The 115,343-nt window shown below is 70.9% G+C and carries 97 protein-coding genes and 5 tRNA genes (2 of these 102 running past the window's edge); 35 read left to right on the top strand and 67 right to left on the bottom strand.

All coding sequences use genetic code 11. The features are described 5' to 3' along the window. On the bottom strand, positions 1–1,147 hold the 5' portion of the coding sequence (gene recG, locus AB0D85_RS27470; protein ID WP_362325464.1) for an ATP-dependent DNA helicase RecG. The gene continues 1,070 nt to the left of window position 1, outside the view; only the first 1,147 of its 2,217 coding nucleotides appear in the window; the start codon lies at positions 1,145–1,147; its stop codon lies off the left edge, out of view. A 169-nt stretch (positions 1,148–1,316) separates the two neighbouring features. Between recG and AB0D85_RS27475 the strand changes: the two genes are divergently transcribed. Beyond that, positions 1,317–3,143: an HSP90 family protein gene (locus AB0D85_RS27475; RefSeq protein WP_362325467.1), complete on the top strand. Its 1,827-nt coding sequence runs from the start codon at positions 1,317–1,319 to the stop codon at positions 3,141–3,143. 8 nt (positions 3,144–3,151) lie between these two features. Then, on the top strand, positions 3,152–6,070 hold the full coding sequence (locus AB0D85_RS27480) for a tetratricopeptide repeat protein (RefSeq protein ID WP_362325878.1): 2,919 nt from the start codon (positions 3,152–3,154) through the stop codon (positions 6,068–6,070). A 43-nt stretch (positions 6,071–6,113) separates the two neighbouring features. On the opposite strand, the gene AB0D85_RS27485 is transcribed toward AB0D85_RS27480, so the two are convergent. Continuing rightward, entirely contained in the window at positions 6,114–7,799 is a 1,686-nt protein-coding gene (locus AB0D85_RS27485) for a DAK2 domain-containing protein (protein ID WP_362325470.1), read from the bottom strand. 259 nt (positions 7,800–8,058) lie between these two features. Here AB0D85_RS27485 and rpmB point away from each other — a divergent pair, with 259 nt between their 5' ends. After that, complete coding sequence (gene rpmB / locus AB0D85_RS27490; protein WP_003993230.1) at positions 8,059–8,244, top strand: 50S ribosomal protein L28; 186 nt, start codon at positions 8,059–8,061, stop codon at positions 8,242–8,244. Positions 8,245–8,299: 55 nt separating this feature from the next. On the opposite strand, the gene thiD is transcribed toward rpmB, so the two are convergent. Together thiD and AB0D85_RS27500 are read right to left on the bottom strand one after the other, a co-directional pair. Beyond that, positions 8,300–9,121, bottom strand: coding sequence for a bifunctional hydroxymethylpyrimidine kinase/phosphomethylpyrimidine kinase (gene thiD / locus AB0D85_RS27495; RefSeq protein WP_362325473.1), 822 nt, complete (start codon positions 9,119–9,121; stop codon positions 8,300–8,302). Next, complete coding sequence (locus tag AB0D85_RS27500; RefSeq protein WP_362325476.1) at positions 9,118–10,083, bottom strand: thiamine-phosphate kinase; 966 nt, start codon at positions 10,081–10,083, stop codon at positions 9,118–9,120. Before AB0D85_RS27500 ends, thiD begins: the two co-directional genes overlap by 4 nt. Positions 10,084–10,289: 206 nt before the next feature. Between AB0D85_RS27500 and AB0D85_RS27505 the strand changes: the two genes are divergently transcribed. Together AB0D85_RS27505 and AB0D85_RS27510 are read left to right on the top strand one after the other, a co-directional pair. After that, positions 10,290–10,523: an Lrp/AsnC ligand binding domain-containing protein gene (locus AB0D85_RS27505; protein ID WP_362325479.1), complete on the top strand. Its 234-nt coding sequence runs from the start codon at positions 10,290–10,292 to the stop codon at positions 10,521–10,523. A 20-nt stretch (positions 10,524–10,543) separates the two neighbouring features. Continuing rightward, entirely contained in the window at positions 10,544–11,032 is a 489-nt protein-coding gene (locus AB0D85_RS27510) for a DUF3515 domain-containing protein (RefSeq protein WP_362325482.1), read from the top strand. Between the two features lie 99 nt (positions 11,033–11,131). Here AB0D85_RS27510 and AB0D85_RS27515 read toward each other — a convergent pair whose 3' ends face one another. Genes AB0D85_RS27515 through AB0D85_RS27525 form a run of 3 tightly spaced genes read right to left on the bottom strand, consistent with a single transcriptional unit; the run spans position 11,132 to position 14,120 of the window. Then, positions 11,132–12,289 carry a D-alanine--D-alanine ligase family protein gene (locus AB0D85_RS27515; protein WP_362325485.1) on the bottom strand — a complete coding sequence of 386 codons (1,158 nt, stop codon included), beginning with the start codon at positions 12,287–12,289 and terminating at the stop codon, positions 11,132–11,134. 59 nt (positions 12,290–12,348) lie between these two features. Then, positions 12,349–13,359 (bottom strand): NAD(P)H-dependent glycerol-3-phosphate dehydrogenase, encoded by a 1,011-nt coding sequence (locus AB0D85_RS27520; protein WP_362325488.1) that lies wholly within the window; start codon positions 13,357–13,359, stop codon positions 12,349–12,351. Next, a complete protein-coding gene (locus AB0D85_RS27525; protein WP_362325491.1) occupies positions 13,356–14,120 on the bottom strand; it encodes a lysophospholipid acyltransferase family protein in 765 nt (254 codons plus the stop codon). The genes AB0D85_RS27520 and AB0D85_RS27525 overlap by 4 nt, the downstream gene beginning before the upstream one ends. Before the next feature lie 187 nt (positions 14,121–14,307). Here AB0D85_RS27525 and cofC point away from each other — a divergent pair, with 187 nt between their 5' ends. Together cofC and AB0D85_RS27535 are read left to right on the top strand one after the other, a co-directional pair. Beyond that, positions 14,308–14,946, top strand: a complete 639-nt coding sequence (cofC, locus tag AB0D85_RS27530; RefSeq protein WP_362325494.1) for a 2-phospho-L-lactate guanylyltransferase — start codon at positions 14,308–14,310, stop codon at positions 14,944–14,946. 9 nt (positions 14,947–14,955) lie between these two features. Continuing rightward, a complete protein-coding gene (locus AB0D85_RS27535) occupies positions 14,956–15,159 on the top strand; it encodes a hypothetical protein (protein WP_362325497.1) in 204 nt (67 codons plus the stop codon). Between the two features lie 183 nt (positions 15,160–15,342). On the opposite strand, the gene AB0D85_RS27540 is transcribed toward AB0D85_RS27535, so the two are convergent. The 4 genes from AB0D85_RS27540 to leuC all read right to left on the bottom strand — a co-directional run bounded on the left by AB0D85_RS27540 (position 15,343) and on the right by leuC (position 18,647). Beyond that, complete coding sequence (locus AB0D85_RS27540) at positions 15,343–15,963, bottom strand: HU family DNA-binding protein (protein ID WP_362325500.1); 621 nt, start codon at positions 15,961–15,963, stop codon at positions 15,343–15,345. Between the two features lie 140 nt (positions 15,964–16,103). Continuing rightward, positions 16,104–16,334, bottom strand: coding sequence for a hypothetical protein (locus tag AB0D85_RS27545; protein WP_362325503.1), 231 nt, complete (start codon positions 16,332–16,334; stop codon positions 16,104–16,106). 288 nt (positions 16,335–16,622) lie between these two features. Then, entirely contained in the window at positions 16,623–17,216 is a 594-nt protein-coding gene (gene leuD / locus AB0D85_RS27550) for a 3-isopropylmalate dehydratase small subunit (RefSeq protein WP_362325506.1), read from the bottom strand. Positions 17,217–17,222: 6 nt separating this feature from the next. Beyond that, positions 17,223–18,647 carry a 3-isopropylmalate dehydratase large subunit gene (leuC, locus tag AB0D85_RS27555; RefSeq protein ID WP_362325509.1) on the bottom strand — a complete coding sequence of 475 codons (1,425 nt, stop codon included), beginning with the start codon at positions 18,645–18,647 and terminating at the stop codon, positions 17,223–17,225. A gap of 207 nt (positions 18,648–18,854) precedes the next feature. Between leuC and ndgR the strand changes: the two genes are divergently transcribed. After that, positions 18,855–19,571: an IclR family transcriptional regulator NdgR gene (ndgR, locus tag AB0D85_RS27560; protein ID WP_362325512.1), complete on the top strand. Its 717-nt coding sequence runs from the start codon at positions 18,855–18,857 to the stop codon at positions 19,569–19,571. A 222-nt stretch (positions 19,572–19,793) separates the two neighbouring features. On the opposite strand, the gene AB0D85_RS27565 is transcribed toward ndgR, so the two are convergent. Further along, positions 19,794–20,294 carry a DUF4188 domain-containing protein gene (locus AB0D85_RS27565; protein WP_362325515.1) on the bottom strand — a complete coding sequence of 167 codons (501 nt, stop codon included), beginning with the start codon at positions 20,292–20,294 and terminating at the stop codon, positions 19,794–19,796. An 81-nt stretch (positions 20,295–20,375) separates the two neighbouring features. On the opposite strand from AB0D85_RS27565, the gene AB0D85_RS27570 reads away from it, so the two are divergent. Then, on the top strand, positions 20,376–21,020 hold the full coding sequence (locus tag AB0D85_RS27570) for a MerR family transcriptional regulator (protein WP_362325518.1): 645 nt from the start codon (positions 20,376–20,378) through the stop codon (positions 21,018–21,020). A 54-nt stretch (positions 21,021–21,074) separates the two neighbouring features. On the opposite strand, the gene AB0D85_RS27575 is transcribed toward AB0D85_RS27570, so the two are convergent. From AB0D85_RS27575 to AB0D85_RS27620, 10 genes are all read right to left on the bottom strand, one after another. Then, positions 21,075–21,147, bottom strand: a tRNA-Glu gene (locus tag AB0D85_RS27575). A gap of 43 nt (positions 21,148–21,190) precedes the next feature. After that, positions 21,191–21,262 (bottom strand) — tRNA-Gln (locus AB0D85_RS27580). Positions 21,263–21,282: 20 nt separating this feature from the next. Further along, positions 21,283–21,355 (bottom strand) — tRNA-Glu (locus tag AB0D85_RS27585). A gap of 28 nt (positions 21,356–21,383) precedes the next feature. Continuing rightward, a tRNA-Glu gene (locus AB0D85_RS27590) sits at positions 21,384–21,456 on the bottom strand. A gap of 21 nt (positions 21,457–21,477) precedes the next feature. Then, a tRNA-Gln gene (locus AB0D85_RS27595) sits at positions 21,478–21,549 on the bottom strand. Between the two features lie 91 nt (positions 21,550–21,640). Then, complete coding sequence (locus AB0D85_RS27600; protein ID WP_362325521.1) at positions 21,641–22,372, bottom strand: HAD family hydrolase; 732 nt, start codon at positions 22,370–22,372, stop codon at positions 21,641–21,643. A 27-nt stretch (positions 22,373–22,399) separates the two neighbouring features. Next, on the bottom strand, positions 22,400–24,649 hold the full coding sequence (locus tag AB0D85_RS27605; protein WP_362325524.1) for a hypothetical protein: 2,250 nt from the start codon (positions 24,647–24,649) through the stop codon (positions 22,400–22,402). A gap of 172 nt (positions 24,650–24,821) precedes the next feature. Continuing rightward, entirely contained in the window at positions 24,822–26,306 is a 1,485-nt protein-coding gene (gene gltX, locus AB0D85_RS27610) for a glutamate--tRNA ligase (RefSeq protein ID WP_362325527.1), read from the bottom strand. Further along, positions 26,299–27,084: a fumarylacetoacetate hydrolase family protein gene (locus tag AB0D85_RS27615; RefSeq protein WP_362325530.1), complete on the bottom strand. Its 786-nt coding sequence runs from the start codon at positions 27,082–27,084 to the stop codon at positions 26,299–26,301. Before AB0D85_RS27615 ends, gltX begins: the two co-directional genes overlap by 8 nt. A gap of 134 nt (positions 27,085–27,218) precedes the next feature. After that, complete coding sequence (locus AB0D85_RS27620) at positions 27,219–27,407, bottom strand: hypothetical protein (protein WP_362325533.1); 189 nt, start codon at positions 27,405–27,407, stop codon at positions 27,219–27,221. A 571-nt stretch (positions 27,408–27,978) separates the two neighbouring features. Here AB0D85_RS27620 and AB0D85_RS27625 point away from each other — a divergent pair. The 8 genes from AB0D85_RS27625 to AB0D85_RS27660 all read left to right on the top strand — a co-directional run bounded on the left by AB0D85_RS27625 (position 27,979) and on the right by AB0D85_RS27660 (position 38,707). Next, the gene (locus AB0D85_RS27625; protein WP_362325536.1) at positions 27,979–31,929 is read left to right on the top strand and encodes a nitrate- and nitrite sensing domain-containing protein; all 3,951 of its coding nucleotides are present in this window, start codon (positions 27,979–27,981) and stop codon (positions 31,927–31,929) included. A 9-nt stretch (positions 31,930–31,938) separates the two neighbouring features. Further along, complete coding sequence (locus AB0D85_RS27630; RefSeq protein ID WP_037654657.1) at positions 31,939–32,352, top strand: roadblock/LC7 domain-containing protein; 414 nt, start codon at positions 31,939–31,941, stop codon at positions 32,350–32,352. Between the two features lie 110 nt (positions 32,353–32,462). Next, the gene (locus AB0D85_RS27635; protein ID WP_019058642.1) at positions 32,463–32,861 is read left to right on the top strand and encodes a DUF742 domain-containing protein; all 399 of its coding nucleotides are present in this window, start codon (positions 32,463–32,465) and stop codon (positions 32,859–32,861) included. Beyond that, positions 32,842–33,417 carry an ATP/GTP-binding protein gene (locus AB0D85_RS27640; RefSeq protein WP_046729249.1) on the top strand — a complete coding sequence of 192 codons (576 nt, stop codon included), beginning with the start codon at positions 32,842–32,844 and terminating at the stop codon, positions 33,415–33,417. The genes AB0D85_RS27635 and AB0D85_RS27640 overlap by 20 nt, the downstream gene beginning before the upstream one ends. A 392-nt stretch (positions 33,418–33,809) precedes the next feature. Then, positions 33,810–37,061, top strand: coding sequence for a nitrate- and nitrite sensing domain-containing protein (locus AB0D85_RS27645; RefSeq protein WP_362325541.1), 3,252 nt, complete (start codon positions 33,810–33,812; stop codon positions 37,059–37,061). Between the two features lie 10 nt (positions 37,062–37,071). Further along, positions 37,072–37,485 carry a roadblock/LC7 domain-containing protein gene (locus tag AB0D85_RS27650; RefSeq protein ID WP_093825739.1) on the top strand — a complete coding sequence of 138 codons (414 nt, stop codon included), beginning with the start codon at positions 37,072–37,074 and terminating at the stop codon, positions 37,483–37,485. A 96-nt stretch (positions 37,486–37,581) separates the two neighbouring features. After that, complete coding sequence (locus tag AB0D85_RS27655) at positions 37,582–38,145, top strand: DUF742 domain-containing protein (protein WP_362325546.1); 564 nt, start codon at positions 37,582–37,584, stop codon at positions 38,143–38,145. Continuing rightward, positions 38,126–38,707, top strand: coding sequence for an ATP/GTP-binding protein (locus AB0D85_RS27660; protein WP_123973912.1), 582 nt, complete (start codon positions 38,126–38,128; stop codon positions 38,705–38,707). The genes AB0D85_RS27655 and AB0D85_RS27660 overlap by 20 nt, the downstream gene beginning before the upstream one ends. 55 nt (positions 38,708–38,762) lie before the next feature. Here the strand turns inward: AB0D85_RS27660 and AB0D85_RS27665 are convergent, their stop codons facing one another. Continuing rightward, positions 38,763–41,288, bottom strand: coding sequence for a protein kinase (locus AB0D85_RS27665; RefSeq protein WP_362325550.1), 2,526 nt, complete (start codon positions 41,286–41,288; stop codon positions 38,763–38,765). Positions 41,289–41,382: 94 nt separating this feature from the next. After that, the gene (locus AB0D85_RS27670) at positions 41,383–42,612 is read right to left on the bottom strand and encodes a beta-galactosidase (protein WP_362325553.1); all 1,230 of its coding nucleotides are present in this window, start codon (positions 42,610–42,612) and stop codon (positions 41,383–41,385) included. Between the two features lie 214 nt (positions 42,613–42,826). On the opposite strand from AB0D85_RS27670, the gene AB0D85_RS27675 reads away from it, so the two are divergent. Both AB0D85_RS27675 and AB0D85_RS27680 read left to right on the top strand, forming a co-directional pair. Further along, positions 42,827–43,900 (top strand): NlpC/P60 family protein, encoded by a 1,074-nt coding sequence (locus AB0D85_RS27675; RefSeq protein ID WP_362325556.1) that lies wholly within the window; start codon positions 42,827–42,829, stop codon positions 43,898–43,900. 17 nt (positions 43,901–43,917) lie between these two features. Continuing rightward, a complete protein-coding gene (locus AB0D85_RS27680; protein ID WP_362325559.1) occupies positions 43,918–44,655 on the top strand; it encodes a hypothetical protein in 738 nt (245 codons plus the stop codon). Between the two features lie 75 nt (positions 44,656–44,730). Here AB0D85_RS27680 and AB0D85_RS27685 read toward each other — a convergent pair whose 3' ends face one another. Beyond that, complete coding sequence (locus tag AB0D85_RS27685) at positions 44,731–44,931, bottom strand: acyl-CoA carboxylase subunit epsilon (RefSeq protein WP_362325563.1); 201 nt, start codon at positions 44,929–44,931, stop codon at positions 44,731–44,733. Between the two features lie 35 nt (positions 44,932–44,966). Further along, on the bottom strand, positions 44,967–46,562 hold the full coding sequence (locus tag AB0D85_RS27690) for an acyl-CoA carboxylase subunit beta (protein ID WP_362325566.1): 1,596 nt from the start codon (positions 46,560–46,562) through the stop codon (positions 44,967–44,969). A gap of 400 nt (positions 46,563–46,962) precedes the next feature. On the opposite strand from AB0D85_RS27690, the gene AB0D85_RS27695 reads away from it, so the two are divergent. After that, a complete protein-coding gene (locus AB0D85_RS27695; RefSeq protein WP_362325569.1) occupies positions 46,963–47,559 on the top strand; it encodes a YceI family protein in 597 nt (198 codons plus the stop codon). A gap of 159 nt (positions 47,560–47,718) precedes the next feature. Here the strand turns inward: AB0D85_RS27695 and AB0D85_RS27700 are convergent, their stop codons facing one another. From AB0D85_RS27700 to AB0D85_RS27710, 3 genes are all read right to left on the bottom strand, one after another. Continuing rightward, positions 47,719–48,303, bottom strand: coding sequence for a YdeI/OmpD-associated family protein (locus AB0D85_RS27700; RefSeq protein WP_362325572.1), 585 nt, complete (start codon positions 48,301–48,303; stop codon positions 47,719–47,721). 37 nt (positions 48,304–48,340) lie between these two features. Next, positions 48,341–49,024 carry a DUF899 family protein gene (locus AB0D85_RS27705; protein WP_362325575.1) on the bottom strand — a complete coding sequence of 228 codons (684 nt, stop codon included), beginning with the start codon at positions 49,022–49,024 and terminating at the stop codon, positions 48,341–48,343. A gap of 61 nt (positions 49,025–49,085) precedes the next feature. After that, positions 49,086–50,570 carry an ATP-binding protein gene (locus AB0D85_RS27710; RefSeq protein WP_362325578.1) on the bottom strand — a complete coding sequence of 495 codons (1,485 nt, stop codon included), beginning with the start codon at positions 50,568–50,570 and terminating at the stop codon, positions 49,086–49,088. Between the two features lie 268 nt (positions 50,571–50,838). On the opposite strand from AB0D85_RS27710, the gene AB0D85_RS27715 reads away from it, so the two are divergent. After that, positions 50,839–52,947, top strand: coding sequence for a tetratricopeptide repeat protein (locus AB0D85_RS27715; RefSeq protein WP_362325881.1), 2,109 nt, complete (start codon positions 50,839–50,841; stop codon positions 52,945–52,947). A gap of 13 nt (positions 52,948–52,960) precedes the next feature. Here AB0D85_RS27715 and AB0D85_RS27720 read toward each other — a convergent pair whose 3' ends face one another. Then, positions 52,961–53,164, bottom strand: a complete 204-nt coding sequence (locus tag AB0D85_RS27720) for an ATP-binding protein (RefSeq protein ID WP_362325581.1) — start codon at positions 53,162–53,164, stop codon at positions 52,961–52,963. A gap of 260 nt (positions 53,165–53,424) precedes the next feature. On the opposite strand from AB0D85_RS27720, the gene AB0D85_RS27725 reads away from it, so the two are divergent. Beyond that, positions 53,425–53,883 (top strand): MarR family winged helix-turn-helix transcriptional regulator, encoded by a 459-nt coding sequence (locus AB0D85_RS27725; RefSeq protein WP_362325884.1) that lies wholly within the window; start codon positions 53,425–53,427, stop codon positions 53,881–53,883. Here the strand turns inward: AB0D85_RS27725 and AB0D85_RS27730 are convergent. Further along, positions 53,880–54,935: an FUSC family protein gene (locus AB0D85_RS27730; protein ID WP_362325584.1), complete on the bottom strand. Its 1,056-nt coding sequence runs from the start codon at positions 54,933–54,935 to the stop codon at positions 53,880–53,882. The two genes, AB0D85_RS27725 and AB0D85_RS27730, sit on opposite strands and share 4 nt — an antisense overlap. A 61-nt stretch (positions 54,936–54,996) precedes the next feature. On the opposite strand from AB0D85_RS27730, the gene AB0D85_RS27735 reads away from it, so the two are divergent. Beyond that, complete coding sequence (locus tag AB0D85_RS27735) at positions 54,997–55,422, top strand: MarR family transcriptional regulator (protein ID WP_362325587.1); 426 nt, start codon at positions 54,997–54,999, stop codon at positions 55,420–55,422. Between the two features lie 56 nt (positions 55,423–55,478). Here the strand turns inward: AB0D85_RS27735 and AB0D85_RS27740 are convergent, their stop codons facing one another. The 3 genes from AB0D85_RS27740 to AB0D85_RS27750 all read right to left on the bottom strand — a co-directional run bounded on the left by AB0D85_RS27740 (position 55,479) and on the right by AB0D85_RS27750 (position 60,399). Next, positions 55,479–56,840 (bottom strand): hypothetical protein, encoded by a 1,362-nt coding sequence (locus AB0D85_RS27740; RefSeq protein WP_362325590.1) that lies wholly within the window; start codon positions 56,838–56,840, stop codon positions 55,479–55,481. Positions 56,841–56,898: 58 nt separating this feature from the next. Next, positions 56,899–59,910: a glycoside hydrolase family 3 N-terminal domain-containing protein gene (locus AB0D85_RS27745; protein ID WP_362325593.1), complete on the bottom strand. Its 3,012-nt coding sequence runs from the start codon at positions 59,908–59,910 to the stop codon at positions 56,899–56,901. 75 nt (positions 59,911–59,985) lie between these two features. Beyond that, complete coding sequence (locus tag AB0D85_RS27750; protein ID WP_362325596.1) at positions 59,986–60,399, bottom strand: ATP-binding protein; 414 nt, start codon at positions 60,397–60,399, stop codon at positions 59,986–59,988. 112 nt (positions 60,400–60,511) lie between these two features. On the opposite strand from AB0D85_RS27750, the gene AB0D85_RS27755 reads away from it, so the two are divergent. Beyond that, positions 60,512–61,318, top strand: coding sequence for a helix-turn-helix transcriptional regulator (locus AB0D85_RS27755; protein ID WP_362325599.1), 807 nt, complete (start codon positions 60,512–60,514; stop codon positions 61,316–61,318). After that, entirely contained in the window at positions 61,315–61,503 is a 189-nt protein-coding gene (locus AB0D85_RS27760) for a DUF397 domain-containing protein (RefSeq protein ID WP_362325602.1), read from the top strand. The genes AB0D85_RS27755 and AB0D85_RS27760 overlap by 4 nt, the downstream gene beginning before the upstream one ends. Positions 61,504–61,623: 120 nt before the next feature. Here the strand turns inward: AB0D85_RS27760 and cimA are convergent, their stop codons facing one another. From cimA to AB0D85_RS27800, 8 genes are all read right to left on the bottom strand, one after another. After that, positions 61,624–63,234 (bottom strand): citramalate synthase, encoded by a 1,611-nt coding sequence (gene cimA, locus AB0D85_RS27765; RefSeq protein ID WP_362325605.1) that lies wholly within the window; start codon positions 63,232–63,234, stop codon positions 61,624–61,626. 284 nt (positions 63,235–63,518) lie between these two features. Next, the gene (locus AB0D85_RS27770; protein WP_362325609.1) at positions 63,519–64,820 is read right to left on the bottom strand and encodes an MFS transporter; all 1,302 of its coding nucleotides are present in this window, start codon (positions 64,818–64,820) and stop codon (positions 63,519–63,521) included. A gap of 94 nt (positions 64,821–64,914) precedes the next feature. Continuing rightward, a complete protein-coding gene (locus tag AB0D85_RS27775) occupies positions 64,915–65,514 on the bottom strand; it encodes a TetR/AcrR family transcriptional regulator (RefSeq protein WP_362325612.1) in 600 nt (199 codons plus the stop codon). Between the two features lie 18 nt (positions 65,515–65,532). Next, on the bottom strand, positions 65,533–66,573 hold the full coding sequence (locus tag AB0D85_RS27780; RefSeq protein ID WP_362325615.1) for an agmatine deiminase family protein: 1,041 nt from the start codon (positions 66,571–66,573) through the stop codon (positions 65,533–65,535). A gap of 11 nt (positions 66,574–66,584) precedes the next feature. After that, positions 66,585–68,297, bottom strand: coding sequence for an urease subunit alpha (locus AB0D85_RS27785; RefSeq protein ID WP_362325618.1), 1,713 nt, complete (start codon positions 68,295–68,297; stop codon positions 66,585–66,587). Then, on the bottom strand, positions 68,294–68,992 hold the full coding sequence (ureA, locus tag AB0D85_RS27790) for an urease subunit gamma (protein ID WP_362325621.1): 699 nt from the start codon (positions 68,990–68,992) through the stop codon (positions 68,294–68,296). The genes AB0D85_RS27785 and ureA overlap by 4 nt, the downstream gene beginning before the upstream one ends. A 126-nt stretch (positions 68,993–69,118) precedes the next feature. Continuing rightward, positions 69,119–69,796, bottom strand: coding sequence for a response regulator transcription factor (locus tag AB0D85_RS27795; RefSeq protein WP_362325624.1), 678 nt, complete (start codon positions 69,794–69,796; stop codon positions 69,119–69,121). Continuing rightward, positions 69,793–70,941 (bottom strand): histidine kinase, encoded by a 1,149-nt coding sequence (locus tag AB0D85_RS27800; protein ID WP_362325627.1) that lies wholly within the window; start codon positions 70,939–70,941, stop codon positions 69,793–69,795. The genes AB0D85_RS27795 and AB0D85_RS27800 overlap by 4 nt, the downstream gene beginning before the upstream one ends. A gap of 148 nt (positions 70,942–71,089) precedes the next feature. Between AB0D85_RS27800 and AB0D85_RS27805 the strand changes: the two genes are divergently transcribed. Next, the gene (locus tag AB0D85_RS27805; protein ID WP_362325630.1) at positions 71,090–71,806 is read left to right on the top strand and encodes an ABC transporter ATP-binding protein; all 717 of its coding nucleotides are present in this window, start codon (positions 71,090–71,092) and stop codon (positions 71,804–71,806) included. After that, positions 71,803–74,151, top strand: coding sequence for an FtsX-like permease family protein (locus tag AB0D85_RS27810; protein WP_362325633.1), 2,349 nt, complete (start codon positions 71,803–71,805; stop codon positions 74,149–74,151). The genes AB0D85_RS27805 and AB0D85_RS27810 overlap by 4 nt, the downstream gene beginning before the upstream one ends. An 18-nt stretch (positions 74,152–74,169) precedes the next feature. Here the strand turns inward: AB0D85_RS27810 and AB0D85_RS27815 are convergent, their stop codons facing one another. The 4 genes from AB0D85_RS27815 to AB0D85_RS27830 all read right to left on the bottom strand — a co-directional run bounded on the left by AB0D85_RS27815 (position 74,170) and on the right by AB0D85_RS27830 (position 79,043). Then, positions 74,170–75,402 (bottom strand): lysine 2,3-aminomutase, encoded by a 1,233-nt coding sequence (locus AB0D85_RS27815; protein WP_362325636.1) that lies wholly within the window; start codon positions 75,400–75,402, stop codon positions 74,170–74,172. 85 nt (positions 75,403–75,487) lie between these two features. Next, positions 75,488–76,561 carry a hypothetical protein gene (locus AB0D85_RS27820; protein ID WP_362325639.1) on the bottom strand — a complete coding sequence of 358 codons (1,074 nt, stop codon included), beginning with the start codon at positions 76,559–76,561 and terminating at the stop codon, positions 75,488–75,490. Positions 76,562–76,661: 100 nt separating this feature from the next. After that, a complete protein-coding gene (locus AB0D85_RS27825) occupies positions 76,662–77,750 on the bottom strand; it encodes a branched-chain amino acid aminotransferase (RefSeq protein WP_362325642.1) in 1,089 nt (362 codons plus the stop codon). A gap of 249 nt (positions 77,751–77,999) precedes the next feature. Next, on the bottom strand, positions 78,000–79,043 hold the full coding sequence (locus AB0D85_RS27830) for a 3-isopropylmalate dehydrogenase (protein WP_362325645.1): 1,044 nt from the start codon (positions 79,041–79,043) through the stop codon (positions 78,000–78,002). A gap of 133 nt (positions 79,044–79,176) precedes the next feature. Here AB0D85_RS27830 and AB0D85_RS27835 point away from each other — a divergent pair, with 133 nt between their 5' ends. Next, positions 79,177–80,739 (top strand): metallophosphoesterase family protein, encoded by a 1,563-nt coding sequence (locus AB0D85_RS27835; protein ID WP_362325648.1) that lies wholly within the window; start codon positions 79,177–79,179, stop codon positions 80,737–80,739. Between the two features lie 102 nt (positions 80,740–80,841). Here the strand turns inward: AB0D85_RS27835 and AB0D85_RS27840 are convergent, their stop codons facing one another. Beyond that, a complete protein-coding gene (locus AB0D85_RS27840) occupies positions 80,842–80,973 on the bottom strand; it encodes a hypothetical protein (RefSeq protein ID WP_089098576.1) in 132 nt (43 codons plus the stop codon). A gap of 257 nt (positions 80,974–81,230) precedes the next feature. Further along, a complete protein-coding gene (locus AB0D85_RS27845) occupies positions 81,231–81,926 on the bottom strand; it encodes an SDR family NAD(P)-dependent oxidoreductase (protein ID WP_362325652.1) in 696 nt (231 codons plus the stop codon). Between the two features lie 86 nt (positions 81,927–82,012). Here AB0D85_RS27845 and AB0D85_RS27850 point away from each other — a divergent pair, with 86 nt between their 5' ends. Then, a complete protein-coding gene (locus AB0D85_RS27850; RefSeq protein WP_362325655.1) occupies positions 82,013–82,921 on the top strand; it encodes a helix-turn-helix transcriptional regulator in 909 nt (302 codons plus the stop codon). Between the two features lie 474 nt (positions 82,922–83,395). On the opposite strand, the gene AB0D85_RS27855 is transcribed toward AB0D85_RS27850, so the two are convergent. Further along, on the bottom strand, positions 83,396–84,652 hold the full coding sequence (locus AB0D85_RS27855) for a helix-turn-helix domain-containing protein (protein WP_362325658.1): 1,257 nt from the start codon (positions 84,650–84,652) through the stop codon (positions 83,396–83,398). A gap of 181 nt (positions 84,653–84,833) precedes the next feature. Here AB0D85_RS27855 and AB0D85_RS27860 point away from each other — a divergent pair, with 181 nt between their 5' ends. Then, on the top strand, positions 84,834–85,760 hold the full coding sequence (locus AB0D85_RS27860; RefSeq protein WP_362325661.1) for a proline dehydrogenase family protein: 927 nt from the start codon (positions 84,834–84,836) through the stop codon (positions 85,758–85,760). 251 nt (positions 85,761–86,011) lie between these two features. Then, positions 86,012–87,643: an L-glutamate gamma-semialdehyde dehydrogenase gene (gene pruA / locus AB0D85_RS27865; RefSeq protein ID WP_362325664.1), complete on the top strand. Its 1,632-nt coding sequence runs from the start codon at positions 86,012–86,014 to the stop codon at positions 87,641–87,643. 394 nt (positions 87,644–88,037) lie between these two features. Here the strand turns inward: pruA and AB0D85_RS27870 are convergent, their stop codons facing one another. The 3 genes from AB0D85_RS27870 to AB0D85_RS27880 form a co-directional block, all read right to left on the bottom strand. After that, positions 88,038–88,427, bottom strand: coding sequence for a zinc ribbon domain-containing protein (locus AB0D85_RS27870; RefSeq protein WP_362325887.1), 390 nt, complete (start codon positions 88,425–88,427; stop codon positions 88,038–88,040). An 87-nt stretch (positions 88,428–88,514) separates the two neighbouring features. Beyond that, positions 88,515–89,597 (bottom strand): hypothetical protein, encoded by a 1,083-nt coding sequence (locus tag AB0D85_RS27875; RefSeq protein ID WP_362325668.1) that lies wholly within the window; start codon positions 89,595–89,597, stop codon positions 88,515–88,517. Between the two features lie 359 nt (positions 89,598–89,956). Beyond that, the gene (locus AB0D85_RS27880) at positions 89,957–90,532 is read right to left on the bottom strand and encodes a TetR/AcrR family transcriptional regulator (RefSeq protein WP_362325671.1); all 576 of its coding nucleotides are present in this window, start codon (positions 90,530–90,532) and stop codon (positions 89,957–89,959) included. Between the two features lie 98 nt (positions 90,533–90,630). Between AB0D85_RS27880 and AB0D85_RS27885 the strand changes: the two genes are divergently transcribed. Next, positions 90,631–92,148, top strand: coding sequence for an MFS transporter (locus AB0D85_RS27885; RefSeq protein ID WP_362325674.1), 1,518 nt, complete (start codon positions 90,631–90,633; stop codon positions 92,146–92,148). Positions 92,149–92,212: 64 nt separating this feature from the next. On the opposite strand, the gene serA is transcribed toward AB0D85_RS27885, so the two are convergent. The 6 genes from serA to AB0D85_RS27915 all read right to left on the bottom strand — a co-directional run bounded on the left by serA (position 92,213) and on the right by AB0D85_RS27915 (position 102,189). Next, positions 92,213–93,802 (bottom strand): phosphoglycerate dehydrogenase, encoded by a 1,590-nt coding sequence (gene serA, locus AB0D85_RS27890; protein WP_362325677.1) that lies wholly within the window; start codon positions 93,800–93,802, stop codon positions 92,213–92,215. A gap of 246 nt (positions 93,803–94,048) precedes the next feature. Beyond that, positions 94,049–95,047 (bottom strand): ketol-acid reductoisomerase, encoded by a 999-nt coding sequence (gene ilvC, locus AB0D85_RS27895; RefSeq protein WP_362325680.1) that lies wholly within the window; start codon positions 95,045–95,047, stop codon positions 94,049–94,051. A 142-nt stretch (positions 95,048–95,189) separates the two neighbouring features. After that, positions 95,190–95,714: an acetolactate synthase small subunit gene (ilvN, locus tag AB0D85_RS27900; RefSeq protein WP_362325683.1), complete on the bottom strand. Its 525-nt coding sequence runs from the start codon at positions 95,712–95,714 to the stop codon at positions 95,190–95,192. A gap of 22 nt (positions 95,715–95,736) precedes the next feature. Next, complete coding sequence (locus AB0D85_RS27905; RefSeq protein WP_362325686.1) at positions 95,737–97,587, bottom strand: acetolactate synthase large subunit; 1,851 nt, start codon at positions 97,585–97,587, stop codon at positions 95,737–95,739. 243 nt (positions 97,588–97,830) lie between these two features. Then, a complete protein-coding gene (locus AB0D85_RS27910; protein ID WP_362325689.1) occupies positions 97,831–100,833 on the bottom strand; it encodes an EAL domain-containing protein in 3,003 nt (1,000 codons plus the stop codon). A 405-nt stretch (positions 100,834–101,238) separates the two neighbouring features. Next, positions 101,239–102,189, bottom strand: coding sequence for a 2-hydroxyacid dehydrogenase (locus AB0D85_RS27915; protein WP_362325692.1), 951 nt, complete (start codon positions 102,187–102,189; stop codon positions 101,239–101,241). A gap of 74 nt (positions 102,190–102,263) precedes the next feature. Here AB0D85_RS27915 and AB0D85_RS27920 point away from each other — a divergent pair, with 74 nt between their 5' ends. Further along, positions 102,264–103,262: an aldo/keto reductase gene (locus tag AB0D85_RS27920; protein WP_362325695.1), complete on the top strand. Its 999-nt coding sequence runs from the start codon at positions 102,264–102,266 to the stop codon at positions 103,260–103,262. A gap of 168 nt (positions 103,263–103,430) precedes the next feature. Next, positions 103,431–104,576, top strand: coding sequence for a PQQ-dependent sugar dehydrogenase (locus tag AB0D85_RS27925; protein ID WP_362325698.1), 1,146 nt, complete (start codon positions 103,431–103,433; stop codon positions 104,574–104,576). Here the strand turns inward: AB0D85_RS27925 and AB0D85_RS27930 are convergent. The 6 genes from AB0D85_RS27930 to AB0D85_RS27955 all read right to left on the bottom strand — a co-directional run bounded on the left by AB0D85_RS27930 (position 104,569) and on the right by AB0D85_RS27955 (position 112,149). Beyond that, complete coding sequence (locus AB0D85_RS27930; protein WP_362325701.1) at positions 104,569–107,580, bottom strand: AAA family ATPase; 3,012 nt, start codon at positions 107,578–107,580, stop codon at positions 104,569–104,571. The genes AB0D85_RS27925 and AB0D85_RS27930 overlap by 8 nt on opposite strands. A 173-nt stretch (positions 107,581–107,753) precedes the next feature. Continuing rightward, positions 107,754–107,945, bottom strand: coding sequence for a hypothetical protein (locus tag AB0D85_RS27935; protein WP_362325704.1), 192 nt, complete (start codon positions 107,943–107,945; stop codon positions 107,754–107,756). Between the two features lie 197 nt (positions 107,946–108,142). Beyond that, a complete protein-coding gene (locus AB0D85_RS27940; RefSeq protein ID WP_362325707.1) occupies positions 108,143–108,811 on the bottom strand; it encodes a hypothetical protein in 669 nt (222 codons plus the stop codon). A gap of 35 nt (positions 108,812–108,846) precedes the next feature. Next, on the bottom strand, positions 108,847–109,419 hold the full coding sequence (locus AB0D85_RS27945; protein WP_362325710.1) for a GNAT family protein: 573 nt from the start codon (positions 109,417–109,419) through the stop codon (positions 108,847–108,849). Further along, positions 109,397–111,625 (bottom strand): MMPL family transporter, encoded by a 2,229-nt coding sequence (locus AB0D85_RS27950; RefSeq protein ID WP_362325713.1) that lies wholly within the window; start codon positions 111,623–111,625, stop codon positions 109,397–109,399. The genes AB0D85_RS27945 and AB0D85_RS27950 overlap by 23 nt, the downstream gene beginning before the upstream one ends. A 203-nt stretch (positions 111,626–111,828) precedes the next feature. Beyond that, positions 111,829–112,149 (bottom strand): hypothetical protein, encoded by a 321-nt coding sequence (locus AB0D85_RS27955; RefSeq protein ID WP_362325716.1) that lies wholly within the window; start codon positions 112,147–112,149, stop codon positions 111,829–111,831. Between the two features lie 186 nt (positions 112,150–112,335). Between AB0D85_RS27955 and AB0D85_RS27960 the strand changes: the two genes are divergently transcribed. Further along, complete coding sequence (locus AB0D85_RS27960; RefSeq protein WP_362325719.1) at positions 112,336–113,145, top strand: methyltransferase domain-containing protein; 810 nt, start codon at positions 112,336–112,338, stop codon at positions 113,143–113,145. Positions 113,146–113,217: 72 nt separating this feature from the next. Here AB0D85_RS27960 and gatB read toward each other — a convergent pair whose 3' ends face one another. The 3 genes in view from gatB to gatA are tightly spaced (at most 15 nt apart) and all read right to left on the bottom strand, a layout consistent with a single transcriptional unit that may run on beyond the window. Then, positions 113,218–114,732 carry an Asp-tRNA(Asn)/Glu-tRNA(Gln) amidotransferase subunit GatB gene (gene gatB / locus AB0D85_RS27965; protein WP_362325722.1) on the bottom strand — a complete coding sequence of 505 codons (1,515 nt, stop codon included), beginning with the start codon at positions 114,730–114,732 and terminating at the stop codon, positions 113,218–113,220. 15 nt (positions 114,733–114,747) lie between these two features. Further along, positions 114,748–114,990 (bottom strand): hypothetical protein, encoded by a 243-nt coding sequence (locus AB0D85_RS27970; protein WP_123973960.1) that lies wholly within the window; start codon positions 114,988–114,990, stop codon positions 114,748–114,750. After that, positions 114,987–115,343, bottom strand: partial view of an Asp-tRNA(Asn)/Glu-tRNA(Gln) amidotransferase subunit GatA gene (gene gatA / locus AB0D85_RS27975; RefSeq protein ID WP_362325727.1) — the end only. The gene runs 1,137 nt beyond the window's last position; 357 of the gene's 1,494 nt are visible here — the last part of the coding sequence; its start codon lies off the right edge, out of view — the gene reads right to left on this strand; the stop codon is at positions 114,987–114,989. Before gatA ends, AB0D85_RS27970 begins: the two co-directional genes overlap by 4 nt.

Genomic DNA, 115,343 nt, shown 5'->3' on the forward strand with positions numbered 1-115,343 from the left:
GACGGCGGGCGGCCGTGCCCATCGAGCCGGTGAGGAGGACGACCTTGGTGGCATGGTCCGCGCCGCCGAGCATGCCGCCCTCGGCCAGCTCGCCCATCATCTCGGTGATCGAGCGATGGTGCTGCTGGGCGAGCACCTCGGTGGGGGCGAGCATGGCCGCCTGACCACCCGCGTCGACGACGGCGAGCATGGCGCGGAGGGCCACCATCGTCTTACCGGAACCGACTTCCCCCTGCAGCAGCCGGTGCATCGGGTGTTCCGTCGCCAGGTCGTCGAAGATCTCCTTGGAGACCTTCTGCTGGCCGTCGGTGAGGGTGAAGGGGAGGCGGTCGTCGAAGGCGGTGAGGAGGCCGTCGGGGGAAGGTCTGCGGGCGACCGCGGGGAGTTGGGCGTCCGCGTGGCGGCGGCGGGCCAGGGCCACCTGGAGGACGAAGGCCTCGTCCCACTTGAGGCGGTCGCGGGCCTGGGCGATGTCCGCCTTGGTGTGGGGGCGGTGGATCTTGAGGAGGGCCTCGGGGAGGGGCAGCAGGCCGCGGCCCTCGCGGAGGGTCGGGGGGAGCGGGTCCAGGGCCTCCTGCGCGCTGGGCAGGACCGTCTGGACCGCCTTGCCGATCTTCCAGGACTCCAGTTTGGCGGTGGCCGGGTAGAGCGGGATCAGGGCGCCGGCCCAGGTCTCGACGGATTCGTCCGGGTCCTCGCCCCGTAGCAATTCATAGGCCGGGTGTGCCAGTTGGAGGCGGCGGTTGAAGACCGAGACCTTGCCGGCGAACATCGCGCGGGTGCCCGGCAGGAGTTCCTTGTGGGGCTTGTGCACGCCGTTGCCGAAGAAGACCAGTTGGAGCCGGCCGCTGCCGTCGGTGATCGTGACCTCCAGGCGCTGCCCCTTGCCGCGCGGCGCCTTGGCGGAGGCGAACGTGTGCAGACGGGCGTCGGCGACCATGGCGACCACCGTGACGTGCTCGTCCATGGGCAGGTCGGCGAGGTGGGTGAGCTGGCCGCGCTCCTCGTATCTGCGGGGATAGTGGTGCAGGAGGTCGCCGACGGAGTGCAGGCCGAGATGCTCGGCCATCACCTTCGCGGTGGCTGGGCCGAGCACTGACTTCAGTGGCTGTTTCAGCGGTTCTTCCAGTGCGGGCACGAGATCCATTGCACACCACGTCACTGACAATGCCGGATACGGTTCGGGAAACCCCTGGTCAGACGGTCGTTTTGAGTCATAGGATGGCGCGCTCCGGCCATCCTTCCGCGGTCACCGCCCCACCAGGGACCGCCCGACCCCGCGCCGACCACGTCATCCCCCCTCCGGCGCAGCGACGATGGATTCCCAGACCTCACAGTCATCACAGGCATCACAGTCACCCCATACGTTCCAGGTCGACCTGCGTGGTTTGGTGGACCTGCTCTCCCACCACCTGTACTCCAGCCCCAAGGTCTACCTGCGCGAACTGCTGCAGAACGCCGTGGACGCGATCACCGCGAGACGGGCCGAGCAGCCCGACGCCCCGGCGCGGGTGCGGCTGTACGCCGACGGCAGTTCCCTCCGGGTGGAGGACAGCGGCGTCGGGCTCACCGAGTCGGATGTGCACAGTCTGCTCGCGACGATCGGGCGGAGCTCCAAACGGGGCGACGGGCTGCAGGAGGCCCGCTCCGACTTCCTGGGCCAGTTCGGCATCGGGCTGCTGGCCTGTTTCGTGGTGGCCGAGCGGATCCGGGTGGTCAGCCGCAGTGCGCGGACGCCGGACGCGCCGCCCGTGGAGTGGACGGCGCGCGACGACGGGTCGTACACCGTGCGGACGTTGCCGCCCGAGGCCCGGCCCGAGCCCGGTACCACCGTGCATCTGGTGGCGCGGGCGGGCGCGGCGGAGTGGCTGGACGAGCGGCGGGTGCTGGCGCTGGCGCGGGACTTCGGTTCGCTGCTGCCGTACGACGTCCGGGTGGGCGAGGAGGCGGTCACCGATCTGCCGGCGCCCTGGGACCGGCCGTACCCCTCCCCCGCGACCCGCCGGGTGGCGCTGGCCCGGCACTGTCACGAGCTGTTCGGGTTCACGCCGTTGGACGCGATCGCCCTGGACGTGCCGCTGGCCGGGATCCGGGGCGTGGCGTATGTGCTGCCGTCGGCGGTGAGTCCGGCCCAGCGGGCCACGCACCGGGTGCATCTCAAGGGCATGTTGCTGACCGAGCGGGCCGAACAGCTGCTGCCGGACTGGGCGTTCTTCGTGCGCTGTGTGCTGGACACGGACAGTCTGCGGCCGACGGCCTCGCGCGAGTCGCTGTACGAGGACGAGACGCTGGCCGCCGTACGGGAGGCGCTCGGCGAAAGGATTCGGTCCTGGCTGACCGGGCTGGCGGCCGGGGATCCGGAACGTCTTTCGGCCTTCCTGTCCGTGCACCACCTGGGTGTGAAGTCGCTGGCCCGGCACGACCGGGAGATGCTGCGGACGATGCTGCCGTGGCTGCCCTTCGAGACCACCGACGGGCAGCTGTCGCTGGAGGAGTTCGCGCAGCGGCACCCGGTGGTGCATTTCACGCGGTCGGTCGAGGAGTACCGGCAGGTCGCGCCGATCGCCTCCGCGCAGGGCGTCGGGGTGATCAACGGCGGTTACACGTACGACAGCGAGCTGGTCGAGGCGCTGCCGTCGGTGCGGCCCGGGACGGTGGTCGCGGAGCTGGACGCGGACACCGTGACCGCCCATCTGGACTCGGTGGATCCGGCGGAGGAGCTGGCGCTGGCGGGGTTCCTGGCGGTGGCGCGGGCCACGCTCGACCCGCTGCAGTGCGACATAGTGCTGCGCGCCTTCCACCCCCTCTCGGTCCCCGCCCTGCACCTGGACGACCGCGCCGCCCGCCATGAGCAGGCCCGCGCGGAGGCCGAGGAGCAGGCCGACGACCTGTGGGCGGGCATCCTGGGCTCGCTGCGCGGCAGCGCGCCCCGGGCGCGGCTGGTGCTCAACCACCTCAATCCGCTGATCCGGCGGATCAGTGCCCTCAAGGACCCGGAGCTGATCGGCACCGCGACCGAATCGCTGTACGGGCAGGCGCTGCTGATGGCCCAGCGCCCGTTGCGGCCGGCCGACTCGGCGCTGATCAACCGCTCGTTCATCGGCCTGCTGGAGTGGGCCACTCATGGGGAGGGTGACCGCTGATGGGCGAAATCGGCAGGGTCACGGACTTCGACTCGCTGCGCCGGGCGATGGCGGAGAACTCCGAGGAACCGGAGGGTCCCGCCCGCAACGCGCGCGCGGAGCAGCTGCTGCTGGAGGCCGAGAAGCTGAACATCCCGCTCGCCGTGATCGAGGCGCTCGGACACCAGCTGAAGGTCTACAACTACAGCTCCGAGAAGGACAAGATGTTCGTCCCGTTCGCGCGGCTGCTGCGCATGTGGGACGAGCGGCCCGCGGACTTCGACGAGTACGAGACGCATTCGCTGCACTGGGTCTTCAAGTGGATGACGGCCGGGATGCTCGACCAGCCGCACGTTCCGCTCGCCTCGATCGAGAAGTGGCTGGGCGAGATGGAGCACCGCTACCGGCTCGCGGGGCACTCGGAGCGGGCGGTGCGCTGTGCCGAGTTCAGTGTGGCCGGGCACATCGGTGACCTCCCGCGCGCGGAGCGGGCGTACGCGGCCTGGCTGGCGGCGGACCGGGACCGGATGGCCGACTGCCACGCGTGCGAGCTGCACGGGCAGGGCGGCTGGCACCTGAAGAACGGCCGGGACGCCGAGGCCCTGGAGCTGTGGGGGCCGGTCCTGGAGGGCGAGTACAGCTGCGCCCACGAGCCGCACACGGTCCTCGCCTCCTCCCTGGTCCCGCTGCTGCGCCTGGGCCGGTTCGACGAGGCCCGCGCCCACCATCTGCGCGGTTTCCGGCTTGTGCGCCCCATGGAGAGCATGCGGGGCGCGTACGCCGACCATGTGGAGTTCTGCGCGCTGACCGGCAACGAGGCGCGCGGTCTGGAACTGCTGGCGGAACGTCCCGCCTACTTCACGGACAGCGGGCAGCCGCGCAGCCGGATGGACTTCATGGCGGTGGTGACGCTGCTGATGGAGCGGCTGACCGGACTGGGGCTCGGCGAGCAGCGGGTGCCGGGGCCCGCCGGGCGGTCCTGGACCGCCGAGGAACTCGCCGCCCACGCGCGCGTGGAGGCCCTGGAGCTGGCCGCGCGGTTCGACGCCCGCAACGGCACCTCCCACGTGGGCGACCAGGTGCGCGAGCGCATGGACCGGCGGCCGCTGGTGGACCGGCTGCCGCTGGGCGTGCGGGCGGCACGGACGGCGCCCGCCGGACCGGTCGCACCGGTCGCACCGGTCGCTCAGGCGCCCGCGCCGGAGCAGGCGGAGCCGCCCTCGCTGCCCACGCTGCTCGCCGAGGCGCGGCGGCTGTCGGACACCCTCCAGCCGCACGCCCTGGAGGCCTGGGCGGCGGTCGCGCGGGCCGCCGAGGACACCGAGGTGGACACCTACGTCCGCGCGGAGATCGCCGACCACACGGCGATGGGACGCGGCCCGGAGGGCGTCGAGCTGTTCGAGCGGGCGGCGGAGCTGTACGCGGAGGCGGGCGACGAGGGCGAGGCGATCGCCGCACGCGCGCGTGCCGCGTACGTACGGGCGCTGTCCGGGGAGCTGGACGAGGCGCTGGCCGCGGTCGACGAGCCGTACGACCGGATCCTCGCGCTGTACGCCGACGACGCGACCGGGGTGCGGCAGACGGCGGCCGTGCTGATGAGCAGGGCGCGGATCCTGATGCGGCGGGTGCACGAGCGGTCCGCGGGCACCGCCGACGCCGAGCAGGCCGTACGGGAGCTGCTGGCGCTGGTCGGCGGGCGCGGTGGGTCCGATCTGCGGCTGGTGTCCCGGGCGGCCGAGGGGCGGGCGATGCTCGCCGAACTGGCCGAGCTCGCCGGGGACCGGGAGCGGGCGGGCGAGCTGTTCCGGCAGGCGACGGCGCAGTTCGTGGGCGCCGAGCTGCCGTGGTTCGCGGTGGAGTACGAGGTGCGGGTGGCCGCGCTCGCCCATGAGCAGGGCGATGTCGCCGAGGCGGAGCGGGCGCTGCGCGCGGCCCTGGAGCACGGCGGGCCGTATGTGGAGCCGGTCGGGCGGGCCCAGTTGCATCTCCAGCTCGCCGAGGTGCTCGGCGGCCGGGGCGCGGCCGACGAGGCCGCCGAGCACGCCCTGGAGGCGGCGCACTGGGCCGACGAGGCCGGGGAGAGCGCCACCCTGGGCGCCTGGGCGCGACACCAGCTGGGCGGCTTCCTGCTGCGGCAGGGGCGGTTCGCGGAGGCCGCCGAGGTGCTGGAGTCGGCGCTGGCCGACCTGAGCGCCGAGACGCACGGCGACGGCGCGGTCGTCCAGACCAAGTGGTGGCTCGGGGACTGCCTGGGCGAACTCGGCGAGCACCATGCGGCGGCCGAACGGCGGCTGCAGGCGGCCGAGATCGCCCGGCACTGGCCCGAGCAGCACGACCACGCCACCCTCGCGCACCTCGCCGCGGAGTCGCTGGGCAACGCGGGGCTGCCCGTCGAGGCGGACCAGGCGTACACGCGGGCGGGCGAGCTGTGGCGGGCGATGGGCAATGTGCACTTCCTGGTCCGCTCGCTGCGCGCCCGCGCGTGGCTGGCGCTGCGCACGGAGGCGGGGCAGGCGGGTGCGCGGAAGCTGATGGCGGACGCGGTCCGGGAGTGCGAGTCGGCGCTGGAGGTCGTGGACGACCCGGCCGCGGCGGAGCGGCTCGCCGGTGAGCTCGGTCACACACACCGGCAGTTCGGTGATCTGCTGGCCCGTTCGGTGCCCGAGGACGCCGAGGACGAGGCGATCCAGGAGGCGTTCGAGGGGGCACTCGCGGAGATGGCGGCGGCGGTCTCGGTGTTCGCCATGCTCGGCGAGGACGGGCTGCACGGCCGTACCGGTGCCGAACTGGCCGCGGGCTGGCTGGAGGCGGACCTGAGCCGGCCGGCGGACGCGGCGGCACGCGCGCGTGCGGTGCTGGACGCCTACGAGGGCGCCGACCCGGCCGACGAGACGGTCCGGGCCCGGCGGGCGGAGGCGCGGCAGCTGCTGGAGCCCACGGAGGAGTGAGCGCAGGGGCGCGGGGAGCGGGGACCCGCTCGACGCTGATTGCTCACTCGACGCCGATGAGGAGCGGAGCCCCCTGCCGGCCGCCCCGGTAGACCACCGTGTCGACGGCGAGGTACGCCTCGCGCACCCGGGCCTCCAGGCGGTCGGCGACGCCCTCGGGCGCCTCGTCGCCGAGGACCAGGGTGACCAGCTCGCCGCCGGCCTGGAGCATGCGGTCCAGGACGGTCTCGGCGGTGGCGGTGACGTCGGAGCCGATCACCGCCACGTCGCCGTCGATGAGCCCCAGCACGTCCCCGGCCTGGCAGATGCCGGCCATGGTCCAGGACTGGCGTTCCGCGACCACGACCTCGGCGTAGCGGGTGGCGCCCGCCGCCGAGGTCATCTGGACGACGTCCTCGTCGAAGCGGCGGTCCGGCTGGTGCACCGCGAGCGCGGCGATGCCCTGGACCGCCGAGCGGGTCGGGATGAGGGCGACCCGGATGCCCTCCGCGCGGGCCTGCTCGGCCGCCGCGGCGGCCGTGTGCCGCAGGTCGGCGTCGTTGGGCAGCAGCACCACCTCGCGCGCGTGGGCGCGCCGTACGGCGTCCACCAGCTCCCCGCTGGCGGGCGCCTCCCCGGGGCGCGCGAGCACGGTGGTCGCGCCGGCCTCGGTGTACAGCCCGGCCAGCCCCTCCCCCGGTACGACGGCCACCACGGCCCGCTGCACCGGCTCGCGGGGAGGGCGCTGACCGCCGGTGTGCACGTCCCCGGCGCCGAAGTGGGTGATGCGGATCCGGTACGGCCGCCCGGCCTCGACCCCGGCCTCCACGGCGGCGCCGGCGTCGTCGACGTGCACATGGACGTTCCACAGGCCGTCGCCGCCGACCACGACCAGGGAGTCGCCGAGGACGTCCAGCCGGGCCCGCAGCCGGTCCACGGCGCTGTCCCCGGCCTCCAGGAGGTAGATCACCTCGAAGGCGGGCCCCCCGGCGAGCTCGGCGCAGATGCCGGCCCGGGCGTCGGAAACGGCGTCCACGCGCACGTGCACGCTCGGGCCCGCTCCGCGCGCGTGCGCGTCGAAATCCGCCGGTGTCTCCCCCGTGAAGGCCTCCACCAGCGCCCCGAGCACCGCGACCAGACCCCGCCCGCCGGCGTCGACCACCCCGGCCCGCTCCAGGGCGGCCAGCTGGCCCGGGGTCGCCGCGAGCGCCTTGCACGCGCCCTCGTAGGCGGCCCGCGCGACCGTCCCGCAGTCGCCCTTCGCGGTGTCCACGGAGTCCGCCGCGTCGGCGGCGGCCGCCGCTACGGACAGCACCGTGCCCTCGACGGGGTGGGCCACGGCCCGGCGGGCGGAGTCGGCGGCGTGCCGCAGCGCGAGCCGCAGCCCCTCGCCGTCCATGTGAGTCGCCTCACCCTCGGTGAGGACATGGGCCATGCCACGCAGCAGCTGCGCCAGGATCGTGCCGGAGTTGCCGCGCGCGCCTATGAGGGCCCCGTGCGCCATCGCGCGGACGGCGTCGGCCAGCGTGGGAACCTCTTCGCCCAGCTCGTAGCCCGCGAAAACGGCCTCCACGGCCCCTGTCGCCGACTCCACCGTCAGATACAGGTTCGTGCCCGTGTCGCCGTCCGCCACCGGGTAGACGTTGATCGCGTCGATCTCCTCGCGCGCCCGGCCGAGCGCGCCGAGCGCGAGACCGCACCAGGTGCGTACCGCGAGAGCATCGAAGAATGTCTGCGGCACCTGCGCCACCTGCGCCTCCTTGAGCTGGCTGGACGTGGACGCAGCGTAGACCCCGCAAGGGTGTCCGCCGGAAGTGGGCCGGGGGCGGCCCCCTGAGCTGCCATGCTAGTTTCGTCTTACCGACGCAGTCGTTGTATGCTGCTCCGGTTGCCCGATCCGATCGGGCCATTCCCCTGGCAACGCCACTCAAGATCTCTGATGTCCAGAATCTCGATCCCGGCAAGCCGGGATTCAACCGTAAGTGCATCTGAAGTCTTTGGAGTGACCCGTGGCTGCCAACTGCGACGTCTGCGGCAAGGGGCCGGGCTTCGGCAACAACATCTCGCACTCGCACCGCCGTACGTCTCGCCGCTGGAACCCGAACATCCAGCGTGTGCGTACCGTGGTCGGCGGGACGCCGAAGCGCGTGAACGCCTGCACCTCGTGCATCAAGGCCGGCAAGGTCTCGCGCTGACGCACTGTCGCTGAGCGCGCGGCCACGCTGGTTCGCTGCACAGAGCCGGTCCACCTCAGGGTGGGCCGGCTTTTTGCCCTGCCCGGAAGGTTGTCCCGAGGTTCCAGCCGTGGTCCACGGGCCCGATTCCGGAGCCGAGCGCGAACCCGGCCGCGATCGCCCCGGTGACGTACTCCTTGGCCGCCGCCACCGCCTCCGGCACGGACCGCCCCTTGGCGAGCTGCGCCGCGATCGCGGACGCGAGGGTGCAGCCCGTGCCGTGCGTGTGCCGGTTGTCGAGGCGGGGTGCGCGCAGCAGGTGTTCGTCGGTGCCGTCGGTGAGCAGGTCGACCGCCTCGCCGGGCAGATGCCCGCCCTTGATGAGCACCCAGCGCGGTCCGTACGACAGCACGGCCGCCGCGGCCCGTCGTAGATCCGCCTCCGACTCGACGTGCACGCCGGTGAGCCGGGCCACCTCGTCGAGGTTCGGGGTGGCGACGGTGGCCACCGGGAGGAGTTTCGTGCGCACCGAGTCCAGCGCGGAGGCGGCGAGAAGCGGGTCGCCGTGCTTGGAGACGCCGACCGGGTCGACGACCGCGGGCGCGTCGGTCCCGGCGATCAACTCCGCGACCGCCTCGACGAGTTCGGCCGAGGCCAGCATCCCGGTCTTCACCGCGTCCACGCCGATGTCGTCGACCACGCTGCGGTACTGGGCGCGCACGGCCTCGACCGGCAGCTCCCAAGCACCCTGCACGCCCACGGAGTTCTGCGCGGTCACCGCCGTGATCACGCTCATGCCGTGCACGCCCAGCGCGAGCATCGTCTTCAGGTCCGCCTGGATACCGGCCCCGCCGCCGGAGTCGGAGCCCGCGACCGTCAGCACCCGCGGCAGGCTCATGACTCGATGTCCCCGAAGTGGTCCCAGCCGCCCTTGCTGGTCCAGGGCGCCCCGTCGACGGTCACCTGGGGCAGCGCGGACGGGTTGAGGACCTCGCCGATGACCTTCCAGCGGGCGGGCAGTTTCACGTCCGGCGGGAAGGTCGCCACGATCGCGTGGTCCTCGCCGCCGGTCAGCACCCACTGGATGGGGTCGACGCCGACGGCCTGGCCGATGTCGTTCATCTGGGTCGGGATGTCGATCGCCCCCGAGCGGATGTCGATCCGCACCTTGCTGGCCTCGGCGATGTGCCCGAGGTCGGCGATCAGCCCGTCGCTCACGTCGCACATCGCGGTCGCGCCGAGTCCGGCGGCGGCCGGGCCCGCGTGGTACGGCGGCTCGGGGCGGCGGTGGGCCTCCACGAAGGCGCGCGGCGAGCGGAAGCCGCGGGAGAGCACCGCGTAGCCGGCCGCGGACCAGCCCAGCCAGCCCGTGACGGCCACCAGGTCGCCGGGCTGGGCGCCGGCCCGGGTGACCGGCTCCTGGTTGCGCAGGTCGCCGAGCGCGGTGATCGACACCATGATCGTGTCCCCGCGGACCACATCGCCGCCGACCACCGAGGCACCGGCCACCTGGCACTCGTCCCGGATGCCGTCCATCAGCTCGCTGGGCCAGGTCACGGGCAGTTCGGCGGGGACGACCAGGCCGAGCAGCAGGGCGGTCGGCACGGCGCCCATGGCGGCGATGTCGGCGAGGTTCTGTGCGGCGGCCTTGCGGCCGACGTCGTAGGCCGTGGACCAGTCGCGGCGGAAGTGCCGGCCCTCCAGCAGGATGTCGGTGCTCGCCACGACCCGGCGGTCGGGCGCGGCGACCACCGCGGCGTCGTCGCCCGGGCCGACCCGGACCGCCGGAGTGGTGGTGAGACGGGAGGTGAGCTCCCTGATGAGCCCGAACTCCCCCAGCTCACCAACAGTGCCCTTCATTGCCCTTACGCCCCTTCTCTGCCTTGCCGTGCCCGCTCGCGCGTCATCGTCGTCCTGGATACGGTCGAGGTGACCGTCAACTTCTGTCGTGCCTGCACCCTGGCGCGCAAGCCCTGTCCTCGCAGGTCTCCCCGCGGTGAGCGGCGACGCGATACCGTGGCCGTTCCTTTTCCCCACATGATCCTCGTGGCCGCCCTGGAGGTTCCGTGGTACAGGCGTACATCCTGATCCAGACGGAGGTCGGCAAAGCGTCGACCGTCGCCGAGATCATCAGCAAGATCCCTGGAGTCATCCAGGCCGAGGATGTGACAGGACCGTACGACGTCATCGTGCGCGCGCAAGCGGAGACGGTCGACGAACTCGGTCGGCTCGTGGTCGCGAAGGTCCAGCAAGTGGAGGGCATCACGCGTACCCTGACCTGCCCGGTCGTCCATCTGTAGCCCCCGTCTACGCTTGGCCGGTGAACTTCTTCCGTCACCGGCCATTCGGTCTGCCCTCGCTCGCCGTGCTGATGATCGCGGCGGCGGGCTGCTCATCAGCAGACGACGCTCCATCGGCGGCGGTTCCCCGTCCGGGTACGGCGGTCGCGAAGTTCTGCGACCACCTGGACGGGGTGCTGCCGAAGAAGGTGGACAAGCTGGCCCGGCGTGATCCCGAACCGGCCTCGCCACTGACCGCGGGTTGGGGTGGCGACCCGGCGATCATACTGCGGTGCGGTGTCGAGCGGCCTGCGAAGATGTCCGACGCCGAGGCCGACGGGGTCGAGGTGAACGGGGTCGGGTGGCTGCTGGAGCAGCAGCCCGACAAATCCTTTCGGTTCACCACGACATTGCGCAAGGCGTATGTCGAGGTGACGATTCCGGCGGGGCGGACCGGGGATGGCATGGCGCCGTTGGTCGGTCTGGCGCCTGCGATCAAGAAGGCGATTCCGGAGGGGATTGCCGACTAGGCGCCGTGCGTGGAGCCGTTGTGTGTCGGGTGCCGGTGCGTTGTGGTTGCTCGCGCAGTTCCCCGCGCCCCTGACGGGGCGCTCCAGTTCGGGCGCTTTCTAGCGAAGCCCTGTTGAGCGGTTCAGGGCTGTCTGGACCAGGCGGTCGATGAGGTCCGGGTAGCTGACACCGCTCGCCTGCCACATCTGGGGATACATCGAGATCGGTGTGAAGCCCGGCATCGTGTTGATCTCGTTGATCACGAAGTCGCCGTCCTCCGTGAGGAAGAAGTCCGCGCGGACCAGGCCCTCGCAGGACGCGGCCTCGAAGGCGTCCACCGCGAGCTTCTGGACCTCGGCGGTCTCCTCGGGGGTGAGGGGGGCCGGGACGATGCCGGGGGTGGAGTCGATGTACTTGGCCTCGAAGTCGTAGTACGCGTGCTCCGAGGGCGGCGGGATCTCGGCGGGGACCGAGGAACGCGGGCCGTCCTCGAACTCCAGGACGCCGACCTCGATCTCGCGGCCGCGGATGCCCGCCTCGACCAGGATCTTCGGGTCGTGGGACTGGGCCTCGGCGATCGCCTCGTCCAGGCCGGAGAGGCCGTCGACCTTGGTGATGCCGATCGACGAGCCCGCGCGCGCGGGCTTCACGAACAGCGGCCAGCCGTGCTCGCCCGCGAAGTCGACGATCTTCTTGCGGGCGGCGGACTCGTCCTGCTGCCATTCGCGGGGGCGGATCACCAGGTACGGGCCGACCTTGAGCCCGAAGGTGGTGAACACCCGCTTCATGTACTCCTTGTCCTGGCCGACGGCCGAGGCGAGCACGCCCGAGCCGACGTACGGGACGCCGGAGAGCTCCAGGAGGCCCTGGAGGGTGCCGTCCTCGCCGTAGGGGCCGTGCAGCACCGGGAAGACGACGTCGACCTCGCCGAGCGCCTTGGGCACGGAGCCGGGCTCGCTGTAGACGACCTCGCGGCTGGCGGGGTCGACGGGGAGCACCACGCCGCCCTCGGTGGACTCGGCCAGGTCGCCGACCTCGGGAGTACGGCGCTCGGAGATCGCCATGCGTTCCGGCTCGTCGGCCGTGAGCACCCAGCGGCCTTCCCTGGTGATGCCGATCGGCAGGACGTCGTACTTCGTCCGGTCGATGGCGTTCAGGACGGCTCCGGCGGTGACCGTGGAGATCCCGTGCTCGGAGCTGCGACCGCCGAACACGACGGCCACACGCGGCTTGCGAGCGGGCTGCTCAGGGCTCTGGGGGAGGTTCTCGGTGCTCATATCGCGTTGAGAGTACCCGGTGGTAGGGCCCCGAGACAGCGTCCGTGGCGTGCCGTGGCTCAGCGTCGCTCGGGCTTCGCGCTGCGCGACATCAGCTCCTTGAGGGCGACCACCGGGGGCTTGCCCTCGTGCACGATGTCCACGACCGTCTCGGTGATCGGCATCTCGACGCCGTGCCGGCGGGCCAGATCGGCCACCGACTCGCAGGACTTGACGCCCTCGGCGGTCTGCTTGGTGACCGCGATGGTCTCCTCCAGGGTCATGCCCTTGCCGAGGTTGGTGCCGAAGGTGTGGTTGCGGGAGAGCGGGGAGGAGCAGGTGGCCACCAGGTCGCCGAGGCCCGCGAGTCCGGAGAAGGTCAGCGGGTCGGCGCCGAGGGCCATGCCCAGGCGGGTGGTCTCGGCGAGGCCGCGCGTGATGAGGGAGCCCTTGGCGTTGTCGCCGAGGCCCATGCCGTCGGCGATGCCGACCGCGAGCCCGATGACGTTCTTGACCGCGCCGCCGAGTTCGCAGCCGATGACGTCGGTGTTGGTGTACGGCCGGAAGTACGGCGTGTGGCAGGCGGTCTGGAGGCGCTGGGCGACCGTCTCGTCGGTGCAGGCGACCACGGCCGCGGCCGGCATCCGGGCGGCGACCTCACGGGCGAGGTTGGGGCCGGTGACGACGGCGATACGGTTCAGGTCGATCTTGGCGACGTCCGCGATGACCTCGCTCATCCGCATGGTGGTGCCGAGTTCGATGCCCTTCATGAGGGACACCAGGATCGTGTGGGGCGCCAGCAGCGGCGCCCAGTCGGCGAGGTTGGCCCGCATGGTCTGGGACGGCACCGTCAGGACCGTGAAGTCGGCGCCGGCCGCGGCCTCGGCGGGGTCGGTCGTGGCCCGCAGGTTCTCGGGGAGTTCCACGCCGGGCAGGTAGTCGGGGTTGGTACGGCCGGAGTTGATGGCCTCCACCACCTCCGCGCGCCGCCCCCACAGGGTGACGTCGCACCCGGCGTCGGCCAGCACCATCCCGAAGGCCGTACCCCATGAACCCGCGCTGAAGACCGCCGCCTTGGCAGGCATGCTCACTTGCCGCTCTCCTCTTCCAGACCGCTCTGCGCACGCGTCCGGCGCCGCTGCTCGATCCGCACCTGGCGTGGATCGTAGGGGGTCACGGGGGCCTTCTCGCCCCGGATCTCCTCCAGCTGGCGGGTGACGGCGGCCATGATGACCTCGGTCGCCTCCTTGAGGAGGTCCTGGGTCATCTCCTTGTCGTAGAAGCGCGTGAGGTCGACCGGCGGGCCCGCGAGCACATGGTGGGTCTTGCGGGGCAGCAGGTCGGGCTTCTTCGCGTACGGCGGCAGCAGTTCGTTGGCGCCCCACTGGGCGACCGGAATCACCGGGCACCTGGTCTGCAGGGCGACACGGGCGGCACCGGTCTTGGCGGTCATCGGCCACTGGTCCGGGTCGCGGGTGATCGTTCCCTCGGGGTAGAAGGCGACGCACTCGCCGCGCTCCACGGCGTCGATCGCGGCCCGGAAGGCGCTGAGCGCGTCGGTGGACTCGCGGTACACGGGGATCTGTCCGGTGCCGCGCATGACGGCGCCGATGAATCCCTTCTTGAAAAGCCCGCTCTTCGCCAGGAATCGCGGAACGCGGCCGGTGTTGTACTGATAGTGGGCGTACGCGAAGGGGTCGACATGGGAATTGTGGTTCACCGCGGTGATAAAGCCGCCCTCGGCCGGAATGTTCTCCATTCCGCGCCAGTCCCGCTTGATCAGAACCACCAGCGGCGGTTTGGCGATCACCGCTGCGAGGCGGTACCAGAAGCCGATTCTCCGGCGGGGCACGCGGACACCTTCCTCTAGGACTTCTTCCCGGTCTTCGGGACATCTCCCGACAGGGCCTTCCCGGACCGGGGCCGGAAGAAGTGTCGCTCCGGCACGCCGGTCTGTCGAGGAACACCGTACGCCTCGGTGCCGCGCCTGCCTCGGGGCCCGGGTGACAATGAGGCAACAAGAGAGGGACGGTACGACGGTGCAGTGGACCTTGGTCATACCCCTCAAACCTTTGGCTCGGGCCAAGAGCAGGCTCGCGGACACCGCGGCGGACGGTTTGCGTCCGGGACTGGCCCTCGCCTTCGCCCAGGACACGGTCGCCGCGGCCCTGGCCTGCCAGGCCGTGAAGGATGTGGCGGTCGTCACGGACGACACGCTTGCCGGACGCGAGCTTTCGGCGCTGGGCGCGCGCATCGTCCCGGACACCCCGGGAAGCGGCCTGAACGCCGCGCTGCGGCACGGAACGGCGGTCGTACGCGCAGCGCGCCCGGAAACCCCCGTGGCGGCCCTGAACGCCGATCTGCCGGCGTTGCGTCCGCTGGAATTGTCCCGGGTACTCGATGCGGCCGCGGAATTCCCGCGCGCTTTTCTCCCGGACGCGGCGGCAATCGGCACCACTCTGCTGGCGGCGACCCCCGGTCATGAATTGGCGCCCGCATTCGGCCTGGATTCCCGCGCCCGCCACACCGCCTCGGGTGCCGAGGAACTGCGACTGATCGGGGTGGACTCGGTACGCCAGGACGTGGACACCGGCGCGGACCTGCGCACGGCCCTGGCCCTGGGCGTGGGCCCGCGCACGGCGGCGGTGGCGGCACGCCTGCTGATCCCGGACCAGTAGGCTGCGCTCATGCAGGCGACCGCATACACGTACGACCCGGAAACCCACGCCGGCCAGGTACTCCTGGACGACGGCACCCCGGTCCCCTTCGACGGCAAGGCCTTCGAGGCGGGCGGTCTGCGCCTGCTCCGACCGGGCCAGCGGGTACGGATCGAGACGGAAGGATCCGGAGACAACCTCCGGATCACCCTGGTGACCTTGCAGACACTCTGAGGCGAGAAACTCAGGGGCGCGGGGCTGTATCAATTTGCGGCTACCGCCGCGTGGGCGCGACCAGCCCCCCACCGGCCCGCACCCGAAACACAACACATCACGAACACACCGCGGGCCGGACTCCCCTGGGGAGTCCGGCCCGTCGCGTGAGTGTCCCAACCCCGCCGTGCAGCGGGCCCCGCCCTAGCGCGCCGTCGCCGCCTTCTTGGCGACAGCCTTCCGCGCCGTCGACTTCTTGGCCGGCGCCTTCTTCGCGGTGACCTTCTTGGCCGGCGCCTTCTTCGCGGCGGCCTTCTTCGCCGTCGCCGTGGTCTTCTTCGCCGCCGCCTTCTTCGCGGTCGCCGTGGTCTTCTTCGCCGCGGCCGTGGTCTTCTTCGCCGTCGTCTTCTTGGCGGTGACCTTCTTCGCGGTCACCTTCTTGGCGGTGACCTTCTTCGCCGCCGCCTTCTTGACCGTCGCCGAAGCGCCGCCGGTCAGGCTGCCCTTGGGCGCCTTCTTGACCGCGACCTCACCGCCGCGCGGGAGCTTCTTCGTTCCGCTCACCAGGTCCTTGAAGCCCTGGCCCGCGCGGAAACGCGGCACGGAGGTCTTCTTGACCCGAACCCGCTCGCCCGTCTGGGGGTTGCGGGCGTAACGGGCCGGACGGTCCACCTTCTCGAAGGACCCGAAGCCCGTGACCGAGACCCGGTCACCCGCGACGGTCGCACGGACGATGGCGTCCAGGACCGCGTCGACCGCGTCGGCGGCCTGCTGGCGGCCGCCAACCTTGTCGGCAATCGCTTCTACGAGCTGCGCCTTGTTCACGTCTTCCCCTTCGGAGACATCGCCAGAACGAATGTGTTCAAGCTTTTTCGCACGTTAGGCAGATATATACCGCAAATCAAACACGAAACGGGCTTATCACCCTTGTGCCGCAACGGATTCGGTCGTCACGGGCGGTCCAGTCAGCGTTCCTCTTCAGGGATTCGACCCTCGTCGAGGTCCGCGTTGAACCGCTCGAGCCGCCTTGCCGCGTCGGCGAGGTCGTGCTTGGCCGCGGCCGTAATGACCAGCAGCTTCCGGGTCAGCGCCATCCGTACGCCCTCCGGGACTTGCAGTGCGCGCACTTTTGTGTGCGCTTCCTTGAGTTGGTCCGCGACCGCCGCATAGAGCTGGAGTTGGCCGTCGTGTTCCATGCACAGATTGTGCCATCTGGGGCGAGTTGTCGCCTGCGCAGGGTGCAACTGCCGCCTCAAATGGCCTTCCGAGCACTTGCGGAAGCCTCGGACACAGCACTCACGTACCCCGACAACATCCTTCCTAACGTGGGAAGTTGGCAAGACCTGCGACAACGCGAGGGGCCGTTCGGGTGCAGACATGGCTGTACCCCCAATCGTGGCGATCGGGGGTACAGGCGGGGTGTCGCGATGGCTGAAAACAGCCGTGTTCAGATGTGCCGGATCACGCCAGATGCGTGCCCCGGATCAGACCTGGAGCGTCCTCGGCTTGTACGACGGCCGCTTGGCCTCGTACGCGGCGATGTCGGCCTCGTTCTGGAGGGTGATGGAGATGTCGTCCAGCCCGTTCAGCAGCCGCCAGCGGGAGTTCTCGTCCAGCTCGAAGGAGGCGGTGACGCCCTCGGCGCGGACCTCGCGGGCCTCCAGGTCGACCGTGATCTCGGCCTCGGGGTCGTTCTCCGTGAGCTCCTGCAGCGCCTCCACGATCTTCTGGTCCAGGACCACCGTGAGCAGGCCGTTCTTCAGCGAGTTACCGCGGAAGATGTCGGCGAAGCGGGAGGAGATCACGGCCTTGAAGCCGTAGTTCTGCAGCGCCCAGACCGCGTGCTCACGGGAGGAGCCGGTGCCGAAGTCGGGGCCGGCGACCAGAACCGTGGCGCCCCGGCGCTCGGGACGGTTGAGGACGAAGTTCTCGTCCTTGCGCCAGGCCTCGAACAGACCGTCCTCGAAGCCGTCCCTGGTGACCTTCTTGAGCCAGTGAGCAGGGATGATCTGGTCGGTGTCGACGTTGGAGCGGCGCAGCGGGACGGCCCGGCCGGTGTGCGTGGTGAATGCTTCCATGGCTGATCAGACTCCAGCGGGCGTACGAGCGTCGGACAGGTCGGCCGGGGAGGCCAGGTGGCCCAGGACGGCCGTGGCGGCCGCGACCTGCGGGGACACCAGGTGGGTACGCCCGCCCTTGCCCTGCCGGCCCTCGAAGTTGCGGTTGGAGGTGGACGCGGAGCGCTCGCCCGGGGCCAGCTGGTCGGGGTTCATGCCGAGGCACATCGAGCAGCCCGCGTGCCGCCATTCGGCGCCGGCCTCCTTGAAGACCACGTCCAGGCCCTCGGAGACGGCCTGCAGACCGACCCGGGCGGAGCCGGGGACGACCAGCATCCGTACGCCGTCGGCGACTTTGCGGTCCTTGAGGATCTCGGCGGCGGCGCGCAGGTCCTCGATGCGGCCGTTGGTGCAGGAGCCTACGAAGACGGTGTCCACGTTGATGGAGCGCAGCGACCGGCCGGCCTCCAACCCCATGTACTCCAGGGCCTTTTCGGCGGCGAGGCGCTCCGAAGCGTCTTCGTACGAAGCCGGGTCGGGGACGTCGGCCGAAAGCGGCGCGCCCTGGCCGGGGTTGGTGCCCCAGGTGACGAACGGCGAGAGGGCGGCGGCGTCGATGTGCACCTCGGCGTCGAATTCCGCGTCCGCGTCCGTCTTCAGGGTCTTCCAGTACGCGACGGCGGCGTCCCAGTCCTCGCCCTCGGGGGCGTGGGCGCGGCCCTTGATGTACGCGAAGGTGGTCTCGTCGGGGGCGATCATGCCCGCGCGGGCGCCGGCCTCGATCGACATGTTGCAGATGGTCATCCGGGCCTCCATCGAGAGCTTCTCGATGGCGGAGCCGCGGTACTCCAGGATGTAGCCCTGGCCGCCGCCGGTACCGATCTTGGCGATGATCGCCAGGATCAGGTCCTTGGCGGTGACGCCGTCGGGCAGCTCGCCGTCGACCGTGATGGCCATGGTCTTCGGGCGGGCCAGCGGCAGCGTCTGGGTGGCCAGCACGTGCTCCACCTGGGAGGTGCCGATGCCGAACGCGAGCGCGCCGAACGCGCCGTGCGTCGAGGTGTGCGAGTCACCGCAGACGACCGTGGTGCCCGGCTGGGTCAGGCCCAGCTGCGGGCCGACGACGTGCACGACACCCTGCTCGACGTCGCCCAGCGGGTGCAGCCGGACGCCGAACTCGGCGCAGTTCTTGCGCAGCGTCTCCAGCTGGACCCGGGAGACCGGGTCCGCGATGGGCTTGTCGATGTCGAGGGTCGGGGTGTTGTGGTCCTCGGTCGCGATGGTGAGGTCGAGGCGCCGCACCTGGCGGCCGTTCTGCCGCAGCCCGTCGAAGGCCTGCGGGCTGGTCACCTCGTGCAGCAGGTGCAGATCGATGAAGAGGAGGTCGGGCTCGCCCTCGGCGCGCCGGACGACGTGGTCGTCCCAGACCTTCTCCGCGAGTGTCCTACCCATCGCTTTCCCTCCGGCCGGCAAACGTCCACCGGCCCAACTAGAGATCCTGAGGAGCGGCGGCTGCCCTTCACGAGGGCCCCTGAAGTCGTGATTCCGGGCGTCCGCCGCCGGGCCCGTTGGTCCGCGGGCCACTGTGTCTCTCCAGGGTGGCGCGTTCCACGGAAAATTGAACTTGCGTTTCACAGAGTGAGACGTGAGTATCGTTGCATGGACAACAGTAGCGGCGTCGGCGTTCTGGACAAGGCGGCCCTTGTCCTCAGCGCTCTGGAGTCCGGTCCGGCCACCCTCGCGGGTCTGGTCGGGGCCACCGGACTGGCACGACCCACGGCCCATCGGCTGGCCGTGGCTCTGGAACACCACCGCATGGTGGCACGCGACATGCAGGGCCGTTTCATTCTCGGGCCCCGACTCGCGGAACTGGCCGCGGCGGCCGGCGAGGACCGCCTGCTCGCGACGGCGGGCCCGGTGCTCACGCATCTCCGTGACATCACCGGAGAGAGCGCGCAGCTCTATCGCCGTCAGGGCGACATGCGTATCTGCGTCGCCGCCGCGGAACGCCTGTCCGGTCTTCGGGACACGGTCCCGGTCGGCTCCACGCTCACGATGAAGGCCGGTTCCTCGGCGCAGATCCTGATGGCCTGGGAGGAGCCGGAGCGGCTGCACCGCGGCCTCCAAGGGGCGCGCTTCACTGCGACGGCCCTCTCGGGCGTCCGCCGCCGCGGCTGGGCCCAGTCCATCGGCGAGCGCGAGCCGGGCGTGGCTTCGGTGTCGGCGCCGGTGCGGGGGCCGTCGAACCGCGTGGTGGCCGCCGTCTCCGTCTCCGGTCCGATCGAGCGGCTGACCCGGCACCCGGGCCGGATGCATGCGCAGGCCGTGATCGACGCGGCATCCCGCCTCTCCGAGGCGCTTCGCCGTTCCGGCTGACAAAAGAGAGCTCCCGTCAAGGAGAGGCCGGCCTCAACGCCGCGGCAGGCCTCTTCCCTGCGGGAGTGGAGCGCCCCGTCAGGGGCGCGGGGAACTGCGCGACCAGCCGTATGCGGCCCGCACTCGCCCAGTGACCGTCGCCCCCACGGCGCAGAGACTGCCGCCGCCCGTCGTCGGCCGACTGCCGCGCCGTCGTGGCTGGTCGCGCAGTTCCCCGCGCCCCTACGGGGCGCTCCGATAGGCGAACCGGTCCTTGCCGTACCGGCCCCGCCGCTCCACCGGCACCACCCCGCTCGCCGCGCCCAGCCCGAACTCCGGCATGTCGAAGTAGATCGACTCGTACGAGCCCTCGGGGGCGATGTATGTCTCGTGCCACAGGCCCACGTGCTGGCGCAGCTTCCCCGCCCGTTCCTTGCGGTTCAGGGCGGCCCACATTCCGTGGTGGAGCATGTCCGGCGAGCTCGCGTACGCGTACAGCTTCTCCTTCGACTCCCAGTACTGGACGACGTAGTACGTCCGCGGCGATGCCGTCAGCAGGACGTGTCCCAGCAGCCCCCGGTCGGGGTTCCGTGCCAGCTCCCGCAGCATGCGGAGCATGGCGCGCATGACCGGGAACCAGTGGTGCACCGCCCAGAAGTGGTTGATCCGCATGCCGATGAGCAGCACCACCACATCACCCTCGGCCGCCGCGGTGGTGCGGCCCGCTACCGGTTTCGCGAACATGACGTTCCCCCTCGTCAGATAGCGTCACTATCCTTCCGGCGATGATTGGATAGTGGCACTTACCAAGGAGAGGCGCAAGACATGCGGCTTGCCCAGTTGAGCGAGCGCAGCGGGGTGTCCGCCGCGACGATCAAGTACTACCTGCGCGAAGGGCTGTTGCCGCCGGGCCGCCAGGTCAACGCGACGACGGCCGAGTACGACGAGGAGCATCTGCGCCGGCTGCGGCTGGTGCGGGCGATGATCCAGGTCGGCCGGGTGCCCGTGGCGAAGGTGCGCGAGGTGCTGGGGCACGTGGACGACGACTCCCTGGGCCGCTCGATCCGCCTGGGCGCGGCACTGTGGGCGCTGCCGCAGGTGCCGGAGCCGGACGCGGACGACGAGTACGTCCAGGCCGCACACCACGAGGTGACCGCACTCCTCGACCGGCTCGGCTGGGAGAACGCCAAACAGCTCACGACCATCTCCCCCGCGTACCGCTCACTGGTCGTGGCGGTGGCCGCGTTCCGCCGGCTCGGCTACGACTGGGGGGCCGAACTGCTCGCGCCGTACGCCGAGTTGATGCACCGGACGGCCGTCCTCGACCTGGACAACCTGGAGGCACGGCCGTCGGACGCGGAGCGGGTCGAGTTCGCGGTCCTGGGCGCGAGCCTCAACGAGCCGGCGCTCCAGGCGCTGCACCGGCTGGCCCAGGAGGAGGAGTCGGCGCGGCGGTACGGCTTCGAGTAGGCCGCCGTACGGCACGGCGAAGGCCCCCCGCCGTGGCGGAGGGCCTTCTGTGTGTACCCCCGACCGGATTCGAACCGGCGCTACCGCCTTGAGAGGGCGGCGTGCTAGGCCGCTACACAACGGGGGCGTGGACACTGCGCGCGTTTAATGTACAACGCCGCAGGTCCGAGCTGGTCTACCTGGACTCGAACCAAGACTAACTGAACCAGAATCAGTCGTGCTGCCAATTACACCATAGACCAATGTGGTTTAGACCAGTTCGTACCCCCGACCGGATTCGAACCGGCGCTACCGCCTTGAGAGGGCGGCGTGCTAGGCCGCTACACAACGGGGGCCCTAGCGATCATCCGTGGATGATCTCCGTACCCCCGACCGGATTCGAACCGGCGCTACTGCCTTGAGAGGGCAGCGTGCTAGGCCGCTACACAACGGGGGCTTTGCAGATGAGCTCTGCGAGCTGGCCTACCTGGACTCGAACCAAGACTAACTGAACCAGAATCAGTCGTGCTGCCAATTACACCATAGGCCACTGGAACGCAAGCCCCTGAGGGGGTCTCGTTCTAGTTTTGCTCCTCCGGTTCCGGCCTTTCGGCCCGCTCCCCGGCGGCGCAGGAAGAACATTACCCGAAGGTGGACGGGGCTCCAAAACGGGTATCCGCGCGGAGGATCGCGGGCAGTTCGGCGAGCGACGCGATCCGGTGCGGTCCGACGGGTGCGTCGGCCCTGGTGGACGGTCCACGGCGGTCGATCCACACCGACAGCAGCCCGGCGTCGGCGGCACCGCGCCCGTCGATCTCCGGGTGGTCGCCGACGTACGCCACCTCGTGCGGGGCGAGTTCCAGCGCGTCGCAGGCCGCCAGGAAGGCGCCGGCCTCGGGCTTGGAGACGCCCAGTTCGGCCGCGCACAGGATGACCTCGAAGCGCTCGTGCACCCCGAGGGCGCGCAGTTTGCGGTCCTGGACGTGGAGGCTGGAGTTGGACAGCACGGCGTGCCGGTGGCTGGCCTCGAGCGCGTCCAGCACCGGCAGGACGTCCGGGAAGAGGGCCCAGACGGCCTCGTAGTGCGTCCGGTACCGGCGAAACCAGTCGTCGGCGTCGGCGTCGCTCAGCGCAGTGCCCAGGAACACCCGCACCCGGTCCCGCCGCTGCCCCTCGAAGCTCGCCTCGCCCGCCGAGAACCGCGCCCACTGCTCGTCGGTGACCTCCCGCCACCGCACCAGCGCCGCCTCCGCGCTCTCCCACCCCGAGAGCAGCCCCTCCGCCGCCAGATGCGCCCGCATGCCCTCGCGGTCGGCGGTCGTGTAGTCGAAGAGAGTGTCGTCCACGTCCCAGACCACGGCCCTGATCGTCATGACACCGACCGTACTCTCCGTGCGCCGTCAGCCGAGGGTCGTGGTGCCGGTCAGGGTCAGGTTCCGGCCCTGGCCGTCACGGGGACGGGCGGTGAGCTTCCAGGTGTACCTGCCGGACGCGGCGGTGCCGCCGCCGACGACCGTGCCGTCCCAGGCCGGGCGTACGGCCGCGCCCGTGGAGGCGCCGGTGAGGGTGCGCACGACCTTGCCCGAGGGCGTGGCGAGCGTCAGGGTCCAGGTGGACGGCTTGTTCAGCTGCCACACCGGTGACCACGGGGTCGACCTGCCGATTCCGGACGGCGAGGGGACCTGTGCCTCCATCTGGGCGAGCGGCGAGGTGGGGACGCGGCTGGGGACGATCCACACCTGGTCGTAGCGGCCGAGGTAGGCGATCTGGCCGCCGAACCGGTCCACGGCCCAACGGCCGTTGCTCGCGCCGGTGTTCAGGTCGGTCGTGGGCAGCACGGCCACGACACGGGTCTTCGCGGTACCGGTGTGGACGTCGGTGAGCAGCAGTTGGTGCGTGGTCCGGTTCTCGCGCACCAGGAAGCCGTCACCGAGGCGGGCCGGGGAGGGTCCCGCGGGCACGCGGATGTCGCGCTTGGCCGCCCGGTCGTAGACCCCGGCCGGTCCGGACGGGCCGCAGCTCCAGTAGAGCCTGCTGTCGACGGCCTGGATGTCGGTGGGCACGCACCGGGCGCCGGTGGTGACCGTGGTGGTGGTCCTGCCCGTCTTCAGGTCGTGGCCGGTGATCGACCCCTTGGTGCTGCCGGGCGTCCACAGGACCTGGCCCCACAGGGCCGCGGTGGTGCGGGTCCGGCTGAGCGCGGTCTTTCCGGACGTGGCGCCGCGCGGGAAGTCCTCGACCTGCTGCACGCCGGGCGTACCGCCGTTGTAGAGGACGTAGCGGCCGGTGCCGCCCGCGATGCGACCGCCGGAGTCGCCCGTGTCCACGCTCGGCGAGGAGCCGGTGTCGAGGCCGGTTCGCAGCACGTTCTCGTGGCCGAGGGGGTCGGTGGACAGGACGGCGACACTGCCGTCGCCGAGTGCCTCCAGCTGCGGGCAGGCGGTGTCGCCCGGGAGGCAGGCCACGTCGGCCAGGACGGGGCTGCGCGGGGCCTGGGGGCCGACCGGGCTCCCGGAGGCGTCCAGCGCGAAGCTGGAGATCCGGTGGCCGCGGTTCTGCCTGCCGTCGAGGAACAGCTCGCCCCCGGCCATGGCCAGCCCCTCGACCCGTTCCCGTTCGGGCGGGGCCGGGGCCGCCTTCCGGGTGGCGGTGCCGCCGGCCGCGGTGGGGGTGATGCGGTAGATGTTCCAGTCGACGTTGGAGGTGCCGGCGGTGGCGAGCGCGCCGCCGTCCGGGGTCGGGGCCATGCCTCCGGAGGAGTCCGCGAGGACGGTGCTGGTCTCGCCGGTGGTCAGCGAGCGGGCCATCAGCGCGGGCTTGGTGCCGCCCTGCAAGGGCTGGTTGCCGGTGAGGAGCTGGTCACCGACGACGGCCACCATCTCGGCGCCCCAGTGCAGCATCTGGGTGGGCTGGGTGCCCGGGGCGGCGTCGACGGGGATGTACCTCCAGTCGGCGACCAGCCAGCGGTCGTTGAAGCGGACCGGCGGATCGGCGGCCACCCCCGTGACGTAGGTGCGGAAGGTGCCGTCGCTCAGGTCCACGAGGCCCACGGAGGTCGTGCCGTCCAGGGTGTAGACGAGGGCGGCCCGGCGGACCGAGCCGCCCGGAAGGTAACCCGTCGGCACGGCGCCCGCGGGGAGTCCGGTCACCGGGAGGTCGGTGGTGGAGCCGTTCGCCGCGGCGCGCAGGACGTGCGGGGTGCCGGAGACGTCCTGGGTGAGCACGCTCCAGCCGGAGGCGGTCCGGTAGGTCTGGCCGGCCGGGATGGTGACGGTGGCCTGCACTCCGGTGGAGCGGTGCCGCTGCGTGACCTGGGCGCCCTCGTCCCACGTACTGACCACGTCGGTGCCGGTGGCCAGGAGGTCCGGGCCGGCGTGCGCGGGCGGGACGAAGCCCGGGTAGTCGACCCAGGTGCCGGTGTTCACGGCGTCCCGCGGCTCCCACCGGAAGCCGGACGCCCCCGCCCACAGGTAGGACACGACGGTCGGCTCCTCCGACCGGAACATGACGAAACCGGCCGGCGGCAGCACGTCCGCGGGCCCGGCCTGCGCGGGCGAGGCCGCTCCGGCGCAGGTCAGCGCCACCACTGCGGCGACGACGGCTGTGGCCGGTCTTCGCGAACGGATCACTTCGTCTCGTGAACGGGTCACGTCCCCCACCCCCTGCACAGGCCGCGCATGCACATCATGCGCACAGGAAACATCCAACGTGCGCCCGGGAAGCGGGACTTGGCCGCCGGGGTGAACTCCGGGAGACGGCCCGGGAACGTGTGAGGGGCGGCGACCGGTGTCCAGGTCGCCGCCCCTCACACGAGCGGGACTGCTACGCGGCCAGCTTCGCCAGCGCCGCGTCGATCCGGGCCAGCGTCTTCTCCTTGCCCAGGACCTCCAGGGACTCGAAGAGCGGCAGGCCGACCGTGCGGCCGGTGACGGCCACCCGGACCGGGGCCTGGGCCTTGCCGAGCTTGAGGCCGTGGGCCTCGCCGGCGGCCAGGACGGCCTCCTTCAGCGACTCGGGGGAGGTCCAGTCGGCCGACTCCAGCTTCTCGCGGGCCGTGGCCAGGAGGGCGTCGCTGCCCTCCTTCATCGCCTTGGTCCAGGAGGGCTCGTCGACGACCGGCTCCGCCAGGAACAGGAAGTCGACGTTGTCGGTGATCTCCGACAGGACCTTCAGCCGGGTCTGGGCGTGCGGGGCGATCGCCGCCCACTTGGCCTCGTCGAAGTCCTCCGGGGCCCAGGGGGCGAAGGGGGCCTTCAGCCAGGGGGCGCAGCGCTCCGTGAAGTCCTTCACATCCAGCATGCGGATGTGGTCGGCGTTGATCGCCTCGCACTTCTTGAGGTCGAAGCGGGCCGGGTTGGGCTGGACGTCCGCGACGTCGAAGGCCGCGACCATCTCGTCGACCGAGAAGATGTCCTGGTCGGCCGAGAGCGACCAGCCCAGCAGGGAGAGGTAGTTGAGCAGGCCCTCGGGGAGGAAGCCGCGCTCGCGGTAGAGGTTGAGGGACGACTCCGGGTCGCGCTTCGACAGCTTCTTGTTGCCCTCGCCCATGACGTAGGGGAGGTGGCCGAAGTCCGGGATCCGCTGGGCGATGCCGAGCTCGGTCAGCGCCTTGTAGAGGGCGATCTGGCGGGGGGTGGAGGAGAGCAGGTCCTCGCCGCGCAGGACGTGGGTGATCTCCATCAGGGCGTCGTCGACCGGGTTGACCAGCGTGTACAGCGGGGCGCCGTTCGCGCGGACGATGCCGTAGTCCGGGACGTTCTCCGGGGTGAAGGTCAGCTCGCCGCGGACCAGGTCCGTGAAGGTGATCGTCTCGTCGGGCATCCGGAAGCGGACGATGGGGGTACGGCCCTGGGCCTGGTACTCCTCGACCTGCGCGGCCGTGAGGTCGCGGCAGTGGCCGTCGTAGCCGGACGGCTTGCCGGCGGCGCGGGCGGCCTCGCGGCGGGTGTCCAGCTCCTCCTGGGAGCAGTAGCAGTGGTAGGCGTGGCCGGCGTCGAGGAGCTTCTGCGCGACGTCCTTGTAGATGTCCATCCGCTGCGACTGGCGGTACGGCGCGTGCGGGCCGCCGACCTCGGGGCCCTCGTCCCAGTCGAAGCCCAGCCAGCGCATCGCGTCGAGCAGCTGGTTGTACGACTCCTCGGAGTCGCGGGCCGCGTCGGTGTCCTCGATGCGGAAGACCAGGGTGCCCTTGTGGTGCCGGGCGAACGCCCAGTTGAACAGGGCGGTGCGGACCAGGCCCACATGGGGGTTACCGGTGGGCGACGGACAGAAACGTACGCGAACGGGGGAGCCTGCTGCGCTAGCCACGCTTGACAACCTTGTTGGTGAGAGTGCCGATGCCTTCGATGGTGACGGCGACCTCGTCGCCGACGTTGAGGGGGCCGACCCCTGCCGGGGTGCCGGTGAGGATGACGTCGCCGGGGAGCAGCGTCATCGCCTCGGTGATGTTGACGATCAGGTCCTCGATGGAGTGGATCATCTCGCTCGTCCGGCCGAGCTGGCGCTGTTCGCCGTTGACCGTGAGCTGGATCGTCAGGTCGGACGCGGTGGCGAGGTCCAGGTCGGTCTCCACCCAGGGGCCGAGCGGGCAGGAGGTGTCGAAGCCCTTGGCCCGGGCCCACTGCTTCTCGCGCTTCTGGACGTCGCGCGCGGTGACGTCGTTGGCGCAGGTGTAACCGAAGATCACGTCCGCCACGCGCTCACGCGGGACCTCGCGGCACATACGGCCGATGACCACGGCCAGTTCGGCCTCGTGGTGGAGGTCCTGGGAGAACGGGGGGTACTGGATCTCGTCGCCGTGGCCGATCACCGAGGTGGACGGCTTGAAGAAGGCGAAGGGGACGTCCGGGACCTCGTTGCCCAGCTCCTTCGCGTGCTCCGCGTAGTTGCGGCCGTAGGCCACGACCTTGTTGGGGAGCACCGGCGGGAGCAGCCGGACCTTGCTCAGCGGGACCTTGGTCCCGGAGAGTTCGAAGTCCGTGAACGGAATGCCCTTGATGATGTCGAGGACGAGTTCGTCCTGCTTGTCGCCCTCGACGGCGCCGAAGGCGACGTTCCCGTCGATGGAGAACCTGGCGATGCGCACGGGATCCTTGCGCCCCTCACTGAGCCGGCTGGAGTCTGACGCTCCAGGCTAACGCGGTGAGGAGCGGCCGCCGTGGAATAACCCGGTGGGCGGGTGAACGCCGGGGGCTGAGTGAACGGCGGCCCTGGCCCGTACTACTCGGCGACCGAGGTCCCGGCCGGGATCTCCATGAGAACGGTGCGCCGGGGGTTGGCGGTCTGGGCGGGGAGGTCGAGGGAGTGCTCGGGGAGCTCCGGGGTCTGCAGTTCCTCGGCGTCCTTGAGGTGGGCGAGGGTGGTGCGCCGGGGGTTGGCTATGTTGCGGAACATCATCGTCGTCTTCACGGTTGTCGTTGACCCCGTCATGTGTGGGTTGGCAGAGACTTCCCTCTTGTAAAGCGCCAGGCTAAACATCGAATTCCCGGCGGAAGCCGCCAAGTGGCTGTGATCCGCGTGTGAGTTTGCTCACGAAGGCAAGGCCAAAACGGTCATTCCGGGCCGACAACTCACCGCTACGAAACGGACATTGACGAACTGAACCTGTCATTCCGCTCCTGATCATGGCGACTGGGACACGCCTCGCGCACTCGCGACTGGCAGGCATACGCCCGTTATGTACGTGATCGGCTTCGACATCTCGTAACGTGTCACTCACACGCTGTCACGGAGGTCACAGCTCGGCCCACGGCCCTTGTTGGAGATCCGGCACTGTGCTGGAATTCCACGGAACCGCCGCAGGATCGAGCCGGCGCGCAGGGGGCGCACAGCAGCGCCGGGTGGCGGCGAGACAGGGGGAGCCAGCGCCGGTCACACTCACGACCAACAGGGGGCGTATTCAGGGCGCTCCCCCCTACAACGCCGACACCGTGTCCTTCCGTTCAGCGGAGGGGTGCCTGGTCCAGAGGTTGCGACGCTAGTGCAGGGACGATTCAAGAGGGATGGCAGCGCTTCGGCAGAGCCGGAGGCGCACGGCGGGACCGACCGCGGTTCCTCGCCCCAGCACGCCCAGAACCCGGGCCCGGCTCCGGCCGGTGGTGTTGGTGACGGCGGTGAGCGCCCAGGGCGCCCCGCCGTATCGGCGTCTTCGGGGTCCACGGGCCCCCAGCCGACCGCCACACCGGCACCCACGGTCAAGCCCCCGAAGGGCCCGTCCAACCCCGGTTCGCGCGTGGCACTGCGCAACTGGCGCATCTCCACGCGCCTGGTGTCGCTGCTCGCGCTCCCCGTGGTGGCGGCGACGACGCTGGGCGCGGTGCGCATCAACCAGTCGCTCGACGACATCCAGCAGCTCGACAACATGAAGCTGCTGACCGACATGACCAAGCAGGCCACCGAACTGGCCCAGGCGCTCCAGGACGAGCGCGACCAGTCGGCGGGTCCGCTGGCGCACGGTGCGTCGACCAGCAACGTGGCGGTCAAGGGTCTCGAGGAGAAGACCGACCAGGCCCGCGAGAACTTCCTCAACGCCTCCGAGGAAATCGACACCGCGAGCAAGAACGGTCAGCTCCAGGGTGTCCGTGACAGCCTCGTCGGTCTGGCCGGCCAGCTGGACGACCTGGCGAAGATCCGCAAGGACGCCTACCAGCAGCAGCGGAACTCGACCCAGACGGTCGAGGCCTACCACCGGCTGATCACCCAGCTGATCGACCTCTCGCAGGACATGGCGCAGGCCTCCAGCAACTCGGAGATGATCCAGCGCACCCGCGCCCTGGCGGCGTTCTCCACCGCCAAGGAGTACGCGTCCGTGCAGCGAGCGGTCATCGCCGCGGCCCTGCCGGCCAACAACACCTCCGCCGGCGACCTCTCCGAGAACGACCGGCTGTACGCCGAGTCGGCCCAGGAGAGCGAGACCTCCGAGCTGACGATCTTCCGGAAGATCTACGCCGGCAACGCCTCCTCGCTGCTCAGCCCGATCGACGGCGGCAACCCGACGATCGAGTCGGCGGACACCTACGCCAAGCGCGCCCTCGGCGCCCAGAACGGTCTGAACGAGCTCTCCAAGCGGTCGTACCGCGACTGGGTGGACGACAGCTCGACCAAGATCGAGCAGATGCAGAAGATCGAGCACACGCTGCTCGAGGACATGGAGCAGAAGGCCCGCGAGCTGCGCTCCTCCTCCGAGCAGGAGGCGATCCTCTCCGGTGCGCTGATCCTGCTCGTCCTCGGCGTGTCGCTGGTCGGCGCCTTCGTCGTGGCCCGCTCCATGATCCGCTCGCTGCGCCGCCTCCAGGAGACCGCCACCAAGGTCGCCCAGGACCGGCTGCCCGAGCTGGTCAAGCAGCTCTCCGAGTCCGACCCGCAGGACGTCGACACGTCCGTGGAGTCGGTCGGTGTGCACTCCCGGGACGAGATCGGCCAGGTGGCCGCGGCCTTCGACGACGTGCACCGCGAGGCGGTCCGTCTCGCCGCCGAGCAGGCCCTGCTGCGGGGCAACGTCAACGCGATGTTCACCAACCTCTCGCGCCGCTCCCAGGGCCTCATCCAGCGTCAGCTCTCGCTCATCTCCGAACTGGAGTCCCGCGAGGCCGACCCGGACCAGCTGTCCTCCCTCTTCAAGCTCGACCACCTCGCGACCCGTATGCGCCGGAACGGTGAAAACCTTCTGGTCCTCGCCGGTGAGGAGCCCGGCCGCCGCTGGACCCGCCCGGTCCCGCTGGTCGACGTGCTCCGCGCCGCCGCCTCCGAGGTGGAGCAGTACGAGCGCATCGAACTGGCCGCCGTGCCGACCACCGAAGTGGCCGGCCGCGTGGTCAACGACCTCGTGCACCTGCTCGCCGAGCTCCTCGAGAACGCCACGTCGTTCTCCTCTCCGCAGACCAAGGTCAAGGTCACCGGTCACGCCCTGCCCGACGGCCGGGTGCTGATCGAGATCCACGACACCGGTATCGGCCTCTCCCCCGAGGACCTCGCGGCGATCAACGAGCGGCTCGCCTCGCCGCCCACCGTGGATGTCTCGGTCTCCCGCCGCATGGGTCTGTTCGTGGTCGGCCGGCTGTCGCAGCGCCACGGCATCCGCATCCAGCTGCGCCCGTCCGACTCCGGTGGTACGACCGCGCTGGTCATGCTCCCGGTCGATGTCGCCCAGGGCGGCAAGAAGCCCGCTCCCGGCAAGCCCGGCGCCCCGGCGCCGACCGGCGGTCCGGCCGCCGCGCAGGCCGCGGCCGGTGCGGCAGCGGCCCGCCGGGGCAACGGCCAGGGCGGCGCTGCCGGTTCGCTCGGCGCGGGTGCCCCCGCCCCGGCCCTCGGCGGCGGTGCCGGCGGAGCCGGACCGCGTGGTGGTGCCCTCGGTTCCGGCGGGCCCTCCGGTGGCGGACTGCTCGGTGCCGGTGCCGGTCCGCGCGGCCAGGTCGGTGCGGGCCAGGGTCCCCGGGCGGCACTGCCCGGCGCGGGCCCGAACGGCGGCCGCCCGGGTGCGCAGGGCGGCGCGCGGGGTCCGCAGGGTCCCCAGCAGGGCGGTCGGCCGACCGCCGGTGCGGGTGCCTTCGGCGCCCAGGACGCGTTCGGCAACAGGCAGGACGCCTTCGGAGGCCAGGACGCCTTCGGTGGTCAGGATGCCTTCGGCAACCGTGGCCCGGTCCCGCCGCAGCGCTCCGCGAACTCCTCCGACCAGGGCCGTCAGCCCCAGCTGCCGCCGCGCGGTGGCCCGCGGGCCGAGCTGCCCGGCGGCAACCCGCAGGCGGGCCGGCCCAGCTGGAGCGACGAGAACGCCCAGCCGCCGCTCTCCCGCGCCTCGCTGGACACTCCGCGCGGCCATGATGAGCAGGACCCGACCCGGACGGCGTCGATGCCCCGCATCGACGACCGGCAGGACCTGGGCGCGACCTCGCAGATGCCCGCGATCCCGCAGAACCCGTCGTCCACCGGCGAGTTCCCGCGCCCGGACTTCACCGCGGGCCCCCAGAACACGGGCTCGTTCCCGCGCCCGGGTGTGAACGGCCAGCAGGACACCGGTTCCTTCCCCCGGCCGGGCATGAACGGCCAGCAGGACACCGGCTCGTTCCCGCGGCCCGGCAGCAACGGCCAGCAGGACTCTGGGCAGTTCGTCCGCTCCGACGTGTTCGGCACGCCGGCGCAGCCGAACGGCTCCCAGAACACCGGGCAGTTCGCCGCTCCGCAGGCCTACGACAACGGCTCCACCGGCCAGTTCGGCACGCCGTCCTTCGACAGCGGCTCCACCGGGCAGCACTCCCTGCCCGGCCGCCAGAACGGCTACGCGAGCAACGGCCAGCACCTCAACGGCAGCAACGGCAACGGCAACGGCCAGCACAACCCGGGCCAGTTCGAGCGTCCGGGGACCAACGGCCGCGGCATCGACTTCGGCGCGGCCCAGCGCCCGCCGGTCCCGCCCGCGATGCCCGCCCGCCAGGAGCCCGAGGCGCTGCCGCCGGCCAGCGGTCCCGGTGACGGTCGTACCCCGCTGTACGACACGCTGGAGACCAACTGGTTCCACGGCGGCCAGCAGGAGCAGCAGCAGCGCCCGCAGAGCAACGGCAACGGCTCGGCGTCGATCCCGCCGGTGCCCTCCCAGCCGCCGGCCCCCACAGCCGCGGCCCCCCAGCGTCCCGCCCAGGCGGCCTGGCGCACCTCGCCCAACGACGACCTCGTCCGGCAGGCGGAGCGCGTACGGCAGCCGGCGGCGGGCGGTGTCACCACCTCCGGTCTGCCGCGTCGGGTCCCACGGGCGAACCTCGTGCCGGGCACGGCTCAGCAGCAACAGCACCACACCGGTCCGGCTGTCTCGCGTGCGCCTGACGACGTGCGCGGCCGCCTGACCAATCTCCGTCGGGGTATCGCGCAGGGTCGGCAGGCCAGTCCTGGCCCCCAGACCGGCAGCTTCCCGAGCCCCACTCACCAGCAGGAGCGTTAGTTGAGTCCGATGAGCCAGGCGGCACAGAACCTCAACTGGTTGATCACCAACTTCGTGGACAACACCCCAGGTGTGTCCCACACCGTCGTCGTGTCCGCCGACGGTCTCCTTCTGGCGATGTCCGAAGGCTTCCCGCGTGACCGTGCCGACCAGCTGGCGGCGGTCGCGTCCGGGCTCACCTCGCTGACCGCCGGGGCCTCCCGGATCTTCGAGGGCGGCACCGTGGCGCAGACCGTCGTCGAGATGGAACGCGGCTTTCTCTTCCTGATGTCCATCTCCGACGGCTCGTCCCTCGCCGTTCTGGCCCACCCGGAGTGCGACATCGGCCTCGTCGGCTACGAGATGGCACTGCTGGTCGACCGCGCGGGCGCGGTGCTCACGCCCGACCTGCGCGCCGAACTGCAAGGCAGTCTGCTCCACTGACAGCCTGGATCCAACCCACCTCACCAAATCACCGTCCGGCCGCCACAATCCCCCCACCGGCCACGTCCGACGGCACGACTGACCGACTTGCTGTCCCGCCCGGAGGAACGATGACCCCGCCCACCGCCTCTCATGATCCGTACGCGGAGCCGTACGGGGACGAGGGCGACCAGCCGCTGGTACGTCCTTACGCGATGACCGGCGGCCGGACCCGGCCGCGCTACCAGCTCGCCATCGAGGCGCTGATCAGCACCACGGCCGACCCGGCAGCACTCATGGGGCTGCTCCCGGAGCACCAGCGCATCTGCCACCTCTGCCGTGAGGTGAAGTCGGTGGCCGAGGTCTCCGCGCTGCTCGCCATGCCGCTGGGTGTGGCCCGGATCCTGGTGGCCGACCTCGCCGAGGCCGGCCTGGTCGCCATCCACCAGCCGGGCGGCGACGAGAACAACGGCGGCGCTCCTGACGTGACGCTGCTCGAAAGGGTGCTCAGTGGACTTCGCAAGCTCTGACGGAGGCCGGGCCACCACCTCCGCGAAGATCGTGGTGGCGGGCGGCTTCGGCGTCGGCAAGACCACGTTCGTGGGAGCGGTCTCCGAGATCAACCCGCTGCGCACGGAGGCCGTGATGACGTCCGCCTCGGCGGGCATCGACGACCTGACCCACACCGGGGACAAGACCACCACCACGGTGGCCATGGACTTCGGCCGTATCACGCTCGACCAGGACCTGATCCTGTACCTGTTCGGCACCCCCGGCCAGGACCGTTTCTGGTTCATGTGGGACGACCTGGTGCGCGGCGCGATCGGCGCCGTCGTCCTGGTCGACACCCGGCGCCTCGCCGACTGCTTCCCCGCGGTCGACTACTTCGAGAACAGCGGGCTGCCGTTCGTCATAGCCCTGAACGGCTTCGACGGGCACCAGCCCTACACGCCGGAAGAGGTGCGCGAGGCGCTGCAGATCGGACCGGACGCCCCCATCATCACGACGGACGCCCGGCATCGCGCCGACGCGAAGAGCGCGCTGATCACACTGGTGGAGCACGCCCTCATGGCACGGCTGCGGTAGCGGCCGGACCGCATCCAAGTGCGACGTCGTGTACGACAGTTGTCGTAAGGAAACCGGAGCCGGCTGTGGCCTTTGACACGGTCGGCTCCGGTGTTCATAACGTTTCGGCAGAGGAATCCAGTGGCATCGCCACGCGTCGCGGTCAGGCGGTACCACTGCGCTCACAACGGCCCCGCCTTTTGGCGGGGCTCGCTCTTTATGACCGTTTTATCTGGGGCTTACATCAGCGTACTCCGCAGGTTTCCGGTGTTTGGAAGTGCGCAGGCCCCCGTGCTGGAATGCCTGAACTGCCCAATAGTCAAAGACGTACTGAGTAGTGGTCTGCGACACACCGGGCTCTGAGAGACTGCGGCACGACGACAGGTGCCCGCCGCCGAGAGGTTGTTGGTCGAGTGAGGCGAAGCAAGAACGGTCCCGAGCCGTCGGCACGGGGCAACTTCACCCCGCCGCCGCGCGCTGCGGCGCCCACCCCTGTGCCAGCCGCGGAACCACCGGCCGCGCCCGCGAAGAGCGGCGGCCGTTTCTCACCGCGGAACTGGCGAGTACCGACCAGGCTGAACGCGATTCTGCTCATACCCGTGGCCGTCGGCCTGGTCATGGGCGGTTTCCAGGTGAAGAGTTCCATCGACACCTGGCAGGAGGCCCGCGACGCGGAGAACACCGCGCGCCTGGTCCGCGCCGCCCTCACCTACGGTGACGCTCTCTACAACGAGCGTGACGTCAGCGCGGCGCCGCTGCTCCTGAACAAGAACAAGGCCACCGTCACCGCGGCGCGCGCGGAGACCGACAAGGCCGCCGACGCCTTCGACGCCGCCGCGCAGAACATGCCCCAGAAAGCCGGCCTCGAACGCCGGCTGAAGCTGTTCCGCGAGGCCGAGCCCAGTCTCACGAACCTCCGCGCCGCGGCGTACACCACCAAGCTCACCGGTGTGCAGACCGAAGAGGGTTACACCCAGATCGCCCACCCGCTGATGGAGTTCGCCAACGAGCTCGGTCTGGGCACCGGAAACATCACCTCCTACGGCCGCACCGTCTACGCCATCTCGCTCACCAAGGCGGCGCTGTCGCTGGAGCGGTCGATCGGCATGCACCTGCTGATCAAGCCGGGGCCCGACGCCGGGAACCTGGCCACGCAGCGGGTCGCCCTCTCGTCGTACGCCTATCTCGAGGGCATCGCCGTCGAGGAGTACGTCGGCGGTGGCACCGAGGCCGACGCGCAGAAGCTCACCGACCTCGAGAAGAAGATCAAGACCGACGGCGCGGCGATGGTCCAGGCGGCCAAGGCCAAGGACCCGAACTACGTGGCCCCGCCGTCCAGCACCACCACGATGGTCTCGGCGCTCGCGACGCTGAAGGACACCGACCCGAGCACCCGGCAGGCGCTGGCCACCCAGGGCATCACCGCCGAGAACTGGTGGGCGGTCAACACACTCAAGTACAACGCCTACCGCACGATCGAGTCGGACATGGCCGACAAGGCGGTGAGCGAGGCCTCCGGTATCGCCGACGACGCCAAGACCTCCGCGTTCATCACCGGTGCCGCGGTCGTGGTCGCCCTGCTCGCCGCGTTCATCCTGGCCGGCATGGTGGCCCGCCAGATGTCCCGCTCGATGCGCCAGCTGCGCAACGCCGCCTTCGGCATCGCCGAGCAGCGCCTGCCGATGCTGGTCGACCAGCTCTCCCGCACCGACCCGGGCCGGGTCGACACCCGGGTGGCGCCGATCCCCATCAGCACGACCGACGAGATCGGCGAAGTCGCCCGCGCCTTCGACCAGGTCCACCGCGAGGCCGTCCGGCTCGCCGCCGAGCAGGCCCTGCTGCGGGGCAACATCAACGCGATCTTCACCAACCTGTCGCGCCGCAACCAGTCGCTGATCGAGGGCCAGCTGACCCTGATCACCGACCTGGAGAACAACGAGGCCGACCCGGACCAGCTGGAGAACCTCTTCAAGCTGGACCACCTCGCGACCCGTATGCGCCGCAACGGCGAGAACCTCCTGGTCCTCGCCGGCGAGGAGCCCGGCCGCCGCTGGGACCAGCCGGTCCCGCTGGTCGACGTGCTGCGCGCCGCCTCCTCCGAGGTGGAGCAGTACGAGCGCATCGAGCTCTCCGGCGTCCCGGAGGCCGAGATCCACGGCCGCGCGGTCACCGACCTCGTGCACCTGCTCGCCGAGCTCCTGGAGAACGCGACCACGTTCTCCTCCCCGCAGACCAAGGTCCGCGTCACCGCGACCCGTCTCCCCGACGGCCGCGTCATGATCGAGATCCACGACAAGGGCATCGGCCTCACCGCCGAGGACTTCGCGGACATCAACCACAAGCTGGCCAACCCGCCGACCGTGGACGCCGCGATCTCCCAGCGCATGGGCCTCTTCGTGGTCGGCCGCCTCTCCGACCGGCACGGCATCCGTGTTCAGCTCCGTCCCTCGGGCGAGCAGGCCGGCACCACCTCGCTGGTCATGCTGCCGGACGCGATCACGCACGGCGGTGGCGGCGAACAGCCGCTGGAGCGCGACGAGTTCACGGTCTCGCAGATCATCCCGGAGCAGCAGTACCAGGCGGAGAACTTCGCCCAGCCGCAGCTCCAGCCGATGCGCACGGCGGCCGAGCTCGGCTTCGACGACAGCCGTTACGTGGAAGTCCCCGACGACATCCGCGACCTCGACCCCGTGGGCCGCTCCCTGATGCGCGACGAGCGCCGGGCGGCCCTGGAGGCCCAGACGGGCGCCCCGCAGGCCGCACAGGCCCCGCAGGAGACCTCCGAGATCCCGGCGTACGTCGACGAGTTCGACGCCGGCCGGCAGGACTACGACACCGGCGCCACCGGCTTCCAGGAGCAGCCCGCGGGCTACGACGCGCAGCCGTCGTACCAGGAGCAGTCGCAGAGCACGTACGACGAGCAGTACTACGCGCCGAACGGCGGCCTGCCGCAGAACGACCCGTTCTCCGTCAACGGCGGCTACCCCGAGCCCGCCTATCCGGAGCCGGTGCAGGAGGAGCCCGCGGCCGCGCAGGCCGCCGCCCCCGACGCGTTCCCGGCATTCGGGGACCAGCCCTACCAGGACGACTGGCCCCAGCAGGACAGTTACCAGAACGGTTACCCGGCCCAGTACGCTCCGGAAGCGGAGTCGCCGCAGGCCGGTGACGTGGACGAGCGGAACCGCGTAGGCTTCGACCGTCCGGGAGGGGCCCCCTCCGCCGGTCACCAGCTGACCGACGCCGGGCTGCCCCGCCGGGGCTCCGCCGCCGGTACGGCCGGCTCGAACGGCGCGGGTCCCGTGCAGCAGGCCGCGGCCCCGGCACCGGCGGCTGCCGCTCCGGCGGCCTCGGCTCCGGAAGCGGGCGGCAACGACGCCTGGCGTTCCCAGAACGACGAGCGTTGGCAGCAGGCCTCGGCGCTGCGCAAGCCCAAGGCGGGCGGGGTCACCTCCTCCGGTCTGCCGAGGCGGGTCCCCAAGGCCAACCTGGTCGAGGGAGCCGCCGCGAGCACCCCTCAGGGAGGCCCACAGGTCTCCCGCTCCCCGGAGGACATCCGGGGCAGGCTGAGCAACCTGCGTCAGGGCGTCCAGCGCGGACGCAGCGCAGGCAGTGAAACGAACGGCCAGGGCTTCGGTCCTGACAGCACCTACAACCAGGAGCGTTAGTGTGAGCCCGATGAGCCAGGCGGCACAGAACCTGAACTGGTTGATCACCAACTTCGTGGACAACACCCCGGGGGTGTCCCACACGGTGGTGGTCTCCGCCGACGGACTCCTTCTGGCGATGTCCGAAGGCTTCCCCCGCGACCGCGCCGACCAGCTCGCGGCCGTCGCCTCCGGTCTGACGTCTCTGACGGCAGGCGCCTCCCGGATCTTCGAGGGCGGCAGCGTGAATCAGACGGTTGTGGAGATGGAGCGGGGATTCCTGTTCATCATGTCCGTATCCGACGGTTCCTCGCTGGCGGTACTGGCCCACCCGGAGGCCGATATCGGCCTCATTGGGTACGAGATGGCCCTTTTGGTGGACCGCGCGGGCACGGTACTTACCCCGGATCTGCGCCAGGAACTCCAAGGAAGCCTTCTCAACTAATAGTCAGACGGTGCGTTTTGGCGTCCCGGGGTCGTAAGGTTTCGGGACGCGGCTCCACAAGGATGGGTGCCCGGCACGGTCGGAGGAGGAGAGAAAGTGGCAACACCCCCAGGCGGTTCGAATAACGGCAACTGGTCGTACGGTCCTGCGCAGGGCCAGAACGACGGTTCCGCGAACCGGTACAACTTCCCCTCCACGCCGAGCCACCGGCAGCCGTACGCGCCGCAGGGCCCCGGCCCCTCGCCGTACGACCAGCCCCCGGCGCCGCGCATCCAGCCGGTACAGCCGCAGCGCCGCTCTGAGCCTGCGCCGGCGGCCAACAACCCCTTGGTGCGTCCGTACGCCATGACCGGCGGCCGGACCCGCCCGCGCTACCAGCTCGCCATCGAGGCACTGGTGCACACCACCGCGCAGCCGCACCAGATGCAGGGCCAGCTGCCCGAGCATCAGCGGATCTGCAACCTCTGCCGTGAGATCAAGTCGGTGGCCGAAGTCTCGGCCCTCCTGTCGATCCCTCTCGGCGTGGCCAGGATCCTCGTCGCCGACTTGGCGGAGGCGGGCCTGGTCGCCATCCATCAGCCCGGCGGCGACGAGAACGCCGGTGGCCAGCCAGACGTGACACTGCTCGAAAGGGTGCTCAGTGGACTTCGCAAGCTCTAGCGGCGGTCCTTCCCGCTCCACCACCTCAGCGAAGATCGTGGTGGCGGGCGGCTTCGGCGTGGGCAAGACCACGTTCGTCGGCGCCGTCTCGGAGATCAACCCGCTGCGCACAGAGGCCGTGATGACGTCCGCGTCGGCCGGCATCGACGACCTCACCCACACCGGGGACAAGACGACCACCACGGTCGCCATGGACTTCGGCCGTATCACCCTTGACCAGGACCTGATCCTGTACCTGTTCGGCACCCCCGGCCAGGACCGTTTCTGGTTCATGTGGGACGACCTGGTGCGCGGCGCGATCGGCGCGATCGTCCTGGTCGACACCCGGCGCCTCGCCGACTGCTTCCCCGCGGTCGACTACTTCGAGAACAGCGGGCTGCCGTTCGTCGTCGCTCTCAACGGCTTCGACGGCAGCCAGCCGTACAACCCCGAAGAGGTCCGCGAGGCGCTGCAGATCGGCCCCGACACGCCGATCATCACGACCGACGCGCGGCATCGCGCGGACGCCAAGTCGGCGCTGATCACTCTCGTCGAGCACGCGCTGATGGCGCGCCTGCGGTAACGGACGATTCTCCGGTGAGGGCCCTTTCCACAAGGAAGGGGCCCTTTGTGCGTCCTCAGGAGCAGGTCGCCGTCACCATGTCGGCGACCACCCCTCGGCCGCCCGTCGGGCCCGTGTTGGTCAGGGCCAGGTCGATCGTGCCGGTGCGGAAGGCGAAGGTGCGGGTGGTGTACCAGCCGCCCGCGTCGTAGGCGTGCTGGTCGAAGGTGAAGTCGGCGAAGTAGGCGGCCTGGCCGTCGACGGTGCTGTCCACGTCGTAGACCTTGTAGTGGGCCGCGTCGGCCCAGGTCCCCTGCGCCACGTGGATGCGGAAGCTGCACGCGCCGACCTCGGTGCCGGGCGTGAAGACCCAGTCGGCGTTGGCGTTCCAGCCGTCGTCGTGGTCGTCGTAGAGGTTGATGTACTCGGCCGCGCCGCAGCCGTGGAGATAGGCGCCGCCCGTGGTCTGCTTCCAGGCGCCGTCCTTGGCGTTGAAGTCGGTGCGTGCCGCGCCGGAGGAGGCGCAGCCCGTGCCCGAGTAGCCGCTCCAGGTGACCGTGGGGCTCGCGTGGGTGGCGGAGGGGTGGGACGACGGGGTGCCGGCGGTGCCGCCCCGGCCCGCCAGGACCGCCGACGGCGACGAGGACGCGGAACGGGCGGGAGTGGCCGAACGGGCGCCGGGGGACGGTGTGCCGGTGCCTGACGGGCTGCCGGCGGCCCTGGACGGGGCCGTGGGGCCGCCCGTGCCGGTCTCCGGCGGCGCGGTGAGGGTGGAGGTGCTGTTGTGGCCGACCGTCAGGGCCACGGCCACGGCGATACCCGTGGCGAGGACGAGCGGTACGGCGGTGAGCCGGACGCGGACCACGGTACGGCGGGTGGCCGCCCTGGCGAGTACGCCGTCGACCTGGGCGCGGCGGGCGGCCAGCCGGGAGGCCGCGGCCGTGGGCAGCCACGCCAGCTCGCCCGGACGGTCCGCACCGCACAGGGAGACGATCTCCTCCGGCGCCGGGCGGCGCCCGGGGTCCTTGTCCAGGCACCGCTCGATCAGCTCCCGCAGCCGGTCGTCACCGCAGTCGAGGGCCGCGGGGTCGGGGGCGGCGTGCGCGATGCGGTACAGCACCTCGCCGCTGGTGCCGGCGCCGAACGGCGGGATGCCGGTGGCCGCGTAGGCGAGCACACAGCCCAGCGCGAACACGTCCGAGGCCGCGGTGACCTCCCGCCCGTCGGCCTGCTCGGGCGCCATGAACGGCACGGTGCCGACCCGTACGCCGGTCCGGGTCAGCCGGGCGGCGTCCACGGTGCGGGCCACCCCGAAGTCGACGACCTTCGGACCGTCGTCGTCCAGGACGACGTTGCCGGGCGTCAGATCGCGGTGCAGCACGCCGGCGCGGTGGATGGCGGCCAGGGCCTCGGCGATACCGGCGGCCAGGCCCAGCACGACCGCCGCGGGCAACGGACCCGCGGACCGTACGGTCTCCTCCAGCGACGGCCCCGGCAGGTACGCGGCGGCCAGCCAGGGCCGCTCGGCCTCGGTGTCGGCGTCCAGCACGGCGGCGGTGTACGGCCCGGAGACCCGCCGCGCCGCCGCGACCTCCGCGGCGAACCGCTCCCGGAAGTGCGGGTCCTCGGCGAGATCCGCGCGCACCACCTTCACGGCGACCGGCCGCCCGGCCCGTGACACCCCCAGATACACCACCCCCATCGACCCCGCCCCCAACCGCCCCAGCAGCCGGTAGGGACCGGCCTTCACGGGATCGGAGACGGTGAGGGTGCCAACGGCCGAAACGGAGACGTCTTCCGGGACGGGCGAGGGCCAGGCGGCTACGGCGGCGGGGGGCGCCGGTGCCGGGGACGCCGGTGCCGGTGCCTGGGACGCCGAAGCCGGACCCGTGGGCACCGGAGCCGAGCCCGAGGGCGCCGGAGCCGGGCCCGGGGGCAGAGGAGCCGAGTCCAGGCGTTCCGGAGCCGACTCCGAGGGCGCCGAAGCCAAGTCCGGGAGCACCGAAGCCGGACCCGAGGGGGCCGAGGCCGGACCCGAGGGGGCCGAAGCCGGACCCGAGGGGGCCGAAGCCGGACCCGAGGGGGCCGAAGCCGGACCCGAGGGGGCCGAAGCCGGACCCGAGGGGGCCGAAGCCGGACCCGAGGGGGCCGAAGCCGGACCCGTGGGCACCGGAGCCGACTGCGCGGGTTCCGGAGTGTGCGGTGCGGCGTCCGAGGGTTGCGGTACGGCGTCCGTCGTATCCGGCGGGTCCGTCTCCGGGGCCACCGGATTCCCCGCCGTGTCCGCCTCCGGATCCGTCGTCGTGCCGCCGTCGGGCAGGAGGGTCGGGTCGTTGTGGCGCAGCCGGGCGTCCAGGTGGCGCCAGCGCTCCCGCCAGTGCGCCACGTCACCGCCGCAGGCGGCCACGAACGCCGCGGTGACCTCCCACGACGGCAGCCGGCGTCCGGAGGCCGCGTCCGACAGGGCGGAGGACGAGTAGCGTGCGCGGGCGGCCAGTTCCCGGTAGGTGGGCGAGCCGGGTGTCTGTGCCCGCAGGTCCCGCAGCCCCTGGGCGAAGTCCCTCAAGGGACCGTCCGGAACCGGAGCTTCCCGTCTGCCCATCGCGCCGCCCCTCAGCCCCACGGGTACCACCAGCCCGGTCATATTAGTGCTCGACCGGTGCCGGGGCCGTCGTGATCCGGCCATGGCGGGGCGCTCAGCCCCCGGTGCCCGCGGTCACGGCGACCGCGTGCAGGACGGCGCGGTTGGCGTCGGTGATGTCGCTGGTGAACACGAGGATGAACACGGGGTGTTCGGCGACCGCGGCCTTCAGGTCGTCGGCCAGGTTGTCACCGGTCTCGTCCGTCGCGCCGCGCATCTCCGCGACGACCGGCGTCTGTCCCCACGGCGCGGACAGGCTGCGGCCGGGGACGACGCCGTTGTCCTGGAGCCAGATGCCTTTGGCCACCGCGTAGTCGACGATCCTGCTCTCGTCGTATCCGGCGGTGCCCCCGATGAACGTCTTGTCCGGCATCAGCGCCACCGGCGTGCGGTGGAAGGCGTTCGTGTAGGTGGTGATGGTGTGCTGGGCGTATCCCCACCAGAGTTCGTCGGTGTAGCCGATGGACTGCCACAGCGACAGCAGGTCCGGGTTCTTCTCGCTGTCGGCCTTGCTCTCCCCGCCGACCCCGAGGGAGATGTCCACGGCGGAGACGGCCGCGTTGCCGTCGTAGCGGGCGGCGAACGCGGCGAGGAACGCGTCCAGGTCGCTTTCGAAGGCCGGGTTCCAGTACTGCGGCATGACCGCGCCGTCCTGCTCGGTCACCGACTTCACGCCCTGCGCGTAGACCCAGGAGGGGGTGCCGTGCGCGGAGTCGGCGGCGGTGTCCCACTTCGCCCAGCCGGCCGCGGACACCCGCAGCACGACCTTCTTGCCCGCGGCCACCCAGGGCTTCATGTCCTGGTCGACGAGGTTCCAGCAGAACCTGCCCTGCTGCGGCTCCAGTTGGGCCCAGTAGTAGACCAGCGACCGGCCGGCCACGTCCGGGTCCGCGGCCAGGTCGGAGGTGTTGCCCCCGCTGAAGGCGTAGACGCCCTGGAAGGGATGACCGGCCGAAGGTGCCGAGGAGGATGAAGCCGGCGTCGAGACGGTGGGCGTGGCGGACGCCGAACCGGACGGCGAACCCGACGGCGTGGCCGAGTCGATGTCCGGGCTGTTCAGGGGGCTTGCCGACGGCGTTCCCGGGGTCGCCGACGCCGACGACGACGTGTCGCAAGCCGCCGACGGTGTCCCGGAGGCGGCCGTGTCGGCGATCCGGGTTGTCGGGGAGGCGCCGGCCAGGTGCGGCAGGGCGTACAGCGCCGTGCCGGTCAGGACCGCCGCCAGCGCACCGCCCGCGTAGGCGACGGCCCGGCGGCGCACCGGGGACTGGTTCGAGCTCCGCATGGTGACCTCTCTTCGTCTCGGGTGGGTCTGCCTCCAGTCCACGCAAGAGCCCGCCGAGCAACCAGCTTTGTTTGTTGACCAGTTGACTGCGGACAGCCCGCCGTACCGGGCGCTGTCCGCGGTCATTCGGTCAACAAAAACTGCTGGTGCGTCAATTCGGCGCACCGTGCAGTGGAGTCATCGCCTCTTCCCCCCGCCCTCCGGGAGAACAGCCATGACCGCCACCCGACTGACCCGCATCCCTCTTCTCGCGTTCCTCCTGGCCCTCGTCCTCCTCTCGCTGACCGCCGCCCCCACGGCAGCGGACGCCACCGCCACGACCGCCTCCGCCCCGCACAGACCGACCACCACCACCGCCTCCGCCCCGCACAGACCGACCACCACCACCGCCGCCGCCGCCGTGCACTCCCCCGCCCACGTCACCCGGCACACCGCCCAACCCCCCACCCGCACCGTCCTGTTGCGCCCAGGGGACACCTTGTGGGCCCTGGCCCGCCACTACGGCACCACGGTCGCCGCCCTGCAACGCGCCAACCACCTCGGCGCCTCGACCCTGATCCGCGCCGGCGACCGGCTGACGGTCCCCCGGGGCGGCCCCCGCCCCGTGCGGCACACCACGCGCGTCCCGTCGTACGACGGCAGCGTCGCGGTCACGTTCGCCCGCACCCGGCTCGGCACCCCGTACCGCTGGGGCGGCACCGGTGACGGCGGCTACGACTGCTCGGGCCTCGTCCAGGCCGCCTGGCACGCGGCCGGCGTCCGGCTGCCGCGTACGGCCGCCGCCCAGGCCCGCACCGGCTCGCGCACGACCCGCGCCGCCCTCCGCCCCGGCGACCTCGTCTTCACCTACGCCTTCGGTCACGTCCAGCTGTACGCGGGCGCCGGCCGGGTCATCGAGGCCGCCCACACCGGCACCCTGGTCCGGTACGCGCCCCTGCCGGCCGCCGCCGCGGTCGACGCGTACGTCAGGGTCCGGGCGCCCGCGAAGGCGCCGACGGCACCTCCCGCCTCCGCGCGCCGGGCCACGGCCGCCGTCTTCGGCGCCCAGTACCCCTGCGCCGCCGAGATCATCACCCGCGAGTCCGGCTGGCGGACCACCGCGGCCAACCCCACGTCCGGCGCCTACGGCCTGGCCCAGGCCGTGCCCGGTTCGAAGATGGCCCGCTTCGGCGGTGACTGGCGTACCGACCCCACCACCCAGGTGCGCTGGATGCGCTCCTACGTCACCGCCCGCTACGGCAGCGCCTGCGCGGCCTGGGCCTTCTGGCAGACGCACCACTGGTACTGACAACCCGAGGAGAACCCGTGTTCAAGTTCCTGTCCCACCGCCCGTCCTTCCTGTCCGGGCGCCCGTCCCTGCGCGTCACCGCCGCCCTCCTGACGGCCACGGCGATCGTCGGCACCGGCGTCGGCCTCAAGACCTCCGGCGCCCTGGCCGGCCTCACCGGACACCCCTCCCACGCCGCGCAGATCCGCTCCGTCGCCGACACCGTGGCCTGTGCGCCGGGCGCCGGCACCGACCCGGTGGTCGTGAACCCGGGAACCGGCACCGTCGGCGTCGGGCAGGGCGCCGACTGCCCGCAGGGACCGGGGAGTTCGGCCGGCGCGCCGATCGGCGGGTACAGCGCCCTGCAGTGCTGGCAGGCCACGACGAGCGAGGAGGCGTTCAAGGAGTTCATGAAGAACTGGATCAGCAACAACGCCCAGCGCTGGGCGACCGAGCTCCAGAACAAGGGCGTGAACCCCGCGCCCGCGCCCACCGACCAGAGCGTGGACGACGCGTTCGCCAAGATGGAGCAGTCGTACTACGACTCGACCAGTGCCTTCGCCCAGGCACTGACCAGCGCCGCCGAGAGCGACAACGAGCGGGTCTCGGACTGCACCGCCAGTGACGACGGTCTGGAGCCCAACTGGATGGACGAGGCGTTCGGCCAGGCGGTGGACCTGCGGAACGAGACTCCGTGGTGGCTGGAGCAGGCCGAACAGGCCCTGGTCCAGGCGGTCGCCCAGACGGCCTGCGACAACGCCGGCGGCAGTTGCTGACACGGCGGGCCGCTGACAACAGGCCGTCGGCCCCTCACCCGGAAGTGAGGGGCCGACGGTCGTACGCGTAAGGACTCAGTGCCAGCTGTGCGGCGCGCGGAAGCCGTTCTCGCGCTCCAGGCGGCGCCAGCCGGCCTTGGCACGGCCTCGGTGGTGGGTCTGCTCGGTGTCGGCGGTCGGCCGGGCGGCCGCGCGGGCCAGGAGGACCGCCGTGATGGCGGCGACTTCCTCCGGGTCGGCATTGCCCTTCTCGACGCGGATGTCAGGCACGTTCATGGGCGTCAGTCTCCGTGAGAGAGGTTTCCGCAGGATTACTGCGGGGGGTTGCCGTGCTTACGGGACGGCAGGTCGGCGTGCTTGGTCTGCAGCATCGCCAGGGACTTGGCGAGCACCTCGCGGGTCTCGGCCGGGTCGATGACGTCGTCGACCAGGCCGCGCTCGGCCGCGTAGTAGGGGTGCATGAGCTCGGCCTTGTACTCCTTGACCATCTTCTGCCGCATGGCCTCGGGGTCCTCGGCGGAGGCGATCTGCCGGCGGAAGATCACGTTGGCCGCGCCCTCGGCGCCCATGACCGCGATCTCGTTGGTCGGCCAGGCGTACGTGAGGTCGGCACCGATCGACTGGGAGTCCATCACGATGTAGGCACCTCCGTACGCCTTGCGCAGGATCAGCGAGATCCTCGGCACGGTCGCGTTGCAGTAGGCGTAGAGGAGCTTCGCGCCGTGGCGGATGATCCCGCCGTGTTCCTGGTCGACACCGGGGAGGAAGCCCGGTACGTCCAGGAAGGTGACGATCGGAACATTGAAAGCGTCACACATCTGGACAAAGCGCGCAGCTTTTTCGCTCGCCTCGATGTCCAGGACGCCCGCGAGGACCTGCGGCTGGTTGGCGATGATGCCGACCACCTGGCCGTCGATGCGGGCCAGCGCGCAGATGATGTTCCGCGCCCAGCGCTCGTGGACCTCCAGGTACTCGCCGTCGTCGACGATCTCCTCGATGACCTTGGTCATGTCGTACGGCCGGTTGCCGTCGGCCGGGACCAGGTCCAGCAGGACGTCGGAGCGGCGGTCGAGCGGGTCACTGGACTCGACGCGGGGCGGGTTCTCGCGGTTGTTCTGCGGGAGGAGGGAGAGGAGGTAGCGGACCTCCGCGATGCAGGTCTCCTCGTCGTCGTACGCGAAGTGGCAGACGCCGGAGGTCTCCGCGTGGACGTCGGCGCCGCCGAGGCCGTTCTGGGTGATCTCCTCGCCGGTGACCGCCTTGACGACGTCCGGGCCGGTGATGAACATCTGCGAGGTCTCGCGGACCATGAAGACGAAGTCGGTGAGGGCGGGCGAGTAGGCCGCGCCACCGGCGCACGGGCCGAGCATCACGCTGATCTGCGGGATGACACCGGACGCCTTGGTGTTGCGCTGGAAGATGCCGCCGTAGCCGGCCAGGGCGCTGACGCCCTCCTGGATACGGGCGCCCGCGCCGTCGTTGAGGGAGACCAGGGGCGCACCGGCCGCGATGGCCATGTCCATGATCTTGTGGATCTTGGTGGCGTGGGCCTCGCCCAGCGCGCCGCCGAAGATCCGGAAGTCATGGGCGTAGACGAAGACGGTACGGCCGTCGACCGTGCCCCAGCCGGTGATGACACCGTCGCTGTAGGGCTTCTTGGCCTCCAGACCGAACCCGACCGCACGGTGCCGGCGCAGCTGCTCGACCTCCTGGAAGGAATTCGGGTCCAGGAGCAGCTCGATGCGCTCCCGGGCCGTCAGCTTGCCCTTGGCATGCTGCGCCTCGGTCGCCTTCTCGCTGGGTCCGGCCACGGCCGCCGCACGGATCTCGTGCAGCTCGGCGACCCGCCCGCGCGCGTCCGTCGGTTCGCCGGTGGGTTCGCCCGTCGTCTCTTCCAAAACGGTCATGTAGTGACCTTACGAAGGACACCAAGGAATCCGAGACGTCGACTCCGTACAGTCTCCGACGCGTTTTCCTGGAACCACTGAACAGAACCAGAACGGCATGCAGCCGTTCCGACTGCTCAAGGGGCTTCGCCGTTGTAGAAGTGCCACAAAGGCATCACCTGAGACGCGGCTCACATTCACGGGCGGCCCGTACCGCCCCCGGAGTGACAGACCTCCCCGGACAGCCCCCGGACAGCCCCCACACCCTAGTCGCGATACGACCCGCACGAGGTTACGTTGAGTAATGACCGCGACACGCCGACCGATGATGTTGAAAGTTGAATGGAATAGGCCTACGGTGACTTCCGTTGAGTTCGTTGAACGTTAAACATCAACACCCCGTCCCCCCAAGGAGCACGTCATGGGCATCTTCGGCCGCAAGAACGACGAGACGACCGCCGCCGGCACGACCGCCGACACGGCCGCGCTGACCGGCGACTACACGATCGACCCGTCGCACACCACGCTGGGCTTCGTGGCCCGCCACGCGATGGTCACCAACGTCAAGGGCAGCTTCCAGGAGTTCGAGGGCACGCTGCACCTGGACGGCGAGGACCCGGCGAAGTCCACCGCGTCGCTCGACATCAAGATGGACAGCATCACCACCGGCAGCCCCGACCGTGACGGCCACCTGAAGTCGGCGGACTTCTTCAAGACCGACGAGTTCCCGACGATGACCTTCCGCTCCACCGAGGCGGAGGCCCTCGGCGGCGAGGACTACCGCATCACCGGCGACCTCACGATTCTCGGCGTCACCAAGCCGGTCACCATCGACCTGGAGTTCAACGGCGCCGCCAAGGACCCGTTCGGCAACGAGCGCGTCGGCTTCGAGGGCAAGGCCGAGATCAAGCGCTCCGACTGGGGCGTGACCTGGAACGCGGCGCTGGAGACCGGTGGCGTCCTCGTCTCCGACAAGATCAAGCTGAACTTCGACATCTCGGCGATCAAGAACGCCTGACCCGGCGGCACGGAACGCCTGACCCGACGGCCCGGAACGCCTGACCCGGCGCCGCGGACCCGCCGGAAGCACCGGCGGCGTCCGAGCGCGCCCGGCCACTTTTCTGCACTGCCCCTGGCGCCCGCCCTCCGCTGCCCCGCGCGGAGGCCGGGCGCTCGGTCATGTCCGCGGCCGGGCGGACAGCCGGGCCAGGGCGGCCGTCAGCCTGGCCGCCCGGCCCTGCGGGGTACGGGCCGTGAGCAGCCCGAAGATCACCTGGTATCTGTCCGTCCGTCCAAGGGCCTGGAAGGCCGTCCCGGCTTCGGGGTTCCGCTCCAGCGCCGCCGCCAGGTCCTCGGGGACCCGGGCTTCGCTCTGCGGCTCGTACGCCGCGTCCCACCGCCCGTCCGCCTGGGCCGCGGCCACCTCCGCGAGCCCCGCGGGACGCATCCGGCCGGCGGCGGTCAGCTCCGCCACCCGGCGCACATTGACCATGGACCAGAGGCTGCCCGGCCTGCGCGGGGTGATCTTCTGCAGGAAGTACGTCGCGTCAAGTGCCTTGCGCTGCCCCGTGATCCAGCCGTGGCAGAGGGCGACGTCGTTGACCTCGGCCCAGCTGACGGAGACCAGGCCCGAGCCCTTCTTGGCGACCTTCACCCAGAGGCCGGGGTGCGGGGCGGGGTGGGCGGTGAGCCAGGAGTCCAGGCCGGAGGCGGAGGCGAAGGCCAGGGCGGCGGACGTCTCGGCGGTGTCGCTTGCGGTCATGGCGACACGGTAGGGAGGAATTAGGCCTGGAACCGTCCTAATAGTCGATGCTCGGGTACCAGTTCCCTCGTCCCTGCGGGGTCAGGTCGAGCAGGTGCCAGACGGGCGTCAGCAGGTCGATACCGCGTTCCTGGATGTCGTCGGCCATGCGCGGATGGGCGGAGTAGGCGTGCCGGACCGTGCCGCTGCCGTCGCGGGTGAAGACGGAGACCGTGGAGTCCTGCGCGCCGTCCTCGTCCTCGCTGCCCAGGTCGTACTTGAACGTGCTGTCACCACAACTGAGCAGCCGCAGCCGGTGCCAGCCGCGTTCGCGGGCGTACGTCCGGAGGGTGGGCGGGTCGGCGGCCGCGGCGACGACGAAGTCGGCGTTCCGGGCCACGTGGTGGGCGATGCCGTCGTAGCCGTCGATCCACATCGTGCACATCGGACAGGGACCGGTCTGCAGCTTGCCGTACATGAAGTGATAGACGATCAGCGGCCGTCCGGGCCCGGAGAACAGCTCGCTCAACGCGACCTCACGCACCGGGGTGTCACCGGCGTCGAGATCGGCGGGCCCTTCGAGGAAGACGTAGTCGTCGACGGCCGGCCCCGGCGGGAGCGCCCGCCGCAGTGCCGCGACCTCCTCCCGGCGCCGCATCAGCCCGACCTCGGCCAGCCGCAGCTCCTCCCGGGCGCCGAGATACTCCTCGGTCTCCCCGGCCAGCCTGGTCTGCCGCGCCATCGCGTCCTCCTGGAGTGGGGTCCCCCGTGGCGGTACTTCGAGTCTAGGACGGCCGGCCGGCTCACTCACCTTTGTAGAGGCGCGCCAGATCGACCAGCACCACCTCTCCCCGGTCGCCGGCGGCCCGGAGGTCGTCGGTGAACCCGGCTGCGCTGTAGCAGGCGAGCCGGACAGCGGATGTGTCGACACCACGTCCGGCCAGCAGCGCGGTGACGTGACGCAGTCGTTCCAGGTGCCCCAGACCCATGACCTGGTCCCACTTGGCCTCGCCCAGGGACAGCAGGACTCCGCTGTCCTGGCCCACGGCCCCTCGGACGACCACGTCGATCTCGTGTCCGGTGCGCTCGGCCTGGTCCTGGACGGTCCCGTACGAGACATCGATCGGCATGCCTCCGAAAGTCTCCGGAGCGGCGAAGTGGGCAACCCACTCGCGGCAGATCTGTTCGAAGTGCGGGCCCACGACGGCGGAGAGGAAACGGGAACGGGAGCTCTCCCAGACCTGTTCCGCCAGGCCCCGGTCGAGCAGGGAAAGTTTGGGCCGGGAGATGGCGTGGTCGAAGGCGATGAGCGGTTCGCCGACGCGGTAGACACTGCGGTTCCGGCGGAAGGCGTCCGTCTCCCGGCGCACCAGTCCGCAGTCTTGAAGGACCGTAAGGGGATGGGTGATGTCACTGGTGGGCCGCTCCAGGCAGCCGGCGATCCGCCCCGCCGTGGCGTTGCCGGACGCGAGCGCCGCGAGGACGGAGTGGTACAGGGCCCGGTCCCGCAGGTCGGACTCGTCCGCGAGCAGATAGCGGGCTTCGCGGTAGAGCGGAGAGCGGGGGGAGAGCGCGGTACGGCAGACCCAGGCGTCGAAGTCGGCCAGGTCGACGGGGGTGTCGTCGCGTACGAACTCCCTGCGATAGGCGGGAGTCCCACCGACGACACTGTGCACGAGGAGCGCGAGCCGGTGGTCCTCGATGCCCCAGAAGTCGGCTGCCTGCCGGAAGTCGAGTGGGTGGACGACGAGTTCGAGACCGGCGCGACCGCGGAGCGGCGACGTACCGCTGAGCAGCTTGCCCATGAAGGAGAGGGAGCTTCCGCACAGCAGAAGACGGGTGCGGGACTGGAGTCGCTCCGGCCGCCGAGGGCCGTACGCCACCTGCACGATCGAGGGCAGTGAAGGAGTCGCTCTGGCGAGGTACGGGAACTCGTCGATGACCACAGGGAGAGGCCGCTCCTTCCCCAGAGCAAGGAGGGCGTCGACTGCCTGCTCCCAGCGGTCGAACCGCATAGGCGCGATGCTACCGCTGTACTGGCCGAGTTCCTCACCGAAGCGGCGCAGCGACTCGGCCTCGGTCGCCTCGTACGCGCAGAAGTAGAACCCTCCGGCGGCCCGGGCGAGCGAGTCGAGGAGGAAGGACTTTCCCTGGCGCCGCCGCCCGGAGACGACGGCCATGGTGGCCTCGGGCCCCTCGTCGCCCGCGAAGGCGGTGAGTTCACTCCACTCCCAGTCGCGGGCGAACATGTCGGGGGGTTTCGGGAGGTGGGGGCGGGACGGGGGCATGGACGTCTCCTGAAGGGAAGATCCGGGAAGTACGTTTCCCGGAAGTACGTTTCCCCTAACGAGCCTGGGACCTGACAGTGACGGGCATTCGAGCACACGCGCCCGCGTCATGGGCCAGGATTGGCCTGTGACGCAGCGGGGGTGGAGCGAGACTGCAGGCGAGGGCGACCACGTCGATTTCAGCGGAAGCACCTTTTACGGCCCGGTAGCAGGAAAGGCCGAGGAGCACATCCACTACTACGGCCCTGCCCCTACCGCGATGTCGGGTATGCCAGCCCCACCTACCGCTTTCACGGGCCGTGACAGGCAGGTGGCCCAGCTGACGAAGGCTTTGGACCCCAACGCGGCCGGGATCTCCGAGGCGGCACCGATCGTAGCGGTGGGCGGGCTCGGCGGAATGGGTAAGACCGCATTGGCCCTCCACGTCGCACACGCCGTGAAATCTTGGTTTCCCGGCGGCACCCTGTTCGTCAACATGCGTGGCTACGATGAGGCTTCTGTAGCACCTGAACAAGCTGCACTCTCACTTCTGCGTGCTCTCGGTGTCCGTGACGGCGATATGCTAATTGATTCGGACGAGTTGTATATTTGGTACCGGTCTCAACTGAACCGACACGGGCCAGTCTTGATCATTCTCGACAACGTGTCCGATCCATCACAGGTAGTGCCCCTACTCCCCGGCGACTCCAGGCACCGCGTCCTGGTGACCTCTCGGGAGAGTCTTGATTCACCGCCCGCACTACAAATCAACCTTGGTTCCCTGCATCCGGACGAAGCCGTCACGCTTGTCGAGCGGTCTCTCCGGCTCAAAAACCCCCACGACTCCCGAGTTGCCGAGGAGCCAGATGCGGTGAGGAAACTGGTGGAACTCTGCGGGTGCATGCCACTTGCTTTACAGATCGTAGCGGCCCAACTGCGACGACGCAGATCCCGCTCCATTTCCACCGTGGTCACCGACCTTCAGGCGGCAACCGATCGAGTGACCGAACTACACTTTCAGGGAATGGACCAATACGAGCGAACTCTGGCTCTGCGCCCCGTATTCGATATGACATATGCGCGACTAGACACAGAACAGGCGAAGTTTTTCCGGCAGATTGCCCAGTCTCCCGGGGTGGACTTCTGCGTCGCGACCGCTTGTGCCCTCTCCGCCTTGTCCTCGGCTGAGGCTCTTGACCAGCTCGACGAATTGGCAGCCTCCTTCTTGATCACCCCGTCAGGAAGCGGCGAGCGTTGGAGCATGCACGACCTAATCCGCAATTACGCCCACGTATTGATCGCGGAACGACCGGGGCACCTCGCCGAGGCGACGGATGCCCGCAACGGACTGATCGATTCCCTCCTCAGGCTGGCCATGGGGGCAGACAAACACCTTCACGGTCTGCTGATGCCGGAAGCTCCCGACCTGTTCACAAGCCATACCGAGGCCTTGGCCTGGCTCGATATCGAGCGATCCACCCTGGTTGGGGCAGCTCTTTGGGCCAATGAGTCCGAACACTCCGACCATGCATCGATGCTTGGGATCTGCATTCACCAGTACTTGCGACTGGGCCGTTACCACACTGACGCAGAAGCAGTAGCCAAAGCAGCACTGTCCGCCGCCCAAGCCAATGGAGACCGGAACTTGGAAGCATCTGCATGGAGCACGTTGGGAAACGTCTTCCAAGACTTGCGCCGCCATACTGATGCCGCCAAGGCCCACACAAAGGGACTGCGCCTCTCCTATTCCCTCGGTGACCGTACCGGCCAGGCGATCTCATGGACCAATATCGCTTCCAGCATGGACGAACTGGATCAGTTCGCGATCGCATTTCAGATGCGCCAATTCGCTCTGACGATCTTCTCCCAATTGAGTGACGAACACCGGGCAGCGATGGTATGGAATGACCTCGGTACAAGCCTGAGATTACTTGGCCGACTCAAGGACGCCGTCCGGGCACACCGCACGGCGCGACGCATCCATGCTCGCCTAGGCGATCGACGGCGGGAGGCGATCGCGTGGCTCCGACTTGGCTTGGTTCTCAAAGATCTGGGAGACCTCGACGCCGCAGCGAATGCGTATATGAACGCGGCCGATATCTTCAGGGATCTTGGTGACAGACATGGAGAAGCCAATGCATGGAACAACACTGGGCAAGTACTCGTCGAAGTTCGGAGTTTCGACATGGCGCTGCAATCGTTTGGAGCATGCGCGGCAGCCTATTCGAAGCTGGAGGCCTGGTACGAAGCGGGTATCGCCCGGCGGAACATCGCCCTGCTTTATGACTCTCATGGACAGAACGAAGAGGCGCTGAAGGCTTGGCGTTGGGCTGCCGACGCGTTCACCCGAGCAGACGCACAAGAGGAATCCGCCGAGGCTCTCGACAGAATGAAGTAGTCACTCCCGACCCTCACTTGTCCGCAAGCAGGCTGACCAGCATCAGGCCCCGGCCGTGTTCCGACTCCGGCGACATCTCGCCGTAGCGGAGTTCGCCCAGGCCGCTGTCGTGGACCTCGGAGCGGAGGTCTCCGTCGGGGTGCAGGGCCAGCTGGAGGCGGAAGCCGTAGCCCGGGGGCACACCGTGGAGCACGGTGTTGGTGGTCAGTTCGCTCACTCACCGGGCGTTGGCGCGGGTGGATCAGTCTGTCCGTCGACGGGCGTGCCCTGTGGCGGCTCGGTCTGTACCCGGATCAGTCTCCGTCACCAACGGACCTTCCCCTCCTGCCTGGTGGCATGCCGCTGGACAGTGTTATGCCTCCGCGCGCCCCGACCGGAAGACGCCGGATCCGGCGGGAGGGGCTTGACCTCAAGTGAGGTTGAGTTTTTACGGTCGGTCTTGTCGGAGCAGGTCAGGTGAAGACGGAGGGACCGGACGTGGAGTACTCGCACACCGATGCCGAACTTGTCCAGCAGCCCATCGGCTACTGGAGTTGGGCCGCGTTCAAGGCCGTCGTCGACCGGACCCGCGCGGCGCTCGCCGGGATCGGCACCACCCAGCCGCAGTGGTGGGTCCTCGCGCAGGTCGCGCGAGCCGAGGACGTCAAGACCCGCGACGAGGTGTCCCGCGTCCTGCGGAACTACCTCGACACGGGCTCGGAGACCCTGGAGTCCGAGATCGATACGGTCATCGTCCAGGGGTGGATCACCGAGGACGCCGAGGGCCGCCTGAGCCTCACGGCCGAGGGCAGGGCGTTCTACGACAAGGCCGCGGCCGTTCAGGACGAGCTGCGGGCGGAACGGCACGCGGGCGTCTCCGACGAGGAGTACCTCGTCACTCTCAAGGTGCTGCAACGCTTCATCCACAACACGGGCGGGAGCGCCTGGCACCACTAGGTTGAGGCCGGCCGTGCGGCGCTCGGCACAGGGCGTTTCGGCACCGGCAGCAGCCACCACGCCGAGGCCACCGACAGGGCCGCGCCCACCGCGATGCCCTCCAGGCGGGTCGGCAGCAGGGATTGCGCGTTCTGGCCGAAGTAGCCGAGGAGGAGGGAGAGGGCGCAGGTCATGCCGGCCGCCCAGTAGGCGTAGTTGAGGGGGCGCAGCCAGAGGGCGATCGTGAGGACCGTGAACATCAGGGCCACCGCGGTGGGGCCCGTGATGCCGGCCGCCGCCACACCCACCGCCAGGAGCGTGCCGACGCAGGCGCCGGCCAGGCGCTCGATTCCCTTGCGCAGTACGTCCGTTCGGCCGCGGTTGCCGCTCGCGGCGACGTACGCGGTCAGGACGACCCAGGGCCAGTGGTCGTCGAAGAGCAGGCGGCCGAGGGCGAAGGCGACGGCGATTCCGGCCGCCATCTGCAGGGCCATGCGGGTGCTGGGGCGGGGGTGGAGGCGGGAGCGGCGGGCGGGCGGGGCGGGGGCGGGCTCCGCTCGCCAGGGGCCGAAGCGGTCGCCCAGCCCCTGCACCAGCCACACCGTGGCGCACGCCAGCGCCCCGACCAGCGCCGCCCAGCCCCAGGTCACCAGCCCGCTCTGTGCCTCCGGCGGCAGCGCCGGGCCGGGGACGATGAGCAGGGCGACCAGCGGAAGGGCGATCAGGGTGCCGGCCTTGGTGGCGGCGGGGCCGTAGCGGCGGATCCAGATGGCCAGCGCCATCCCGGCCGCGTAGACGGCGGCACCGATCGGGTAGTGCGAGGCGATCAGGCGGCCGAGGAAGATCGACGCGCCCGCCGTCAGCGGCAGCACCACCAGCGTGGTGAGGCGGCGCCGGGTGTCGGCGGTGCGCTGACTGGCGGCGAGGGTCAGGCTCAGGGCGACCGCCAGGACCAGTACGTCGGTGTGCAGCCCGGCCGCCCCCTCCAGCGCAAGGGCAGCGGACCAGCAGAGCAGGACAGCGGTCATCGTCAGCGCCGCTTCGTACGCGTTGCGTATTAGTTTTGCGGTCACGGAGGCGATAGTACGGGAGTTTCAGCGTGAGAGTTGTCAGCTCTCGCTTAGCATCTCTCTTATGGATCACGCCCTCTCCGACGCCGCCCGCATTCGTCGTGCCGTCACCCGGTTCAACCGTCGGCTCCGGCAGGAACGCGGGGACGGGAGTCTCAGCGCCAACCAGCTCGTCGTCCTCGGGTACCTGCACCGGCGCGGCAGCGCGACGCCCGGCGAGATCGCGGCGGCCGAGCGGCAGCGGCCGCAGTCGCTCACCCGGGTCTTCGCCGAACTGGAGGCGGAGGAGCTCATCCGGCGGGAGGCCGGGACCGTCGACCGGCGGCAGTCCGTGCTGACCCTCACCGAGGCCGGGCGGCGGGCGCTGGAGGCCGACATGGCCCAGCGTGACGCCTGGCTCGCCCAGGCGTTGCAGTCACTCGGGGAGACCGAACGCGGGGTACTGCTGCTCGCCGCCTCGGTGCTGGAGCGGCTGGGAGACCCCGAGTAGGCCACGATCGGGCCGGAAGCAAGCCAAACGCGGGCCGGACGCAGGCCGGACGCAGGTCAGAAGCCGCCGCCGAAGTCCCCGCTGTCGCCGCCCCCGCCACCGAAGTCCCCGCCCCCGCCGAAGTCCCCGAAGTCCCCGGGGTCGAAGTCCGCGCCCGACAGGTCGCCGCCCTGGTAGCCGCCGGTGCCGAAGTCGCCGTACCCGGTGCCGTAGTCGGCCGCGTAGGCCGGTGCGGACATCCAGCCGCCGAGGGCCGTGCCGAGGAGGAGGCCGGGGAGGATGCCGCCGCCGAAGTAGCCGCCCGCCCAGGGGCCGTAGGCCGGGCCCGCGTCCCAGTAGGGGCGGCGGCCGTACTCGGTGTCGACCTCGCGGATCACGGGGTCGCGGCCGTCGGCGAGCCGGGTGGCGTCGGCCGCGCAGACCGGGACCTCGCGGGGCGAGCCGCCGGGCGGGGTCCAGGCGGCGTCCGTGACGGAGGGGCCGTGCCGGGGGTCGAAGAAGCACGGGGGCCGGCGTTCGGGGAGCGGGCGGCCCGCACGGCGCGCGGCGAGCTGGGCGAGCGAGAAGCGGCCGTCCTCCAGTGCCTGGGTAACCGGGCGGACGTCCTCCGGTCTGCGGGCGTCGGCCATCGCGGCCTTCGCCTGGTCGTAGGCGTTCAGCGCGCGCTCGTAGTCGGCGCGCATCGCGTCGTCGGCGCCCGGCTCGGCCGGATGGAAGTCGAGGCGGTCCAGTTCCTCGCCGAAGGCGGTGATGTCCTCGTCGACGACCACCCGGAGCCGGTCGAGGGCGGCCCGCTGCTCCTCCTCGTGCCGTCGGCGGTTGCGGCGGACCAGTGCGTACGCGCCCGCCCCGCCGCCCACCACCACGGCTCCGATCGTGATCAGCGCCGTACTGGAGACTCCGGTTCCGGTGCTGCCGCCGCCCCATGTCGAGGGTGCCCTGCCGCCCATGTTGGTCAGCGCGCGGTCGGTGAAGTCGGTCAGCTGGGCCTTGGCGCCGCTCTCGCCCTGGACGCTGGTGACCAGGTTCTGCACGGCCGTCCTGGGCAGGACCGAGGAGTCGGCGCGGGCGTCGAAGCGGTCGCCGAGCCGGACGGCGTAGAGGCCGGTGATGCCGGTGGCCGTGCGCAGGTCGGTGAAGAGGTTCCGGGTGGGGTAGCCGGCCGGCAGGACGGCGACGAAGACGGGTTTGTCCGCGTCCTTGATCTGCCGGGCCAGCGCGTCGGCGTCGGTCGTGGACAGCTGTCCGGCGGCCGCCGGGTCGACGTACACCGGGCTCTTGCGCAGGGCCTCGGCGATCGTCGAGACACCGGTGGCCGCCGTGGCCCGCGGGGCGAACGCCGTCAGGGCGATCACCGCCAGGACCAGCAGCAGGCCCGGGAGGCTTCGGGTCCGCAGCACGCGCAGCACGGCCTTCATGCTTCGAAACTACCCGAAGCCCCCCAAACCCAGTCATTCTCTACACTGCCTACGTCACCTACGCCGCCTGGTAGGCCTCCGTCAGCTTCTGCACCGCCGCGCCGTACCTGCCGGTCAGCAGCAGATGGTCCGCGTCGGCGAAGGGCTTCGCCACGGCCGCCGTGATCGACTGGCCGATCCTCGCCTGGACCAGCAGCCGGGCCTTGGTGACCAGGTTCCGGCCGGTCGCGTCGGCTCCCGCCCGTTCCGCGGCCTTCGCCGCGACGGCGAGCGCCCGCAGGGTGGCCGCGCCGCCCTTCGGGGTGTCGGTCACGGTCGTCAGACCCCAGCCGTACGGGTACTGCGGGTCGTACGAGGCGTCGCCCACGTTGATCGGCAGCTGCGCCTCGGACTTCGGCCAGGTGACCGGGAGCTGTCCGGTGAAGGCCCGCTTGCCGTAGAGCACGTCGGCCACGCCGTCGCCCTCCGTGCCCGGCAGCCAGGACGCCACCAGGGCGTCGATCTCGCCGAGCCGGTCGCCGATCAGCTGCGGCCGCCCGGAGACGATCAGCACCGCGCACTTCATGGCCGCGCACACCTTGTCCACGGCGGCCTGGTCGGCGGCGGACAGGGCGAGGTCATGGCCGTTGCCGACGTCACCGACGCCCTCGGCGTACGGGGTCTCGCCGACGACGACCACGCCCACGTCGTAGCCGGTCATGGGCGCCGAGGCGTCCTTCGAGTACGTGGCGTCCCCACCGGCGTCGCGGATGCCCTGGAGGATGGTGGTGCCCGTGGTGTGGGTGCCGGAGGCGCCCTGCCAGGTGATGGTCCAGCCGCCGGTCTGGTTGCCAAGGTCGTCGGCGTTGGACCCGGCGACGTACACCTTCTGCGACTTCTTCAGGGGCACGACGCCGGAGGAGTTCTTGAGCAGCACCTGGGACTCGGCGGCCGCCTGCCGGGCGACGGCCCGGTGCGCGGCGGAACCGATCCCCGAGGCGCCGGACGTGTCGGCGTACGGGTGCTCGAAGAGGCCCAGCCTGAACTTCTGGGTGAGGATGCGGGACACCGCGTCGTCGATGCGCTGCTCGGTGACGCGGCCCGCCTTCACCTCGGCGATCAGGGCGGCGGTGAAGTCCGCGTACCCGTACGGCACCATCATCATGTCGACGCCCGCGTTCACCGCCGTGCGGACGCGGGTCGCGTAGTCGCCGGGGAGCTGGTCGATGGCGTTCCAGTCGCTGATCACGAAGCCCTTGAAGCCCATCCGGTCCTTGAGCACCCCGTTGATCATGTCCGCGCGGGCGTGCATCTTCACCGGGCCCTGGCCGTCGCCGACGATGTCGAGCGAGGAGTACGACGGCATGACCGTGCCGATGCCCCGGTCCACGGCGGTCTGGTACGGCGCCAGGTGGATCGCCTCCAGCTGCTGCCGGGTGACGGTGGTGACGCCCTGGTCGATGGTGTACGACCCGGTCGTGGACGAGCCGTAGGCGGTGCCGCCGTCGCCGACGAAGTGCTTGGCGGTGGCCAGGACCTTGTCGTTGCGGCTCAGGTCCTGTCCGTTCGCGCGCCCTTGCAGCCCCTGGATGACCGTCTCCATGGACTTCACGAGAGCCGGGTCCTCGCCGAAGGACTCGTAGGAGCGGCCCCAGCGTTCGTCACGGGTGACGCAGAGGCAGGGGGCGAAGTCCCAGGGGATGCCGGTGGCGCGGACCTCGGACGCCGTCACCGCGCCTGCCCGTTCGGCCAGCCGGGGGTCACGGGTGGCGCCGATGCCGATGTTGTGCGGCATGATCGTGGCGCCGGCCAGGTTGTTGTGGCCGTGCACCGCGTCGACGCCGTAGATCAGCGGGATCTGGAACCGGGTCGCCTGCGCGCGCAGTTGGAAGCCGTCGATCATCTGCGCCCAGGCCGCGGCCGTGTTGGGCGTGGGGGTCGAGCCCCCGCCGGAGAGCAGCGAGCCGAGGTCGTAGGCGGCGACGTCGCCCCCGGTCCCCACGGCACCGCGCTCGGCCTGGGTCATCTGTCCGGCCTTCTCCTCCAGGGACATCCGGGAGAGGAGATCGGCGACGCGCTTCTTCACGGGCAACTTGGCGTCCAGGTACGGCAGTCCGTGCGCGTCGATGACGACCTGCGGGGTCTCGGCCGGGGCCTTGGCGCCGCTGACCGTGAGCTTCAGCGGGATGGTCTCCGCCGGTTCGGCCGACCGGTCCTTCAGCGTCGGCACCTGAATGGTGCGGGTGGCCCCGGAGGCGGTGCCCGCCGGGAAGGTGAGGGTGCCGGAGACCGCCTTGTAGTCCTTGCCGGCCTCGGCGGTACCGCCCGTCGTCTCGTAGGCGACGGTCACCGGGTCGTCGATCGGGGCGGAGCCGGTCGTGGCCACGGTGACCTTCACGGACGCCGTACCGCCCTCCTTCACCGGGTAGACGGCCGCGTCCGTGCTCACGGACGCCCGCAGCGCCTGGTCCGCCTTGCCGTACAGCTCCACGTCGTCCATGGCGAACCGGCCGTTGATCCCGACGGGGAGGGTGACCGCGTACCCCCACATCTGGGTCAGCCCGAGGACGTGGTCGATGCCGCCGACCGGCTGGTAGTCGGTCCGGTACACGAAGTCGGTGAAGGGGATCTCGATCTGCTTCCAGCCGGTGAAGTCGTCGGTGAACGAGGTCGTCCAGAGCTCCGAGGCCTCGCCGTTGGCGCCGCCGTCCTTGATCTCGAAGGCGATCTTCTTGCCGTTGTCCTGGCCGTCCCACCAGAAGCGGATGCCCTTGTGGGCGGACCAGTCGTGGGCGGGCTCGGTCGCGGCGAAGTCGTGGGTGAAGCCGCCGTAGCCGCTGATGTCGTACGTCCCCGAGAGGACCTTGGCGCCCTCGGGGGCGTCGGCCCGGTCGGCGAGTTGCAGGGTCGGCGGGTCGTCGCTGTCGCTCCCCCAGGTGAAGATGCCCTCGGCGGGCTGGGAGGCGAAGGGGACCTCGCCCTCGAAGCGGTCGACGGGGGTGGGCGCGGGGTCGTCCGCGGCACGGGCCGCGGCGAGGGGCATCAGTGCGGTGAGCAAGGCGGTGGAGACGAGCAGGGCGGTTCTTCGCATGGACCTTCCCTCAACTCTCGTGTCTCGCAAATGACTTAGTTCACCTCGTGAGTTAACGGGCGGCCCAAGGGATCGTCAAGACGTCCGGCAGCCCCGGAACTCGCACCACACCGCCTTGCCCGGCTCCCGTTGCCGCACGCCCCAGTCGTCGGACAGCGCGGCGACCAGCAGAAGTCCCCGGCCGTGCTCCGACTCGGGTGTGACGCCCGGGGTACGGACCTCGCCCGGACCGCTGTCCTGCACCTCGACGCGAAGGACACCGTCGGTGTCGAGGCTCAGCTCCAGCCGGAAGCAGCGGCCCGGCGGGACGCCGTGCAGCAGGGCGTTGGTGGCGAGTTCGCTCACACAGAGCAGTACGTCGTCGCTCCGCTGGGGCAGACCCCAGTCGGCGAGGGTGATGCGGGTGAGGTCGCGGGCGATGCCCACCGATCTGCGGTCCCGGGGATAGAGGGCGGTGCGGGCGCGAAGGAGTTGGGGTGGGGCGTTCATGAGGCGACTGTCACAGGGAGTGACTACGATGAGGCAGTGAGTGAAGTCGTAGTCCTGATTACTACGGGCGCGCTACGGGGACTTCGGGCACGTACGGGGGAAGAGGTCGGCCATGTCGAAGAAGGTCGGTTCGTGGCAGGCGATCGGTGCGCTCGTGGCGCACTTCCGGAAACAGGCCCGCCTGACACAGGAGCAGTTCGCCGAGTCGGCGAACATCCACGTCGACACGGTGGGATCGATCGAACAGGGGAGACTGGCGCTCCAGCCGGACCGGGCGGAACAGTTCGACGAACTGCTCGACACGAAGGGTGCGTTGGCGCTGCTGGTGGCGCGGATGCCGGTGCGGGAGAAGGTGGTGCAGTTCGCGCAGGGGTACGTGGATCACGAGCAGGACGCACTGAGCATCCTGTCGTACCAGAGCCTGATGGTCCACGGATTGCTTCAGACCAGGGAATACTGTCGCGCCGCCTTCGACGCCCGGTACCCAGCACTCGGCAGCGAGACGGCGGAGCAATGGGTGAACGCCCGTATGGAACGGCAGTTGGTCTTGGAGCGGGAGCGGCCTCCTGTGTGCCACTTCGTCCTGGAGGAGAGCATCCTCAAGCGCCAGGTCGGAGGTCCCGAGGTGATGCGGGAGCAGTACCGCCGCATCCTGGAATCCACGGAACCAGTCCACATGAGCTTTCAGATCATGCCCATGGACCGGATGCCACACGCCGGTCTCGCGGGCCCCATGACCCTGCTGAAGACCCTTGAGCACGTAGACCTCGCCTACCTGGAGGTACAGCGCGCCAGCTTCCTTGTTGAGGAGCCCGACGAGGTCAATGACTATCAACTGAAGTATGGAATGCTGCGGTCACAGGCGCTCTCACCGGACGAGAGCGTGCGCCTCGTTGAGGGATTGCTAGGAGACCGATGAGCACTGCACTCCAGTGGTTCAAGTCCAGCTACAGCAGCAACGAGGGCGGCGAGTGCGTCGAGGTCGCCGCGCAGCCCGCTTCCGTCCACGTCCGCGATTCCAAGAACACCGGCCCCGTCCTCACGGTCGCACCACGCACGTGGCTCGCGTTCCTGGGCCTCGCGGAACGAGGCGTGTCCCACTAACTCCGGTCCGGCAACGCCCTGAAGGGGCGCGGGGAACTGCGCGACCAGCCACAACGGCGCCGCAGATGAGCCTCGGCGAGTTCGAGAAGCTCGCCGAGGGACTTCTGCCGAACCCGGGACCTACTCCGCCGGCTCCACTCCCGCCCGCAGCAGACCGTACGTGTACGCATCCTCCAACGCCTGCCAGGACGCCGCGATGACGTTCTCGGCGACGCCCACCGTGGACCACTCGCCGCTGCCGTCGGACGTGGAGATCAGGACGCGGGTCGTGGACTCCGTGCCGTGCTTGCCCTCCAGGATGCGGACCTTGTAGTCGACCAGGTCCAGCTTGGCGAGCTGCGGGTAGATCTTTTCGAGCGCGACGCGCAGCGCGCGGTCGAGGGCGTTGACCGGGCCGTTGCCCTCCGCCGTGGCGACGATGCGCTCGCCCTTGGCGAAGAGCTTGACCGTGGCCTCGTTGGCGTGGGTGCCGTCGGGGCGGTCCTCGACGATGGCCCGCCAGGACTCGACGCGGAAGTAGGTGCGCGGCTTGCCCTCGACCTCGGCGCGGAGCAGGAGCTCGAAGGAGGCGTCGGCGGCTTCGTAGGTGTAGCCGCGGAGTTCACGCTCCTTGACCCGCTCCACCACCCGGCCCACCAGCTCGCGGTCGCCGCCCAGGTCGACGCCCAGTTCCTTGCCCTTGAGCTCGATGGAGGCGCGGCCGGCCATGTCGGAGACCAGCATGCGCATGGTGTTGCCGACGAGGGCGGGGTCGGTGTGCTGGTAGAGGTCGGGGTCGACCTTGATCGCGGAGGCGTGCAGGCCGGCCTTGTGGGCGAAGGCCGAGACTCCCACGTACGGCTGGTGCGTGGAGGGGGTGAGGTTGACGACCTCGGCGATGGCGTGGGAGATGCGGGTCATCTCGCGCAGGCGGCCGTCCGGCAGCACCTTCTTGCCGTACTTCAGCTCCAGCGCGGCGACCACCGGGAACAGGTTGGCGTTGCCGACGCGCTCGCCGTAGCCGTTGGCCGTGCACTGCACGTGCGTGGCGCCCGCGTCGACGGCGGCCAGCGTGTTCGCCACCGCGCACCCCGTGTCGTCCTGGGCGTGGATGCCGAGCCGGGCGCCCGTGTCCGCGAGGACGGTGGAGACCACGGCGTTGACCTGGGCGGGGAGCATGCCGCCGTTGGTGTCGCAGAGGATGACGACGTCGGCGCCCGCGTCCGAGGCGGCCCGTACGACGGCCTTCGCGTACTCGGGGTTGGCGCGGTAGCCGTCGAAGAAGTGCTCGCAGTCGACGAAGACGCGGCGGCCCTGGTCCTTCAGGAACGAGACGGTGTCGCGGACCATCTCCAGGTTCTCGTCGAGGGTGGTGCGCAGGGCCAGCTCGACGTGCCGGTCGTGGGACTTGGCGACCAGCGTGATCACCGGGGCGCCGGAGTCCAGCAGCGCCTTGACCTGGGGGTCCTCCGCCGCCTTGGCGTTCGCCCGGCGGGTGGCGCCGAAGGCGACCAGCTGGGCGTGCTTGAAGTCGATCTCCTGCTGGGCGCGGGCGAAGAACTCGGTGTCCCGGGGGTTGGCTCCCGGCCAGCCGCCCTCGATGAATCCCACGCCGAAGTCGTCCAGGTGCCGGGCGATGGCGAGCTTGTCCGCGACGGTGAGGTTGATGCCCTCGCGCTGCGCGCCGTCGCGCAGCGTGGTGTCGAAGACGTGGAACGAGTCGTCCAGCTCGTTGGTTTCCGTCTCGGTCATGGTCTCAAGGCTCCTGATGTCGAATCTCGGTCGTACCGGAATGACCGGCTCCACCGTCCCTCAATGGTCCCTCGCGCCTGCCTTCCGGCTGAAGGTGGGCCGGAAAACGAAAAAACCCCTCGCGGGTGCGAGAGGTCTGCGCGCGGGTCGAGGACGACGATGGCCACCCGTACCTGGTCGTACGTGGTGGTCACTGCGGACCGGCGCGCCTGCTGCCAATAATCATGGCGAACGAGAGCACGGGGGCAGTCTGGCACAGCCCCGCCCCCGACTCACTCACCGTCTCAGGATGCGGTCGTCACACTGGGTGTCCCGCGAGCCGTCACCCGTGCCAGATCCAGGTCCTTCGTCTCCCGCATGGTGAGGTACACCACAAGCGATACGGCGGCGCAGCCCGCCACGTACCAGTAGAAGCCGGACTCGATCCCGGCGTTCTTGAACCACAGGGCGACGTATTCCGCCGTGCCCCCGAACAGGGCGTTGGCGAGGGCGTAGGGCAGGGCCACGCCGAGCGCGCGGACGCCGGTCGGGAAGAGCTCGGCCTTCACACAGGCGTTGATCGAGGTGTACCCGGTGACCACGACGAGGGCGAGGAGGGAGAGGCCGAGGGCGGGCCAGTATCCGTTCGCGTGTTTGAGGAGGGAGAGGACCGGCACGGTGAGGACGGTGGACCCGACCGCGAAGGTGATCAGCAGCGGACGGCGGCCGATGCGGTCGGAGAGGGCGCCGGCGAGGGGCTGGAGGCAGGCGAAGACGGTGAGCGCGGTGAAGGAGACGAGGGTGGCGGTCTCCTTGGACAGTCCCGCGGAGTTGGACAGGTACTTCGTCAGGTAGGTGGTGTACGTGTAGTAGGCCACCGTGCCGCCCATGGTGAGGGCCATGACGAGGAACGCCTCCCGCCGGTGCTGCCACAGCGCGCGCAGGGTGCCGCGCTCGGCCGCGTGCGAGGTGTCCTCCTCGTAGACCTCGGTCTCCAGCATCGACCGGCGCAGATAGAAGACCACGGCGGCGCCGAGCGCGCCGACGACGAAGGGGATCCGCCAGCCGTAGTCGTGCAGGGCGGTGTCGGAGAGGGTGTGCTGGAGGATGATCAGCAGGCCGAGGCCGGCGATCTGGCCCGCCGTCATCGACACGTACTGGAAACTGGAGGCGAAACCGCGCCGGCGCGGGTCGGAGGCCTCGGTGAGGTAGGTGGCGCTGGCCGCGTACTCGCCGCCCACCGAGAGTCCTTGCAGGAGGCGGGCGACGAGGAGCACGAAGGCTCCGCCGTAGCCGGCGACGTCGTAGGTCGGAGCGACCGCGATGAGGAGCGCGGACACGGACATGAGCGTGACGGTGAGGGTCAGCGCGGCCTTGCGGCCCCTGCGGTCACCCACGCGGCCCAGCAGCCAGCCGCCCACGGGGCGCATGAAGAACCCGACGGCGAAGATGCCCGCCGTGTTCATCAGCTGCGCGGTGGGATTCCCGCTCGGGAAGAACGCCCCGGCGAAGTAGGTGGCGAAGCTCGCGTACACGAACCAGTCGAACCACTCGACCATGTTGCCTGCCGAGCCGACCCAGATCTTCTTCCAGTGTTGTCGTCCCATGGGCCGTTCCTGCCCGGACCGGGAACACGGAATTCCTTTACTGCAAATGCCTCACGAAGACGTCCTGTTCGTTGCGCCTCCCCTGGCCGGAAGGTCACGTGTCCGCGCGGAGGTCCGTTTCCAGGAACTCGCGGACATGGCCGAGAACCCGGTCCCGGTCCGTGCCGCGCAGCCCGATCGCCACGTGGATGGAGAAGCCGTCGAGCAGGGCGCGGAGCCGGGTGGCGAAGCGGTCGGGGTCGACGGGCCGGAACTCGCCCCGTGAGATGCCCTCGGCGACGAGGGCCACCAGATCGCGGTGCCAGGCCCCCTCGATGGCGGCCTGCCGGTCGCGGGCGGTTTCGTCGGCGTTCTGCGAGCGGTTCCAGACCTCCAGCCAGAGGGTCCAGTGCGGGTCGCGGTGCCCCTCGGGGACGTACAGGTCGACGTACCCGTCGAGGCGCTCGCGGGCGGTACCGGGCCGGGTGAGCAGCCGGCCGCGCTCGCCGCCCAGCCGGCCCTCGCTCCACTCCAGGGTCCGCAGCAGCAGCTCGTCCTTGGAGTGGAAGTAGTAGAGGAGATGGCCGCTGCTCATGCCGACCTCGCGGCCGAGGGCGGCCATGGTGAGCTTCTCCAGACCGCGGTCGGCGATCATGGCCATGGCGGCGGCGAGCACGTCCTCGCGGGGCGGGGCGTTCCTGCGCGCACCGGCCATCGTCGACTCCTGGATCCTCTAGATCTTCGGCTGCTGTTGGGTGATGCAGTGGATACCGCCACCGCCGGCGAAGATCGTACGGGCGTCCACCAGCGTCACCGTCCGCTCGGGGAACAGCCGGCGGAAGATACCCGCGGCGATCTCGTCGCGCGGGTCGTCGAAGCCGCACAGCACGACCCCGCCGTTGCAGAGGTAGTGGTTGATGTAGGAGTAGTCGGCCCAGTGGCCGTCGGCCTCCAGGACGGTCGGCGCCGGAACCTCGACGACCTCCAGCGCCCGGCCGCGCGCGTCGGCCTGGGACCGCAGCAGGCCGATGACCTCCCGGGTCACCTCGTGGTCGGGGTGCGCCGGGTCCGGCTGGTGGTGGGCGACGACCACGCCGGGGCGGGCGAAGGCGGCGACGATGTCGACGTGTCCGAGGGTGCCGAAGCCGTGCGGGGGGTAGTCGCCGGTGAGGCCGCGGGGCAGCCAGATCGCCTTGCGGGTGCCGAGCATGCCGTGGATCTCCGCCTCGACCTCCTCCCGCGTCCAGTCCGGGTTGCGCTCGGGGCCGAGCTGCACGGTCTCCGTCAGCAGCACGGTCCCCTCGCCGTCGACGTGGATCGCGCCGCCCTCGTTCACCAGCTTCGAGGCGTACGTCTTCGCGCCCGCGAGGTCCGCGACCTGGGCGCCGATCTTCGCGTCGTGCTCCCAGCGGGCCCAGTGCTGGGCGCCCCAGCCGTTGAACGTCCAGTCCACGGCGCCGAGTCCGCCCTTGCCGTCGGTCAGGAAGGTGGGGCCGACGTCCCGCATCCAGGCGTCGTCGAGGTCGCGCTCGACGGTGTCGACGCCCGGACCGAGCAGCTCCCGCGCGGCCGTCGACTGGCCGGGGCCGCAGACGACGCTCACCGGTTCGAAGCGGAGGATCGTACGGGCCACCGTGGCCCAGGCCGTCCGGGCGGCGGCGAGGTCGTCCGGGTCGTCGAAGGTGGGGTTGGGGCCCGGCCACGCCATCCAGGTGCGCTCGTGCGGGGTCCACTCGGCGGGCATGCGGAAGCCGTCGGAGGCGGGGGTGGTCATACGAGGGCCCTTCACAGGAAGTACAGGCGGTTGAGGGAGACGGAGTCGGCGGGCTCGGAGCGCAGCGGCTCTCCGTCGAGGGTGACCAGGCCGGTGCGCCGGTCCACGTCGACCGCTCCGGTGCGGGAGTTGAGCCGCAGGTCGGCGGGGCCGATGCCGCGGGTGCCGCGGACGGCGACCCTGCGGCGCCGGGTGGGCATCGTGTCGTTGCCCTGGTCCAGCGCGGCCTGCGCGACGAACGCCACCGAGATGTCGGCGGGGGTCGCCCCGTGCGCTCCGAACTGCGGTCCCAGGACGAGGGGTTCGCAGGTGTCGGTGGCCGCGTTCGGGTCGCCGGTCACGCCGTACGCCGGGAAGCCGGACTTCAGGACGAGCTGCGGCTTGGCCCCGAAGTACTCGGGGCTCCACAGCACGATGTCCGCCAGCTTGCCGACCTCGATCGACCCGACCTCGTGGGCGAGCCCGTGCGCGATCGCGGGGTTGATGGTCAGCTTGGCGAGGTAGCGCAGGACGCGCTCGTTGTCGTGACCGTCGTCGGGGGCGCCGAGTTCGGCCTTCATCTTGCCGGCCATGGCGAAGGTACGGCGGACGGTCTCCCCCGCCCGGCCCATGCCCTGCGCGTCGGACGAGGTGATGCCGATCGCGCCCAGGTCGTGCAGCACGTCCTCGGCGCCCATGGTCCCGGCGCGGATGCGGTCGCGGGCCATGGCGGCGTCGCCGGGCAGGTCGGTCTTCAGGTCGTGGACGGAGACGATCATCCCGTAGTGCTCGGCGACCGCGTCCCGGCCGAAGGGCAGGGTGGGGTTGGTGGAGGAGCCGATGACGTTCGGGACGCCGGCCATCTTCAGGACGTTGGGCACGTGTCCGCCGCCGCAGCCCTCGATGTGGAAGGCGTGGATGGTGCGGCCTTCGAGCACCCGGAGGGTGTCCTCGACCGACAGGCACTCGTTCAGCCCGTCGCTGTGCAGGGCGACCTGGACGTCGTGTTCCTCGGCGACCCGCAGGGCCGTGTCCAGGGCCCGGGTGTGGGCGCCCATGTCCTCGTGCACCTTGAAGCCGGAGGCGCCCCCTTCGGCGAGGGCCTCGACCAGCGGGGCCCGGTGCGAGGACGAACCCCGGCCCAGGAAGCCGATGTTGACCGGCCAGGCGTCGAAGGCGCCGAACGCGTGCTTCAGCGCCCAGGGCGAGTTGACGCCGACGCCCCACACCGGCCCGAACTCCTGCCCGATGATCGTGGTCACGCCGGAGGCCAGCGAGGCCTCCATGATGCGCGGCGACAGCAGATGGACATGGGTGTCGACGGCCCCGGCGGTGGCGATCAGCCCCTCGCCGGACACGATGGACGTACCGGTGCCGACCACGACGTCCACCCCGTCGAGGGTGTCGGGGTTCCCGGCCCGCCCGATCGAGCAGATGCGCCCTTCCCTGATACCGATGGACACCTTGCGGATGCCGAGCACGGCGTCGATCACGACGACGTTGCTGACGACGACGTCACACGTCTCCCGGACGGCGGCGGCCTTCAGGTGCAGTCCGTCACGGGCGGTCTTGCCGAAGCCGGCCAGGAACTCGTCGCCGTACCGCTGGGAGTCGGACTCGACGCGGATCACCAGCCCCGAGTCACCGAGGCGGACGCGGTCGCCGGCGCGGGGGCCGTGGGTGGCCGCGTACTCGTGGGGGGTGAGGCGGCGGGCCTCGGCGGGGTGGCCTCCGGGGCGGCTCATCGCGCGGCCTCCCCCGCGTCGGTCCCCAGGTAGCCGCAGGCGGCGGCCCGGCGCAGCGCCTCCTCGCGGGCGCCGGGTGCGTCCAGCGGCCCGTCGACGAGCCCGGCGAAGCCGATGGCGACCCGGGCGCCGCCGATCGGCACGAGACCGACGTCCAGCGACTCCCCCGGCCCGAACCGCACGGACGACCCGGCGGGCACGGCGAGCCGCATGCCGTAGGCCTCGGCGCGGTGGAAGTCGAGGCGCGGGTTGGCCTCGAAGAAGTGGAAGTGCGAGGTGACGGAGACGGGGACGGTCGCGGTGTTGGTGACGGTCAGCCGTACGACCGCCTCCGGGTCGGTGTGCTCGGGCCCCGGCAGCAGCGCGCCGGGCGCGTCCTCGCCCGGTCCCCCGCCCCCGATCGGGTCGGTGACGACCGCGAGCCTCGACCCGTCGTCGAAGACGGCCTCGACATGCACCTCGGTGACGACGTCGGCGACGCCGGGCAGCACATCGGCCGGGCCGAGGACGGAACGGGCCGCCTCGACGGCCTCGGCGAGCCGCCTGCCGTCCCGGGCGGCCTCGCAGACGGTGTCCGCGATCAGCGCGGTGGCCTCCGGCACATTGAGCCTGAGCCCACGCGCCCGCCGGGCCCGGGCCAGCTCGGCGGCCCCGAAGAGCAGCAGCCGATCACGTTCCGTGGGGGTCAGCCGCACGTCCCGGCACCTCCTTCGCTTCCTCTTGCCTTCTCCGTTTAGAACATCACTCTAAACACCGGATTGCGGAAAGGAAACCATGGAGGCAGGCATGGCGACAGGGTGCCTGGCCATCCGCATAGAACATCACTCCAAGTCTCCGGCGGATGTCTCAGAGGAGTTCGCGATGCGGTTCTCCCAGGCCCAGGCGGCGATCTCGACGCGGTTGCGCAGCCCGAGTTTGTCCTGGATGCGGGTGATGTGGGTTTTGACGGTGCTGAGGGAGATGAACAGCTCGGCGGCGATCTCGTGGTTGGTGCGGCCCCTGGCAATGCTGCGGGTGATCTGGGTTTCACGTTCCGACAGCGGGGTCGGGGGTTCGGTGGCGTGGGGACGCGGGGGCACCAGGTGCTGGAGCAGCCGGACGGTGACAGCCGGGGAGATCAGCGCTTCTCCGGTGCTCGCGGCCCGTACCGCCTCGATCAGGAGTGCGGGGCCGGCGTCCTTGAGGAGGAAGCCGGTTGCTCCGGCGCGGAGTGCGCCGTAGACGTATTCGTCGGTGTCGAAGGTGGTGACGATCACGATGTGCGGAGGTCGGGGGATGCCGGGTCCGGCGAGGGCTCGGGTGACCTCGATGCCGTCGAGGCCGGGCATCCGGATGTCGACGAGGGCGACGTCGGGGCGGAGTTCCCGGGCCAGGGCGACCGCCTCCAGGCCGTCGCCGGCTTCCGCCACGACGGTGATGTCGGGTTGCGACTGGAGGATGAGCCGGAAGCCGCTTCGGACCATGGCCTGGTCGTCGGCGATGAGGACGCGGATGGTCACGGCTGTGTGGGGGCGGGGACGGGCAGGCTGGCGTGTACGGCCCAGCCCGCGTGAGGCAGCGGGCCGGTGCGGACGGTGCCTCCGAGGGTTTCGACGCGCTCGCGCATTCCGATGAGGCCGAAGCCGCCGACTCCACGCGGCCGGGCGTGAGTTGCGGGGGCGTCGTCGGTCACCTCGACCGTCACACCCTGCGGTCGATGGGTGATGGTGACGGTGACCCGCTGGGCGTCGGGTGCGTGGTGGGCGACGTTGGTGAGTGCTTCCTGGACGACGCGGTAGAGGGTGCCGGCGATCTCGGGGGGCCAGTCGACCGCGTCGGGGGCGCGCAGGGTGACCGGGGGGCCGTGTCGGGTGAAGCGCTCGACGAGCCGGTCGATCGACTCGGGCGCGGTCTGCCTCGCGGTGGTGTCGGCCGGGTCGCGCAGCAGTCCCACGAGCTTGCGGAGGGCGGCGAGGGTGTCGGCTCCCGCTGATTCGATGCTGGTGAACGCGTCGGTCGTCGCGGAGTCGTGTTCGCCGGTGAAGCGGGCGGCCTGGGCCTGGACGAGGATGCCGGTGACGTGGTGGGCGACCACGTCGTGGAGTTCTCTGGCCAGCTCCAGCCGCTCCTCGCGCCGGACGGCCTCCACGGCTGCATGTCGGCGGTGGTCCAGATGGCGCAGCCACACGCCGAGTGCGAGGCTCCCGGCCCAGATCGTGGCACCGGTCAGGGCAAGGTTGGCCCGGCCGCTCCATTCGTAGCTGGTGTGGGCGAGTCCGCCCGCGGCCATGACGATCACACCGGCTGCCCCGATGACCACCGCTCGGCGCGGCGGCAGCGACCGCGCGGCCGAGGCGGCTAGTACGGCCAGGCCGGTCATCGCGCCGCCGAGGAGCGCGAGCGGTTCGAGGATCCACCGTCCGGCCGCGAGCGTGGCCGAGGCGTAGACGGCGAGGCCGGCCACGGGCGCCCCTGTGCGGCTCAGCCCGCGCAGGAGGGCGATGGCGCAGATCACGGCGCTGACAGCGAGGTCGAACGGCCATTGGTCGCCGGCTGTGGTGTGGGTGATCTCGCGCATGTCGAAGGCGAGCGCGACCGCCATGATCAGCCCGAGGCCGATGTGCGTTCCGTTCCCGATCCCGCGGACCCATCGCTCCAGCCACACAGCGCCCAGGGTACGACCGCTCCCGTCGCGGCAACTGTCGGCCGAAAGTACGAACCCGCGTCGGGCACGGTGCGAACTTGCGGCCGATACCGCGCGTGGACGCGATCGGTGAGGTTTGGGCTCCTGCCATCCGCTGTGAGAGGAAGCGATGAACGAGCATCGAGCGCAGCCGCCGGACGACGAGTTGATCTCGGTGGACGGGCTGACCAAGACGTACCGGACCGGCTCACCACCCGCCCTGGCAGAGGTCAGCCTGCGTGTCACGGCCGGGGAGGCGGTGGCCGTCATGGGCCCGTCGGGCAGCGGCAAGTCCACCCTGCTCAACCTCCTCGCCGGTCTGGACCGGCCCACCGCCGGAACCGTCACCGTGGCCGGGCGGCGGATCGATGCCCTCGGTGAGAGCGCGCTCGCCCGGTTCCGGGCCCGTCATGTCGGGATCGTCTTCCAGTTCTTCAACCTGCTCGACGACCTGACGGTGCTCGACAACGTGCTGCTGCCCGCCCAGCTCGCCGGAGCCTCCCGGCGTCGTGCCCGGGCACGCGCGGACGAGTTGCTCACGCAGTTGGGTGTCGAGCGGCACCGCGACACCTACCCGGCGCGGCTGTCGGGTGGGCAGCGCCAGCGGGTGGCGATCGCGCGGGCCCTGGTGAACTCCCCCGAGCTGCTGCTGGCCGACGAGCCGACCGGGGCGCTGGACACCGCCACCGGCGCGGCGATCAGCGAGCTGCTGCGCCGGCTCAGCGCCGACGGCCAGACCCTGGTACTGGTGACCCACGATCCGCGGCTGGCCGAGCGGCAACGGGCCCGTACGGTGCGGATGGTGGACGGCCGTCTCGCCGGCGTGGGCGAGAGGACGGCGCGGTGAGCCGGCTCGCCGTCATCAGGACCGCCGGCGGCGGAGTCATGCGGCACAGAGCGCAGGCGGTCGTGATCGGTGTGGTGCTGCTGGTCTCCACCGCCTCGGCCACGCTCGGCTTCACCCTGCTGGCCGCCATCGACGCGCCCTACCAGCACGCCTTCGACGCCCGGCGCGGCGCGCACGCGGCCATCACCGTCGACACCGCGCGTGCCGGCCCCCGCCGTCCGGCCGCCACCGGCACCCTGCCCGGGGTCACCGCGGTGGCCGGACCGTTCGCCGTGGCGACCGTTCAACTGCGCTACGGCGGAGTGTCGTTGGGGCCGCGGACACTGGCCGGCCGGGCATCGCCCGGCGGGCCGGTCGACAACGTGGTGCTCTCCGAGGGCCACTGGCCGGACAGGCCGGGCCAGTTGGTGCTCGACGCGGGGCCGGGAGGCGGGGCGGGTTACCCGGGGCTCGGTGACGCCGTGACGGCCACGGGCCCCCGAGGCGTACACACCCTCACGGTGACCGGGTTCGCCACGTCGATCACCAGAACCGCCGACGGCTGGGTGACCCCGGCCCAGGCCGGTGCGCTCGGACCTCAGGGGGCTTCGGCGACCGCGCAGCTGCTGGTCCGGTTCGCCGACGCCGGCACCGACGCCCGGATCCGCCGCGATGTCGCCGAGGTCGCCCGAGCACTGCCGAGCGGCGCGGTGGCCGGCAGCACCTCCTGGCTGACCACCGAGCGCAACGCGGCCGGCAACGCGGCACTCATGGAACCGTTCCTGCTCGCCTTCGCCCTCATCGGCCTCGTACTGGCCGTACTGATCGTCGCCAACGTCGTCAGCGGCGCGGTCGTCGCGCAGTACCACCGCATCGGCGTACTCAAAAGCATCGGCCTGACCCCCGGCCAGATCGTCGCGGTCTACCTGAACCGGATCGGTCACCCGGCCCTGGCCGGATGCCTGGCCGGGGTCGCGGCGGGCAACCTGCTGGCCGTCCCGGTGCTGCGCGCCTCCTCCGGCATCTACGGCGTCGGCCGCCAGCAGGTGCCATGGTGGGCATCGGTCGCCGCGCTGGCCGGAATGCTCGCGCTCACCGTCCTGGCCGCGCTCGGCCCGGCGGTGCGCGCGGGCAGGCTCTCGGCCGTGCAGGCGATCACGACCGGACGCGCCCCCCGGGCACGGCGCGGGTACGCCGCGCACCGCCTCACCGCCCGGCTGCCCCTGCCACGCCCGGTCGGCATCGGGCTCGCGGCCCCGTTCGCGCGGCCCACCCGAACCCTGATGACGCTCGCCGCGATCGCCGCCGGCGCCACCGCGGTGATCTTCGCGGCAGGCCTGAACACCGCACTGGGCCGGGCCGAGCAGGCCCAGACCCTCGCCACCACCGCCCCCGTCGACATCCGGCTCGCCGACCCGCACGCCGACGCCGACGCGGCACAGGACGCCACCGTGACGGCCGCACTCCACGCACAGCCCGGCACGCGGCACTACGTCGCCGTGTACGGCAGAGGAGCCGCCGCGGCGGTCGAAGTCCCCGGCATCGCACAGCCGATCGACATCCAGGCCTTCGGCGGGGACGCCTCCTGGCTCGGCTACGCCGTGATCACCGGCCGGTGGTACCGCGCCCCCGACGAGGTGGACGTCAACACCGCCTTCCTCACCGACAGCGGACTGGCGGTCGGCGACACCACCACCCTCGACACCCCCGGGGCCGCACCGGTCACCGTACGGATCGTCGGAGAGGTCTTCGCCCCTTCCGGCAACCCCTGGCTGCTCACCGGCGCACAGACCCTGCCCGGCCTGGCCACACCCGGCAACCTGGAGGGCTACGACATCGGCCTGGGTCCGGGCACCGACACCACCGCATACATCCGGGCGGTCAACACGGCGCTGCGCCACGGCACCCCCTGGCAGGCCGCCGTCCCGTCAGGCAACCAGTTCTACGGGATCGCCACCGGCCTGCTGGGCCTGCTCGCACTCATGGTCGCCGTCGCCGCGGGACTCGGCGTCCTCAACACCGTCCTGATGTCCACCCGGGATCGTGTCCACGACCTCGGCATCCTCAAAGCGCTCGGCATGCGACCCGGCCAACTGCTCACGATGGTCCTCTGCCAGGTCGCCGCGCCCGCCGTCGCCGCAACGGCGATCGCGGTGCCCACGGCGATCGCGCTGACCACCGCCACCGTGCACGCCATGGCCGCCGCCAAGAGCACCCGCGTACCGGCCGGCTTCACCGACGTCTTCCCTGCCTCCCAGCTCGCGCTGCTCTCGCTCGGTGCCTTCGCCATCGCGCTCGCCGGAGCGCTGCTGCCCTCGAGCTGGGCCGCCCGCGCACGTTCCGCCACAGCACTGCGCACCGAATGACCGGGCTCCCCGGTTCCGTCAGCCCGCCTCCAGCCCCGGCAGGAACCGGCTCGCCCCGAACGCGGGCTTCAGGTCCGTCCACCACGTCGCCCCCTCGTCGTACGCGGCGAAGAAGGGGCGGCCGACCAGGGCCGGGTCGCGGGCCTGGATCAGGTGGAGGGCGAAGACCTTCTCGCCGGCCACCTCGGCGACGCCGTCCACGCAGACCTTGCCGGGCATCGCCGACATGACCGGGCCGCGGACCGTGCGGGCGAGGCCGGAGACGCGGGCGTAGGCGTCGCGGAAGATGGCATGGCCGCGGGCCAGGGGGACGCCGAAGTAGCCCTGGGGGCCGGTGTCCCGTTCCACGAACTGGTAGTACGGCACCGCGCCCAGCGTGGTGGTCTGCTCCCACAGCTCGGCCCAGGCGTCCGCGCTGTCGTTGATCCCGGCCACCAGCGGGCCCTGGCAGCGGATCACGGCGCCGGTGTCGCGGACGCGGCGCATGGCCTCCCGTACGACGGGCGGGCGCAGCTCCTGCGGGTGCGTGAAGTGGGCCATCAGCGCGAGGTGGCGGCCGCTCGCCACGACCTGTTCGAAGAGGCGGAGCAGGTCGTCGGCGTCGCGGTCGGTGGTGAACCGGTACGGCCAGAAGGCAAGGGACTTGGTGCCGATGCGGATCGAGCGGATCGTGTCGATCGCGAGGAGCGGTTCGACGTAGCGGCGCAGTACGTCCGTGGTCATCACCAGCGGGTCGCCGCCCGTGATCAGCGCGCTGGTCACCTCGGGGTGGGCGCGGAGATAGCCGGTGGTGGCGTCGATGTCGTCGGTGGCGATCCGCAGGTCGGCCTCGCCGACGAACTGCGGCCAGCGGAAGCAGTACGTGCAGTAGGCGTGGCAGGTCTGGCCCTGGCGCGGGAAGACCAGCACCGTCTCCGGGTACTTGTGCTGGAGCCCGGTGAGGCGGCGGCCCTCGTGCACGGGGACGTTGGCGTCGAGCTGGCCCGAGGGGTGCGGGTTGAGCCGCATCCGGATCTCGTGGGCGGCGCGCAGGAGTTCGGCCTTGGGCGCCGCACGGGCCAGCAGGTCGGCCATCCGGCGGACGTCGGGCGCGGGCAGCATCCCGGCCTGCGGGAAGGTCAGCCGGAAGATCGGGTCCTCGGGTACGGCCGACCAGTCGATCAGCTCGTCGACGACATACGTGTTCGTACGGAACGGCAGGACCGAGGAGACGGCCCGCAGCGCCAGTCGCCGATCGTCTGTGAGAGGCACGCGCCGCAGCAGACCGTCCAGGTCACGGGGCGTGAAGGCGCGAAAACGGGGGTGGTGCGCTGAGCTCATATCGTGCTGAGGCCCTCTATTCCGTGACCAGGACCGAAGTGGGCCGCAACTCCACGAAGGCGGCCGCCTGCGCATCGTACTTCTCCCCGAAGTGATGGATGAGCCGTCGATGCAGCTCGCTCTCGTCGTCCACCACGATGACCTCGTGGGCGCCGGTCGCGCTCAGCGCCGCGCTGTAGGCGCTGAGTTGGTCGAGGCGGCGGCGGGCGAGGTAGGTGACGAGGTCGGGGGCGGCGACGTAGAGGCGGTCGTCGACGAAGACGAACCGGCAGCTGAACTCCCGTCGGCCGTCGGTGGCGTCGACGAGGGTGACGGGGAGATGGGTGAACCGTTCCATCGGCTTGCCCTGCTGCCACAGCTCGTCGAAGCGCTGCTCCACGAAGGCGCCGAGCGGGGAACGGACCGCGACCTCCAGCTGGACCCCCTCGCCGGAGAGCCGGCCGACGGTGAGGAAGGAGACCAGGCAGCGCTCGTCCCAGCGGTACAGGGTGACGCCGGGGGAGGTCGAGCACAGCCGTACCTCCAGGAGCTGGCGGGAGGTGGCGTCCAGGCGGCGCGCGAACTCGTCGAGGGTACGCAGGTTGCGCATGATGTCGCGGCGGATGTCGGCGCTCTGCTCGCCCAGTTCCCGGCCGCGCAGGATGACGGCCAGGGAATCGGGGTCGAGGAGCAGGATCTGGACCCGGGCGCCGCTCGCGGTGGCGGATCTGACGCCCCGGAAGAGCCGCTCGGAGAACTGCGGGCCGAACAGGTTGGAGAAGGTGTCCAGGACCTTCACATTGGAGGTCGAGCCGTACACCTGTGCGGCGAACCACTCGTAGTCCAGCCGGGTGTGTTCGCGGACCCGGCCCTCCTGGGCCCGGGATATCAGCGGGCCGATGACGAACACGGTGACGACCACGCCGACCAGGTCGGTGCCCAGGTTGAGGGCGAGGTTCTGGCCGTAGCTGTCCATGCCGGCGGCCCGCCAGAGCAGCAGACCGGCCACGGCGGCGAGCAGCGCGAGCACGGTGAGGCTCTGCGGACGGCGTGGCGTCCGCAACGTGCGCACCAGCCAGCGCAGCCGTGGCACCGGTGATCGTCCGCTCACGCGTGCTCCCTCCCCCGTGGATTCAGGAGATACCCGTACGGGGGAGGCGATACGCGTCGAACGGGCAGCCGGAGATCGTCCGTCGGTACGACCGGTGAGGTCAGCCGAGCTGGTGCATCCAGCCGTGCTTGTCCTCCGCGGTGCCGCGCTGGATGTCGAGAAGCGCCTCGCGGAGCCTGAGGGTGACCTCGCCGGGCTCGCCGTTCGACTGCCGCCACTCGGTGGTCGAGCGCTTGACCGTGCCGACCGGGGTGATCACGGCCGCGGTGCCGCAGGCGAAGACCTCGGTGAGGGTGCCGTTCTCCGAGTCGCGCTGCCACTGGTCGATGGAGACGCGGGCCTCCTCGGACTCGTAGCCGAGGTCACGGGCGACGGTCAGGAGGCTGTCGCGGGTGACGCCCTCCAGGATCGAGCCCGTGAGAGTCGGGGTGACGATCCTGTCGCCGTACACGAAGTACAGGTTCATGCCGCCGAGCTCCTCGACCCACTTGTGCTCGACCGCGTCGAGGTAGCAGACCTGGTCGCAGCCCTGGGCGGCGGCCTCGGCCTGGGCGAGCAGGCTGGCCGCGTAGTTGCCGCCGGTCTTGGCGTCGCCCATGCCGCCGGGGACGGCGCGGACGCGGTCCTCGGAGGCCCAGATGGAGACCGGCCGGACCCCGCCCGGGAAGTAGGCGCCGGCCGGGGAGGCGATGACCAGGAAGAGGTACTCGTTGGCCGGCTTGACGCCCAGGCCGACCTCCGTGGCGATCATGAAGGGGCGCAGGTAGAGGGACTCCTCGCCGCCGTGCGCCGGGACCCAGTCCTTGTCCTGCTGGACCAGGACGTCACAGGCCTCGATGAAGGTCTCCACCGGCAGCTCGGGCATGGCGAGGCGGCGGGCGGAACGCTGGAAGCGCTTGGCGTTCTGGTCGGGGCGGAAGGTGGCGACCGTACCGTCGGGACGGCGGTAGGCCTTCAGACCCTCGAAGATCTCCTGCGCGTAGTGCAGGACGTTGGTGGCCGGGTCGAGGGGGATCGGCGCGTACGGAACGAGCTGGCCGTCGTGCCAGCCGCGGCCCTCGGTCCACTTGATCGTCACCATGTGGTCGGTGAAGTGGCGGCCGAATCCGGGGCTGGCCAGGATCGCCTCGCGCTCGGCGGTGGCGGTCGGGTGCGCGGACGGCTTGAGCTCGATCGTGGGCGTCGTCATGAGTGGTAGTCCTTCACCGGTTGTAGTGACTGGCCGCGCTCACACCCTTGTCTCGTAGGACGTCCGAGCATTCCCTCATACCGCGGCTTCGCGTTCGATTATCGCGCGGGGGCCTGGCCGGAAGGAATCGGGGTGAAAGCGGACCGGGATAGATGGTGGCACCCGGCGGCAGGCATGGGGAAGCCGCCGGGTGCGTGTGCGACCCGGCGGCTTCGAAAGTCTTCGTGAGGCTTCGAGAAACTCGGCGGGTCAGCCGGCTACTCGTACGGCGAGCGCGTCGCCGATCTCCGAGGTGGAGCGGGCGGGCTTGCCCTGGCGCTCGGTGAGGTCGGCGGTGACGGCCTCCTCGACGCGGGCGGCCTCGGCCTCGTAGCCGAGGTGGCGCAGCAGCAGGGCGACGGACAGGACCGTGGCGGTGGGGTCGGCCTTGCCCTGGCCGGCGATGTCCGGCGCGGAGCCGTGGACCGGCTCGAACATCGAGGGGAACTCGCGGGAGGGGTTGATGTTGCCGCTCGCCGCGACGCCGATGCCGCCGGAGACGGCCGCGGCGAGGTCGGTGATGATGTCGCCGAAGAGGTTGTCGGTGACGATCACGTCGAAGCGACCGGGGTCGGTGACCAGGTAGATGGTCGCCGCGTCGACGTGGATGTAGTCCGTGGTGACCTCGGGGAACTCCGCGGCCACCTTGTTGAAGATGTTCGTCCACAGGTGCCCGGCGAAGGTCAGCACGTTGTTCTTGTGGACCAGCGTGAGCTTCTTGCGCGGACGGGCCTGGGCGCGGGCGAAGGCGTCCCGGACGACACGCTCGACGCCGAAGGCCGTGTTGACGGACACCTCGGTGGCGACCTCGTGCTCGGTGCCCTTGCGGATGGTGCCGCCGTTGCCGGTGTACGGGCCCTCGGTGCCCTCGCGGACCACGACGAAGTCGATCTCCGGCTCACCGGCCAGCGGGGTGGCGACACCGGGGAGGAGCTTCGACGGACGCAGGTTGACGTGGTGGTCGAAGGCGAAGCGGAGCTTGAGCAGGAAGCCGCGCTCCAGGACGCCGGACGGGACGCTCGGGTCGCCGATCGCGCCCAGCAGGATGACGTCGTGCTGCTTCAGCGCGTCGAGGTCGGCGTCGGTGAGGGTCTCACCGGTGGCGTGGTAACGCCGGGCGCCGAAGTCGTACTCCTTGGTCTCCAGCTTCACATCCTGCGGGAGGACGGCGGAGAGGACCTTGAGGCCTTCGGCCACGACTTCCTGCCCGATGCCGTCACCGGGGATCACTGCGAGATCGATGCTGCGAGACATGCCCGGCACCCTACTCCTCGTCCCATGGGATGACATGCACTGTCCGCCATACGGACACGGCGAGTCGTTCCGTCAACCGGCGTTCACCCGTACGTATGGCTGGTGTTGGCGTCCGCTGGGCAGCGTCTCACGCATGGACATCCCCGACTTCGGCATTCCGCCGCGGCTCGCCGCCCGGATGAGCATGGCCGAGCAGTACGAGTATCTGCGCACCCGGCTGGTGAGCCGCCGCACGCTGGTGACGGCGGGCGCGGTGGCGGCGGGCGCGGTGGCGGGCGGCGCGCTGCTGACCGGCTGTGCGGCGAAGTCGGCGAGCCCGGCGCCGGCCACGTCGGGGATCCGCGGCGCGGCCGTCACGCCCTTCGGCCGGCATCTCGCCTTCGGCGCCGACCCGAGGACGCAGCTGCGGATCTCCTGGCAGGTGCCGTCCGCGGTACGGAAGCCGTTCGTGCGGATCGGGGTGCGGCCGGACGCCCTGGGCCCGCGCGTCGCCGCGGAGATCCGGCATCTGCACACGCCGGGGGTGCAGGGGGTGCGCCCGGTGGTCGAGCAGTACTACGTCCACGCGGCCCTGAACGGCCTCACGCCCGGCACCACGTACTACTACGGCGTCGGCCACGACGGCTGGGACCCGGCCCTCCCCGGCCGCCGCTCCACCATCGCCTCGTTCCGCACCGCGCCCGCGAGCCCGGAGAGGTTCGTGTTCACGGCCTTCGGCGACCAGGGCGTGAGCCAGGCCGGCCTCGCGATCGACGGCGCCCTGCTGAAGCAGGAACCCGCCTTCCATCTGCACGCGGGCGACATCTGCTACGCGGACGGCAACGGCGCGGGGAAGACGAGCGACGGCTACGACGCCCGGGAGTGGGACCGGTTCCTGAAGCAGAACGAACCGGTTGCGCGGTCGGTGCCGTGGATGGTGACGACCGGCAACCACGACATGGAGGCCTGGTACTCCCCCGACGGCTACGGCGGCCAGTACGCCCGCTTCGCCCTCCCGGACAACGGCTTCGACCCGCACGGGTCACCGGGCGTGTACGCGTTCACCTACGGCAACGTGGGCTTCGTGGCGCTGGACGCGAACGACGTGTCGTACGAGATCCCCGCCAACCTCGGCTACAGCGGCGGCCGGCAGACGGCGTGGCTGGAGAGGAAGCTGAAGGAGCTGCGGGCGGCGAAGGGGGTGGACTTCGTGGTCGTCTTCTTCCACCACTGCGCGTACTCGACGTCCTCGCACGCCTCCGACGGCGGGATCCGGGCGGCCTGGCTGCCGCTGTTCACCAAGTACCGGGTGGACCTGGTGATCAACGGGCACAACCATGTCTACGAGCGCACGGACGCGGTGAAGGGCGGCACGGTCGGCCGCGCGGTCCCGGTCGGCGGCTCGACCGACCCGGCCCGGGACGGGATCGTCTACGTCACGGCGGGCGGCGGCGGACGCGGCCTCTACTCGTTCCCGTCCGGGGTCAAGGACAGTTACGAGGGGCACGTCACCCGGCACGACGCGGTGGACAGCTTCCACTGGGCCAAGGGGCAGCACAACGTGGCGGAGACGGTGGAGTGGTCGCGGGTGCGGTACACCGGCTTCTCCTTCCTCAGGGTCGAGGCGGAGACGGGGACCGGGGCGCGGCTGAAGGTGTCGGCGCTGGCGCAGAGCGGGGCGCGGATCGACCACTTCGAGATCCGGCACGGGGCGTGAACCCCGGAGTACGGCGCGGCTGTCCCGGCCGCGCCGTACTCCGTGCGGGTGCGGCTCCCGTCGAGAGGGTGTTACCCGTGTTACCGGCGGTGCGTCAACGGCTCAGTGGCCGGTCTCGCCGCCGTTGTCACGGCGGTCGAGGGCACGCTGGAGGGCGGCTGCGGCGTTCTTGCGCTCGGACTCGCTCGTGCGGGACACGTGGCGGACCCGGCGGCGGACGGTCGTCTCGGCCATGGGAATCGACTCCTTAGACGTACGTGGAGTACGGAAGGGGGGTTACGAGACGCCGGATGGGGCGGGGAGCGGTGCCACAGGGGTTGCCTGCACGGGGCCCGGCTCACGACCGCCATTCGCTTGATCGAGCGAGACGTTCGGCTCCTACAAAAATAAGCGAGCGGCCCGCTTCTGTCTGCACAATTACTCGGACTTCCTACTATCTGAGACGGTGGAGTCGGTCACACGGCTGTGAGCTGGTCCTTCGACGGGTGGGACTACCAGGCGACCGGGCCGTGGCGGTCGATGAAGCGGCCCGTTCCCGCGTCGGACGCCTCGGTGGCGAGCCGCACGATCGCGTCGGTGCCCTCGGTGACGGTCTGCGGACCGCTGTGGGCGTTGAGGTCGGTCGCCGTGTAGCCGGGGTCGGCGGCGTTGACGCGGATGTCCTTCAAGGCCCTGGCGTACTGGGTGGTGAGCATGGTGAGGGCCGACTTGGAGGCGGTGTAGAGGGGCGAGACGACGGAGGACTCGACGCGCTCCGGGTCATGCGTGAGCGCGAACGACCCCATGCCGCTGCTGACGTTGACGATGACGGGGTCCGCCGAACGGCGCAGCAGGGGCAGGAACGCGGCGGTCGTACGGATGACACCGAAGACGTTGACGTCGAAGACGCCGAGGGCGTCGGCCGCGGTGAGGTCGGCCGGGTCACCGTGCGGACCGGCGACACCGGCGTTGTTGATCAGTACGTCGATCCTGCCCTCGTGGGCGGCGACGTCGGCGGCCGCGGCGGCGACGGAGGCGTCGTCGGTGACGTCGATCCGCACGAACCGCGCGCCGAGCGCGGCGGCGACCGCGGCCCCCTGCTCCGGGTCACGGGCGCCGACGAGCACGGTGTGGCCGAGTCCGGCGAGACGGCGGGCGGTCTCCTGGCCGAGACCCTTGTTGGCACCGGTGATGAAGGTGATGGTCATGGACCGATCGTCCGCCGGGCGCCGATCCGCTGCCAGGGACGCTCCGACCGTAGGAACGGCAGTACCAGGATCGCCGAAGGGGCAGGATGGAGGACATGAGCGGGAAAGAGGCGACCGGCCTGGGGACGACCATCCGGACCTGGCGGGAGCGGCTGTCACCGACGGACCTGGGCCTGCCGGCCGGCCGGACCCGGCGCGCACCCGGACTGCGCCGCGAGGAACTCGCCGAACGCGCAGGGGTGTCCGTCGACTACGTGGTGCGCCTGGAGCAGGGGCGGGCCACGGCGCCGTCCGGGCAGGTGGTCGCCGCCCTCGCCCGCGCCCTGCGGCTGACCGGCACCGAGCGCGAGCACCTGTACCGGATGGCCGGGCTGCTTCCCCCGGACGACGGTCCGATCCCGGATCACCTCCCGTCGGGCGTGCACCGCGTGCTGAACCGGCTCGGGGACGTGGCGGTCGGCGTGTTCACCGCGCACTGGGAACTGCTCTGGTGGAACCCCGGCTGGGCCGCGCTGCTCGGCGACCCCGCGGCCACACCGTCTCGGCTGCGCAACTTCGCCCGCGTGCGCTTCCCGGCGGGCGACGAGGCTGCCCGGCTCTCGGCATGGCCGGTGCGCGCGGCGAACGGCGACGCCTCCGACCTCTCGGTCGTGTCCGACCTGCGCCGCGCCACCGGGCGCTTCCCGCACGACGCCCGCCTGGCCGAGCTGATCCGCGAACTGACCGAGGGCAACGAACGGTTCGCCCGGCTCTGGGCGAGCGGCACGGTGGCTGCCCACCGCGAGGACCGCAAGACGGTCGAGCATCCGAGGGTGGGGCCGGTGGAGGTGGACTGCGACGTCCTCACGGACGGCGACTCGGAACTGAAGATCGTGATCCTGTCGGCTACGCCGGGCAGCACGGACGAGACCGGGTTGCGGACGCTGACCGAGGAACGTCCTCAAAATATTAAAATTACGCCTCCCTTGCACCAGTTCGTACCGACTGATGTTTAACCGCAGTCCGGTGCCAATCGGGCAGCCAGGGCATGACCTTCAACACAGGGAGGTGTCCAGCAGATCATGCAGCGTCGCTCGAGGAGCACCGCCTTTCGGCCTCAAACGCGACCACCTGTCCGTCGGCAGCTGCATCACCAAGGCACCAGGCGGATCACCGGTAATACCTCAGAGCGCGGCTCCAGGACTCCGATCCAGGCCCACCCTCGACCAGCTCGCCCTCGCTCGGCTCATCGAGTCCGGCCGCTACGACCGCCATCTATGTCGTATGGGCCCGGTGTACGCCGCCCGCCGCACCGCGCTCGCCGCATCCCTCGCCCGGCGCCCCGGCCGTACAGCTGTCGGACCGGCGACCGGCTTCCACACGGTGGCCCATCTTCCCGCTGGCACCGACGAACCGACGGTCCTGACCCGCGCCCGCAGCGTCGGCCTCTACGGCATGAGCGGCTGGGCGGTGGCGCCGTGCCCGGGTGTCTACAGCCGCGCCCCCTTCAACGCCATGTGCAGCAGCAGCCGGTCCTCGCCGTCGTCCAGGTCGAGGCCGGTGAGCTGTTCGACGCGGGACAGGCGGTAGTACAGGGTCTGCCGGTGGATGCCGAGGGCCGCGGCCGTGCGGCCCGCCTGGCCCGCGCAGTCGAGGTAGGCCTCCGCGGTGCGGGCCAGTTCCCGGTGGGCCGGGGTGAGGAGCGGGGTCACGGCCGGGTCGTGGGACGCCTCCGGCGGCAGCGCGGTCAGCAGCCGGTACGGGCCGATGCGCGCCCACTCGGCGACCGGCCCGAACCGGGGCTCGGCCAGCGCCGCACGGGTGGCCGCGGCCGCCTCCTGCCAGACCGTGCCCAGGTCGAGCAGCCCGGTCCGGGCCTCGCCCACCCCGGCCGCGCAGCCCTGTGCCGCCGCGGCCGAGCCCGCGAACCCCGCCGCCACGGCCGCCGCCGTCCGCGCCCCGGCCGCGCGCGCCGAAGCCGCCCCTCCTTCCTGGGCCTCCTTGAGCAGCCGCGCGGCAGCCGCCAGGGCGGGGGTGGCCGCGTCCCTGCTGCGCAACCGGATGAGAACGGCCAGGCTGTGGCCGGTGACCCCCCACGGCAGCGTGCACAGCGCGGTGGCGTGCGGGACCGTACGCGGCGACGGGGCGTCGTCCGGGTCGGCGGACGGCCAGGGGGCGACACAGACCATCGTGTGCGGGCCGTCCGCACGGGCGCCCAGGGCGGTCCGCAGCTCGGCCACCGCCATGTCCCGCTGCCAGCCGCCCTCCGCGACCAGCACCGCCCGCAGCTCCCGGCCCAGCCCGGCCCCCGCCTGCGCCTCGTCCGCGAGCAGCGCGCCGATTCGCCCGGCCACCCCCATGGCCCCGGCCAGCTGGGCGTCCGTCGGACCCGGATCGCCGTCCAACAGCCACACATAGCCGAGGACGACACCCCGATGGCGTACCGGCAGACAGATCCGCCCCCGGTACACCCCCGCCTCCGGGGTCGGCGGGATCCGGACCGGGCCGGTCGCCCGGGTGATGCCGAAGCCCTCGAACCAGGTGCGGACCGCCGATGTGGAGCGCCGGGTCAGGATCGAGCGGGTGCGCACCGGGTCGAGGGCCGACGGATCGAGGTCGCCCTCACTGTCGTACGCCCCGAAGGCGATCAGCTCGAAGTCGCGGTTCTCCAGGGTCGCCGGGACGCCCAGCAGCTCGGAGATCTCGTCGACCAGCTCCTGGTAGTCACCCTTGAATTCCGACGTCACCCGGGCATTCTCCCGCAATTCACGGACGCCTTCATACATCTGTCTGAGATCCGTGGGACGGATGCGTGACAGCTGTCGATGGCCCACGATCGGAGGGATCCTTAACTTTCACGGTGGTTCTCCGTGCCGTATCCAAATCGTCGGATCGCGGCCTGTCTGACATGTGTTGTGGAGGTGCCCCGTGCTGGGTCCCGTGATTCTCGCCGCGTCGCGCAGCGACCGGATGCGACGTCTGATCTCGGCGGCCCCGGTGACGAAGCAGGTCGTCGACCGCTTCATCCCCGGCGAGACGATCACCGACATCGTCCCGGTCATCGAGGAGCTCACGGGCCGCGGCCTGGAGCTGACGATGGACGTCGTCGGCGAGGACATCACCACCGCGGAGCAGGCCAGGGCCGCCCGCGACGCCTACCTCACGCTGATCGACCGGCTGAAGGACCTGGGCCTCGGCGAGCGCGTCGAGATGTCCGTCAAGCTGTCCATGTTCGGTCAGGCGCTGGACGGCGGCCACGAGCTGGCCCTCGCCAACGTCCGTCCGGTCGTCGAGGCCGCCGCCGCCATCGGCACCACCGTCACCCTCGACGCCGAGGACCACACCACCCTCGACTCGATGTTCGCCATCCACGAGGAACTGCGCCGGGACTTCCCGCAGACGGGCTGTGTCATCCAGGCCTACCTCTTCCGCACCGAGGCCGACGCCCGCCGTCTCGCCGAGGCCGGCAGCCGAGTCCGGCTGGTCAAGGGCGCCTACAAGGAGCCCGCCGAGGTCGCCTACCAGCAGAAGCACGAGATCGACAAGGCGTACGTCCGGGTCCTGCGGACTCTGATGGAGGGCGAGGGGTACCCGATGGTCGGCTCCCACGACCCGCGCCTCATCTCCATCGCCCAGGAACTCGCCCGGCGCGCGGGCCGCAAGCCCGACGAGTACGAGTTCCAGATGCTGTACGGCATCCGGAGCGACGAGCACCTGCGGCTCGCCGCCGAGGGCCACCGGATGCGCGTCTACACCGCCTACGGCACCGACTGGTACGGCTACTTCATGCGTCGTCTCGCCGAAAAGCCCGCCAACCTGCGATTTTTCGTCCGCTCGATGATCAGCAAGGGGTGATGCGCTGGATGAGCCACGGCTGTCGGTCGCCGAGAAGTTTCGGAGGCCAACAGCCGCAGCCCTGCGGCCGGCTGAGCCGGACCCAGATCCGTGGAAAGGAGTTACGGATCCCGTGACTCCGCCCCCGAAGGGGCTTCTCACGGCTCGCCTCAGCGAGTCCGTGACGGTCAAGCCCTGACCGCTGCTCACCATACGCAACTGCCTCGGCCCCCTTGGGCTGAAGCCAGGGAATCACTCGGAAGAGGTAACCCATGGACGCTGTGACCCAGGTCCCCACCCCCGTCAACGAGCCGGTGCACGGCTATGCCCCCGGCTCGCCCGAGCGCGCCCGGCTGGAGGCGAAGCTCAAGGAGCTGGCCGAGAACCCGATCGAGCTGCCGATGACCATCGGCGGCGAGCGGCGGCTCGGCGGCGGCGAGCCCTTCCAGGTCGTGCAGCCGCACCACCACAAGGCCGTCATCGGCACCGGCCGGCACGCCACCCAGCAGGACGCCCAGGACGCCATCGACGCGGCCCTCGCCGCCGCGCCGGCCTGGCGCGCGATGGCCTTCGACGACCGCGCCGCGATCATCCTGCGCGCCGCCGAACTGCTCTCCGGCCCCTGGCGCGAGACCATCGCCGCCTCGACCATGCTCGGCCAGTCCAAGACCGCCCAGCAGGCCGAGATCGACTCGCCCTGCGAGCTGATCGACTTCTGGCGCTTCAACGTCCACTACGCCCGCCAGATCCTGGCCGAGCAGCCCCCGGCCAACTCCCCGGGCGTCTGGAACCGCCTCGACCACCGCCCGCTGGAGGGCTTCGTCTACGCGATCACGCCGTTCAACTTCAGCGCGATCGCGGGCAACCTGCCGACCGCGCCCGCCCTGATGGGCAACGTGGTCGTGTGGAAGCCGTCCCCGACCCAGACCCACGCGGCCGTGCTGCTGATGCAGCTGCTGGAGGAGGCGGGTCTGCCCAAGGGCGTCATCAACCTCGTCACCGGCGACGGCATCGAGGTGTCCAAGGTCGCCCTTGAGCACCGGGACCTCGCCGGGATCCACTTCACCGGCTCCACCAAGACCTTCCAGTACCTGTGGAAGACGGTCGGCAACAACATCGAGAAGTACCGCTCGTACCCGCGTCTGGTCGGCGAGACCGGCGGCAAGGACTTCCTCGTCGCCCACCCGAGCGCCGACCGGGCCGTCCTCAAGACCGCCCTCACCCGCGGTGCCTTCGAGTACCAGGGCCAGAAGTGCTCCGCCACCTCCCGCGCCTACATCCCGGCGTCCATCTGGAACGACGGTTTCCGTGAGGAGTTCGCCGCCGAGGTCGACTACCTGACCATGGGTGACGTCACCGACCTGTCGAACTTCATCGGCGCCGTGATCGACGACCGCGCGTTCGCCAAGAACAAGGCCGCGATCGACCGCGCGAAGACCGACCCGGCGTGCGAGATCGTCGCGGGCGGCTCCTACGACGACTCGGTCGGCTACTTCGTGCGCCCGACGGTCGTCGTGTGCTCCGACCCGGAGAACGAGGTGTTCCGCACCGAGTACTTCGGCCCGTTCCTCGCCGTGCACGTCTACGAGGACGACACGTACGACGAGATGCTGACCCAGATGGAGTCGGTGTCCGACTACGCGCTGACGGGATCGGTCGTCTCCAACGACCGCGCCGCCGCCGCGTACACGATGGAGAAGCTGCGCTACGCGGCCGGCAACTTCTACATCAACGACAAGTCGACCGGCGCCGTCGTCGGCCAGCAGCCCTTCGGCGGCGGCCGCTCCTCCGGCACGAACGACAAGGCCGGTGCCCCGCAGAACCTGCTGCGCTGGACGCTGACCCGCGCCATCAAGGAGACGCTGGTCGCGCCGACCGACTATGCGTACCCGCACATGGGCTGAGCACGGGCCGGGAAGCGTCTCTGATATCAGCTGAGTGATCCTGTGTGATCCGCGGGTTTGCGGGATCGGTTGGATCGTTTCCCACCGTGGTGGGGTGGCGTGGGCGTGCAGGTGGAATCCTGCGCCCAGTGCCGCTCCTGTTGGCCGGTGTCGGCGAGTGGTGGGTGTGCTGATCGTCGTCACGCCCTGGTGCCGGTGGGCTGCGCGGGGCAGCCGTCTTGGGTCCGTGTGAGCGTGTCCCTCCGGACGCTTGCCCGCCGGGCCTGTGGGGCCGGTGGGGGAGGGTGCCCTGCGTCGTCTGGGCGCGGGGCGTGAGATTGTGCGCCGGGTTGGGCCGGACTTGGACCGGTCCCGGCGAGCTGATGCGGTGGCCGGTTCGACCACCGCAGTGGCCTCAAGCGTGTCGACCACGCTGCGGATGACCATGCTGCCACTGGCGCGGTCGACCACTGTCTTTGTCTGGTGGGCGAGGCCGCGGGCGGCGATGCTCCCCCAGAGGGGGCACCCCCAGCCACGCCCCCATGTCCCGGTCGCCCTGCCAGCCACACTCGGGGTTGGGGCAGAGGGCCCATTTCCAGCCGGGTGCGGTGGGCCGGTCGGGAGCTTTGCGGTGGCGCAGCGGGACCAGGCAGCGGGGGCAGTGCTTGGAGGTGCCACGGGCCGGGACGGTGACCACGGCGATGCCCGCTTCGGCGGCCAAGTGCCGCATCCGTTCCACGATCTGTCCGCGTACCTGCTGGGAGAGGCGGGTATTGAGGGTGCGGCCCATGCCCCGGGCCTCCATCGAGCGCAGGTCCTCAACGTAGATCACGCTCGCACCGCTGGTGATGGCCTGGTCGACGGCCCAACGGGCCGCAGACCGGGCCAGCGCCTAGTTGAGGTTCGAGCGCCGGTCCGACACACGCCGGATCTCCTCTGCCAGGACGGCGTGCTTGCCAGTCAGGCGATGGCTGTCGGTGTCATTGATGAGCCGTTGATAGTGGTCGGCCTTGGTATGCAGGTGTTCGCCCTCGCGGCGCAGCCGGTGCTGTTTGGCCAACACTCCGGCGGCCCGGAACTGGGCACCCGAGCCCAGAGCGGTGATCGTCCCGTTGCTGTGGAGCCGGACCGCTCCCGCGCTGAGCAGTGTGTTCAGGCCCCAGTCGACGCCCAGCGCGATCGTATGCCCGGTTCGCGGCGCCGTGGGCACGGCATGGGTGTAGGCGAGGTCGGCGTGAACCCGGCCGTGGTGGACGCGCAGGGTGGGCAGGTGCAGCCCCGCGACGGGCGGGACGGTAGGCGGCAGCGTGAGGGGGCATGCCACCCAGGTCCAGTCTCGGTAGGAGCGCGGGGCCGGGCACGTGGGTAACTGCAGTCGCAGCAGCGCCCGGCCCGGATCATCAGCACGGACGAGGCTGGCCTGCTGTCCGTCACACGCTGACAGCAACAGCATCCGCGCCGCGCGGGGTACGGCCTCCAGCTCGAACACATCGGTCGGCAACCGGCCGTGCCGACGTGCGAAGGCGGCGATCTGCCGGGTACGGGATCTGATCGCGCTTGAGGGCAGATCCCGGCCGTCGCGGACCGCGGCACGGACGGCAGCCCACTCATCCAAGGTGCGCCTGAGGGGCTCCGCGGGCCAGCTTCCGATGACTCCGGCGGTCAAATCCGCGCGCCACTTGACGGACCGCAGCAGGCGCCCGGCCTGCTCCTGGGCCATACGCACAATCCGGTCGTTGACACGGACGCCCTCGGCCGGAGTGGTGGACCAGCCCAGCCGCCGCAGCGCCATCCACGCGTTCGACGGCAGCCTGCGGCCTGCGCCGTCCACGCCCGAGGCCAGCAAGTCCACATCGGCGGTGTTCCAGTGCGCGCCCAGCAGATCAGCGGCCATGCCGGACACCAAATCGGCCGCCCAGCCCACCCGCTGGGCCAAACTGGCGGCTGAGAGCACCTCTCCCGTCTTCTCCACCATGCCCACACGCAGCAGGCCACGGGCACAGGCGATACGGGCCGTCACGCCCTCGTGCAACGGCAGCCTCCGACTCACCAGCGCCCCTCCCCTCACTCGCAAGTGCTGTCATCCGATCAACGAGACGACCGCGGAAAGGTCACGTATTCGATCTGTACACGCGCATGCGACCGATAGGCGACGCATCACTACACATCTCTAAGGGCGTCCGCCAGACGGCCAGCCCCTGGAACGTGTGACGTCGCCGGGGGCGACACGGACCGGAGAAAAGCACCACCGGGACGTCGACGCTTGCGGCGCGTTCGACATCGCAGCCGCCGGACTTCGCGGACCGGGGGCGGGTGGGGCGCCGGCCGGGTGGGTCAGGTTCGGGTGGCGGCCGTCATGATCTGGCGAAGGCCCTCGGTGAGGGTGTCGGCGTCGGGGGCGGTCTTCGGGTCGAAGGTCCACTGGACGATCAGGCCGGACATCAGGGTCATGTAGAACTGGCCGAGGGTGTCGGCGGTCTCGTCGGAGACCTCCTCCTCCGGTACGCCCATCAGCAGCGAGGTCAGCCCCCGGCCGCCCTCGCGCTGGGCGCGGGCCAGGTGGTCGCGGACCTCCGGCGCCTGGTCGCCCATCGCCATGATCTCCATGCTGAGCCGCCACATCGAGCCGGGCCCGCGCATGGTGTCCACGATGTTCGACCACACCTCGCGGAACCGCTCCAGTGAGCCGGGCGCGCCGGTCGGTCCGCCCTCGCCGCCCTCGAAGGACATCTCCTCCACCAGGGCGATGTAGGCCTGCGCGAGCAGCGCGTCCTTGGAGCCGTAGTGGTAGCCGATCGAGGCGAGGTTGGTCCCCGACTCCTTGACGATGTCGCGCGCCGTCGTCCGCGCGAACCCCTTCTCCAGCAGGCAGCGCTTGGCGCCTTCCAGCAGATCCTCACGGTGTCCCATGCGGGTCAGCCTACCCCCGGATCCATACAACCGTCCTAGACAAACGATTTATACAGCCGTACTAGACAAGCGTTTTATACGCCCGTACATTCCTTGGCATGACGAACCCGACGAGCACGACCACCACCCCACGTGAGACCAACTCCCTTGCCGGGCGCCGTGAATGGACCGCGCTCGGCGTGCTGATGCTTCCGCTGCTCCTGGTCTCGATGGACGTCTCGGTCCTCTACTTCGCCCTCCCGGCGATCGGCGCGGACCTCCGCCCGAGCGGCACCCAGCAGCTGTGGATCCTGGACATCTACGGCTTCGTCCTGGCAGGCCTGCTGATGACGATGGGCGCGCTGGGCGACCGCATCGGCCGCCGCCGTCTGCTGCTGGCCGGCGCCGCGGCCTTCGGCGGCGCCTCGCTGCTCGCCGCCTACGCGGACAGCGCCGGGACCCTGATCGCCGCCCGCGCGGTCCTCGGCCTCGGCGGCGCGACCCTGATGCCGTCCACCATGGCCCTGCTGCGCACGATGTTCACCGACCCCGGCCAGCGCGCCAAGGCGATCGGCCTGTGGTCCGGCGTGATGACGGGCGGGATCGCGCTCGGCTCGGTGATGAGCGGGATCCTCGTCGAGCACTTCTGGTGGGGCTCGGTGTTCCTGGTCAACCTGCCCGCGATGGCCCTGCTGCTGGTGCTCGGCCCGTTCCTGCTCCCCGAGTCCAGGAACCCCTCCCCCGGTCGCTTCGACTGGCTCAGCGTCCCGCTCTCGATGGCCGCCGTGCTCCCCGTCGTCTACGGCCTGAAGGAGATCCCCTCCGAGGGCTGGCACCCGCTGTACGTCGTCTCGGTCACCGTCGGCCTGCTCTTCGCCGCGCTCTTCGTCCACCGCCAGCGCACCGCCGGCTCCCCGCTGATCCCCCCGGCCCTGCTGAAGGGCCGCGGCTTCACCCCGGCGCTGGTCCTCAACCTCGTCGCCTCGCTCGCCATGATGGGCTCGGCGATCTTCACCACGCAGTACCTGCAGTCGGTGCTCGGGATGAGCCCGCTCGCGGCGGCGCTGTGGAGCCTGCTGCCCTCGGTGTTCATCGGGGTCGCCGGACCGGTCACGGCACAGCTGGTGCAGCGGGGCGCCGACCGGGGTCACGTCGTGGCGGGCGGCTTCGCGGCCATGGCGGCCGGGTTCGCGCTGCTCGCCCTCGTCGGCACCGACTCGCTGTGGCTGGTGCTCACCGGGGCCGGTGTCCTCGCCTGCGGGATGGTCGCGATCATGTCCCAGCTGACCGACCTCGCGATGGGCGGGGCGCCGGTGGAACGGGCGGGGACGGCCTCCTCGCTGCTGGAGACCAGTGCCGAGTTCGGCGGGGCGCTCGGCATGGCCGCGCTGGGGTCGATCGGTACGGCGGTCTACCGCCACGAGATGCCGGCCACGGCTCCGGCCGGGGCCCGCGAGACCCTGGGCGGCGCGCTGGCCACGGCGGACCGGCTGCCGGGGCCCACGGGAGAGGCCCTGGTGCGAACCGCTCGGGAGGCGTTCACCGGCGGGATGCAGGGGGCGGCGATCGCGGGGGCGGTGCTGCTGCTGGTGGCCGCGGTGGGGGCGGCGGTGACCTTGCGAAGGACCGGCAGGTAGGCGGACACTCGAACGCCGGGTGGGCCGACGGGAGTCGGCCCACCCGGCGTTCGCGGAGCTGTCGCTAGACCAGGTTCACCGAGCGGGCGGACGTCGCGCCGATCTCCGCCTCGACCTCGGCCAGCACACCGGGGGCCACCGTGTCGTCGACGGTCAGGACGGCGAGCGCCTCGCCACCGGCGGCCGACCGCGCCACCTGCATACCGGCGATGTTGATCCCGGCCTCGCCCAGGATGCGGCCGACCGTGCCGACGACGCCCGGCCGGTCCTCGTAGCGCAGCACCAGCAGGTGGTCGGCGATCGCGAGGTCGACGTCGTAGTCGCCGACCGCGACGATCTTCTGGAGGTGCTTCGGGCCGGCCAGCGTGCCGGAGACCGACACCTCCTCGCCGTCCGCGAGCGTGCCGCGCACGGTCACCACGTTGCGGTGGTCGCTGGCCTCGGAGCTGGTGGTGAGACGGACCTCGACACCGCGCTCCTGCGCGAACAGCGGGGCGTTGACGTAGGAGACGGTCTCGTCGACGACGTCCTCGAAGACACCCTTGAGCGCGGACAGCTCCAGCACCTTCACGTCGTGCTGGGTGATCTCGCCGTAGACCTCGACGTCGAGCCGGACCGCGACCTCGCCCGCGAGGGCGGTGAAGATGCGGCCGAGGCGCTCGGCGAGGGGCAGGCCCGGCTTGACGTCCTCGGCGATGACCCCGCCCTGGACGTTCACGGCGTCGGGCACGAGTTCACCGGCGAGAGCCAGCCGCACCGACTTCGCGACGGCGATACCGGCCTTCTCCTGGGCCTCGTCGGTGGAGGCGCCGAGGTGCGGGGTGCAGACGACCTGGTCCAGCTCGAAGAGCGGGGAGTCGGTGCACGGCTCCTTGCTGTAGACGTCGAGGCCGGCGCCGGCGACCCGGCCCTCCTTGAGCGCCGCGTACAGCGCCTCCTCGTCGACGATGCCACCGCGCGCGGCGTTGACGATGCGCACGGACGGCTTGACCTTGCGCAGCGCCTCCTCGCCGATCAGACCGACCGTCTCGGGGGTCTTCGGGAGGTGGACGGTGATGAAGTCGGCGACCTCGAGCAGCTCGTCCAGCGACAGCACCTTCACGCCCATCTGCGCGGCGCGCGCGGGCTGGATGTAGGGGTCGTAGGCGACGATCTTCATGCCGAAGGCGGACATGCGCTGCGCGACCAGGGCGCCGATGCGGCCGAGGCCGACGACACCGAGGGTCTTCTCGGCGAGCTCGACGCCGGTGTACTTGCTGCGCTTCCACTCGCCGTTCTTCAGCGCGGCGTTGGCCTGCGGGATGTGGCGGGCGCTGGAGACCAGCAGACCGCAGGCGAGCTCGGCGGCGGTCACGATGTTGGAGGTCGGGGCGTTCACGACCATCACGCCGGCCTTGGTGGCGGCGGAGACGTCGACGTTGTCCAGGCCGACGCCGGCTCGTGCGACGACCTTCAGCTTCTTGGCCGCGGCGATGGCCTCGGCGTCGACCTTGGTGGCGGAGCGGATCAGGATCGCGTCCACGTCGGCGATCGCGGGGAGCAGTTCGGCTCGGTCTGCTCCGTTGGTGTGCCGGATCTCGAAGTCCGGGCCCAGCGCGTCGACGGTGGCGGGCGACAGCTCTTCAGCGATGAGTACGACAGGTTTCGAGCTCACGTGAGTCCTCACAAGTCCAATGCGGACGGCCGTCCCGACGGCCGCTGGCGGTGGAGGGGGCTACCGCGGAGACGCACGACGCTGTGGGCCTGACGCGTATGTTGTGCAGCAGTGTAGTGGCGTCGGGGGCGTCGTTTTACGCCACTGCGGAGGGATCACCCGGACGGGAGACTACGTTTCGTAGCCCTCCCGCCGGTTGCGCGACAGGGGGCCGCGGCATTACGCCCCGACCCCCTGTACGAAGGCTTACGCCTCTTCGTTCACCCAGCTCATCAGCTTGCGCAGCTGCTTGCCGGTGGTCTCCAGCAGGTGCTCGGAGTCCTGCTTCTTGTACTCGTTGTACTTCTTCAGACCGCCGTGGTACTCGTCCATCCAGTTGTTGGCGAAGGTGCCGTCCTGGATCTCGGCGAGGACCTGCTTCATCTCGGCCTTGGTGGCGTCGGTGATGATCCGCGGGCCGGTGACGTAGTCGCCCCACTCGGCGGTCTCGGAGACCGACCAGCGCATCTTCTCCAGGCCGCCCTCGTACATGAGGTCCACGATCAGCTTCAGCTCGTGGAGGCACTCGAAGTAGGCGATCTCCGGCTGGTAGCCCGCCTCGACCAGGGTCTCGAAGCCGGCCTTCACCAGGGCGGCGGTACCGCCGCAGAGGACGGCCTGCTCGCCGAACAGGTCGGTCTCGGTCTCCTCGGTGAAGGTCGTCTTGATGACGCCGGCGCGGGTGCCGCCGATGCCCTTGGCGTACGACAGGGCGAGCTCGAAGCCGTTGCCGGTGGCGTCCTGCTCGACGGCCACGATGCAGGGAACGCCGCGGCCCTCCTCGTACTGACGGCGCACCAGGTGGCCCGGGCCCTTCGGGGCGACCATGCAGACGTCGACGCCGGCCGGGGGCTTGATGAAGCCGAAGCGGATGTTCAGGCCGTGGCCGAAGAACAGGGCGTCGCCGTCGTTCAGGTTCGGGGCGATGGACTCCTCGTAGACCTGGGCCTGGATCGGGTCCGGGACGAGGATCATGATGACGTCGGCCTCGGCCGCGGCCTCGGCCGGGGTCACCACGCGCAGGCCCTGCTCCTCGGCCTTCGCCTTGGACTTGGAGCCCTCGTGCAGACCGACACGCACGTCGACACCCGAGTCACGGAGCGACAGGGCGTGGGCGTGGCCCTGGCTGCCGTATCCGATGACCGCGACCTTGCGGCCCTGGATGATGGACAGGTCGGCGTCAGCGTCGTAGAACAGCTCGGCCACTTTGGGTTCTCTCCTTGGTGTGCAGATGGTGCGTCCCACCGTATGACGGCGGGCGGAACGGAAGTTTCGGGGTCTCGGTATACGGGCGGCCGACGGCACGCCGACCGCCCGTATCAGGCCTGACTCAAGCCTGACTCAAGCCTTACGCAGATCGGTCGAGGGCGCGCAGGGACCGGTCGGTGATCGAACGGGCGCCGCGGCCGATCGCGATCGTGCCGGACTGCACCAGTTCCTTGATGCCGAACGGCTCCAGCATCTTGAGCATGGCGGTCAGCTTCTCGTTGCTGCCGGTGGCCTCGATGGTGACGGCCTCCGGGGAGACGTCGACGGTCTTGGCGCGGAACAGCTGGACGATCTCGACGATCTGGGAGCGCGTCTCGTTGTCGGCGCGCACCTTCACCAGAACGAGTTCGCGCTGAACGGCCGAACCCGGCTCCAGCTCGACGATCTTCAGCACCTCGACGAGCTTGTTGAGCTGCTTGGTGACCTGCTCGAGGGGCAGCGCCTCGACGCTCACCACGATGGTGATGCGGGAGATGTCGGCGTGCTCGGTGACGCCGACGGCCAGCGAGTCGATGTTGAAGCCGCGGCGGGAGAAGAGGGCCGCGATCCGGGCCAGGATGCCCGGCTTGTTCTCCACCAGGACGGAGAGCGTGTGCTTGGACATGTTTCTTCTGCGTCTCTCTCGCTCAGTCGTCTTCGTTGTCGCCGAAGTCGGGGCGGACGTCCCGGGCGGCCAGGATCTCGTCGTTGGAGGTGCCGGCGGCGACCATCGGCCACACCATGGCGTCCTCGTGGACGACGAAGTCGACGACGACCGGGCGGTCGTTGATGGAGTTCGCCTCTTCGATGACCTTGTCGAGGTCGTCCGGGGACTCGCAGCGGATCGCGTGGCAGCCCATGGCCTCCGACAGCTTGACGAAGTCAGGGACCCGGGTGCCGCGGGCGTCCGGGTTGACGTCGTCGGGCCCGGAGTGCAGGACCGTGTTGGAGTACCGCTGGTTGTAGAACAGGGTCTGCCACTGGCGGACCATCCCGAGGGCGCCGTTGTTGATGATGGCGACCTTGATCGGGATGTTGTTCAGGGCGCAGGTGGTCAGTTCCTGGTTGGTCATCTGGAAGCAGCCGTCGCCGTCGATCGCCCAGACCGTGCGGTCCGGCGTGCCGGCCTTGGCGCCCATCGCGGCCGGGACCGCGTAGCCCATGGTTCCGGCACCGCCGGAGTTCAGCCAGGTGGCGGGCTTGTCGTACTCGATGAAGTGCGCGGCCCACATCTGGTGCTGGCCGACGCCCGCCGTGAAGATCGTGCCCTCGGGCGCCAGCTGTCCGATGCGCTCGATGACCTGCTGCGGGGAGAGCGAGCCGTTGTCCGGCAGGTCGTAGCCGAGCGGGTAGGTCTCGCGCCAGCGGCTCAGGTCCTTCCACCAGGCGGTGTAGTCGCCCTGGTGGCCCTCGCTGTGCTCCTTCTGCACCGCCTGGATCAGGTCGGCGATGACCTCGCGGGCGTCACCGACGATCGGCACGTCGGCGGCGCGGTTCTTGCCGATCTCGGCGGGGTCGATGTCGGCGTGGACGATCTTGGCGTACGGGGCGAAGCTGTCCAGCTTGCCGGTGACGCGGTCGTCGAAGCGGGCTCCGAGGGCGACGATCAGGTCGGCCTTCTGCAGCGCGGTGACGGCGGTGACCGAACCGTGCATGCCCGGCATTCCCACGTGCAGCGGGTGGCTGTCGGGGAACGCGCCGAGCGCCATCAGGGTGGTGGTGACGGGCGCTCCGGTGAGTTCCGCGAGGACCTTCAGCTCGGCGGTGGCGCCGGCCTTGATGACACCGCCGCCGACGTAGAGGACGGGCCGCTTCGCGGAGGTGATCAGCTTGGCGGCCTCGCGGATCTGCTTGGCGTGCGGCTTGGTCACCGGGCGGTAGCCGGGCAGGTCCATGACCGGCGGCCAGGAGAAGGTGGTCTTCGCCTGGAGGATGTCCTTGGGGATGTCCACGAGGACCGGGCCGGGGCGGCCGGTGGAGGCGATGTGGAACGCCTGCGCGATGATCCGCGGGATGTCCTCGGCCTTGGTGACCAGGAAGCTGTGCTTGGTGATCGGCATGGTGATGCCGACGATGTCCGCCTCCTGGAAGGCGTCCGTACCGATCGCGGCGGAGGCCACCTGGCCGGTGATCGCCACGAGCGGCACCGAGTCCATGTTGGCGTCCGCGATCGGGGTCACCAGATTGGTCGCACCCGGGCCCGAGGTCGCCATGCAGATGCCGACCTTGCCGGTGGCCTGCGCGTACCCGGTGGCCGCGTGACCGGCACCCTGCTCGTGGCGGACCAGGATGTGGCGGATCCGGGTGGAGTCCATCATCGGGTCGTACGCCGGCAGGATCGTGCCGCCGGGGATGCCGAATACCGTGTCAGCGCCGACCTCCTCGAGGGAGCGGATCAGGGACTGCGCACCCGTGACGTGCTCGACGGGGGCGGACTGCTGTCCTCCGGAACGGGGCCGCGGCTGCGGATGGTGGGCCCCGGTGGCCTGCTCGGTCATCGGCATTCTCTTCTCGATGCTGAGGGTTTTTGCGAGGTTCGTACGGATTTCTACGTCCGTACGTCTGGTGCTGGTGCAACAAAAAACCCCTCGTGCCAAAAGGCAAGCGAGGGGAGCGCGCCGGTGTGGTCGCTGGGCTTTCCGGATCCTTCTCCGGTGGGTCCCAGCTCAGCCGACGCGCTGTCCAAGTACGAGAATTCGGGTGCGCATGGGACTGACCCTCCCTCTGACGCGCACCACGTGTCAAGTGGGTGGGACGGGAGTCTCATTATGTGAGCGAAGGACACTTCCGCCTCCGAGCACCGCGGGCACACCACTGGTGTACACCCCCGCGCGGCCGCCCGCGAACGCCGGCTCGCCCGATGCGTGCGGAACCGGATAGTGGCCGGATCCTAGCGCCCGGCGCAGCCGGTACTCGTCCACCGGGCCGGAGAACGCCATGCCCATTCCGTGGGTACAGCCCATCGCGCGCAGCGCCGTGACCTGCTCGGGCAGGTCCACGCCCTCGGCCACCGACTGGAGCCCGAGGTCACCGGCGATCCGCAGCAGGCCGCTGGTGATCTTGTGCAGCCGGGCCGACTCGACGATCCCCTCGACCAGACCGCGGTCGAGTTTCAGTACGTCGACGGGGAGCTTCCGGAGGGCGGTGATCGCCGCGTAGCCGCTGCCGAAGCCGTCCAGCGCGATCCGGACGCCGTGCCGGCTGAGCACGGTCAGCCGTCGCTCCAGCTCGTCCAGCGGGATCCTCGGATCGGTGTCGGACAGCTCCAGGACCAGCGCCCCGGACGGCAGCCCGTGCCGGGTGAGCAGGGCCTCCACGGAGCCGAGCGGCGAGGACCGGTCGAGCAGCCGCCGGGCGCTCATCCGCACGGCGACCGGCACCACCAGCCCGTTGGCCGCCCGCTCGGCGGCCTGTTCGACCGCCTCCTGGAAGATCCACCGGTCCAGTTCGGCGGTCTTGTCGCTGTCCTCGGCCACCCGCAGGAACTCGGCCGGGGTGAACAGCACCCCCTGCGAGGAGCGCCAGCGGGCCTGTGCGGAGACCGATTCGATCCGGCCGCTCTCCAGGCACACCACGGGCTGGTGCAGCAGCGCGAACTCGCCGTCGTGCAGCGCGGCCCGCAGCCGGGTGGCCAGTTCCGCCTTGCGTACGACGTCCTGCTGCATCTGTGGCTTGTACAGCTCGACGCGGCCCTTTCCGGCCGACTTGGCGCGGTACATCGCCAGGTCGGCGTTGCGCAGCAGCTCCCCCGCGCCGAGGCCCGGTTCGGCGAAGGCGACGCCGATGGACGCGTTGACACGGACATCGTTGCCGTCAATGGCGTACGGCTGGGAGAGGGTCACCCTGAGGCGGTCGGCGAGCTCCAGGATGTGCCGCTCCCGGGCACTGCGGTCACGGGTGCCGTCGCCGACGATCAGCGCCGCGAACTCGTCGCCGCCCAGCCGGGAGGCGGTGTCGCCCTGGCGGACCGCGTCCTGGAGTCTGCGCGCGGCCTGGACGAGCAGTTCGTCGCCGGCCTGGTGCCCGATCGTGTCGTTGACGGCCTTGAACCCGTCCAGGTCGATGAAGAGCACCGCCGTGTTCCTGAGGGCGGGGCCCCGGTCGGAGGAACGGCGGCCGGACAGGGCCTGCTGCACCCGCCGGGTGAACAGGGCCCGGTTGGGCAGGTCGGTGAGCGGGTCGTGCTCGGCGTTGTGCTGGAGCTGCGCCTGCAGGCGCACTCTTTCGGTCACGTCCCGGCTGTTGAAGATGAGGCCGCCGTGGTGCCGGTTGACGGTGGACTCGACGTTGAGCCAGCCGCCCTCGCCGGACCGGAACCGGCACTCGATACGGGTGGTGGGCTCCTCCTGGGGCCTGGCGGCGAGGAAGCGGCGCACCTCGTGCACCACGCAGCCCAGGTCCTCCGGGTGGATGAGGTTGGCCAGTTCCGAGCCCACCAGGTCGTCGGCGGGCCGTCCGTAGACCCCGGCCGCGGCCGGGGAGACGTACCGCAGGACCCCGCTGGGCGCGGCGATCATGATGACGTCGCTGGAGCCCTGCACCAGGGAGCGGAAGTGGTTCTCCTGCTGTGCCAGTTCCTGGGTGAGGGTGATGTTGTCGAGCAGCATGATGCCCTGGCGCACGACGAGCGCGAGGACCACACAGCCCGCGGTGATCAGTACGACGTGGTCCGGCCTGCGGCCGTTGAGGACGTTGTAGAGGATGCCCAGGGTGCACACGGCTGCGGCCAGATACGGGGTCAGTGCGGCCAGGGAACCGGTCAGCGGGCGGCCCGCCGGGTACCGGCTGTGATCACCCCCCGGGGCGGGCGCGGGCGCCTGCTTCGGCGCCGTGGCCCGCAGTCCGGGCACGTGCTCGTGGACCACACGCGTGTGCCCCTCGGGCTCCGGGGCGCCCTGGCTCCTGGGCGCGGCCCAGGGGGCGTACGCGAGGAGCAGCGAGCCGGCGAACCAGCCCGCGTCCAGCAGCTGACCGGAGCGGTAACTGCTGTGCAGCAGCGGCGAGGTGAACAGGGCGTCGCACATCACGGTCAGGGCGAGCGCGCCGATCGCGGTGTTCACCGCGGTGCGGTTGCCCGGCGAGCGCCGGAAGTGCAGTGCGAGCACCATGCTGACCAGGGCGATGTCCATCAGCGGGTACGCCAGCGAGAGCGCGGTGTGCGCGACGCTGGGCCCGTCGAACCGGGCGGCCTGGGCGAGCGCGAGGCTCCACGACAGGGTGAGCAGCGAGCCGCCGATCAGCCAGGCGTCCAGCGCCAGGCAGATCCAGCCGGCCTTGGTCACCGGCCGTTTGGCCAGCACCAGCAGTCCGACGATGGCGGGCGGCGCGAAGCACAGGAAGAACAGGTCGGCGTAGCTGGGGCTGGGCACCGGCCTCTGGAGCACGACCTCGTACCACCCCCAGACCGCGTTGCCCAGGGCCGCCATCGCCGAGGAGAGGGCGAACAGCAGCCAGGCAGGTCGAAAGCGGACCCGCGGGGAGCGGGCGTAGAGGAAGCACGACACGGCGGCGGTGCCGGCGGCCGCGGTCAGACCGAAGTCCCCCATGAACAGGGCGACTTGGTTCGAGCCCCAGTCGAACGCGGAACCGACGGCGTATCCCGCGCAGATCAGGGCCAGGGCGAGTTGGCGGACCATGCCGGTCCCGCCGCCGACGGCCGGCGGACGGGTCTGCGGCTTCCCCGCCGGAGACTGCGCCCGCAGCGCTCCGGGGAGGGTGGTCGTCACGGACGTCGGCGCGGTCACCGGACCCTCCCGGTCCGCGTCGCTCCCGGATCCCTCGGGTCCCGGTGCGCTGGATGTGCGTGCCTGTGACGTCCGCTGTGCCCGCGGTGGTGGTGGTGATGGCTGGTGTGGTGGCCGCGTCTGCGCGCAGCTGTGCGCCAGGGTCGCCGCCGGCGGCTCCGCCGCGTCGGATCGTTCGTCCATAGGCCGTGCATCGCCCGTCGCCCCCCTCACAAATCTGAAATGTCCATCCCCGGCGCCGAACGGTGCGCGGCGCAGCCCCTGTCGGGACGATACACCAGTCTCGTCACTCAGGGACATAGCTTCTCTACGCTCCGTGACGACCAGCGGCTATGCGCGCACGCACCGCGCCCGGAAGGTTGCGGACCGTACCGGAAGCGGATTACACGCGTGTTGCCGGGGCTTTCAGTTGTCGGTGGATCCTGTCGTAAGGATCACGTTCCGAAGGGGCTCCCGGTTCATGAGCCGGTTCAGCTGCTCGGTGACGAGGCGCTTGGCGCGCGGCAGGAAGGCCGAGGTGGGGCCGCCGACATGAGGGCTGATCAGGACGCCGGGCGCGTGCCACAGGGGGTGCCCGGCCGGCAGCGGCTCGGGGTCGGTGACGTCCAGGGCGGCGGTGAGGCGACCGCTCTCCAGTTCGGCGAGCAGCGCCTTGGTGTCCACGACGGGACCGCGCGCGATGTTCACGAGCAGTGCGCCGTCCTTCATCCGCGCGAGGAACTCGGCGTTGACCAGGCCACGCGTGGTGTCCGTGAGGGGCGTGGAGAGGATGACGACATCGGCTTCCGGAAGCAGATTCGGCAGTTCGGTGAGCGGAAGCACGGGACCGCGCGCCGAGGCGCGCCCGGAGCGCGCAACGCGCGCCACCCGCGCGCACTCAAAGGGCGCGAGCCGGTCCTCGATGGCCGAACCGATGGCCCCGTAGCCGACGATGAGGACGGACTTGTCGGCGAGGGCCGGGTGGAATCCGCTCTCCCAGTGCTCCTGCCGCTGGGCCCGGACGAACCCCGGGATACCGCGCAGGGACGCCAGCGTCAGGGCGAGCGCGAGCTCGGCGGTGCTCGCCTCGTGCACCCCGCGCGCGTTGCACAACTGCACGCCCGGGGCGATGAGGTCACGGGCCGCCAGCATGTCGTCGACACCGGCCGTGAGCGTCTGGATGAGCCGGACGTTCCGCATCCCCTCCAGCGGCCGCACCTTCAGGTTCTGCCGCTTCATGTAGGGGACGACGTAGACGGCACAATCGGCGGGATCGCCGGGAAACTCCTGGTCACCGTCCCAGAAGAGGTAATTGAGCCCTTCGGGCAGATCCGTGAACTCGTCGATCGGGATGGGGAGCCATGCGTCTTGGGTCATGGTCGGGAGGCTATGTCAGGCGCGTGTGGGGGATCGGGTTAGGTTGGGGACCGGAGAAGGAGGTTCACGGGCTGGTGGAGCGCAGGACGATCGGCGCGGGGGCGCTCGCGGTGGGGGCCGTCGGACTCGGGTGCATGCCGATGAGCTGGGCGTACAGCGGGTCGCGGCAGCGGGGCGACGAGTCGGTGCGAGCGGTGCACCGGTCGCTGGACCTGGGCGTGACGCTGCTTGACACGGCGGACATGTACGGCCCGTTCACCAACGAGCTGCTGCTGGGGCGCGTGCTCAAGGAGCGGCGTGCCGAGGCCTTCGTGTCGACGAAGGTGGGGCTGCTGGTGGGCGACCAGCACATCGTTGCGAACGGGCGGCCCGGCTATGTGAAGCGGGCGTGCGACGCGTCGCTGCGCCGGCTGCAGACCGACGTGATCGATCTCTACCAGTTGCACCGCGCCGACCCCGAGGTGCCCGTCGAGGAGACCTGGGGCGCGATGGCAGAGCTGGTGCAGGCGGGGAAGGTGCGGGCGCTGGGGCTGTGCGCCGTGGGGGCGCGTGGGGGGCGCAGGTCCGGCGCGCGACTGCACGACGCGACCCTGCGCCAGCTTCAGCGGGTGCAGCAGGTGTTCCCGGTGAGCGTGGTGGAGGCGGAGCTGTCGGTGTGGTCGCCGGAGGCGCTGGAGGCGTTGCTGCCGTGGTGCGAGGCGCGGGGGGTGGGGTTCCTCGCGGCGATGCCGCTGGGCAACGGGTTCCTCACCGGCACGCTCACGCCGGGTGAGGGGTTCGAGCCGGACGATCTGCGGGCGCGGCATCCGCGCTTCACGGCGGAGATGATGGCGGCGAACCAGCCGATCGTGGCGGGGCTGCGGAGGGTTGCCGGCCGGCATGGGGACGGTGTCACCGCCGCTCAGGTGGCGCTGGCGTGGGTGTTGTCCAAGGGGCGGCATGTGGTTCCGGTGCCCGGGACCAAACAGGGCCGGTGGGCGGTGGAGAACGCCGGATCGGCGGACGTGCGGCTGACCGCTGAGGATCTGGCCGAGCTGAGCCTGCTGCCTGCTGCGCAGGGCTCGTGGGATTAGCAGCGCGACTGGCGTGGTCTGCCGGTGGTTCACTGCTGCGCCGTTGTGGCTGGTCGCGCCCACGCGGCGGAGCCGCAAATCGATACAGTCCCGCGCCCCTGGCGGGGCGCTGTACTAACGTCGGTCGGGAGGCGCTGTGAAGGGAACTTGATCGTGCAACGTCGTGCTGTGTCCGCCTTGTTGGTCGTGGGCGGGCTCCTGGTGGCGGGGTGTTCCTCCGGTGGCGGTGGGACGGGGTTGCCCACGCCGTCCTGGGCCGGGGGTAGCTCGGCCGCCGCCTCCGGGTCTGCCGGGGCCGCGGACTCCGCCGCGCCCGCCACGGGGTCCGTGAAGGTGGTGCGTACGGTCGCCCAGGGGCTGAAGTCCCCCTGGGGGCTCGCGCCGCTGCCGGACGGGGCCGGGCTGCTGGTCTCCGACCGGGACGACGGGACGATCAGCCGGGTCGACGAGAAGACCGGGAAGATCACCGAGCTGGGCGTCGTCTCCGGGGTCTCCGCGGCCGGTGAGGGCGGGCTGCTGGGTATCGCGCTCTCGCCCGGCTTCGCCTCGGACCACATGATCTACGCGTACTTCACCTCGGCCTCCGACAACCGCATCGTGCGCATGCTCTGGGACGAGAGCAAGCCGGCCAAGGAGCAGCTGGGCGCCCCCGACACGATCTTCAAGGGCATTCCCAAGGGCTTCATCCACAACGGCGGCCGGATCGCCTTCGGTCCGGACGGCATGCTCTACGCGGGCACCGGAGAGAGCGGGCAGCGGGGGCTCGCGCAGGACAAGAAGTCCCTCGGGGGCAAGATCCTGCGGCTGACGCCGGAGGGCGAACCGGCCCCCGGCAACCCGTTCCCGGACTCCCCGGTCTACTCGTACGGCCACCGGAACGTGCAGGGGCTCGCCTGGGACGACAGACAGCGGCTGTTCGCCTCGGAGTTCGGGCAGGACACCTGGGACGAGCTGAACGCGATCAAGCCCGGCGGCAACTACGGCTGGCCGAACGCGGAGGGCATGTCCTCCGACCCCAAGTACGTGAACCCGATCGCCGAGTGGCACACCGACGACGCCTCCCCCAGCGGCATCGCCTATGTCAACGGCGTGATCTGGATGGCGGCGCTGAAGGGCCAGCGGCTGTGGCGCATCCCGCTGGACGGCACGACGGCCGCCGCCGCCCCGCAGGCCTTCCTCCAGGGTGAGTACGGCCGGCTGCGCACGGTCGCCCCGGCGGGCGGCGACAAGGTGTGGCTGGTGACCAGCAACACGGACGGCCGGGGCAAGCCCAAGGCGGGTGACGACAGGATCCTGGAGCTGGAGGTCAGGTGAACAGCTCCAGGCGGTGCGCCACCGCCGCCGCCTCTCCGCGCCCCGAGACGCCGAGCTTGCCCAGGATGTTGGAGACGTGGACGCTCGCGGTCTTCGGGGAGATGTAGAGCTCCTCGGCTATCTGGCGGTTGGTGCGGCCGGCCGAGACCAGCCGGAGGACGTCCCGCTCCCGGCTGGTGAGGCCGAGGCTCTCGGCGGGGTCGAGGGCCTTCCGCGGGGTGCCGGCGGTGAGGGTGAGGCGGGCCCGCTGGGCGAGCAGGGCGACGGCGTCCGCGAGCGGGCGGGCGCCCAGGTGGTCGGCGACCGCCCCGGCCAGGCGGAGCAGTTCCGTCGCGCGCCGGCGCTCGTCGTCGCCGGCCGCCTCTTCGAGCAGGGTCTGGGCGAGGCGGCGGCGGACCCGGGCGAGGTCGTAGGGGCGGTCCAGGCACTCGAAGTCGGTGACCACGTCCGACCAGATCGCGGCGGTGTCGGTGCCCCGGGCCCGGTGGAGTTCGGCACGGGTCCAGCGCTCGTACGCCCGCCAGATGGGCGCGCCGGTGGTGAGCTTGCGGACGGCTTCGGTGAGCCGGTCGAGGACCTCGGTGCGGCCCCCGGCCGCCGCGGGCAGGGCGCGGGCGTCGGCCTCGGCGGTGGCGGCGGCCAGCAGCAGGGGCCAGCCGTAGCGCTGGGTGCCGGGCGGGAAGCCGGCCGCGAGGGCGCGGTCCAGGTCGGCGCGGGCGTCGAGGAGCCGGCCCTCCTCGGCGGCGACGCCGATGGCGATCCGGGCGACGGGCAACTGCGCCTGGGGCATCGGGTCGTGGGTGCCGTAATGGGCGTGGGAGACGGCCAGTTGGCGGGCTGCCTCGGCGGCGTCGCCCCGGGCGAGGGCGATATGGGCGAGGCGCAGGGCGGCGTCGCCCCGGGGTTGGGCGCTGGCCGCGGAGCCGAGGGCGCCCGCGGCGGCTTCGACGGCCTCGTCCCACTGGCCGAGCGCGTACAGCGAGTCGGAGAGGTTGCCCCAGATCCACACCCCGTAGTCCAGCAGGCCGTACCGGCGGGCGAACCCGAGGCCTTCCCGCAGGATGGGCACGGCCTCCCGGGAACGGCCGACCGCGTCCAGCTCGGACGGCAGGTTCACATAGGCGCGGGCCGCGACCTGGGCGACGCCTTCCCGGAGCGCGGCCTCCTTGACCAGGGCCATCTCCGCCAGTCCGGCCTCGGCGTCACCCGCGTCCACCATGAGCCCGCCCAGGGTGAGGCGCGCGTTGAGCTCGATCTCGCGGGCGCCGACCATCCGGGCGTACTCCACGGCCCGTTCGGCCGCGGCGAAAGCCTCCGGGCCGGGTTCGTGGAGCATGGACCAGTTGGCCACGTTGGCCAGCACCTCGGCGTGCACCTCCGAGGGCGGCAGGCCGCGCACCAGGTCCTGGGCGGTGCCGAGTTCCTGCCAGCCGTCGCCCCGGGCCAGGGCCTGGACCAGCCGGGAGCGCTGCACCCAGAACCAGGCGGCGCGCAGCGGGTCCCCCTCGTCCTGGACGAGCCGCAGCGCCTTCTTGGTGATCTTCAGGGCGCGTTCGCGTTCCCCGCAGAAGCGGCCGGCGACCGCCGCCTCCGCCATCAGGTCGAGGTAGCGCAGCGGGGTGGTCGCGGGATCGCAGCCGCAGGGCGGGTAGACGTCGGTGTAGTCGACGGGGCGCAGGTCGGCGCGGATCTCCTCGGGCGCGGTGTCCCAGAGCTCCATCGCCCGCTCCAGGAGCCGTAGTTGCTCGCTGTAGGCGTGCCGGCGGCGGGCCACGACGGAGGCGTCGAGGACGGCGGGCAGGGCCTTGGCGGGGTCGTGGGCCTGGTACCAGTAGCTGGCCAGGCGGGTGACGCGGGCGTCGGCCGGCACCAGGGCCGGGTCGCTCTCCAGGGCCTCGGCGTAGCGCCGGTTGAGCCGGGAGCGTTCGCCGGGGAGCAGGTCGTCGGCGACGGCCTCGCGGACCAGGGAGTGCCGGAAGCGGTAGCCGTCGCCGGCGGGGGTGGGGGTGAGGATGTTGGCGCCGACGGCGGCCCGCAACGCCTCGATGAGGTCGTCCTCGGCGAGCTGGGCGACGGCGGCGAGGAGCCGGTACTCGACGGTGGAGCCGCCCTCGGCGACGATCCGGACGACCCGCTGGGCGCTCTCGGGCAGCGCCTCGACCCGGACCAGGAGCAGGTCGCGCAGCGAGTCGGTGAGCCCGGCGCAGCAGTTCTCGGCCCGGGCGACGGCGAGTTCCTCGACGAAGAAGGCGTTGCCGTCGGAGCGTTCGAAGATCTCGTCGACCTGGGCGGGGTCGGGTTCGGCGGCGAGGATGCCGGCGATCTGGCGGCCGACCTCCTCGCGGTTGAACCGGGCGAGTTCGAGGCGGCGGACGGTGCGCAGCCGGTCGAGTTCGGCGAGCAGGGGGCGCAGCGGGTGGCGGCGGTGGATGTCGTCGGCGCGGTAGGTGGCGAGGACGACGAGCCGGCCGGTGCGCAGGGTGCGCAGCAGGTAGGCGAGGAGGTGACGGGTGGAGGCGTCGGCCCAGTGCAGGTCCTCCAGGGCGATGACCACGGTGCGCTCGGCGGCCACCCGTTCGAGCAGACGCGCGGTGAGTTCGAACAGCCGGGCCATGCCCTGTTCGTCGTGGCGGCTCGACGTGGCCTCGCCGAGTTCGGGCAGCAGCCGGGCCAGCTCGTCCTCCTGGCCCGCGGCGGCCGCGGCCAGTTCGTCGGGCAGGGCCGCGCGGAGTGCGCGCAGCGCGGTGGAGAAGGGGGCGAACGGCAGCCCGTCGGCGCCGATCTCCACACAGCCGCCCAGCGCGACGACCGCGCCCCGGCGGCAGGCGGCCGTGGCGAACTCCTCGACCAGCCGGGTCTTGCCCACCCCGGCCTCGCCGCCGAGCAGCAGCGCCTGCGGCTCGGCGGCCTCGGCGCGGGCGAGCGCCTCGTTCAGTGTGTCCAACTCGTCGTTGCGGCCTACGAACACGGGACTCACGGACCTGGTTTCCACAGGCCAGAGCATCGCACGCGGCTCGGAGCGGACGGCAGCGGTTTTCCACAGCACCGGTGCGCTTGTCGTACGACTCGTACGGCCTGATGGAAACAGGGAAGGCCGGTGGCCGACCCTGTGGCCACCGGCCTTCCCGGCTTCCGGGTGCTCGGCCTCCGGGCGGTGGGCGCCGCCCGGCCCCCTGGTCACGCGGTGCGCGGGAGCCGGCGCCGGCTGCGGCGGTCGGTATGGGTCTCCTCCGGTACGGCGGCCTGGCGGGCCGCCTCCTCGCGACGGGCGGCGCGCCGGGTGCGGACGGCCTCGCGGACGAGACGGGCGGCGGCGGCCTCACGGCGCAGTTCGGCGGAGCGGATCTGGTGGAGTTCGTACTCGAACATGCTGAATCCCTTGTGAGACGGGGTGGTTGGGCTTCGCTTTCCGCGATGCCTCCACTGTCGTCTCCCAGGGGGGTGCGCCACATCGGGAGAGTTCCGCATCTTCGGGCGGACGCCGGGCCCCGGACGCGCGTAAGGGGCCTTAGGCCGTCCGTAAGGTGCTTACGGACGGCCTAAGGCCCCTGGTGACCTGCGCTGTCTCAGCTGGTCGACGGCAGCCCGAGGAGCGCGTCGGAGTACTTGAGGACGGCCAGCAGCAGGCCGATGACGCCGAGCGCGACACCCGCCCAGGCGACCGACTTGATCCACGGGGCCTGCGCCCTGCCGGGGCTGCCGAAGGCGGGCCGGGCGAGCACCACGACGGCGGTGATCAGCGCGACCAGCGCGAACAGGCCGGCCCACAGCGCGGTGGTCTGCCAGGCGTCGCCGTACACCTCCTTGACCTGCGTGGCGACGCTCGCCGACGACGAGGTCTGGAGCTGGCCGATGAGGGTCTCGCGGGCGGCGGCGATCGTGCCGATCCAGCCACCGGTGAGGGAGACCAGGCCGAGCGCGACGGAGACGATCGCACCGGCGCCCTGGCCGACGCCGGAGGCGCCCTCCGGCTCCTCCTCGGCGAGGTCCGACAGCTCGTCGAGGTCGTCGTCGGTCAGCTCGTCGGAGTCCTCCGCCTCCGGCTCACCGGCCTCGGCGGAGGTCTTGCCGGCCTCCACCGCGGTCTCCTCGGCCGCCGATTCCCCGGCCGCGGTCTCCTCGGCGGCCGATTCCCCGGCCGCCGCCTCTGCGGTCACCGTCTCCGCGGTCGCCTTCTTCTCGTCGTTCTTCGCCTCGGCGCCGGTCTCGGCTCCGTCCACAGTCTTCGTTCCCATACCTCGCACCGTACGGACGCTGTCTGAGAGGTCTCTTAATGATCGTTCTCGGCGGTACGCGCGCGTGCCGCACTCCACTCGGGGGCCAGCACCGACCAGACCTCGGTGTCCGTGCGCACACCCCGGTGGGGGTAGTTCTCCCGCATCACGCCGTCGCGGGTCATGCCCAGCCGCCGGGCCACGTTGACACTGGCCTCGTTGGCCGACGACGCATGCCACTCCACACGGTGCATGCCACGCTCGTCAAACGCCCAGTCCAGAAGCGCCCGCATGCCACGCGTCACCAGACCCCGCCCGGCGGCCCCGGGCTCCAGCCAGCAGCCGGCCTCGCAGACCCCGGCGGGCGTGTCCCAGACCCGGAACAGCAGCCCGCCGACGAGTGTCCCGTCCAGCCACACCCCGTGCAGGCTGCCGCCGTCGACGGCGCGCTTCTCGGCGTAGGACCGCAGGTAGGCACGGGCCCCGGCGAGGTCCTCGATCACGTCCGGCAGCCCGATGTGCCGGCCGATGAACTCCCGCCCCCGGTCGATGTTCGCGAGCAGCTCCTCGGCGTGCCAGACCTCCAGAGGCCGCAGTTCGGCGCCCTCACCCAGGGATGTCGCGTACATCGTGCCGCTGCTCCTTCTCCAGTTCCTCCACGACCTCGTCGAGCCTCTCATGGGCGGCGCGGCACTCGGGCGGCTCGATGCTGATCCTGGGCAGCCTGCGGTCCAGCCAGCGGGGCAGCCACCAGTTGGCGGCGCCGAGCAGGTGCATCAGGGCGGGCACCAGCAGGGTGCGCAGGACGAAGGCGTCCAGGGCGACGGCGGAGGCGAGCGCGATGCCGAACATGGCGATCACGCGGTCGCCGCTGAGCACGAAGGCGAGGAAGACGGAGATCATGATGACGGCGGCGGAGTTGATCACCCGGCTGGTCTCGGCGAGGCCGACGCGTACCGCCCGCCGGTTGTCGCCGGTCTCCAGCCACTCCTCGTACATCCGGCTGACCAGGAAGACCTGGTAGTCCATGGAGAGCCCGAAGAGGACCGAGACCATGATCACCGGGAGGAAGGGCTCGATCGGGCCCGCCCGGCCCAGGCCGAGCAGTTCGCTGCCCCAGCCCCACTGGAAGACGGCGACGACGATCCCGAAGGCGGCGGCCACGGCGGCGATGTTCATCGCGGCGGCCTTCAGCGGGATGCCGAGCGAGCGGAAGGCGAGCAGCAGCAGGACGCAGCCGAGCCCGATCACCACCCCGACGAAGAGCGGAAGTTTGCCGACGATCACACTCGCGAAGTCGTCGTAGCTCGCCGTCACCCCGCCGACGAGGACGTGCAGCGAGGTGCCGCGTTCCGCGCGCGGGAGGACCTCGGTGCGCAGCCGGTCGACGAGTTCGCTGGTGCGCTGCGACTGCGGGGCGGAGTCCGGTACGACGGTGAGGTACGCGGTGCCGCCCCCGCCGGCGTAGGTCGCGGAGGTCACCGAGGCGACTCCCTCGGTGGCGCGCAGGGTGCTGTCCAGGCTGTCGAGGGCGAGTTTGGCGTCGGCGCCGTCGACCCGCGCCACCAGCGTGAGCGACCCGTTGACGCCGGGTCCGAAGCCCTCGGCGAGCAGGTCGTAGGCCTGCCGGGTGGTGGATCCCTTGGGGTCGTTGCCCTGGTCGGAGGTGCCGAGGTGGAGGCCGAGGGTGGGCAGCGCGAGCACGGTGACGACGGCCAGGGCGAGCGAGCCGAGCAGCTTCGGATGCCGCTCCACGAACACGGACCAGCGGGCGGCGAGCCCGGTGGGCAGTTCGGGCTGCGGTCCGTGCTCGGCGAGCCGGCGCCGCTCCCGGCGGCTGAGGGCGCGCATGCCGATGCAGGACAGGAGGGCGGGCAGCAGGGTGACGCTTGCCGCGACGGTGAGGACGACCGTCAACGAGGCGGCGACCGCGACGCCGTTGAGGAAGCCGAGCCGCAGGATGAGCATGCCCAGCAGCGCGATGCAGACGGTAGCGCCCGCGAACACCACCGCCCGCCCGGTCGTCGCGGCGGCGTCGGCCGCGGCCTCGGTGACGGACAGGCCGCGTTTCAGGCCGCGGCGGTGCCGGGTCACTATGAACAGCGCGTAGTCGATGCCCACGCCGAGCCCGATCAGCATGCCGAGCATGGGGGCGAAGTCGGCGACGGTCATGGTGTGCCCGAGCAGCACGATCCCGGCGTAGGCGGTGCCCACGCCGACCAGCGCGGTGCCGATCGGCAGCAGGGAGGCGGCGAGCGAGCCGAAGGCGAGGAACAGCACCACCGCGGCCACGGCCACCCCGACGGCCTCGGCGAGATGCCCGCCGGCGGACTCGGTGAGCCCGATGGCGCTGCCGCCCAGCTCCACGCGCAGCCCGTCGCCCTCGGCGGCCTTGGCGGCCCGTACGACGGCTTCGGCCTGCGCCTTCTTGATGTCCTCGGCCGGCCGGTCGAAGGTGACGACGGCGTACGCGGTGTGCCCGTCGCCGCTGATCCGGCCGGCGCCCTGGCCGCCGTAGGGACTGCTCACGGCCGCGACACCGGGCAGGCCGGCGATCCTGTCGAGGACGCCGGTCATGGTCTGTTCGACGTCGGCGGCGCGGACGGATCCGGAGTCGGTGTGCCAGACGACGGTGTCGCTGTCGCCGCCCAGCCGGGGGAAGCCCTCGCGGAGCAGCTGGGTGGCACGGCCCGACTCGGTGCCGGGGACCTCGTAGTCGTCGGAGTAGGCCGAACCGGTCACGGCCGCGGCCGCGGCGACCCCGCCGAAGGCGAGGAGCCACAGCAGGACGGTGACCAGACGGTGCCGGACACACCAACGCGCAAGGGCAGCCAAGGTCGTGCTCCCGGGGACGATTTGTGGATCTTTGACCGGGAACAGTCGTCGACTAACCGAACAACCCGCAAAGAATGTATGAGGATTCGAGGGACACTCTGACAGGCGAAACGGATCGTTCCGCGCGGTTCATGGGCTCGCTCGCGCGACTGGGAGCTAAGTCACAGGACAGTAACGACAACTCTGTCGCCCCGGCGGGGACTTCAGTCGAACTGGTCTCCGAGAGCCATCACCATGGTCCCCAGAATCATCAGCCACAGAGCCCAGCGGGTACGGCCCCGGGCCCCCAGGACCGACGCGACCACGCAGACGGCGGACCCGGAACCGTAGGCGGCCGGCACCAGCGCGGGCACCCCGCTCAGTCTCATCAGCGAAGCGGTGAGCCCCATCAGGGCCAGCAGAGCACCGGTCACGGTGGCGGTCCAGCGGGCCCGACGGGCGTCCTCGTAGAGGTCCTCGTCGTCCTCCGCGGCCTCCACCTCGGTTATCTCGGGTTCGGCGTCGGATTCGGCGTGTGCGGTCATGGCGGGCGAGCGTAGTACCCGCACCTGAGGGAATCGCCTGCGGAGTACGTCCACAACTGCTAGCTTCCGCTGGTCAGCCTTGATCGGCCCCTCGCCGACGACCGAAGCGGGTGCGTTGTTTGACGGTCCGAATGAGCTCCTATGCATCACCTTTCACTACGAAGATCTCAAGGAGCCCGTTCAGCGATGTTCGACGCCGCCTCTCCCACATCGTCGAAGGACGACTCGCTCACTGACCGACTGAGCCTCCCCCGGTACCCGCTCAGCAGCACCTACGACGCCCGCTGGACCATCGAGAACCAGATGGGCCCGCACGCCCTGTGGCTGCTCGAATGGCTCGCCCCCGCCCTCGCCCTGGACGCCCTGCGCCCCTGCGCGCGCGTGCTCGACCTGGGCTGCGGCCGGGCGATGACCTCGATCTTCCTGGCCAGGGAGTTCCACGCGCAGGTCACCGCCGCCGACCTCTGGGTCAGGCCCGACGACAACGCCAGGCGCATCGCCGAGGCCGGGTTCGCCGACCGGGTGCAGCCCGTGCACACCGAGGCGCACGACCTGCCCTTCGCCGAGGGCGGCTTCGACGCGATCGCGAGCATCGACGCGTACCAGTACTTCGGCACCGACGACCTCTATCTGCCCACCCTCACCCGGCTGCTGAAGCCCGGCGGCCGGATCGGCGTCGTCGTACCGGCGGTCCGGGAGGAGCTCACGGGCACCGAGCCGCCGGAGCATCTGAAGCCGTGGTGGGAGCCCGACTTCTGGTGCTTCCACTCCGCCGACTGGTGGCACCGCCACTGGACGCGCAGCGGGGCCGTCGAGGTCGAGGCGGCCGACTGGCAGCCGGACGGCTGGCGGGACTGGCTGCTGTGGTGCGAGGTGGTCGCCGAGGAGAGCACGGACGACTTCCACGTCCGGATGGCGAGCCGGAACGCGGAGATGCTCCGCGCGGACCAGGGACGCACGCTGGGCTTCGTACGGGTCGTCGGCCGCCGTAAGTAGTCCCGCCCGGCCCTTCGGGCAACGGTACGGCCCCGGAGGCGTCGCCTCCGGGGCCGTACCGCTCGATGGTGCTCAGCCCTCGCTGACGCCCAGCTTCTCCAGGATCAGCTCCTTGACGCGGGCCGCGTCGGCCTGGCCACGGGTCGCCTTCATGACCGCGCCGACCAGGGCGCCGGCCGCGGCCACCTTGCCGCCGCGGATCTTGTCGGCGACGCCCGGGTTGCCGGCGATGGCCTCCTCGACCGCGGTGGTCAGGGCGCCGTCGTCCGACACGACCTTCAGACCGCGCTTGTCGACGACCTCGTCCGGGGTGCCCTCGCCCGCGAGGACGCCCTCGATGACCTGGCGGGCCAGCTTGTCGTTGAGGTCACCCTTCGAGACCAGCTCGGTGACCCGCGCGACCTGCGCCGGGGTGATCGCCAGCTCGTCGAGCGAGGTGCCCGACTCGTTGGCGCTGCGCGCCAGTTCGCCCATCCACCACTTGCGGGCGGAGGCCGCGTCGGCCCCGGCGTCGATGGTGGCGACGATCAGGTCCAGCGCACCGGCGTTGATGATCGCCTGCATGTCGAAGGCGGAGATGCCCCACTCGGCGAGCAGCCGGGTACGGCGGGCCAGCGGCAGCTCCGGCAGCGCGGCCCGGATCTCCTCGACCCACTCACGGGACGGGGCGACCGGCACCAGGTCCGGCTCCGGGAAGTACCGGTAGTCCTCGGCCTCCTCCTTCACCCGGCCCGAGGTCGTGGACCCCGTGTCCTCGTGGAAGTGCCGGGTCTCCTGGATGATCGTCCCGCCGGAGGACAGCACGGCCGCGTGCCGCATGATCTCGAAGCGGGCCGCACGCTCCACGGACCGCAGCGAGTTCACGTTCTTGGTCTCGGAGCGGGTGCCGAACTTCGCGGTGCCGTTCGGGCGCAGCGACAGGTTCACGTCGCAGCGCATCTGGCCCATCTCCATGCGGGCCTCGGACACGCCGAGCGCCCGGATGACCTCGCGCAGCTCACGGACGTACGCCCGCGCGACCTCGGGGGCGCGCTCGCCCGCGCCCTCGATCGGCTTGGTGACGATCTCGATGAGCGGGATGCCCGCGCGGTTGTAGTCGAGCAGCGAGTGCGAGGCGCCGTGGATACGGCCCGTCGCGCCGCCCACGTGGGTGGACTTGCCGGTGTCCTCCTCCATGTGGGCGCGCTCGATCTCCACGCGGAAGGACGTGCCGTCCTCCAGCTGTACGTCGAGGTAGCCGTTGAAGGCGATCGGCTCGTCGTACTGGGAGGTCTGGAAGTTCTTCGGCATGTCCGGATAGAAGTAGTTCTTCCGGGCGAAGCGGCACCACTCGGCGATCTCGCAGTTCAGCGCGAGACCGATCTTGATCGCGGACTCGACGCCGGTCGCGTTGACGACCGGGAGCGCGCCGGGCAGGCCGAGGCAGGTCGGGCAGGTCTGCGTGTTGGCGTCCTGACCGAGCTCGGTCGAACAGCCGCAGAACATCTTGGTCTTGGTGCCGAGTTCGACATGGACCTCAAGGCCCATGACGGGGTCGTAGGACGCCAGCGCGTCCTCGTACGACACCAGGTCGGTCGTGGTGGTCACGGTGAAACTTCCCTCTCAGCCCAGCAGGACGTCGTCGTCGCCCAGCCGCTTCAGCTCGCGGTAGAGGATGGCGAGGCCGGTGACGATCGCGACGGCGGACACGGTGGCGTCGATGAGCCGGAGCGTGTCGTGCTCGGCGCGGGCCTTCTTGATCTGCTTGGCGACACCGACCGCGCCGAACGCGGTGGTGGCCATGGACAGGTACGTACCGGACTTCGACTTCTTGAAGCCCTTGGCCTTCGACAGTGCGTTGCTCACAGCGACGGTGCCTCCTCCAGGAGCGGGTGGCCCCACTTTTCCACGAAGGCGGCCTCGACGGCGGCGCCGACCTTGTAAAGCCGGTCGTCCTTCAGCGCCGGGGCGATGATCTGCAGACCCACCGGGAGGTTGTCCTCCGGGGCGAGACCGCAGGGCAGCGACATCGCCGCGTTGCCCGCGAGGTTCGTCGGAATGGTGCACAGGTCGGCCAGGTACATCGCCATCGGGTCGTCGGCACGCTCGCCGATCGCGAAGGCGGTGGTCGGCGTCGTGGGCGACACGATGACGTCCACCTGCTCGAAGGCCTTCTCGAAGTCGCGCGTGATGAGCGTGCGCACCTTCTGGGCGGAGCC

This window comes from Streptomyces sp. NPDC048277 (assembly GCF_040652235.1).
Lineage (GTDB): Bacteria > Actinomycetota > Actinomycetes > Streptomycetales > Streptomycetaceae > Streptomyces.

Coding starts and splice junctions, on each gene's coding strand:
- AB0D85_RS27475 (WP_362325467.1), top strand. CDS start 1,317: ATGGATTCCCAGACCTCACAGTCATCACAGGCATCACAGTCACCCCAT.
- thiD (WP_362325473.1), bottom strand. CDS start 9,121: ATGAGCCTGCCGCGGGTGCTGACGGTCGCGGGCTCCGACTCCGGCGGC.
- AB0D85_RS27500 (WP_362325476.1), bottom strand. CDS start 10,083: ATGAAGGGCACTGTTGGTGAGCTGGGGGAGTTCGGGCTCATCAGGGAG.
- AB0D85_RS27515 (WP_362325485.1), bottom strand. CDS start 12,289: ATGAGCACCGAGAACCTCCCCCAGAGCCCTGAGCAGCCCGCTCGCAAG.
- AB0D85_RS27535 (WP_362325497.1), top strand. CDS start 14,956: ATGCAGGCGACCGCATACACGTACGACCCGGAAACCCACGCCGGCCAG.
- AB0D85_RS27545 (WP_362325503.1), bottom strand. CDS start 16,334: ATGGAACACGACGGCCAACTCCAGCTCTATGCGGCGGTCGCGGACCAA.
- leuD (WP_362325506.1), bottom strand. CDS start 17,216: ATGGAAGCATTCACCACGCACACCGGCCGGGCCGTCCCGCTGCGCCGC.
- leuC (WP_362325509.1), bottom strand. CDS start 18,647: ATGGGTAGGACACTCGCGGAGAAGGTCTGGGACGACCACGTCGTCCGG.
- ndgR (WP_362325512.1), top strand. CDS start 18,855: ATGGACAACAGTAGCGGCGTCGGCGTTCTGGACAAGGCGGCCCTTGTC.
- AB0D85_RS27565 (WP_362325515.1), bottom strand. CDS start 20,294: ATGTTCGCGAAACCGGTAGCGGGCCGCACCACCGCGGCGGCCGAGGGT.
- AB0D85_RS27570 (WP_362325518.1), top strand. CDS start 20,376: ATGCGGCTTGCCCAGTTGAGCGAGCGCAGCGGGGTGTCCGCCGCGACG.
- AB0D85_RS27600 (WP_362325521.1), bottom strand. CDS start 22,372: ATGACGATCAGGGCCGTGGTCTGGGACGTGGACGACACTCTCTTCGAC.
- AB0D85_RS27630 (WP_037654657.1), top strand. CDS start 31,939: ATGAGCCAGGCGGCACAGAACCTCAACTGGTTGATCACCAACTTCGTG.
- AB0D85_RS27635 (WP_019058642.1), top strand. CDS start 32,463: ATGACCCCGCCCACCGCCTCTCATGATCCGTACGCGGAGCCGTACGGG.
- AB0D85_RS27650 (WP_093825739.1), top strand. CDS start 37,072: ATGAGCCAGGCGGCACAGAACCTGAACTGGTTGATCACCAACTTCGTG.
- AB0D85_RS27665 (WP_362325550.1), bottom strand. CDS start 41,288: ATGGGCAGACGGGAAGCTCCGGTTCCGGACGGTCCCTTGAGGGACTTC.
- AB0D85_RS27670 (WP_362325553.1), bottom strand. CDS start 42,612: ATGCGGAGCTCGAACCAGTCCCCGGTGCGCCGCCGGGCCGTCGCCTAC.
- AB0D85_RS27675 (WP_362325556.1), top strand. CDS start 42,827: ATGACCGCCACCCGACTGACCCGCATCCCTCTTCTCGCGTTCCTCCTG.
- AB0D85_RS27685 (WP_362325563.1), bottom strand. CDS start 44,931: ATGAACGTGCCTGACATCCGCGTCGAGAAGGGCAATGCCGACCCGGAG.
- AB0D85_RS27690 (WP_362325566.1), bottom strand. CDS start 46,562: ATGACCGTTTTGGAAGAGACGACGGGCGAACCCACCGGCGAACCGACG.
- AB0D85_RS27695 (WP_362325569.1), top strand. CDS start 46,963: ATGGGCATCTTCGGCCGCAAGAACGACGAGACGACCGCCGCCGGCACG.
- AB0D85_RS27700 (WP_362325572.1), bottom strand. CDS start 48,303: ATGACCGCAAGCGACACCGCCGAGACGTCCGCCGCCCTGGCCTTCGCC.
- AB0D85_RS27705 (WP_362325575.1), bottom strand. CDS start 49,024: ATGGCGCGGCAGACCAGGCTGGCCGGGGAGACCGAGGAGTATCTCGGC.
- AB0D85_RS27710 (WP_362325578.1), bottom strand. CDS start 50,570: ATGCCCCCGTCCCGCCCCCACCTCCCGAAACCCCCCGACATGTTCGCC.
- AB0D85_RS27715 (WP_362325881.1), top strand. CDS start 50,839: ATGCCAGCCCCACCTACCGCTTTCACGGGCCGTGACAGGCAGGTGGCC.
- AB0D85_RS27735 (WP_362325587.1), top strand. CDS start 54,997: ATGGATCACGCCCTCTCCGACGCCGCCCGCATTCGTCGTGCCGTCACC.
- AB0D85_RS27740 (WP_362325590.1), bottom strand. CDS start 56,840: ATGAAGGCCGTGCTGCGCGTGCTGCGGACCCGAAGCCTCCCGGGCCTG.
- AB0D85_RS27745 (WP_362325593.1), bottom strand. CDS start 59,910: ATGCGAAGAACCGCCCTGCTCGTCTCCACCGCCTTGCTCACCGCACTG.
- AB0D85_RS27750 (WP_362325596.1), bottom strand. CDS start 60,399: ATGAACGCCCCACCCCAACTCCTTCGCGCCCGCACCGCCCTCTATCCC.
- AB0D85_RS27755 (WP_362325599.1), top strand. CDS start 60,512: ATGTCGAAGAAGGTCGGTTCGTGGCAGGCGATCGGTGCGCTCGTGGCG.
- AB0D85_RS27760 (WP_362325602.1), top strand. CDS start 61,315: ATGAGCACTGCACTCCAGTGGTTCAAGTCCAGCTACAGCAGCAACGAG.
- cimA (WP_362325605.1), bottom strand. CDS start 63,234: ATGACCGAGACGGAAACCAACGAGCTGGACGACTCGTTCCACGTCTTC.
- AB0D85_RS27770 (WP_362325609.1), bottom strand. CDS start 64,820: ATGGGACGACAACACTGGAAGAAGATCTGGGTCGGCTCGGCAGGCAAC.
- AB0D85_RS27775 (WP_362325612.1), bottom strand. CDS start 65,514: ATGGCCGGTGCGCGCAGGAACGCCCCGCCCCGCGAGGACGTGCTCGCC.
- AB0D85_RS27780 (WP_362325615.1), bottom strand. CDS start 66,573: ATGACCACCCCCGCCTCCGACGGCTTCCGCATGCCCGCCGAGTGGACC.
- AB0D85_RS27785 (WP_362325618.1), bottom strand. CDS start 68,297: ATGAGCCGCCCCGGAGGCCACCCCGCCGAGGCCCGCCGCCTCACCCCC.
- AB0D85_RS27805 (WP_362325630.1), top strand. CDS start 71,090: ATGAACGAGCATCGAGCGCAGCCGCCGGACGACGAGTTGATCTCGGTG.
- AB0D85_RS27825 (WP_362325642.1), bottom strand. CDS start 77,750: ATGACGACGCCCACGATCGAGCTCAAGCCGTCCGCGCACCCGACCGCC.
- AB0D85_RS27830 (WP_362325645.1), bottom strand. CDS start 79,043: ATGTCTCGCAGCATCGATCTCGCAGTGATCCCCGGTGACGGCATCGGG.
- AB0D85_RS27835 (WP_362325648.1), top strand. CDS start 79,177: ATGGACATCCCCGACTTCGGCATTCCGCCGCGGCTCGCCGCCCGGATG.
- AB0D85_RS27840 (WP_089098576.1), bottom strand. CDS start 80,973: ATGGCCGAGACGACCGTCCGCCGCCGGGTCCGCCACGTGTCCCGCACG.
- AB0D85_RS27845 (WP_362325652.1), bottom strand. CDS start 81,926: ATGACCATCACCTTCATCACCGGTGCCAACAAGGGTCTCGGCCAGGAG.
- AB0D85_RS27850 (WP_362325655.1), top strand. CDS start 82,013: ATGGAGGACATGAGCGGGAAAGAGGCGACCGGCCTGGGGACGACCATC.
- pruA (WP_362325664.1), top strand. CDS start 86,012: ATGGACGCTGTGACCCAGGTCCCCACCCCCGTCAACGAGCCGGTGCAC.
- AB0D85_RS27870 (WP_362325887.1), bottom strand. CDS start 88,427: ATGGAGGCCCGGGGCATGGGCCGCACCCTCAATACCCGCCTCTCCCAG.
- AB0D85_RS27875 (WP_362325668.1), bottom strand. CDS start 89,597: ATGGTGGAGAAGACGGGAGAGGTGCTCTCAGCCGCCAGTTTGGCCCAG.
- AB0D85_RS27880 (WP_362325671.1), bottom strand. CDS start 90,532: ATGGGACACCGTGAGGATCTGCTGGAAGGCGCCAAGCGCTGCCTGCTG.
- AB0D85_RS27885 (WP_362325674.1), top strand. CDS start 90,631: ATGACGAACCCGACGAGCACGACCACCACCCCACGTGAGACCAACTCC.
- ilvN (WP_362325683.1), bottom strand. CDS start 95,714: ATGTCCAAGCACACGCTCTCCGTCCTGGTGGAGAACAAGCCGGGCATC.
- AB0D85_RS27905 (WP_362325686.1), bottom strand. CDS start 97,587: ATGACCGAGCAGGCCACCGGGGCCCACCATCCGCAGCCGCGGCCCCGT.
- AB0D85_RS27915 (WP_362325692.1), bottom strand. CDS start 102,189: ATGACCCAAGACGCATGGCTCCCCATCCCGATCGACGAGTTCACGGAT.
- AB0D85_RS27930 (WP_362325701.1), bottom strand. CDS start 107,580: ATGCTCTGGCCTGTGGAAACCAGGTCCGTGAGTCCCGTGTTCGTAGGC.
- AB0D85_RS27935 (WP_362325704.1), bottom strand. CDS start 107,945: ATGTTCGAGTACGAACTCCACCAGATCCGCTCCGCCGAACTGCGCCGT.
- AB0D85_RS27940 (WP_362325707.1), bottom strand. CDS start 108,811: ATGGGAACGAAGACTGTGGACGGAGCCGAGACCGGCGCCGAGGCGAAG.
- AB0D85_RS27945 (WP_362325710.1), bottom strand. CDS start 109,419: ATGTACGCGACATCCCTGGGTGAGGGCGCCGAACTGCGGCCTCTGGAG.
- AB0D85_RS27955 (WP_362325716.1), bottom strand. CDS start 112,149: ATGACCGCACACGCCGAATCCGACGCCGAACCCGAGATAACCGAGGTG.
- AB0D85_RS27960 (WP_362325719.1), top strand. CDS start 112,336: ATGTTCGACGCCGCCTCTCCCACATCGTCGAAGGACGACTCGCTCACT.